This is a genomic window from Fontibacillus phaseoli (assembly GCF_003337355.1).
Taxonomy (GTDB): domain Bacteria; phylum Bacillota; class Bacilli; order Paenibacillales; family Paenibacillaceae; genus Fontibacillus; species Fontibacillus phaseoli.
In genome coordinates this window covers 686623-801965 of sequence record NZ_QPJW01000001.1, presented here as the reverse complement: position 1 = coordinate 801965, position 115343 = coordinate 686623, and the positions used below count along the sequence as shown (strand labels likewise).

The 115343-nt window shown below is 49.4% G+C and carries 120 protein-coding genes, 1 pseudogene and 1 riboswitch (1 of these 122 running past the window's edge); of the genes and pseudogenes, 17 read left to right on the top strand and 104 right to left on the bottom strand.

The window, feature by feature from the left end; all coding sequences use genetic code 11:
- Positions 1-13: 13 nt before the first annotated feature.
- The gene (ribD, locus tag DFP94_RS03945) at positions 14-1126 is read right to left on the bottom strand and encodes a bifunctional diaminohydroxyphosphoribosylaminopyrimidine deaminase/5-amino-6-(5-phosphoribosylamino)uracil reductase RibD (RefSeq protein WP_425459238.1); all 1113 of its coding nucleotides are present in this window, start codon (positions 1124-1126) and stop codon (positions 14-16) included.
- A 301-nt stretch (positions 1127-1427) separates the two neighbouring features.
- Positions 1428-1629: riboswitch (FMN riboswitch) on the bottom strand.
- Between the two features lie 168 nt (positions 1630-1797).
- Between ribD and tlp the strand changes: the two genes are divergently transcribed.
- Complete coding sequence (tlp, locus tag DFP94_RS03940; RefSeq protein ID WP_114495117.1) at positions 1798-2022, top strand: small acid-soluble spore protein Tlp; 225 nt, start codon at positions 1798-1800, stop codon at positions 2020-2022.
- A 331-nt stretch (positions 2023-2353) separates the two neighbouring features.
- Here the strand turns inward: tlp and DFP94_RS03935 are convergent, their stop codons facing one another.
- The 16 genes from DFP94_RS03935 to fur form a co-directional block, all read right to left on the bottom strand.
- Positions 2354-2791 carry a peptidylprolyl isomerase gene (locus DFP94_RS03935; RefSeq protein ID WP_114495116.1) on the bottom strand — a complete coding sequence of 146 codons (438 nt, stop codon included), beginning with the start codon at positions 2789-2791 and terminating at the stop codon, positions 2354-2356.
- Between the two features lie 168 nt (positions 2792-2959).
- Entirely contained in the window at positions 2960-4291 is a 1332-nt protein-coding gene (gene lysA, locus DFP94_RS03930) for a diaminopimelate decarboxylase (RefSeq protein ID WP_114495115.1), read from the bottom strand.
- A gap of 110 nt (positions 4292-4401) precedes the next feature.
- Positions 4402-6048, bottom strand: coding sequence for a spore germination protein (locus DFP94_RS03925; RefSeq protein ID WP_114495114.1), 1647 nt, complete (start codon positions 6046-6048; stop codon positions 4402-4404).
- A 24-nt stretch (positions 6049-6072) separates the two neighbouring features.
- On the bottom strand, positions 6073-6498 hold the full coding sequence (locus DFP94_RS03920; protein ID WP_114495113.1) for a stage V sporulation protein AB: 426 nt from the start codon (positions 6496-6498) through the stop codon (positions 6073-6075).
- The gene (locus DFP94_RS03915) at positions 6495-7142 is read right to left on the bottom strand and encodes a stage V sporulation protein AA (protein WP_114495761.1); all 648 of its coding nucleotides are present in this window, start codon (positions 7140-7142) and stop codon (positions 6495-6497) included. Before DFP94_RS03915 ends, DFP94_RS03920 begins: the two co-directional genes overlap by 4 nt.
- Positions 7143-7333: 191 nt before the next feature.
- On the bottom strand, positions 7334-8041 hold the full coding sequence (deoD, locus tag DFP94_RS03910; RefSeq protein ID WP_114495112.1) for a purine-nucleoside phosphorylase: 708 nt from the start codon (positions 8039-8041) through the stop codon (positions 7334-7336).
- A 172-nt stretch (positions 8042-8213) separates the two neighbouring features.
- Positions 8214-8969: an RNA polymerase sporulation sigma factor SigF gene (sigF, locus tag DFP94_RS03905; RefSeq protein ID WP_114495111.1), complete on the bottom strand. Its 756-nt coding sequence runs from the start codon at positions 8967-8969 to the stop codon at positions 8214-8216.
- A 12-nt stretch (positions 8970-8981) separates the two neighbouring features.
- Positions 8982-9434: an anti-sigma F factor gene (spoIIAB, locus tag DFP94_RS03900; protein WP_114495110.1), complete on the bottom strand. Its 453-nt coding sequence runs from the start codon at positions 9432-9434 to the stop codon at positions 8982-8984.
- A complete protein-coding gene (spoIIAA, locus tag DFP94_RS03895) occupies positions 9431-9784 on the bottom strand; it encodes an anti-sigma F factor antagonist (protein ID WP_114495109.1) in 354 nt (117 codons plus the stop codon). The genes spoIIAB and spoIIAA overlap by 4 nt, the downstream gene beginning before the upstream one ends.
- A gap of 89 nt (positions 9785-9873) precedes the next feature.
- Complete coding sequence (locus tag DFP94_RS03890) at positions 9874-11070, bottom strand: D-alanyl-D-alanine carboxypeptidase family protein (protein WP_181873049.1); 1197 nt, start codon at positions 11068-11070, stop codon at positions 9874-9876.
- Positions 11071-11389: 319 nt separating this feature from the next.
- Positions 11390-12721 (bottom strand): pyrimidine-nucleoside phosphorylase, encoded by a 1332-nt coding sequence (locus tag DFP94_RS03885; protein WP_114495107.1) that lies wholly within the window; start codon positions 12719-12721, stop codon positions 11390-11392.
- Positions 12722-12740: 19 nt separating this feature from the next.
- Positions 12741-13568 (bottom strand): purine-nucleoside phosphorylase, encoded by an 828-nt coding sequence (locus tag DFP94_RS03880; protein WP_114495106.1) that lies wholly within the window; start codon positions 13566-13568, stop codon positions 12741-12743.
- Between the two features lie 19 nt (positions 13569-13587).
- Entirely contained in the window at positions 13588-14775 is a 1188-nt protein-coding gene (gene deoB / locus DFP94_RS03875) for a phosphopentomutase (protein ID WP_114495105.1), read from the bottom strand.
- Positions 14776-14860: 85 nt separating this feature from the next.
- Entirely contained in the window at positions 14861-15766 is a 906-nt protein-coding gene (xerD, locus tag DFP94_RS03870) for a site-specific tyrosine recombinase XerD (RefSeq protein WP_114495104.1), read from the bottom strand.
- 103 nt (positions 15767-15869) lie between these two features.
- Positions 15870-16106 carry a DUF4227 family protein gene (locus tag DFP94_RS03865; protein ID WP_114495103.1) on the bottom strand — a complete coding sequence of 79 codons (237 nt, stop codon included), beginning with the start codon at positions 16104-16106 and terminating at the stop codon, positions 15870-15872.
- Positions 16107-16327: 221 nt separating this feature from the next.
- A complete protein-coding gene (fur, locus tag DFP94_RS03860) occupies positions 16328-16804 on the bottom strand; it encodes a ferric iron uptake transcriptional regulator (RefSeq protein WP_114495102.1) in 477 nt (158 codons plus the stop codon).
- A 522-nt stretch (positions 16805-17326) separates the two neighbouring features.
- Here fur and DFP94_RS03855 point away from each other — a divergent pair.
- Entirely contained in the window at positions 17327-17737 is a 411-nt protein-coding gene (locus tag DFP94_RS03855; RefSeq protein WP_114495101.1) for a GNAT family N-acetyltransferase, read from the top strand.
- Between the two features lie 90 nt (positions 17738-17827).
- Here the strand turns inward: DFP94_RS03855 and DFP94_RS03850 are convergent, their stop codons facing one another.
- Together DFP94_RS03850 and DFP94_RS03845 are read right to left on the bottom strand one after the other, a co-directional pair.
- Positions 17828-18115: a hypothetical protein gene (locus tag DFP94_RS03850; protein WP_114495100.1), complete on the bottom strand. Its 288-nt coding sequence runs from the start codon at positions 18113-18115 to the stop codon at positions 17828-17830.
- Between the two features lie 142 nt (positions 18116-18257).
- A complete protein-coding gene (locus DFP94_RS03845; protein ID WP_114495099.1) occupies positions 18258-19067 on the bottom strand; it encodes an alpha/beta fold hydrolase in 810 nt (269 codons plus the stop codon).
- A 470-nt stretch (positions 19068-19537) separates the two neighbouring features.
- Here DFP94_RS03845 and DFP94_RS25885 point away from each other — a divergent pair, with 470 nt between their 5' ends.
- Positions 19538-19807: a GNAT family N-acetyltransferase gene (locus DFP94_RS25885; RefSeq protein ID WP_245954455.1), complete on the top strand. Its 270-nt coding sequence runs from the start codon at positions 19538-19540 to the stop codon at positions 19805-19807.
- A complete protein-coding gene (locus DFP94_RS25880; protein WP_245954453.1) occupies positions 19770-20042 on the top strand; it encodes a GNAT family N-acetyltransferase in 273 nt (90 codons plus the stop codon). The genes DFP94_RS25885 and DFP94_RS25880 overlap by 38 nt, the downstream gene beginning before the upstream one ends.
- A gap of 71 nt (positions 20043-20113) precedes the next feature.
- Here DFP94_RS25880 and DFP94_RS03830 read toward each other — a convergent pair whose 3' ends face one another.
- From DFP94_RS03830 to DFP94_RS03805, 6 genes are all read right to left on the bottom strand, one after another.
- Positions 20114-21226, bottom strand: a complete 1113-nt coding sequence (locus DFP94_RS03830) for a sensor histidine kinase (RefSeq protein ID WP_114495097.1) — start codon at positions 21224-21226, stop codon at positions 20114-20116.
- Positions 21219-21899: a response regulator transcription factor gene (locus DFP94_RS03825; protein WP_114495096.1), complete on the bottom strand. Its 681-nt coding sequence runs from the start codon at positions 21897-21899 to the stop codon at positions 21219-21221. The genes DFP94_RS03830 and DFP94_RS03825 overlap by 8 nt, the downstream gene beginning before the upstream one ends.
- A gap of 88 nt (positions 21900-21987) precedes the next feature.
- Positions 21988-22569 carry a class I SAM-dependent methyltransferase gene (locus tag DFP94_RS03820; RefSeq protein ID WP_114495095.1) on the bottom strand — a complete coding sequence of 194 codons (582 nt, stop codon included), beginning with the start codon at positions 22567-22569 and terminating at the stop codon, positions 21988-21990.
- Positions 22570-22870: 301 nt separating this feature from the next.
- Complete coding sequence (spoIIM, locus tag DFP94_RS03815) at positions 22871-23509, bottom strand: stage II sporulation protein M (RefSeq protein ID WP_114495094.1); 639 nt, start codon at positions 23507-23509, stop codon at positions 22871-22873.
- 129 nt (positions 23510-23638) lie between these two features.
- Positions 23639-24841 (bottom strand): endonuclease Q family protein, encoded by a 1203-nt coding sequence (locus DFP94_RS03810; RefSeq protein WP_114495093.1) that lies wholly within the window; start codon positions 24839-24841, stop codon positions 23639-23641.
- Positions 24838-25401 (bottom strand): NUDIX hydrolase, encoded by a 564-nt coding sequence (locus DFP94_RS03805; RefSeq protein ID WP_114495092.1) that lies wholly within the window; start codon positions 25399-25401, stop codon positions 24838-24840. The genes DFP94_RS03810 and DFP94_RS03805 overlap by 4 nt, the downstream gene beginning before the upstream one ends.
- 81 nt (positions 25402-25482) lie before the next feature.
- Between DFP94_RS03805 and mciZ the strand changes: the two genes are divergently transcribed.
- A complete protein-coding gene (gene mciZ / locus DFP94_RS03800) occupies positions 25483-25623 on the top strand; it encodes a Z-ring formation inhibitor MciZ (protein WP_114495091.1) in 141 nt (46 codons plus the stop codon).
- A 75-nt stretch (positions 25624-25698) separates the two neighbouring features.
- Positions 25699-26766, top strand: coding sequence for a tetratricopeptide repeat protein (locus tag DFP94_RS25875; RefSeq protein WP_245954450.1), 1068 nt, complete (start codon positions 25699-25701; stop codon positions 26764-26766).
- Positions 26767-26846: 80 nt separating this feature from the next.
- Here the strand turns inward: DFP94_RS25875 and DFP94_RS03790 are convergent, their stop codons facing one another.
- The gene (locus tag DFP94_RS03790) at positions 26847-27977 is read right to left on the bottom strand and encodes a M20/M25/M40 family metallo-hydrolase (RefSeq protein WP_114495090.1); all 1131 of its coding nucleotides are present in this window, start codon (positions 27975-27977) and stop codon (positions 26847-26849) included.
- Positions 27978-28059: 82 nt separating this feature from the next.
- Here DFP94_RS03790 and prli42 point away from each other — a divergent pair, with 82 nt between their 5' ends.
- Entirely contained in the window at positions 28060-28158 is a 99-nt protein-coding gene (gene prli42, locus DFP94_RS26265) for a stressosome-associated protein Prli42 (protein ID WP_114495089.1), read from the top strand.
- On the opposite strand, the gene lipB is transcribed toward prli42, so the two are convergent.
- From lipB to lpdA, 5 genes are all read right to left on the bottom strand, one after another.
- Positions 28148-28852, bottom strand: a complete 705-nt coding sequence (gene lipB, locus DFP94_RS03780; RefSeq protein WP_114495088.1) for a lipoyl(octanoyl) transferase LipB — start codon at positions 28850-28852, stop codon at positions 28148-28150. The two genes, prli42 and lipB, sit on opposite strands and share 11 nt — an antisense overlap.
- Positions 28853-28878: 26 nt before the next feature.
- A complete protein-coding gene (locus tag DFP94_RS03775; RefSeq protein WP_114495087.1) occupies positions 28879-30261 on the bottom strand; it encodes a dihydrolipoamide acetyltransferase family protein in 1383 nt (460 codons plus the stop codon).
- 27 nt (positions 30262-30288) lie between these two features.
- On the bottom strand, positions 30289-31275 hold the full coding sequence (locus DFP94_RS03770) for an alpha-ketoacid dehydrogenase subunit beta (RefSeq protein WP_114495086.1): 987 nt from the start codon (positions 31273-31275) through the stop codon (positions 30289-30291).
- Positions 31276-31277: 2 nt separating this feature from the next.
- Positions 31278-32303: a thiamine pyrophosphate-dependent dehydrogenase E1 component subunit alpha gene (locus DFP94_RS03765; RefSeq protein ID WP_114495085.1), complete on the bottom strand. Its 1026-nt coding sequence runs from the start codon at positions 32301-32303 to the stop codon at positions 31278-31280.
- 123 nt (positions 32304-32426) lie between these two features.
- On the bottom strand, positions 32427-33848 hold the full coding sequence (lpdA, locus tag DFP94_RS03760) for a dihydrolipoyl dehydrogenase (RefSeq protein ID WP_114495084.1): 1422 nt from the start codon (positions 33846-33848) through the stop codon (positions 32427-32429).
- A 150-nt stretch (positions 33849-33998) separates the two neighbouring features.
- On the opposite strand from lpdA, the gene DFP94_RS03755 reads away from it, so the two are divergent.
- The gene (locus DFP94_RS03755; protein ID WP_114495083.1) at positions 33999-34292 is read left to right on the top strand and encodes a DUF2627 domain-containing protein; all 294 of its coding nucleotides are present in this window, start codon (positions 33999-34001) and stop codon (positions 34290-34292) included.
- A 229-nt stretch (positions 34293-34521) separates the two neighbouring features.
- Here DFP94_RS03755 and DFP94_RS03750 read toward each other — a convergent pair whose 3' ends face one another.
- The 35 genes from DFP94_RS03750 to DFP94_RS03580 all read right to left on the bottom strand — a co-directional run bounded on the left by DFP94_RS03750 (position 34522) and on the right by DFP94_RS03580 (position 63658).
- Complete coding sequence (locus tag DFP94_RS03750; protein WP_114495082.1) at positions 34522-34737, bottom strand: hypothetical protein; 216 nt, start codon at positions 34735-34737, stop codon at positions 34522-34524.
- A gap of 57 nt (positions 34738-34794) precedes the next feature.
- Complete coding sequence (locus DFP94_RS03745) at positions 34795-35397, bottom strand: methyltransferase family protein (RefSeq protein ID WP_114495081.1); 603 nt, start codon at positions 35395-35397, stop codon at positions 34795-34797.
- A gap of 11 nt (positions 35398-35408) precedes the next feature.
- Positions 35409-36455: a cation diffusion facilitator family transporter gene (locus DFP94_RS03740; protein WP_114495080.1), complete on the bottom strand. Its 1047-nt coding sequence runs from the start codon at positions 36453-36455 to the stop codon at positions 35409-35411.
- Positions 36448-36774 carry an ArsR/SmtB family transcription factor gene (locus DFP94_RS03735; protein WP_114495079.1) on the bottom strand — a complete coding sequence of 109 codons (327 nt, stop codon included), beginning with the start codon at positions 36772-36774 and terminating at the stop codon, positions 36448-36450. The genes DFP94_RS03740 and DFP94_RS03735 overlap by 8 nt, the downstream gene beginning before the upstream one ends.
- A 241-nt stretch (positions 36775-37015) precedes the next feature.
- Positions 37016-37816, bottom strand: a complete 801-nt coding sequence (gene spo0A, locus DFP94_RS03730; RefSeq protein ID WP_114495078.1) for a sporulation transcription factor Spo0A — start codon at positions 37814-37816, stop codon at positions 37016-37018.
- Between the two features lie 227 nt (positions 37817-38043).
- Entirely contained in the window at positions 38044-39372 is a 1329-nt protein-coding gene (gene spoIVB, locus DFP94_RS03725; RefSeq protein ID WP_114495077.1) for a SpoIVB peptidase, read from the bottom strand.
- Positions 39373-39564: 192 nt separating this feature from the next.
- Entirely contained in the window at positions 39565-41289 is a 1725-nt protein-coding gene (recN, locus tag DFP94_RS03720) for a DNA repair protein RecN (RefSeq protein ID WP_114495076.1), read from the bottom strand.
- A gap of 72 nt (positions 41290-41361) precedes the next feature.
- Positions 41362-41811 carry a transcriptional regulator AhrC/ArgR gene (gene ahrC / locus DFP94_RS03715; protein ID WP_114495075.1) on the bottom strand — a complete coding sequence of 150 codons (450 nt, stop codon included), beginning with the start codon at positions 41809-41811 and terminating at the stop codon, positions 41362-41364.
- Entirely contained in the window at positions 41808-42308 is a 501-nt protein-coding gene (locus DFP94_RS03710; protein ID WP_114495074.1) for a hypothetical protein, read from the bottom strand. The genes ahrC and DFP94_RS03710 overlap by 4 nt, the downstream gene beginning before the upstream one ends.
- Positions 42309-42464: 156 nt before the next feature.
- On the bottom strand, positions 42465-43313 hold the full coding sequence (locus DFP94_RS03705; protein WP_114495073.1) for a TlyA family RNA methyltransferase: 849 nt from the start codon (positions 43311-43313) through the stop codon (positions 42465-42467).
- Positions 43314-43421: 108 nt separating this feature from the next.
- Positions 43422-45329, bottom strand: coding sequence for a 1-deoxy-D-xylulose-5-phosphate synthase (dxs, locus tag DFP94_RS03700; protein WP_114495072.1), 1908 nt, complete (start codon positions 45327-45329; stop codon positions 43422-43424).
- Between the two features lie 115 nt (positions 45330-45444).
- Positions 45445-46347 carry a polyprenyl synthetase family protein gene (locus tag DFP94_RS03695; RefSeq protein ID WP_425459224.1) on the bottom strand — a complete coding sequence of 301 codons (903 nt, stop codon included), beginning with the start codon at positions 46345-46347 and terminating at the stop codon, positions 45445-45447.
- Complete coding sequence (gene xseB, locus DFP94_RS03690) at positions 46340-46597, bottom strand: exodeoxyribonuclease VII small subunit (RefSeq protein ID WP_114495071.1); 258 nt, start codon at positions 46595-46597, stop codon at positions 46340-46342. Before xseB ends, DFP94_RS03695 begins: the two co-directional genes overlap by 8 nt.
- The gene (gene xseA / locus DFP94_RS03685; RefSeq protein ID WP_114495070.1) at positions 46572-47951 is read right to left on the bottom strand and encodes an exodeoxyribonuclease VII large subunit; all 1380 of its coding nucleotides are present in this window, start codon (positions 47949-47951) and stop codon (positions 46572-46574) included. Before xseA ends, xseB begins: the two co-directional genes overlap by 26 nt.
- Positions 47952-47986: 35 nt before the next feature.
- Positions 47987-48844, bottom strand: coding sequence for a bifunctional methylenetetrahydrofolate dehydrogenase/methenyltetrahydrofolate cyclohydrolase FolD (gene folD / locus DFP94_RS03680; protein ID WP_114495069.1), 858 nt, complete (start codon positions 48842-48844; stop codon positions 47987-47989).
- Positions 48845-48887: 43 nt separating this feature from the next.
- The gene (gene nusB / locus DFP94_RS03675) at positions 48888-49343 is read right to left on the bottom strand and encodes a transcription antitermination factor NusB (RefSeq protein ID WP_114495068.1); all 456 of its coding nucleotides are present in this window, start codon (positions 49341-49343) and stop codon (positions 48888-48890) included.
- A gap of 185 nt (positions 49344-49528) precedes the next feature.
- Positions 49529-49762 (bottom strand): DUF2273 domain-containing protein, encoded by a 234-nt coding sequence (locus DFP94_RS03670; protein WP_114495067.1) that lies wholly within the window; start codon positions 49760-49762, stop codon positions 49529-49531.
- Positions 49763-49773: 11 nt separating this feature from the next.
- Positions 49774-50316, bottom strand: coding sequence for an alkaline shock response membrane anchor protein AmaP (amaP, locus tag DFP94_RS03665; protein ID WP_114495066.1), 543 nt, complete (start codon positions 50314-50316; stop codon positions 49774-49776).
- An 81-nt stretch (positions 50317-50397) separates the two neighbouring features.
- Positions 50398-50805 (bottom strand): Asp23/Gls24 family envelope stress response protein, encoded by a 408-nt coding sequence (locus DFP94_RS03660; RefSeq protein WP_114495065.1) that lies wholly within the window; start codon positions 50803-50805, stop codon positions 50398-50400.
- Positions 50806-50941: 136 nt separating this feature from the next.
- On the bottom strand, positions 50942-52285 hold the full coding sequence (gene accC, locus DFP94_RS03655; RefSeq protein ID WP_114495064.1) for an acetyl-CoA carboxylase biotin carboxylase subunit: 1344 nt from the start codon (positions 52283-52285) through the stop codon (positions 50942-50944).
- Positions 52286-52345: 60 nt separating this feature from the next.
- Positions 52346-52834, bottom strand: a complete 489-nt coding sequence (gene accB / locus DFP94_RS03650) for an acetyl-CoA carboxylase biotin carboxyl carrier protein (RefSeq protein ID WP_114495063.1) — start codon at positions 52832-52834, stop codon at positions 52346-52348.
- A gap of 214 nt (positions 52835-53048) precedes the next feature.
- Positions 53049-53861 (bottom strand): SpoIIIAH-like family protein, encoded by an 813-nt coding sequence (locus DFP94_RS03645; protein WP_114495062.1) that lies wholly within the window; start codon positions 53859-53861, stop codon positions 53049-53051.
- 30 nt (positions 53862-53891) lie between these two features.
- Positions 53892-54536: a stage III sporulation protein AG gene (gene spoIIIAG / locus DFP94_RS03640; RefSeq protein WP_114495061.1), complete on the bottom strand. Its 645-nt coding sequence runs from the start codon at positions 54534-54536 to the stop codon at positions 53892-53894.
- 19 nt (positions 54537-54555) lie between these two features.
- The gene (gene spoIIIAF, locus DFP94_RS03635; protein WP_114495060.1) at positions 54556-55320 is read right to left on the bottom strand and encodes a stage III sporulation protein AF; all 765 of its coding nucleotides are present in this window, start codon (positions 55318-55320) and stop codon (positions 54556-54558) included.
- Positions 55321-55353: 33 nt separating this feature from the next.
- Positions 55354-56547 carry a stage III sporulation protein AE gene (gene spoIIIAE / locus DFP94_RS03630; protein ID WP_114495059.1) on the bottom strand — a complete coding sequence of 398 codons (1194 nt, stop codon included), beginning with the start codon at positions 56545-56547 and terminating at the stop codon, positions 55354-55356.
- A 19-nt stretch (positions 56548-56566) separates the two neighbouring features.
- Positions 56567-56956, bottom strand: a complete 390-nt coding sequence (gene spoIIIAD / locus DFP94_RS03625; protein WP_114495058.1) for a stage III sporulation protein AD — start codon at positions 56954-56956, stop codon at positions 56567-56569.
- An 11-nt stretch (positions 56957-56967) separates the two neighbouring features.
- Positions 56968-57171, bottom strand: a complete 204-nt coding sequence (spoIIIAC, locus tag DFP94_RS03620; protein WP_009225775.1) for a stage III sporulation protein AC — start codon at positions 57169-57171, stop codon at positions 56968-56970.
- Positions 57172-57231: 60 nt separating this feature from the next.
- On the bottom strand, positions 57232-57750 hold the full coding sequence (gene spoIIIAB, locus DFP94_RS03615) for a stage III sporulation protein SpoIIIAB (RefSeq protein ID WP_114495057.1): 519 nt from the start codon (positions 57748-57750) through the stop codon (positions 57232-57234).
- Complete coding sequence (spoIIIAA, locus tag DFP94_RS03610) at positions 57743-58735, bottom strand: stage III sporulation protein AA (protein ID WP_114495056.1); 993 nt, start codon at positions 58733-58735, stop codon at positions 57743-57745. Before spoIIIAA ends, spoIIIAB begins: the two co-directional genes overlap by 8 nt.
- Before the next feature lie 96 nt (positions 58736-58831).
- Positions 58832-59098, bottom strand: a complete 267-nt coding sequence (locus tag DFP94_RS03605; RefSeq protein WP_114495055.1) for a YqhV family protein — start codon at positions 59096-59098, stop codon at positions 58832-58834.
- Between the two features lie 260 nt (positions 59099-59358).
- Positions 59359-60612 (bottom strand): aspartate kinase, encoded by a 1254-nt coding sequence (locus tag DFP94_RS03600; RefSeq protein ID WP_114495054.1) that lies wholly within the window; start codon positions 60610-60612, stop codon positions 59359-59361.
- A gap of 219 nt (positions 60613-60831) precedes the next feature.
- On the bottom strand, positions 60832-61389 hold the full coding sequence (gene efp / locus DFP94_RS03595) for an elongation factor P (protein WP_114495053.1): 558 nt from the start codon (positions 61387-61389) through the stop codon (positions 60832-60834).
- 77 nt (positions 61390-61466) lie between these two features.
- Positions 61467-62540: a M24 family metallopeptidase gene (locus DFP94_RS03590; RefSeq protein ID WP_114495052.1), complete on the bottom strand. Its 1074-nt coding sequence runs from the start codon at positions 62538-62540 to the stop codon at positions 61467-61469.
- Positions 62541-62594: 54 nt separating this feature from the next.
- A complete protein-coding gene (aroQ, locus tag DFP94_RS03585) occupies positions 62595-63035 on the bottom strand; it encodes a type II 3-dehydroquinate dehydratase (RefSeq protein WP_114495051.1) in 441 nt (146 codons plus the stop codon).
- A gap of 128 nt (positions 63036-63163) precedes the next feature.
- Complete coding sequence (locus tag DFP94_RS03580) at positions 63164-63658, bottom strand: YqhR family membrane protein (RefSeq protein ID WP_114495050.1); 495 nt, start codon at positions 63656-63658, stop codon at positions 63164-63166.
- A gap of 150 nt (positions 63659-63808) precedes the next feature.
- On the opposite strand from DFP94_RS03580, the gene DFP94_RS03575 reads away from it, so the two are divergent.
- Both DFP94_RS03575 and DFP94_RS03570 read left to right on the top strand, forming a co-directional pair.
- Positions 63809-64810, top strand: coding sequence for a DUF1385 domain-containing protein (locus DFP94_RS03575; RefSeq protein ID WP_114495049.1), 1002 nt, complete (start codon positions 63809-63811; stop codon positions 64808-64810).
- Positions 64811-64817: 7 nt separating this feature from the next.
- Positions 64818-65144: a UbiA prenyltransferase family protein gene (locus DFP94_RS03570; RefSeq protein ID WP_114495048.1), complete on the top strand. Its 327-nt coding sequence runs from the start codon at positions 64818-64820 to the stop codon at positions 65142-65144.
- On the opposite strand, the gene DFP94_RS03565 is transcribed toward DFP94_RS03570, so the two are convergent.
- From DFP94_RS03565 to adhE, 20 genes are all read right to left on the bottom strand, one after another.
- Positions 65141-66106 (bottom strand): patatin-like phospholipase family protein, encoded by a 966-nt coding sequence (locus DFP94_RS03565; RefSeq protein ID WP_114495047.1) that lies wholly within the window; start codon positions 66104-66106, stop codon positions 65141-65143. The two genes, DFP94_RS03570 and DFP94_RS03565, sit on opposite strands and share 4 nt — an antisense overlap.
- Positions 66107-66173: 67 nt before the next feature.
- Positions 66174-67826, bottom strand: a complete 1653-nt coding sequence (locus DFP94_RS03560) for a family 10 glycosylhydrolase (protein ID WP_114495046.1) — start codon at positions 67824-67826, stop codon at positions 66174-66176.
- A 140-nt stretch (positions 67827-67966) separates the two neighbouring features.
- Entirely contained in the window at positions 67967-68392 is a 426-nt protein-coding gene (gene mntR, locus DFP94_RS03555; protein WP_114495045.1) for a transcriptional regulator MntR, read from the bottom strand.
- Positions 68393-68523: 131 nt separating this feature from the next.
- Positions 68524-69237 (bottom strand): cytochrome c biogenesis CcdA family protein, encoded by a 714-nt coding sequence (locus DFP94_RS03550; protein WP_114495044.1) that lies wholly within the window; start codon positions 69235-69237, stop codon positions 68524-68526.
- Positions 69238-69271: 34 nt separating this feature from the next.
- Positions 69272-70075 carry a metal ABC transporter permease gene (locus DFP94_RS03545; RefSeq protein WP_114495043.1) on the bottom strand — a complete coding sequence of 268 codons (804 nt, stop codon included), beginning with the start codon at positions 70073-70075 and terminating at the stop codon, positions 69272-69274.
- A gap of 21 nt (positions 70076-70096) precedes the next feature.
- Positions 70097-70855: a metal ABC transporter ATP-binding protein gene (locus DFP94_RS03540; RefSeq protein WP_114495042.1), complete on the bottom strand. Its 759-nt coding sequence runs from the start codon at positions 70853-70855 to the stop codon at positions 70097-70099.
- A 36-nt stretch (positions 70856-70891) separates the two neighbouring features.
- Positions 70892-71953, bottom strand: coding sequence for a metal ABC transporter solute-binding protein, Zn/Mn family (locus DFP94_RS03535; RefSeq protein WP_114495041.1), 1062 nt, complete (start codon positions 71951-71953; stop codon positions 70892-70894).
- Between the two features lie 151 nt (positions 71954-72104).
- Positions 72105-74087: a methionine--tRNA ligase gene (metG, locus tag DFP94_RS03530; protein ID WP_245954579.1), complete on the bottom strand. Its 1983-nt coding sequence runs from the start codon at positions 74085-74087 to the stop codon at positions 72105-72107.
- A gap of 405 nt (positions 74088-74492) precedes the next feature.
- Positions 74493-74789 (bottom strand): membrane protein insertion efficiency factor YidD, encoded by a 297-nt coding sequence (yidD, locus tag DFP94_RS03525; protein WP_114495039.1) that lies wholly within the window; start codon positions 74787-74789, stop codon positions 74493-74495.
- Between the two features lies 1 nt (position 74790).
- Positions 74791-75255 carry a Fur family transcriptional regulator gene (locus DFP94_RS03520; RefSeq protein WP_114495038.1) on the bottom strand — a complete coding sequence of 155 codons (465 nt, stop codon included), beginning with the start codon at positions 75253-75255 and terminating at the stop codon, positions 74791-74793.
- A 207-nt stretch (positions 75256-75462) separates the two neighbouring features.
- Positions 75463-77700: a stalk domain-containing protein gene (locus DFP94_RS03515; RefSeq protein ID WP_114495037.1), complete on the bottom strand. Its 2238-nt coding sequence runs from the start codon at positions 77698-77700 to the stop codon at positions 75463-75465.
- A gap of 227 nt (positions 77701-77927) precedes the next feature.
- Complete coding sequence (nagZ, locus tag DFP94_RS03510; RefSeq protein ID WP_114495036.1) at positions 77928-79559, bottom strand: beta-N-acetylhexosaminidase; 1632 nt, start codon at positions 79557-79559, stop codon at positions 77928-77930.
- A 17-nt stretch (positions 79560-79576) separates the two neighbouring features.
- Complete coding sequence (locus DFP94_RS03505; protein ID WP_114495035.1) at positions 79577-81169, bottom strand: response regulator; 1593 nt, start codon at positions 81167-81169, stop codon at positions 79577-79579.
- Positions 81166-82986 (bottom strand): cache domain-containing sensor histidine kinase, encoded by a 1821-nt coding sequence (locus DFP94_RS03500; RefSeq protein WP_114495034.1) that lies wholly within the window; start codon positions 82984-82986, stop codon positions 81166-81168. The genes DFP94_RS03505 and DFP94_RS03500 overlap by 4 nt, the downstream gene beginning before the upstream one ends.
- A 69-nt stretch (positions 82987-83055) precedes the next feature.
- Entirely contained in the window at positions 83056-83883 is an 828-nt protein-coding gene (locus DFP94_RS03495) for a carbohydrate ABC transporter permease (RefSeq protein ID WP_114495033.1), read from the bottom strand.
- Positions 83883-84767, bottom strand: coding sequence for a carbohydrate ABC transporter permease (locus DFP94_RS03490; RefSeq protein WP_114495032.1), 885 nt, complete (start codon positions 84765-84767; stop codon positions 83883-83885). The genes DFP94_RS03495 and DFP94_RS03490 overlap by 1 nt, the downstream gene beginning before the upstream one ends.
- A gap of 137 nt (positions 84768-84904) precedes the next feature.
- Positions 84905-86290 carry an ABC transporter substrate-binding protein gene (locus DFP94_RS03485; RefSeq protein ID WP_114495031.1) on the bottom strand — a complete coding sequence of 462 codons (1386 nt, stop codon included), beginning with the start codon at positions 86288-86290 and terminating at the stop codon, positions 84905-84907.
- Between the two features lie 209 nt (positions 86291-86499).
- Positions 86500-87243 carry a pyruvate formate-lyase-activating protein gene (pflA, locus tag DFP94_RS03480; protein WP_114495030.1) on the bottom strand — a complete coding sequence of 248 codons (744 nt, stop codon included), beginning with the start codon at positions 87241-87243 and terminating at the stop codon, positions 86500-86502.
- Positions 87244-87316: 73 nt separating this feature from the next.
- Positions 87317-89587: a formate C-acetyltransferase gene (pflB, locus tag DFP94_RS03475; RefSeq protein ID WP_114495029.1), complete on the bottom strand. Its 2271-nt coding sequence runs from the start codon at positions 89585-89587 to the stop codon at positions 87317-87319.
- 252 nt (positions 89588-89839) lie between these two features.
- Positions 89840-92455 carry a bifunctional acetaldehyde-CoA/alcohol dehydrogenase gene (adhE, locus tag DFP94_RS03470; protein ID WP_114495028.1) on the bottom strand — a complete coding sequence of 872 codons (2616 nt, stop codon included), beginning with the start codon at positions 92453-92455 and terminating at the stop codon, positions 89840-89842.
- Positions 92456-92856: 401 nt separating this feature from the next.
- On the opposite strand from adhE, the gene DFP94_RS03465 reads away from it, so the two are divergent.
- The gene (locus DFP94_RS03465) at positions 92857-93573 is read left to right on the top strand and encodes a Crp/Fnr family transcriptional regulator (protein WP_114495027.1); all 717 of its coding nucleotides are present in this window, start codon (positions 92857-92859) and stop codon (positions 93571-93573) included.
- A 230-nt stretch (positions 93574-93803) separates the two neighbouring features.
- Here the strand turns inward: DFP94_RS03465 and DFP94_RS03460 are convergent, their stop codons facing one another.
- The 10 genes from DFP94_RS03460 to DFP94_RS03415 form a co-directional block, all read right to left on the bottom strand.
- Positions 93804-94583 (bottom strand): formate/nitrite transporter family protein, encoded by a 780-nt coding sequence (locus tag DFP94_RS03460; RefSeq protein WP_114495026.1) that lies wholly within the window; start codon positions 94581-94583, stop codon positions 93804-93806.
- Between the two features lie 47 nt (positions 94584-94630).
- Positions 94631-94972, bottom strand: coding sequence for a nitrite reductase (NAD(P)H) small subunit (locus tag DFP94_RS03455; protein WP_114495025.1), 342 nt, complete (start codon positions 94970-94972; stop codon positions 94631-94633).
- 32 nt (positions 94973-95004) lie between these two features.
- A complete protein-coding gene (gene nirB, locus DFP94_RS03450) occupies positions 95005-97434 on the bottom strand; it encodes a nitrite reductase large subunit NirB (RefSeq protein ID WP_114495024.1) in 2430 nt (809 codons plus the stop codon).
- Positions 97435-97666: 232 nt separating this feature from the next.
- On the bottom strand, positions 97667-98377 hold the full coding sequence (gene ric / locus DFP94_RS03445; protein WP_114495023.1) for an iron-sulfur cluster repair di-iron protein: 711 nt from the start codon (positions 98375-98377) through the stop codon (positions 97667-97669).
- 181 nt (positions 98378-98558) lie between these two features.
- On the bottom strand, positions 98559-99125 hold the full coding sequence (locus DFP94_RS03440) for an NAD(P)/FAD-dependent oxidoreductase (RefSeq protein ID WP_114495022.1): 567 nt from the start codon (positions 99123-99125) through the stop codon (positions 98559-98561).
- Between the two features lie 58 nt (positions 99126-99183).
- Complete coding sequence (locus DFP94_RS03435) at positions 99184-99501, bottom strand: winged helix-turn-helix transcriptional regulator (protein WP_114495021.1); 318 nt, start codon at positions 99499-99501, stop codon at positions 99184-99186.
- Positions 99502-99708: 207 nt separating this feature from the next.
- Positions 99709-100677 carry a sugar phosphate isomerase/epimerase family protein gene (locus DFP94_RS03430; RefSeq protein WP_114495020.1) on the bottom strand — a complete coding sequence of 323 codons (969 nt, stop codon included), beginning with the start codon at positions 100675-100677 and terminating at the stop codon, positions 99709-99711.
- 62 nt (positions 100678-100739) lie between these two features.
- The gene (locus DFP94_RS03425; RefSeq protein WP_114495019.1) at positions 100740-101822 is read right to left on the bottom strand and encodes a Gfo/Idh/MocA family protein; all 1083 of its coding nucleotides are present in this window, start codon (positions 101820-101822) and stop codon (positions 100740-100742) included.
- Positions 101815-102585: a sugar phosphate isomerase/epimerase family protein gene (locus tag DFP94_RS03420; RefSeq protein WP_114495018.1), complete on the bottom strand. Its 771-nt coding sequence runs from the start codon at positions 102583-102585 to the stop codon at positions 101815-101817. Before DFP94_RS03420 ends, DFP94_RS03425 begins: the two co-directional genes overlap by 8 nt.
- A 96-nt stretch (positions 102586-102681) precedes the next feature.
- Positions 102682-102894 (bottom strand): hypothetical protein, encoded by a 213-nt coding sequence (locus DFP94_RS03415; protein ID WP_114495017.1) that lies wholly within the window; start codon positions 102892-102894, stop codon positions 102682-102684.
- Between the two features lie 145 nt (positions 102895-103039).
- Between DFP94_RS03415 and DFP94_RS03410 the strand changes: the two genes are divergently transcribed.
- Entirely contained in the window at positions 103040-103861 is an 822-nt protein-coding gene (locus tag DFP94_RS03410; RefSeq protein ID WP_114495016.1) for an AraC family transcriptional regulator, read from the top strand.
- A 91-nt stretch (positions 103862-103952) separates the two neighbouring features.
- Here the strand turns inward: DFP94_RS03410 and DFP94_RS03405 are convergent, their stop codons facing one another.
- The gene (locus DFP94_RS03405) at positions 103953-104660 is read right to left on the bottom strand and encodes a TerC family protein (RefSeq protein ID WP_114495015.1); all 708 of its coding nucleotides are present in this window, start codon (positions 104658-104660) and stop codon (positions 103953-103955) included.
- Between the two features lie 366 nt (positions 104661-105026).
- On the opposite strand from DFP94_RS03405, the pseudogene DFP94_RS25865 reads away from it, so the two are divergent.
- Positions 105027-105518, top strand: a pseudogene (locus tag DFP94_RS25865) (TVP38/TMEM64 family protein); the annotation flags it as partial.
- A 210-nt stretch (positions 105519-105728) separates the two neighbouring features.
- Complete coding sequence (gene msrB, locus DFP94_RS25860) at positions 105729-106697, top strand: peptide-methionine (R)-S-oxide reductase MsrB (protein WP_245954577.1); 969 nt, start codon at positions 105729-105731, stop codon at positions 106695-106697.
- A 100-nt stretch (positions 106698-106797) separates the two neighbouring features.
- Here the strand turns inward: msrB and DFP94_RS03395 are convergent, their stop codons facing one another.
- Entirely contained in the window at positions 106798-107379 is a 582-nt protein-coding gene (locus tag DFP94_RS03395) for a CGNR zinc finger domain-containing protein (RefSeq protein ID WP_245954448.1), read from the bottom strand.
- A 143-nt stretch (positions 107380-107522) separates the two neighbouring features.
- On the opposite strand from DFP94_RS03395, the gene DFP94_RS03390 reads away from it, so the two are divergent.
- Entirely contained in the window at positions 107523-108017 is a 495-nt protein-coding gene (locus DFP94_RS03390) for a DinB family protein (protein WP_114495012.1), read from the top strand.
- A 66-nt stretch (positions 108018-108083) separates the two neighbouring features.
- A complete protein-coding gene (locus DFP94_RS03385; RefSeq protein WP_114495011.1) occupies positions 108084-108266 on the top strand; it encodes a DUF2188 domain-containing protein in 183 nt (60 codons plus the stop codon).
- A gap of 49 nt (positions 108267-108315) precedes the next feature.
- Here the strand turns inward: DFP94_RS03385 and DFP94_RS03380 are convergent, their stop codons facing one another.
- Entirely contained in the window at positions 108316-108978 is a 663-nt protein-coding gene (locus DFP94_RS03380; RefSeq protein WP_114495010.1) for a YitT family protein, read from the bottom strand.
- 452 nt (positions 108979-109430) lie between these two features.
- Between DFP94_RS03380 and hmpA the strand changes: the two genes are divergently transcribed.
- Positions 109431-110633: an NO-inducible flavohemoprotein gene (gene hmpA, locus DFP94_RS03375; protein WP_114495009.1), complete on the top strand. Its 1203-nt coding sequence runs from the start codon at positions 109431-109433 to the stop codon at positions 110631-110633.
- Between the two features lie 103 nt (positions 110634-110736).
- Here hmpA and DFP94_RS03370 read toward each other — a convergent pair whose 3' ends face one another.
- The 5 genes from DFP94_RS03370 to DFP94_RS03350 all read right to left on the bottom strand — a co-directional run.
- Positions 110737-111234, bottom strand: coding sequence for a Crp/Fnr family transcriptional regulator (locus DFP94_RS03370; protein ID WP_114495008.1), 498 nt, complete (start codon positions 111232-111234; stop codon positions 110737-110739).
- A gap of 154 nt (positions 111235-111388) precedes the next feature.
- Positions 111389-112306 (bottom strand): hypothetical protein, encoded by a 918-nt coding sequence (locus DFP94_RS03365; RefSeq protein ID WP_114495007.1) that lies wholly within the window; start codon positions 112304-112306, stop codon positions 111389-111391.
- A gap of 26 nt (positions 112307-112332) precedes the next feature.
- A complete protein-coding gene (locus DFP94_RS03360) occupies positions 112333-113697 on the bottom strand; it encodes a nucleotide sugar dehydrogenase (RefSeq protein ID WP_114495006.1) in 1365 nt (454 codons plus the stop codon).
- 45 nt (positions 113698-113742) lie between these two features.
- On the bottom strand, positions 113743-114552 hold the full coding sequence (locus DFP94_RS03355; RefSeq protein ID WP_114495005.1) for a response regulator transcription factor: 810 nt from the start codon (positions 114550-114552) through the stop codon (positions 113743-113745).
- Between the two features lie 104 nt (positions 114553-114656).
- Positions 114657-115343, bottom strand: partial view of a glycosyltransferase family 2 protein gene (locus tag DFP94_RS03350; RefSeq protein WP_114495004.1) — the 3' end only. Its footprint extends 690 nt past the window's final position; the window shows 687 of its 1377 coding nt (coding positions 691-1377); its start codon lies beyond the right edge, outside the window; it ends in the stop codon at positions 114657-114659.

Below are 115343 nucleotides of genomic sequence, written 5' to 3'. Positions count from 1 at the left end.
AAGCTTCCCTCCTTTACTCGGCGCTATTTGTATCTTGAATTCCGGCGCCGTTGTCCGGCCAAACCGGAGTGCCTTTAATACATACATTGTCACCAATTTGCTCCACTTCGAGACCGGATAGAGTCACAGCGTCCGCCATCCGCTCATAACCTTCAAACCTAAAGCTGCCCGGCGCATGAAGGCCGCCAATCAGCTTCGGCGCGAGGAACATCACGACCTCATCGGCCAATTGCCGCTCAAGCAGCGAGCCGTTTAATCTTCCGCCGCCCTCCACCAAAATGGAAGAAATTTCGCGCTCCCCCAGTTGAGTCATGGCCAGCTTCAAGTCTACACTTGGACCATCGCCACAAATCAGCACTTCGATTCCGCGTTCTCTTAAAGCGTCCGCTTTGTCACGGTCCGCCTCAGACGTAGACAGTAACAGTGTCGGGGCCAAACCATCGTTAAGCACTTTGCTGTTCAGGGGAATCCGCAGCGTCGAATCGGCAATGATACGCACCGGTGACAATCCCGGGACCGAAAGCCGGGTCGTCAATTGCGGATCATCCGCCAGAATCGTGCCGACTCCGACCATAATCCCCTGGTGCCGGTGACGCATCGTATGTACGATGTCGCGCGCGGCAGCATTCGAAATCCACTTGCTGTCCCCGGTTCTCGAAGCGATCTTTCCATCCAGCGTGCTTGCCGTTTTGATGGTGACGTAAGGCAACCCGGTCGTAATATACTTGATGAACATCTTGTTCAGGCGAATCGCCCGGTCCCGGAGAATGCCGGTAACCACTTCGATGCCTTTTTCCCGCAACATGCGAATCCCCCGGCCTGCAACCAGCGGATTCGGATCATCGCAGGCGATGACAACCCTGCTTACCTTTTCTCGGATCAACCGTTCGGAGCAAGGCGGCGTCATTCCATAATGGCTGCAGGGTTCCAAGGTGACGTAAACGGTACTTCCTTCCGCTTGCGCTCCGGCCATATTAAGTGCATGAACCTCGGCATGCGGTGTTCCGCGTTTCAAGTGGCTTCCCAAACCAACGATAGCACCATCCTTAACCACTACCGCTCCAACCACCGGATTGATGCCGGTTTGTCCTTGAGCGCGTTCCGCCATCTGAAGCGCAAGATCCATATAGTATTCATCATCGATATTATGCAAATCTCTCCCCCTCTGCCGTGGAATAACACAAAAACCCTGCCGGAGCATTCCGGCAGGGTATATGAGAGTAGATTTAAGACAATAAGATAAGCAAGCATACGAAAAAAGAATGTGTCAAAACAAGACTATGACAAATCACGCCGTCTGCTATCCCCAAAAAAGCATCCATTTCACCTATCATGATTATGTTGTGAAAAGAAACACTTAATCGGATTGCTTACTCATGTTGAACACTTGTTGAAGAATCTGCTGAATTCTTCCACCCTGTGTTCTGCGTCTCCTTCTCCCATCCAGACTATACTGTCGGTCCCGGAATCACACCGGCTCAGCCATATACGACACTAATAGCGTATATGGGTCACGGACTCATGCTTGCCCCGGTTCAATGCATTTTGGCATTAGCCAAAATGCAATTCCATAAACCGAAACTCGCCATCACCGTCGGTAAGGAATTTCACCTAACCCCGAAGGAATGCTATTCAATTAATAAGACCTTGCAAAACGAATGTTATCATTAACCCCCCTAAAAATCAAGGACATTACCATCCCGCCAGTCACAGAATAAAAAAGGGGATCCTGAGCGAAAATAACCTCGAAACCGTTCAAATTGATCCACAAAATCATCAACCGGGAGGAATTTATTCGTGGCAAAACCAGACGACCGCTCCGATAACGTTGAAAAATTGCAGCAAAGCATTCAAAATACGATCCGCAATTTCCGGGAAGGCCAAGATTATTTGAGCGAGCATGCCGATGAAATTTCGGGAGAAGAGAAGCACCAGGTTGAAGAGAAGAACGCCAGACGTTTGAACAGCATCCGCGGCTTCCGCGAAGAAGTCAAGGACGAGGCGTCAGAGCAACAGCCGTAGATGTCTTTTTGAATGGAAGAAGGTCGAGCAGAGAGAACGGAAGTTCCTTCTCTACTCGACTTTTTTGTTTATTTCTGCCGCAGGGTTAAGCGACCACATGCAATTAGCTGCAATTCCAATAGCTGCAATTCCTACAGCTAATTTGGCACTGCAAGCTTCTTTTTGCAGTTTACCTGTAGAATCTACAGGTAATTTCAACCTTTTCGCCGATGTCAGAAGATAGTGCCGAAATTAGCTGGAAGTTTTCATTTAATTCTTCACAAAGTGCTGAAAATAAAAAAATAACTGAATATAATCCAGTTATTTTCCTAATTTCATCCGAAGCTGTCAATTAAGCTTCGTCCCAAACGCTGACTTCTTTCATTTTGTCGCCAGGGCGAACCTGATCTACAAGATCCATGCCGGAAGTCACTTTGCCGAATACCGTGTGAACCCCGTTCAAGTGCGGCTGAGCTTCATACACGATGAAGAACTGGCTGCCACCGGTGTCTTTGCCGGCATGAGCCATGGACAATACGCCGCGCTCATGTTTCGATGTGTTCGTTTCGGTTTCGCATTTGATCGTGTAGCCGGGTCCACCCGTTCCATTTCCGATCGGACAGCCGCCTTGAGCTACAAAACCCGGAATGACGCGGTGAAATGTCAGGCCGTTATAGTAACCGGAATTTGCCAGTTTCTCAAAATTTGCTACTGTTCCAGGCGCTTCCTCAGGCAGAAACTCGATTTCCACTTCTCCGCCTTTTTCCAAAACGATTTTCCCTTTTTTCATATGTGGTCACTTCCTTCTTCAATATACGATCAAACTTAAGACAAACCTATTCCAGTTTACTATGAAATGCCTCCGGTAGCAAAATTAACGGCATAAAAACAGCATCTTCCGAACACAGGCTAACGCCCGGACCGGAAGATGCTATAAATTTGTCCCGCTAAACGGCAATTACTTAAACGACGGCTGCTTAGCAATCCGTTCCGGAATGACGTCGCATGCCGTAATATCTTGCAGCGACTCCCGTTTGACGACCAGGTCGCTCTGTCCGTTTTGGACGAACACGACCGCCGGCCGGCGGATCCTGTTGTAGTTGCTGGCCATGGCATAGTTGTAAGCCCCCGTGCAGGCAACGGCGAGCAAATCGCCGGATTTGACTTGCGGCAGCTCCAAATCCCAGATCAGCATATCGCCGCTTTCGCAGCATTTCCCCGCGATGGACACCGTTTCTTCCGCAGTGTCACGACCACGGTTGGCGAGCATAGCTTCATACTTGGATTCGTACAATGCCGGACGAGGATTATCCGTCATCCCGCCATCCACGGAGACATATTTACGCACGCCGGGAATATCTTTGCTCGTGCCTACTGTATAGAGCGTAGTACCGGCATCACCAACGATGCTGCGGCCCGGCTCCACCCAAATTTCCGGAAGTTGCGGATATGCGCCGGCGAAGGAGGATTTTACCGCATCCGTAATCGCCTTAACATAATCGGATACTTTCAACGGCGTATCTTCCGCCGTATAACGAATTCCGAAGCCGCCGCCCAAATTGATGACTTTGAAGATGACATTTAGCTTATCTTTCACATGAAGCGCAAATTGTGCGACCCGCTCCACGGCCAATTGGAAGCCTTCCACTTCGAAAATTTGCGAGCCGATATGGGAATGCAGGCCGAGCAAGCGAAGATTCTGGCTGCGGGAAGCAAGCTCCACGGCGTCAAAAGCAGAACCGTTGCCGATGTCGAAGCCGAACTTCGAATCCGTTTGCCCCGTTGAAATATACTCATGCGTATGAGCTTCAACGCCAGGGGTTACGCGGAGCAAAATATTAACCTTAAGGCCTTTTTCCGCGGCAAGTGCTTGCAGCATATGCATTTCAACGAAATTGTCAACGACGAAGCAGCCGATATTGGCCTGGATCGCCATTTCAAGTTCTTCAGGTGTCTTGTTATTCCCGTGAAAATGGATTCGATGCGCAGGGAACCCTGCTTCAAGGGCTGTAAACAATTCCCCTTCGGACACGACATCAAGGGACAGTCCTTCTTCCTCGGCCAGCCGGCACATCGCCATCACGCAGAACGCCTTGCTTGCGTAAGCGACCTGAAATTGCAATCCCGACGCCCGGAACGCTTCCATGTATTCACGGCATCTTTGCCGGATAAGCGCTTCATCCATAATATACAGCGGAGTGCCGTATGTTTCTTTCAATTCAACTGTATCGCATCCGCCAATTTCAAGATGGCCTTTAGGATTGATTTTGCTGGTACCGTGTAAATACATCTATGCAGTCCTCCACTTTCAATTTTCCACCAGTATAGCAAACAACGAGTGAACTGAAAAATGGATTTTTTTGAATATCATTTGTGTTTTTTACAGGACATGCTTAAAATCTACTTCTTACCTGGCATCCGGGTATTGTCTCTCGCCTTGTTGAACGACGGTCTTTGCTTGGAAGTCAGCACCGGTACCCGGATCAGAATTCCTGCCATCGCCTTTGCATTAAACGGTATGAAAGGCCATAAATAAGACGAGTTATACGAACGCTGCAGACTGAGGAAGATGATAAATGCCGTGATTCCTCCCACCAGGCCCGGAGCACCGAAAATGGCGACCACGATGAGCATGACCAGCCTGACTACCCGGTTGGCAAGTCCCAGCTCATAGCTGGGTGTCGCAAACATGCCTATCGCGGCGACAGCCATGTACAACACAACCTCATTGACGAACAACCCGGTTTGAACCGCAATATCCCCTATGAGGATCGCCGCGATCAGGCCCATGGCGGACGCTAACGGGGTCGGAGTATGCACCGCAGCCATCCGCATTAAATCAACCCCGAATTCCACTAACAGAAATTGGACAATAATCGGGATCTTGGCCATTTTTTGCGGTCCTATGAAATCAAGGGCGGCAGGTTTCAGTTCGGGATGGATGACCATCAGCATCCAAATGGGAAGCAGAAACAGGGAAGCGAAGATCCCGAAAAATCGCACCCACCGCAAATATGTGCCCATGAACGGAGTCTGCCTGTTTTCCTCCGCATGCTGGCATAAATCGAAGAACGTCGTAGGCAGGATCATTACGCTGGGCGAGGTATCGACAAAAATGACAACCCTGCCTTCCATCAGATGAGAGGCGACCACATCGGGACGTTCCGAGTAACGGACAAGCGGGTAAGGATTCCAGCCTTTCTTCACGATCGCTTCCTCAAGCTGCTTGTCGGCCAGAGGAATACCGTCGAGCTCGACCGCGTTAATCTTTTCTCTTACCGAGTCAACTAGGACTTTATCAACGATATCGTCTATATAAGAAATACAAACATCGGTTTGGGAACGCCGGCCCACCTTCATCACTTCGAACTTGACGCCGGGATCGCGAAGACGTCTGCGGACGAGGGTCACATTCGTAAGAAGCGTTTCGGTAAATCCGTCCCTGGAGCCGCGGACCACCCGTTCCAGCGAAGGTTCCTCCGGGCTGCGGACCGGGTAGGACCTCGTGTCCATGATAATCGCCGTCTGCTCCCCCTCGATAAACAGGACGCTCATACCGACGAGCACATTGTTTATCGCCGAACTGAGATGTTCCGTTTTCTCTACTTGTATATGAGGAATGTAGAGGTCAAAAAATGAACGAAGGGCACCTGATGACAAATCATCCGGGGTTAGATAGGTCAATCTTTTGATGATTTCCTGCATAATCGTATCTTTGGCAAATCCGTTAATAAAAAAGAGGCCGCTTCTTTTTCCCCCGAAGGTCATCTCCCGGAAAACGATGTCAAACCCCTGCCCAAGCCCGACTACTTCCTCCAGCGTCCGTTTTGTCGTACTCAGGCTACGGCTGATCTTGTCGGTTTTCTGCCAATACTCAATCGACTCTTTGACGGAATCGGATCTCTCCGATTCTACCTTGCGGCGGTGCGCATCTTCCGCTCCCCCCTGATCTTCCTGCCAGGAAAACTCGCCGGTACCCGGCATAAATTCCGGTATATCCTGCGAATGACCTTCCTGTCCACTTCCTCCCCGTTCCTGATTCATCATCGCTGGCAACCCTCCTTGACTGTATTAACGCCTATATACAAACCATTCAAACAACGAACCCGCTACCTTACCGAAAACCATAGCGAGAAGAAAACCGAACAAATATTTTTGCATATGCAATCTTTTCGCCAATATAGGCAGCACATTCAGTACTTCCGTGAGCGCCGCTGCCAGCATGCCGACAAATACCCCGTTAAATAAGCCGACCACCCCGGTGCCAATCCATGGACCATGAATGTCCCAGTTCCAAAAATCCGCAACGGTACCGAGAAAAGAGCCGCTTACCATCGCTCCCTCATACCAATGAACCTTGTCATAGGATCTCGTGATCTGGGCCAGACGAGGAATCATGTCCAGTACGATATATAAGGCAATCACCCCGCCTCCGACGGCGATGCCTCCCGACAAACCAAGAAAAAGAGAGAGAATCGCGGAAATGGAAGGGCTCAAGGATGTTTCTCCTTTCCGAAAACTTCGGCTTTGCGCATTTTCTCGTATTCCTCGGCGACGACATATTGATTCAAGTTTTCCTGGTACAAGTACATTTCAACTTCCAGCGGGGTAGGCTCTTCATTCCACTTCTTCTTGAACAAATGATTAAAAAAAATGATCATCCCGAAACCGATGCCTATGGAATAAGCGCCTTGAAACAAATAAGGATGATCATCTTTCTTTCCGGTAAGCATTTCGACGATCCGAACCTGCACTGCAGGCATGCTGACATCAGCGTGAAAATTCATAATCGTCAGGCCTGCACCGAAAAACAGCAGCAGCCAAACGATAGCAAACAGAATCAAGGATGGTTTCTTTTCACTCGAAACCATCTCCACTAGTACATGCGGCTCCCCTAGCACTTCCACCCTGATCGAAGGATACTTCCGCCTTATGCAGGCAATAACAAGGAGCATGTCGATCACGATCAGATTGCCGTCGCTGTATTCCGGCCGGTCCAGTACGAGTCCCAAAAGCCCGGGTTCGAGCTCGGGTTCGGCCAGGATACGCGCAATATCCCCCAGCCTTACCGGCGATCCGATCGGGAGCTTTACCTGCTTGCGCAGGCGCAGATAAACGGGAGAGACCGTCCCCTTCTCCATCATGGACACCCCTTTACTGCCGTATTGCCCATAGTATGCCAAGCCCGCCTCCGATTTACTCCCCGGCTTCCGCGTTATGCAACAAAAAGAAAAGGCCGGGTAGGAGCTATTACTCCTTTACTCGACCTCATCGCATCTCATTAATTTTTACAGGATTATGGGCGAAGCTATAACACGGAATTCACCCTGCTTTACAGCGTCGCAGCCGTGTCCAACGCTACTTCCATCATCTGGTTGAAAGTAGTTTGGCGTTCTTCCGAGGTGGTTTCTTCTCCGGTCAATAAATGGTCGCTCACGGTCAGAATCGTCAGCGCGTTCACTCCGTATTTGGCGGCCAGCGTATACAGCGCCGTAGTTTCCATCTCCACCCCGAGCACCCCGTATTTCATCAGCAGTTGGGTAACGGACGTATCGTCCCTATAGAACATGTCCGAACTGAAAATGTTGCCGACATGCAGCTTCAAACCTTTTGCCACGCCGCGTTCATAAGCCGCCTTCAATAAGTGAAAGCTGGCGATCGGAGCAAAGTCGTAACCGCCGAACACATGGCGGTTCATGCTGGAGTCGGTGCAGGAGGCTTGAGCCAGAATCACGTCGCGTACATGGACATGTTCCTGCATCCCTCCGCAGGTGCCGACGCGAATCAGGTTTTTCACGCCATATTCCTTGATCAATTCATTCGCGTAAATCGAAATGGACGGGATGCCCATGCCGGAACCTTGAACGGAAATCCTTTTCCCTTGATAGGTACCCGTAAATCCAAGCATTCCGCGCACTTCGTTATAGCAGATTACGTCGCTCAAATACGTTTCGGCAATATATTTGGCCCGGAGCGGGTCTCCCGGCAAAAGGATCGTTTCCGCAATTTCGCCGGCTTTGGCTGCAATATGTACACTCATGATAAGAATCTCCTTCATAATCAGTTTTGATGGTCGAACATGTTTTTATTATATAAGATGTATCCATGCCCGTACATGAATACCTCAAAAAGCATCATGTTGCATAAAAATCCCCTCCGGTAAACCGCATTGTTCACACGGCCTACATAAAGGGGATCTTATCAACAACTATCTATTGCGCGATCTGGTCGCGAATGTTTTGCAATATTTTCTTTTCCAGCCTTGAGACTTGCACTTGGGAAATCCCCAGCCGGTTGGCCACCTCGGACTGCGTCTGATCGCGGTAATACCGCAAATAAACGATTAACCTCTCCCGTTCGGACAACCCGTCGATCGCCTCATGCAAAGCGAGTTTGTCAAACCAGCGCTCCTGGGACTCATCGGCGATTTGATCCATCAGCGTGATCGGATCTCCGTCATTCTCAAATACGGTCTCATGAATGGAAGCCGGCGGCTTGTTCGCCTCCTGGGCGAATACGACGTCTTCCGGCGTAACCCCCAATTCTTCGGCCACTTCCTTCACGGTCGGAAGCCGATTCAGCAGCTTGGATAGCTCATCCTTCTTTTTGCGTACTTTGTTGGCCATTTCCTTAAGCGAGCGGCTAACCTTTAGGGTCCCGTCGTCACGCAAAAAGCGCTGAATTTCCCCGATAATCATCGGAACGGCGTAGGTTGAAAATTTCACGTCATAACTGAGATCGAACTTATCAACCGATTTCAGGAGACCGATACAGCCAATCTGGAACAGGTCTTCAGGCTCGTAGCCCCGGTTCATAAACCGCTGTACGACCGACCAGACCAGCCGGATATTGCAATTCACAAGACGGTCCCTGGCAGCGGAGTCTCCGCTTTGGCTCAGCGCAATCAACCGTTTAACTTCGGTGTCGTCCAAATACTCTCTCGAGGCTTGCTTCACTTCGGCATCCATAGCTCCCAACCCCTAATTGTATAAAGCTTTCTTTGATACAATCCTCTTCTTCATCCGGATGGAAGTGCCTCCGCCCAGTTCGCTGGTCACGTCAAATTCATCCATAAAGTTCTCCATGATCGTAAAACCCATCCCGGACCGTTCCAACTCCGGCTTGGAGGTAAACAGCGGCTGTTTGGCTAGCTCTACATCTTCTATCCCTCGTCCCTTGTCTTCCACGATCAGGGTCACGATGTCCCCCTCGATCGCCGCGGAAATCGTAACGACCCCTTCCGGATCCCCGTCATATCCATGAATAATGGAATTGGTAACCGCCTCGGAAACCACCGTCTTCAAATCCGTAATCTCATCCATAGTCGGATCTAGTTGGGAAACAAAAGCAGCGACGGTAACGCGGGCAAAAGATTCATTCTCCGATTTGGCGGCAAATTGCAGGGTCATGAAATTGCGTTCGGTCTGGTTCATAGGGCGACCTCCAGTTCCGACAGAGCGGTGCTCTCGTTTTCGTAGACGGACATGATTTTGAAGAGCCCAGACATCTCCAACAACCGGTATACCGGCGGATTCACGCCGCAAATGACCATTCGGCCGCCTTTTTGCTTGATCAGCTTGTATCTTCCCAAAATAACCCCGATGCCCGAGCTGTCCATAAACTGCAGAGACTCGAGACTCAGAACAAGGTGGCGGCAGGCGCCGCGGCCGATCTCACCATCGAGGGACATCCGGACTTCATCCGCCGTATGATGATCCAGTTCTCCTACTAAACGTACTACCAACGTTTCCCGGTGTCTTTCCATTTCCATTTGCAAATTCACGTCTGTTCACTCTCCTCCCTGACATGAACACAACAATTCTACAACCTAGCAATGGATTCCTTCTCAATGACAAAACTAGAAGAAAACCGCTAGGAATCTACAAAAAACAAATGAGACGTCGTGCGTTTAAACATCGTCCACCAACCGGCCTTCTTGATACTTGAAGCCGCCTTCAATTCGAACTCCGTCAGTGCCTGTCCGTTTTGGTATACTACCAGTTTGCCGATAATCTGCCCCTGTGCCACCGGTGCAGCCAGCTTCTCCGGTACTTCCAGCTTCTGCGTGATCGCTCCCGGCTCGGTTCCCTTTTTTACAAGCACGCTCATCGTTCTCGAAGCCGCCAGCTCCAGCCGGGATGCCTCTCCCTTGCGCACTTTGACCTTGCCGATCACTTCGCCCGCTTTGTAAATCGGATGCAAGGCGTATTGGGAGAACGCATAGTCGAACATGGCAGATACTTCATTGTTGCGTGTTTTCGTATTCGGCTCGCCCAGAACGACCGCAATGAGTCTAAGTCCATCCCGCTTGGCCGTTGCCGCCAAACAAAATTTCGCTTCTGACGTATATCCCGTTTTCAGACCGTCCGCACCGCTGTAAAACCGTACCAGCTTGTTCGTATTGACGAGCCAGAAAGGTTTCTCCGTCTCTTTACGCAAGTAGTCCTGATAGGACCCGGTATACTTGGTTATGCCTTCGTACTTCAGCAACTCCCGGCTCATCATGGCGATGTCGTGGGCAGAAGAGTAATGATTGTCTACCGGCAATCCGTTGCAATTGGAGAAATTCGTGTCTTTCAGGCCAAGTTCCCGGGCTCTGTCATTCATCATCTGTACAAAAGCCTTCTCCGTACCGGCGATTTTCTCGGCCAAGGCGACGGAAGCATCGTTGCCGGACGCCATCGCTACGCCCTTCAGCAGTTCATCTACCGTCATTTCTTCCCCGGGCTCCAAAAAGATTTGCGATCCCCCCATGGAGGATGCGTACTCGCTGGCCGTTACCTTGTCGCTCAACTTGAGCTTGCCCTTGTCGATCGCTTCCATCGTGAGCAGCATCGTCATGACCTTTGTAATACTTGCGGGCGGCAGCTTTTCATGACTCTTTTTCTCGTGAATCACCGTTCCCGTATCCGCGTCAATCAATATGGCGGAGAGGGCGTTTTCAGCCAGTGCCAGCTCGCTTGCCGCTGATTTTTCATGCGGTCCGCCGTGATTGGCAAAGCCTGTGACTGGCCATAGTGGCAGTGCCATAATCAGGGCGATAAACCCGGTTAACAACCGCTTTTTCAACATTAGTCCCCCTTTTGAACAAAAATCAGGATTCTGCTAACCTAGTATGGACGAATTCATGTAATAATATTCCTTTATCTCGTTCATAAGGCATGATCGGACAATCGGGCTGCATGTTGAACTTGAACTTCACTGTTTGATGGCCAGCCTTGGCTCCTGCGTTGTAATAAATCTAATCCAACAGCCAAGTTTTAAGCATAATGCTCTCTTTGGTTGTTTTTCAGTGAAGACTCTGCAAGCTGCCTCGGCAATAAAAAAAGCCGTGCAAGAAATGAACTCTTGCACCGCTTTTATAATTAATCGTTCGGATATCGTCTTACTAGAATCTCCGGACACCTTCAGGCGTCACGAGCGCGAACACCAGAGGTCTCCGCGGTACCTTGTCATCCGAGATCCCATAGGCTTCCCTCACTTTTCGGCTGGCTTCTTCAAGCCGGACCTCGTAAGAGGAATTCAAATGCAGCACGGCCAGCACTTCGCCAACCTCCACCGGGTCCCCGATTTTTTTGCGGAGCGTGAGGCCGGCCGCCAGGTCGATCACCGAATCTTTCGTTTCCCGGCCGGCTCCAAGCAGCATCGCCGCGATGCCGATTTCTTCGGCTTGAATCGACTCGACGAAACCGGCGGTCTCCGCCTTCACTTCAACGTGAAGCTCTGCTTGAGGCAGCAATTCGGCATTTTCGATCTGCGAAATATCGCCGCCCTGGGCTTCGACCATCATTTTCAGCCGATCCAGCGCCTCGCCGCTCTCCAGCTTTTGCTGTAGGATCGCCCGTGCCTCTTCTTCGCTTTCAGCCATACCGCCTAGAACGAGCATATGGGAAGCGAGAATCAGACAAACCTCCTCCAGATCTTTCGGTCCTTCTCCGCGTAAGGTCGCAATCGCTTCCTGGATTTCAAGCGCATTGCCGATCCCGTAGCCAAGCGGCTGATCCATATCGCTGATGACGGCAATCGTGCTGCGCCCGACCTGGGTACCGATATCGACCATGGCCTTGGCCAGCCGGATGGAATCGTCCAGCGTCTTCATGAACGCGCCGCTGCCGGTTTTAACGTCCAGCACGATGGCATCCGCCCCCGCGGCAATCTTCTTGCTCATGACCGAGCTCGCTATCAGCGGAATGGAATCCACTGTCGCGGTAACATCGCGCAAGCCGTACAATTTTTTGTCCGCCGGGGTCATATTTCCGCTTTGTCCAACAACGGCTAAACCGATCTCGTTTACTTGGCGGAAAAACTGTTCCTGTCCCAACTCGACGGAAAAACCGCGAATCGCTTCCAGCTTATCGATCGTTCCTCCGGTATGGCCAAGCCCCCGGCCGGACATTTTCGCTACGGGAACGCCGGCTGCCGCCACGAGCGGGCCGATGACGATGGTCGTTTTGTCCCCCACGCCGCCCGTAGAATGCTTATCCACCTTTACCCCGCGAATGGATGCAAGGTCGATCATATCGCCGGACGAGGCCATATGCAGCGTCAGGTCGGCCGTTTCCCGGGCACTCATCCCCTGATAATAAACGGCCATCGCCCAGGCCGCCATTTGATAGTCGGGGATTTCCCCTTCACTGTACCCTTTGATCAGATAACCGATTTCCTCGCCGGTCAGCTCCATACCGTCTCTTTTTTTGCGGATCAGATCTACAGCTCTCATCTTATTCTCACCTCCCAGTTTACATCTCTGGAATAATCGACAGCACCAGGCTCAAGAATTTCTCGCGGACCCGGTCCGTCGTCTCCATCACTTCATCGTGAGACAGCGGTTGATCCAGAATTCCGGACGCCATGTTGCTTATGCAGGAAATGCCCAGTACCTCAAGCCCCGCATGTCTGGCTACAATAACCTCCGACACCGTCGACATGCCAACGGCATCTCCGCCCAGTGTGCGAAGCATACGGATTTCGGCCGGAGTTTCGTAAGAAGGACCAAGCAGCCCTACGTATACGCCTTCCTGAATCGGAACGCCGCTTCCTTCCGCCGTTTTCCGCGCCAATTCCCGCAGCCTGCGGCTGTAGGCCTGCGACATGTCCGGGAATCGCGGACCGAGTTCATTATCGTTTTGGCCAATGAGCGGGCTAGTACCGGTCATATTAATATGATCCGATATCAGCATGAGGTCACCCGGCTGGAACAAGGTATTGATTCCGCCGGCAGCATTCGTAACCAGAAGCGTTTGTACGCCGAGTTCCTTCATGACTCTTACCGGAAATGCAGTCAATTGCGGGCCGTATCCTTCATACATATGAAAACGGCCTTTCATCAGAATCACCGGCGTTCCGTTTAAAGTACCGATCATCAATTCGCCGGCGTGGCCTTCCACGGTGGATTGCGGAAAATACGGGATATCCTTGTAAGGAATGCTCGTAGCTTCTTCAATATGATCCGCCAGCACGCCTAGGCCCGAGCCGAGAATCAGCCCTACCTTGGGCGTAATATCACTCTTGGAGCGGATATAGTCCGCCGCTTCCCTTATCATGCCTATCGTAAGTATCGTAGTCATATTCATCTCTCCCGTTTGGTTATTTCAGCAGTTTCAAAAAGCTCTTTCCGTGCTCGGTGCCATGAACGCCGAAATTGTCGGCAATCGTCGCCGCCAAGTCCGAGAAAGTGGCTCTTACGCCAAGACTTCCTGACGAGGACAACCCTTTCCCATAGACGAGCAGGGGCACATACTCACGGGTATGGTCCGTCCCCGCATGGATCGGGTCATTGCCATGATCTGCCGTGATGATAAGCAAATCTCGCTCGCCTACTTGGGCGAGCAAATCGGGCAACGAAGCATCGAATTCTTCCAGCGCACGCGCATAGCCCTCCGGATCCCGACGATGCCCGTACAACGAGTCGAAATCCACGAGATTCGTAAACAGCAATCCACGGAACGGCGTTCCCATGAGTCGAATCGTTTCGTCAATGCCGTGGCGGTTGCTCTTGGTCGGATAGGAAGCGGTTATGCCTTCGCCGGAAAAAATATCGTTGATTTTACCGACGGAGATAACATCCTTGTCCGCATGCTTCAGGGCGTTCAGAACGGTCGGTTCCGGCGGGGTCACCGCATAATCGTGACGGTTCGGCGTACGTTTGAAATTCCCGGGCTGTCCGACGAATGGCCGGGCGATAACGCGTCCCACGGAATGCTCCGGTTCAAGGGTCAGGCGGCGGGCAATCTCGCAGGCCCGGTATAATTCTTCCAGCGGAATGATTTCTTCATGGGCTGCGATCTGAAACACGCTGTCGGCAGAGGTGTATACGATCCAGGCCCCCGTCTTCATGTGCTCTTCGCCCAACTCATCGAGAATTTCCGTTCCCGAGGCCGGTTTGTTCCCGATCATTTTACGTCCCGTCTCCTGTTCGAAACGGGCGACCAAATCGCGAGGGAATCCGTTCGGGTACGTTTGAAACGGGGTTTCAATCTTCAGCCCCATGAGCTCCCAATGCCCGGTCATCGTATCCTTGCCGGTAGAAACCTCGGCCATTTTCCCATAATAAGCCGCAGGTGCTTCTTCGGGGCTCAAATGGGGGAGTTCAGCGATGTTCCCGAGTCCGAGCTTTTGCAAATTCGGCAGGCTCGTATTCGGTACCTTTTCGAGAATATGTCCCAGTGTATGAGACCCTTTATCCCCGAATTTGTCCGCATCGGGCAATTCGCCGATGCCAACGCTATCCAGGACGATCACGGTAATCTTATTGAAGCTGTTTTCATTAGCCATGTATGTCACTCCTTCGACCTTTGCTGTTTAGTTATCCCTGCTTGACCCTAATCCATTCCCATGCTTTACCCGCCGTCAGACCGGATTATAGTTCAATCTTGCCCTTACTCCGCGGGTGAAAATGATCATATACCGATTTTAGGTTCGGCCGGGAATGGTTTAAATACATTTGAATTGTCCCCAAGTCGGCATGTCCGAGCATCTCCTGGACCGACCGTACATCCGCTCCGCCTTCAAGCAGATGAATGGCAAAGGAATGTCTCAGGGTATGCGGTGTAATTTCTTTCGTGATCCCTGCAGCTTTGCCATACTTCTTTATCACCTTCCAGAAGCCCTGGCGACTCATTCTGCCGCCTGAACGGTTCGGAAACAGGGGATCTTGCTGTCCATCAGGACTCCAACCGAACCGGACTTCGTGCAAATACCTGTTAAGCCAATCCGCTGTCACTGTCCCGAACGGCAAAATCCGTTCTTTTCCACTGTCCCCGGAACAGCGCAAAAAACGGACTCCCGTATCGACATCTTCGATGTTCAATGAGATGAGTTCGCTGACGCGAACGCCTGTTGCATACAGGAGTTCCAACATGGCTTTATCCCTTAGTCCGAGCGGTTGATTCAAGCGGGGCATGTCCAGTAACCTATCCGTCTCTTCCACGGTAAGCACGGACGGCGGAGTTTTGTCGATTTTTGGCATCTTTACGGCTACAAAAGGATCTTGAGAGATGGCTCTCTCCTGGAGAAGATACTGAAAAAACGCCTTCAGGGACACGGATACGCGCGTAACTGTCGCCGGAGCCTTTCCCTGCTCCCGGAGCGCGGCGAAATACAGCAGGACTCCCGCACGGGTTACTTCATTCAAATCTCTGATTTCCTTGCCTTGCAAATAACCAAGAAACTGGGACACATCCCGCTTATAGCTTTCCAGCGTCGAGCCGCTTAAGTCCTTCTTGCCGGCCAAATATGAAATAAAAGAGGCTGCATACGGCTCCATGTTCAGCGCCTCCTTTCGTCTCCTGTCGAAGAATGTCGGAAAATAATAACATTCCCTATTCATCAATTCCACACAAGTACTTCTTTTCCCTGCTGCGGTCTCATTATTCTCCGTACCAAAAAAACAGGATTAATCGTTCGCTCAACGTTTCCGTTTCTTGGCTCCCTAAACTGCCGGGAAGAAATACTTTAACAGCGGAGCCTTCCGGGACCCGATATTTGTCCAAAGGAAATATATAGGCATCCAGCAGCCCCAGCCCTTTATATAAAGTATAGGCTAACGCGACAAATACGAGCAAATACTTCAGCGACCTTAGCAGGCTTCGCAGCGAAATGACCATGACTCTCCCTCTTTCATTACCCATTTTCCCGAATAGCTTAAAGGAGCCTGGACACTATTTCTAACAGTATATAGTGGGAGTTCTGACAGTATGCCGGGTTTGAAAGGGATAAACCTGCACTATGAGATGAACTATGTAGGTGGATGCTGAATGTGGATGACACTTCATCCCCAAATCAAAAAGCCCCTAACGGCCCGGCCGTTCGGAGCTTTGCGTCACTTTTATGATTTTTTGCCGCCGTTACCATTCTGGTCATTATTCTTGTCTTTGCACCGGTAGCAAATGCCTTGAAAATCCAAGCGGTGATCCAGCACCGTAAAGTTGAATTCCTTCTCCAGGCGTTCCTCCAGCGGTCCCAGCCAATCTTCGCGAATCTCATCCATGGCTCCGCATTGTACGCAGATCAAGTGATGATGGTGATGCTTGGTCGTGTCCGTACGCAGATCGTAACGGGCCACCCCGTCCCCGAAGTTAATCTTCTCGACGACATGAAGTTCGCTCAGCAACTCCAGTGTCCGGTATACGGTAGCCAAACCAATCTCCGGAGCTTTATCTTTTACCAGCATAAATACGTCTTCCGCACTGAGATGGTCTTCTTCATTTTCTAGCAGTACTCGAACCGTGGCTTCCCGTTGGGGCGTCAATTTATAACCGTGGGATTGCAGCTGCTGTTTAATTTTATCGATCTTTTCTTCCATGTTCTCCCCCCCAGGAATTGCCGCAACTTGCATTTAAATCACTTCTTTCATTATAGGGGGTTGGAATCAACAAAGTCAAACATTTACTAGAGGTCATGCGGATCGAAGCCTTGTCCCCAAATATGCATGTCTTGATTTTCCTTTTATCGCTTTGCAATTAATAGTAATATAATGGATAGCAATTCCCTCGGCCGATGAGGGACGATATGGACTTGAAAAAATAATTTTCGCCTTCATCTTCACGATGATACTTGCCGGATGCGGCAACATGACCAATATTTTCTTTTCGGCAATGGATTCGGTGGAGGAACCGGCGGTCAATTCAAGCGATTCCGTGTTTCATCCCGGACGGAAGACATTCGATATACGACTTATTCGGACAAAACGTTTCAATTGCCTATCCGGATAACTGGGAAGAGGTCGACTTAAAAATGTGGTCGTCGAACCGAACAATGATCAAGAAACATCCCTACGATAACTATCAATAATTACCAGATCACGGAATAAGAAAGGAAAAGATAAATGAGAATTTCTTTTGCGACCGAAAAAGATTATGAGTGGATAAAAAATCGGGATCGTCATGTCGAGGAAAAATTGCTATTGCCCAAAATCACGGGGAAGGAAATATACATTTTACAGGATGAAAACGAGGAACGAATCGGGTGGATGCGTTACGGGTATTTCTGGGATAATACGCCATTTATGAATATGCTCTGGATTGATGAAGCTTTCCGCAATAAAGGCCTAGGGAAAGATGTGGTCCAATTTTGGGAGCACGAAATGAAGCAACAAGGTTATGATTTGGTAATGACTTCTACCCAAGCTGACGAAGGATCTCAACACTTTTATAGAAAACTTGGATTTAAAGATGCAGGATGCTTGCTACTAGATAGCCAACCATTAGAAATTATTCTCACAAAAAAGTTGAATTAGTGAAGCCTGTAAAAGTCGCATGTATATCGCAAGATGCAAAATCCCCGCCGATCAGATATATTCGGCGGGGATTTTATTTACTAGAATGAATTAAAAATCAGAAACAGCAATTTGAATGGTTCCCGTTACTGCTCCGGCTGCGGTAGCTTGAAGGGCCGCTACCAAAAGCAAAGCAACTTGCAATGTGAGACTGTTGGCTGCGGGTATAACATACGTTATGACAGGTGCGTTGACACGGGTAACAACAAGATTTACTGGATTGGCGCCGGTATTATTAACCGTAATTGTAGCATTTGTTCCCCCGTTTAAGTTTTCATAATACGATTTACCTACTCCGGCAGCAAGATTATAAATTTGCGACGGTAAGAGAATCGCCATCTGAATCACCTCCTATCGATCTGGGATACAGTATTCTATGCTTTAAGTGAAAAATTGATAGGGTCACTAGAATCAGCAACAAGGCACAATTTAACGAATAAGAATGCTGGTCTCATCATATATAAAAAAAGCCGCCAACCGGTTAGGTCAGCGAGCTTTTTGACAGAAAATCAAAAACTGTTTGATTGAATTCATGCGGCGCCTCGATAAACGGAAGGTGACCGCAGCCATGCATAGTTATTTTTGACGATAGTTCTATTCTTTTATGTAAAGTTTTCGCAGTCTCTATGTTAAATGAATGATCTTGATCAGGGATTATAATAAGAGTCGGGATGTTTATTTCATGTAATCGATTGAAAGCATATGGTTTAACAGCAGCCGAAAGGCTCGGAGAGAATCTGCAAAAGTTGTTTGGATTCCTTACATTATCGATTAATTGTGTTCTTGCTTCTACTTTTCTTAAGGGTGGAAAGAAGTAACTCCAGAAAGGATTAACGATGAATGATTCAATGGCTTTCTTGCGTCCTTTCAGACGAAGATGGATAAAATTTTTTATTCCATGCCACAACAATTTCATAGGATAAGGATTACCGTTTATGGAGGGTGCAACCAAAATAAGGGTTTTGACTAGATGAGGATAAGTGAGAGTAAAGTCCGTAGCGATGCCACCCCCCATGGAGGAGCCTACCAAAGCAATGTTACGAAGTTTCAAAGAATCAATCAGTGCTTTTAAATCATCAATATTGGAGAAAGTAGCGTTTGGCGTACTCGAAAGACCGTATCCCCGTAAATCATATCGAACTAATTTGTAATGTGCGGAAAAAAAGTCCACCTGTCCATTCCAGATTTGATGATCATTAAAATTTCCATGGATCAGAACAATGGGCTCGCCTTCTCCCGAAACGGTGTAAAAAAGCTGTCCACCCTCTATGTTTAACATACCTTCTTTCATAACGTGAACCTCCCACACCTACTAAATCATAAAAGATCAGCCTTATGAAGGTTATCTTCGATAATGGATCGTAGTATTTCGGAAACAGAATAATCCCCTCTGTGACAGTAGCGTTCTATTTCTGCCCAGCATTCCTGCGGTAATGTTAATGATATTTTTCGAGTTACACCTATTGGCTTGCGGCCCGCCCCTTTTCGGTTACCTCCCCTATTATCAGTTGAACAATGCATATCTTCTATTTTAACTAACTTGGTCATCTCATCACCCTACTTCATGATTCCACAATAATATTTCACAGTCAATTTATGCTACCTAAATCAAACATTCATTTCACCGAGCTCATTCCCTTGTCCGGCATCCCCTGTTGCATTACAATTTCCTACACCTACCCAGCAAAAAGCACAGCACAACCTCACTTAAAATGCTACTCTTGATAAAGAAAAACAAAATTATGGAAAAGGCGTACAACAATGAAAAATTATTTTCTGAAAACTGCTCGATTAGGTTTCTCACATTGGCAGCATAGCGATTTGGATTTGGCGTTTTCTCTTTGGGGTGAACCTGCGGTAACGAAATTTATTTCTTCCGATGGTTTGTATTCGAACGAGCAAATTAAAGGCCGATTGATAAAAGAAATTCAAACTGAAGTGTTGTTTCGGGTTCAATACTGGCCGGCATTCGAACTCGAAACCAACGATTTTATTGGTTGTTGCGTACGACATAGAAAAGAAGATTTATGAAATAGGATTTCATCTTAAAAGTAATTATTGGGGTACGGGTTATGCTTCCGAAGCCGCAAATGCCGTAATCCATTTTGCCTTTGATCAAATGAAAGCCGATAATTTATTTGCCGGTCACAATCCCTTGAACCTAGCTTCTAAAAATTTGCTATTAAAGTTAGGATTCAAATATTCGCATAACGAATTTTATGAGCCAACCGGTTTGAGCCACCCTTCTTACTTTTACAAGTTGTAATATCTAAATTCGAAACCATGAGTCCTTCCCGAATTTCATTCATTACTTTATTTCATCATGGTCGTTCGCTCTCACTCCATGCCGTTAGCCACAATTCCATCAATAGGCAAAGTAACAGTGAATCTAAATAAGTTGTTTATATGATTGAGGGTTAATGTTCCCCCATGCAATTCAATAATATTTCTGGCTATAGAAAGACCAAGGCCAGCTCCCGTTTGAATGCCTTCGCTACTTCGAGAATGATCAACTTTATAAAATCGTTCGAAGATTCTGTTCTCTTGTTCTTGAGTAAGGGGCTTCCCATTATTTTCAACTTCAACCTTAACTTCCTTACTATCTCTTTTCAATAGAACGCGAATGCTTCCTGGCTTTACAGAGTACTTTAGAGCGTTCATCAATAGATTGTCCATGGCTCTGGCAATTTTTTCACTGTCGATGAAAGTTTCTACCGCAGAGTTCCCTATCCCTTTCACGATAATTACACCCTTTTCTTGGGCGATTGGTTCAAATTCAAATAATAACTGATCCAGCAACTGAAATAAATCAATCTTCTTTATATCCAAGTTAATGTCCACCGAAGTTAGTCTCGTATATTCAAACAAATCATCAAGCAATCGCTTTAAGTGAATCGCTTTATTATAGGTGTTTTGAACAAATCGCGTGTATTCTTCTTTATCTTGAAATGATTCTGTCCTTAAAAGCTCAATATAGCCAATAATACTTGTAAGAGGCGTGCGTAAGTCATGTGAAATGCCTGCGATCATCTCCATCTTTGACTTCTCAGTTTCACGCTCCTTCACAATCTGCCGTTGCAAACGTTCCGTCATTTGATTAATGTTAACCGCCACTCGCCCTAGTTCATCTTGTCGTTCAACACATACCCGGTAGTTTAAATCCCCCTCGGCAATAATTTGAAGCCCACGTTCCAGGTGAATTAGGTCTTTTACGATTTTTCGCGTTAAAACCAGAAAAATAGCTATAAAGTTAACCATGTACAGAGGTGTAAGAAAATAAGGTAAGGAATTGAGTAGCCATTCCCATTTCAGTTCATTACCTACCTTTGTGAAAAGTAAAATGATTAAATCATTTATAGCAACAGCAATAATAAGACTTAGCACCATTCTGAACAATATATTAACCTGGATTCTTTTTTGTCTTTTTGGCTTTTTTACTTGTTCAGTCAATTTTATAACCCACTCCCCAAACCGTTTTAATATAATGGGGTTCTCTTGGTGATTCTTCTATTTTTTCTCGCAAATTACGAATATGAACCATTACGGTATTATCCGAATTTCCGAACGGCTCTTTCCATACGGTTTCGTAAATCCTATTAGAACTAAACACTTGTCCTGGGCGGCTTGCAAGCAACTCCAGAATCGAAAACTCCAAAGGGGTCAACGATATGTTGTTTCCTTTTAATGTAACCGAATGTTTATCCTTATCAATGACAAGATCTTTAATGAGGATTAGTGAACTAGAATCTTCTTTTCCTATTAAGGATTGCCGCCGCAGTTGAGCTTTTACCCGAGCAAGCAATTCTAAAGGATTAAAGGGTTTAATCATGTAGTCGTCAGCTCCGGTAGTAAGACCCGTAATTTTATCAATATCTTCTTCTTTAGCCGATAACATGATAATCGGAGTGTTCGATATTTCCCTAATTTTAATGCAGGCACTAATACCATCCATTCGAGGCATCATAACATCCAGAATGATCAACTGGATAGAGACCGTTTTTATTACATCCAGCGCCTCAAGGCCATCAGCAGCTTCAATTACGCGGTATCCTTCATTTCGCAAATATACGTTAATGACATCCCGAATCTCTGAATCGTCATCTACGACAAGGACTGTATTCATTGCTTGGTGCTCCTTTTTATAGGAAATAAAAGCTACTATATAGCTATTAAATGTTAACCAGGAAATAGATCGGGTGAATTATATTCCATTAAAGCGTCTCCCTTTTGCGACAGACATATACGAAAGCTGGAGGAAAATTGAATGGCACAAACTCAATTTTTTCGATAATTAATTCTTCAGCAAATTTTTTCTTCATCTGAAGAGAGTACTGAAAAGCGACAAAAACACCTCCTGGTTTAAGTGCCTCAATAATCTGATTCAATAAATTTTCTCGCATTTCCTTCGTGAAATTAAAAAATGGCAGTCCGCTTATAATACAGTCAAGCTGACCTATTCCAGCTTGGGTCATTTTTTTAACTAATTGGCATGCATCGGAATGGCAAAAGAAATCGGGGTATTCTATCTTTAAATTATTTCTCATTTTCTTATCTCTTTCAAACAATAATACTTTTGTTGATTCATTTAGCTGTTTCTTCATAAAACGCGTGATGGCACCTGTGCCGGACCCAAGCTCCGCGACTGCCTTTACCTCATTCCAAGATACAGGCTGAATCATTTGATCGGCCAAAAATCGGGAACTGGGTATGACACTTCCCACTCGTTGTGGATTATTGAAGAATCCTTGCAAAAATAGTAAAGATTCATTGATTTTCAACTGCTTTTCCCCCATTATTTTTCCCCTATTAATTACAGGCATAATTAAAAATATTAACGACATGAAAATTGTAACGAAAAAGTCTTAGGATTTTATGAGGTTATATCTAAAGAAAATCTGAAGATTCCACTGGACACGAATTTTTTCGATAATAAAAAGCAGCAAACTAAGATGGAAACAACTTCTTAGTTTGCCGCTTTTATCATTTGTTCTCCCACATTTACACATCTCTTACTGGAAAGTAAGGATTCACTTCAGAAGCCTTCTCAGACTTTTCTTATTTTGAGGAAGCATTGAAGTTCAATAATACCGGCACCTACAAGCCGCTTTGCCCAATCATCGGTGTAACCCAGCTCATCATCGTAGGCGTGATCCAGGTTTCGAACGAGGAAACCGCGAGCAGCACCGCCGCCATTGCAATCGTGAGGCCCGTATAGGACAAGAAGGGCTTGGCCGCGTTTCCGGTACGATGGAGAAGGACCCGGCTGCGAATAATCCCGAGTGAGAAGCCAATGGCGGCAACGCTGCTGATGACCAGCGCCGGAATCACGATCAGGTTGTGGGGAGCGACGGAGACGAGCGCAAACAGCAACCCTTTCCAAGTATATTGCCCCACCAGACAACCTACGGTAAAACCGATCAGCACACCTTTAAGAAAATCCAGGACAAGAATCCCGGGAAGTCCGATCACGGAAAGTCCAAGCAGCCAGATCAAGCCCAGCCATTTCAAATGCACGCCGGCAACTTCCCAATAGGCCATAGGCTGAAAGCTCTCTCCGCCTTCGTTTACCGAGACGAAAAAATTACCCAAATACCGCGACAAATCCTGCTGTTGTTCTAACGACAGCGCATTTACCATCAACGCTCCAAATACGACGCCCATCAAAAACAAGGCGGCGACGAATACATAGAGCGGCGTCTGATCCTTAAGGGTATGGCGAAAAGGTTGAAGCATAGTGGGCCCCCTATCTTGTTCTCCGATTTCATACGAGCGGGTTGTTGGCTGCAGAATGAGATCCAGTGCTTGATGATCCGCTTATAGTAATTTATGAACAAGCTGTTTCCCATATGCTAGGTGGAACTTTTACGTTTGCGATTTTGCGACTTTTCCGTAAATTCCGCCGCCGCCCGATTCGAGCAACAACGTTCCGCTACGGGCAGCAGCTATTTTACCTGCCAGTTCGTCACCGACGACAACGGCAAGTTCACCTTCCGGCACCCGGTGCAAGATGTTCATTTCCGTGCCGAAGGTCCGCAGCAATAGCTCCAGCTTGGCCTTGCCAAGTCCGGGAATAAACTCCAGCGGCACCTGGTAATGATACGGCGGCCGATGCTCCGGCACAATGGGTACCGGCCTGTCGGCGATCGAAATAATCCGGTCGAGCACGCCGCGGACCAATTTCGGACTGCCGCAATAAGGACAGCGGTCAACGGCCGTATCTGACTCGTCGATAATGTAACTGCAACCGCCACAATAGGTTCTGTGATATTTGCCAAGTCGGGGGTTGAGCCCGTAATTAGCCCCTACCATTCTGCCCTCGGCTCCTTGAAGAGCCTTCTCAAACTCGCGATAGCTCGGTTCCCGAAGGATCAGCTGATTGTACTCCCTGCCGATCTTACCCAGCGAGTGGGCGTCCGAATTCGTCAAGATGGTATACTTGTCCAACTCGCTGATCCACCCCGCCATTTCGCTGTCCGCGCTTAAGCCCAGTTCCACCGCACTGATCAGTTCGGGATCGAGCACGTCCGCCAGACGTGGGGCGCAACTGCCATAGACGCTCCGATGCGGTGTGAAAATATGCGCCGGAATTACTATGCCGCCGCGGGCATAAACCTCCTCCTGCAAGACCTTGGCGGGAGCGTACACCCGCTGGGAACTCAGGGTTACATTTTTCATTCTTTTTTCCAGCCATCCGGTAAAAGAAGTGATCGTTTCAAGATCCGGAAAGAACGCAAGCAAATGAGCCGGACCCATGCCGGGCTCGCGGATTTCCAGCTCGCTTCCGAGCAGGACGGTTGTATTCTTATAGGCAATTCCGCCATCCTTCAGTTCCTTCATCTCGCCGCATTCCAGACTGGCCCTGATGTCGTCCTGGACTCCCGGCGAATGGCAATCGATTATTCCTACCAGGTGAATCCCCTTGCGCTCCGTTGCTTCCTTAGCGATGTTGGCAAAAGTCAGATCCCGGCTTCCGCTGATTTTCACCGGCTCTCCCTTTCCGGTTCTTCCGATATGAATGTGCAGGTCGGCAAAAAAAGATGACAACTCGGTGTAGGCGGCAGTCATTTCTGTCCATGCTCCGGTTGTTGGCTAAGTTGAAGCTGCCAAATATATGCCGCCAGAATTGTTTTCGCATCGGCAATCCGGCCTTCGGCAATAAATTGCTGAACCTCTTCGAATGAAGCCTCGATGACTTCAAGAAATTCGTCCTCATCCAATGCCATTTCTCCGGCGGTTAATTCTTCGGCCAAATACAAATGAATGATCTCGTCCGCAAAGCCTGGGGATGTATAGAAGGAGTGCAGCAGCATGATTTTTCCGCAGCTGTATCCCGTCTCTTCCTGCAATTCCCTTCGGGCAGCTTCGAGCGGATCTTCACCTTTCTCCAGCTTGCCAGCCGGAATTTCCAATTCACAGCGTCCCATCGCCTGACGAAACTGATCCACCAGCAACAGGCGCCCTTCCTTTACGGCCAAAACAGCCACCGCTCCCGGGTGACGGATAATTTCCCGTGTAGCCCGCGATCCGTCTGGAAGCTCAACGGTATCGATTTGCAAGGATATCACTTTTCCGGTAAACACCGGCTTGGTGGAAATGGTCTTTTCGCTCAACTGATACTTTGTCATTCGTAAATCCTCCTGTCATAACTTGTCCGTTTAAAACATACGTTGTTATTATACCAAACCCCGCAAAAAAGGAGCAGCGCCATGAAAAGCTATTTTTCAAGCAACCGGGTAACGGCCCAGGGCAAGGGCTGGCAGGTTCGCATTCTCTTGTCCCAATGGAAGAAAAAAGCCGGGTGCGACACAAAGGTCAAAGATTTCATCGAATTGAACATCACCAAATAATATGTACAAATTCGGCACCGATAGTTATTCAGTTAGCAAAATTATGGTTAATGAGTAAGGGGGGGGCGTGGGAGAATGATGTTTCATTGCGAAAGAGCCCATAGTTCGGAATCCGGATCAACCAATCCGTTAAAAATACATAAGGAATCAGATACAGATAACCCGCGAGTCCAGCAGCAAAGCACCAAACCAAGGTACCCGGCTGTGCTCGAAGAAGCATTAATGAAGCAGGGAGCGAAGCTGCTTCGTAGCGGAGCTTCCGATGAAGCCCTTGGCACTGCATTAAGGCAGGTTTTGACCGAATATCATGTTTCCGATCAAGATGCCAAGGTATTGCTGATCCGGTCAATAAACCGGCTGGGTGCTTACCCGTTCGCATTGTCTCTCATCTCCGCTTCTCCGACGGTTGATGAGGAAATCCAAAGTATCTATGTGGAGTGTTTAATCCGTTGCGGAGATTTTAAAAAAGCTCAGGACATATTATTGGACTGGAAAACAGGGCAATCGCAATTATGGGAGGACAATGCGGAATACTTAGAACAGCTTTCGACGATTGCCTATCTGGGTATAGATAGTAATGCCGCTTATTCTCAGTTGCAAATGGGCTCCCGCAGCGAGCTCCCTGATCTGATCCGGCATGCCGTAAGACTGGGCCTTTTGGACGTTGCCGAGAAATTGACCGGGGACGGCGATTTCTATTATCTTTGTTATTACATTCAGTCATTGTATGCTGAAGGATATGTGAATAAGGCTAAAGCCAAGCTCGCGGAAATAGATCCCTCATTCTTAATGCAAACCTTGCCTCCATACAAAGAATCACTTTATATCTATGCTGAGATTTTACATGACAAGGGTCAATTCTCCGAAGCGGCAGCCATTTTTGAACGGCTTGCGGACCAATTTCCCGACATGGCTAGAGCTCGCTTTGCCGCCAGTTCCTGTTACTTACATAACACCATGAACAATTTGGTGGGGCGGATTGAATTGTATCACCCAGGCGAAGTAGAGCAGACCAAGATTGAAAAATATATGGACGATATCTCGGAAGCATTGCAAGTGATCCATTCCACCAACTGGCATACGATCTGGTCCCCGGCGCAGAGCAGAAATTTCCCCATCCCGTATTCTCAAGTGCTTCAATAAAATTGAATCATGCAAAAAAAAGCCGCCCGGGCAGCCCACTGCTACCTAGACGGCTATTGCCGTTTATTCTGAAACTTGGACTATTTTATGGACTGGGACACGATTTCAAGCGCGAATTCCGCAACTTTGACGATATCGTCCGCTTTGATCCGTTCCTCGGTAGTGTGAATATTCTCGTACCCGACCGCCAGATTTACGGTTGGAATCCCGAAGCCGTTAAACACATTGGCATCGCTGCCTCCGCCGGAAATAAAGGTGCTGCCTGACAAGCCCAATTGAACCGCCGCTTTTTTGGCAAGCACAACTACCTCGTCTTCATCGGAAAAATGAAACGCCGGATAGGCAAGATCACTGTTGAAGTTAAACCGGGTTCCGTAATCCCGGCATACGGATTCCACCGCTTCCTTCATACCCTCGATCTGTTTGTTGATCTTGTCGAGCGACGTGCTTCGCGCTTCCGCGTACAGTTTCACGTAATCCGGCACGACATTCGTTTCGCCGCCGCCTTCAAACTTGCCGATGTTGGCGGTTGTAGTCTCATCAATCCGTCCGAGGTTCATCCGGGCAATCGCTTTGCCGGCTACTTGAATGGCACTGATGCCATCCTCGGGATTGACTCCGGCATGAGCCGATTTCCCGTAAATTTCGATATCGATCTGAGCCCGGGTTGGAGCGCCGACACAGATCGAGCCCACCTCGCCGTTCGAATCTATGGCGAATCCGTATTTGGCTTTCAGCAGGCTGGCATCCATCGCCCGAGAACCGGCAAGGGCCAACTCTTCGCCGGCGGTGATGACGAATTGGATCTGTCCATGCGGCAGGTTCTTCTCCCGCAGCACTTTGATGACTTCAAACAACGCGGCAACCCCCGCTTTATCGTCAGAGCCGAGAATCGTGGTGCCGTCACTGCGAATCCATCCATCCTCGCCGATGACCGGTTTGATCCCGTTGCCTGGCGCAACCGTATCCATATGGCAGGTGAACAAGAATGGAGCAACGTCCGCCATATCCTCTCCGCTTGCCTTCAACGTTGCAACCAGATTCCCCGCGCCATGGCCATTTCTCAAGGCGGAATCATCCTCGACAACATCAAGTCCCAGCTCACTAAACTTGGCAATTAAAGTATCGGCTATCCGGCGTTCATGTTTTGTTTCGCTATCGATCTGCACCAGTTCCAGAAACTGGTCAATTACTCTATCCTTGTTGATCACTGGACTTTCCTCACTTTCATTTTTACGATATTATAAAGAGTAACTGTTCAAAATTATTGTCCAAGAAGGGAAATTATGAATTATGCAAAAAAAAGGGTTTAAAATCGTCGTTTTTTTGATGCTGTTCGCTATGGTCGCTTCTACGCTAATCGCTTTGCTTGAACCATTTTTCATTCGTTAATAAAAGAGTTATCCGCCGATATAGCCCCCGTATAACCAAACAATTCGTTGAAATGCGGGATGATGCCTTGCGCTGCTTCCTCTACCGTGAAGGAACGGCCGGTCACGTCCTCCAGCGAAGTAACTCCGTACTCCTGAATGCCGCAAGGAACGATCCCGCGGAACCCTTCCTCCTGAATACCTGACTTGACGTTAAAAGCAAAGCCGTGACTTGTGATAAATCCTTTGCGATGTCGGCACTTGTTGAATTTCACGCCGATGGCACAAATTTTTTCGTCCCCGACCCAAACGCCGGTATATTCCGGCTTTCTTGACCCTTCGATTCCAAACTGCGCCAAATAATTCATGATGACCTGCTCCAGGTTCCGTAAATAGCCGTGCAAATTAAGGCCTTTTCCGCCGTCGAGCCACAATAGCGGATATCCGACGAGTTGGCCGGGACCGTGATATGTAATATCCCCGCCGCGGTCGATTTCAAACAAGGCGATCCCTTGCTGGCGGAGCTGTTCCGGCCCAAGCAGCAAATGCTCGGGATGCCGCTGCGAACCGATCGTAAAAGTCGGCGGATGCTGAAGCAGCAGCAGATGTTCCTTCTGCTGCTGCTCATCAATCGCTTTGACGATTTGCTTCTGTTTTTCCCAGGCTTCACCGTATTCGATCTCAGGGATGTATGAGATATTAATGGATTTCGCCATGCTGATTTACCTCCAAATCTTTACGATCAATAGACTTGAGTATCCAGGGAATAGCTTTCCATATTATCTTTAACGCGCTGCATGAATCGTCCGCAAATGACCCCGTCCAAAATCCGGTGATCAAGGGACAAGCAAAGATTCGCCATCGACCGGACCGCAATCATATCATTGATCACGACCGGCTTCTTCACGATCGACTCGAATGTGAGAATAGCGGCCTGCGGGTAATTAATGATCGGCTGGGTCAAAATCGATCCGAATGAACCGGTATTGTTCACGGTGAAAGTTCCGCCCTGCATGTCGTCCAGCTTGAGTTTCCCGGCTCTTACCTTGGAAGCCAAGTCTTCGATTTCGCGGGCCAGACCGGCGATATTTTTCTGATCGGCCTTTTTGATGACCGGTGTCAACACGGAATCTTCCGTACCGACGGCCAGCGAAATGTTGATATCCCGTTTTACGATAATTTTGTCCACGGCCCAAACCGAGTTCATAATCGGATAATCTTTAATCGCGCTGACTACCGCTTTAAGCAGAAACGCAAGATAAGTCAGATTGACTCCTTCTTTTTTCTTGAACTCGTCCTTGATCTTGTTCCGCAACTGCACAAGGTTGGTGACGTCGACTTCGATCATCATCCAGCCATGCGGAATTTCCGAGACGCTTTGGCGCATCCGGGTAGCGATCGTATTTCGAATCGGGGTTACATCGATGAAGTACTCCGAACGGTCGCCGCCTTCCACTTCAATGGTAGGAATCCGTGGTGTTTCCGTCAAATGCAAACCGGAATGGCGCACCGGCTCGAACGCAGCCCGGCTCAGATCCGCCGAAATGCCGCCTGGCGCTACCTGCACTTGAGGCTGTTGTACCGGTACAGATTGAGGTACTGCTGCTGTCGTCGTAGACGGCGCTAATGCAAGTGCCCCTGCGCCACCATTTTCGATAAAGGCTAGCACATCTTTACGCGTGATACGTCCGCCAAGTCCCGTGCCGGGTACGGAGCGGAGATCGATTCCGTGCTCGGCGGCCAGCGTCTGGACGGCCGGAGAGTACCGGTGGCGCTGCGAAGAGTCTGTCGTTTCGGCAGTCGTGACGCCTGCGGATTGACCTGCCTCTGCCTTCGGCTGTTCACCGGAAGCAGTCGCTGCGGAAGGAGTCGGTTCCGTCTCGATCCGGCAAATCACCGTACCGACCGAAATCTCCTGGCCTTCCTCGGCCAACAGTTCGCCCATGATTCCGTCCAGCGTGGAAGGAATCTCGGCGTTGACTTTATCGGTGATGACTTCACAGATCGGTTCATATTGTTCTACCTTGTCGCCAGGCTTCTTCAGCCACTTTCCGATCGTGGCCGATACCAACGATTCCGCAAGCTGAGGCATAACGACATCGGTTAATTGTTTATTGGATGGCATATCTCACTCACTCCCATTTACAGGCTATTAAAAAAGCGCTAATTGCGTCATCGCTTCTTTAACTTTGTCCTTGCTGAGCATAAAGAACTTTTCCATCGGCGGGCTGATTGGCATAGCCGGCACGTCCGGCCCGCAAAGTCTTTGGATCGGCGCATCCAGCTCGAACAGACACTCTTCGGAGATGATCGCCGCCACTTCGGCGCCGACGCCGCCCGTTTTATTGTCTTCATGAACAATCAGCACCTTGCCTGTTTTGCGAGCGGATTCTATAATCGCTTCGCGGTCAAGCGGCTGGATCGTGCGGAGATCCAAAATATGAGCGCTGATACCTTGCTCGGCTTCCAGTTCAGCCGCGGCCTGCATCGCAAAGTGCAACGGCAAGCTGTAGCCGATGACCGTAATATCGGTTCCTTCACGAAGCACGTTCGCCTTGCCGATCGGTACGATGTAATCGTCCTCCGGCACGTCTTCCTTGATCAGCTTGTAGCATTTCTTGTTCTCGAAGAACAAGACCGGATCGGGATCTCTGACTGCAGCCTTTAACAAACCCTTTGCGTCATACGCGGAATATGGAGCAACGATCTTCAATCCTGGTGTTCCGAAAAAGATCGATTCCGGGCACTGGGAATGATACAATCCACCAAAGATTCCTCCGCCGATAGGAGCGCGAACGACTACCGGACAGCTCCAGTCATTGTTGGAACGGTAACGGATCTTTGCCGCTTCGCTGATAATCTGGTTCGTAGCCGGAAGCATGAAATCGGAGTACTGCATTTCCGCGATCGGCTTCATGCCGTACATCGCGGCTCCGATAGCCACGCCTGCTATCGCGGACTCGGCGAGCGGAGTATCCATGACCCGCAGTTCGCCAAATTGTTCCTGCAAACCTTTGGTGGTCGTAAATACGCCGCCCTTCACGCCCACGTCTTCCCCAAGCACAAACACGTTCTCGTCCCGCTCCATCTCTTCTTTCATCGCAAGACGGATCGCATCGATATATTCCATCACCGGCATGATTAAACCTCCCCTTCGCCTGCGTAAACGTGCAGGAGCGTATCTTCCGGCTTCGGAAACGGAGCTTGTTCGCCCTTTTCGATCGCATTCTTCAACTGCTGCGAGATTTCCCGCAGCAGCGCTTCTTCCTGTTCCTCGCTCCATAAGCCGTAGTCGATCAGATACGCCTTCATTTTCGGAATGCCGTCTTTTTTCCAATTCTCATCGACTTCTTCCTTGGTCCGGTAAGCCAGATCATTATCGGAAGTGGAATGCGGGGACAACCGGTACATCATCGCTTCGATCAGTGTCGGTCCTTCACCGCGAACGGCGCGTTCGCGCGCCTCTTTAACTACCCGGTAAACCTCGAGCGCGTCGTTGCCGTCCACGCGGATGCCCGGGAACCCGTAACCTTGGGCCCGATCGGCCACTTTACCGCCAAGCTGTTTGGTGGTCGGAACGGAAATCGCATATTGGTTGTTTTCGCACATAAAAATCACCGGAAGTTTCTGTACCCCGGCAAAGTTCAAGCCTTCGTGAAAATCCCCCTGATTGCTGGAGCCCTCACCGAAGGTTACAAACGAAACGATATCTTTCTTCTGCATTTTAGCCGCCAATGCAATTCCGACTGCATGAGGAACTTGCGTAGTCACCGGGCTGGACCCGGTTACGATGCGGAGCCGTTTGGACCCGAAATGCCCGGGCATTTGACGGCCGCCGCTGTTCGGATCATCCGCTTTGGCAAATGCCGAGAGCATCAATTCCGTCAAACTCATACCGACGGACAGAACGAAGCCGTAATCGCGATAATACGGCAAGAAGTAATCCCGTTCACGGTCAAGAGCAAACGCCGCAGCAACCTGCGCCGTTTCCTGTCCGATTCCGGAGACGTGAAAATTGATCTTGCCTGCCCGCTGCAGCAACATATTCCGTTCGTCGAACTTCCGCGCGAGCAGCATATATTTGTACATGTCCACGACTTCGGCATCCGACATTCCGAGCTGCTCATGTTTTGGCTGAGTTGTTGTTGATGAACTTTTTGCATTCATGGGAGTTTACCTCCTTAAATTGGTACCCGAGTCGAATCTTATGCTCATCTTAAAACCTGGTACTAAGACTTGGGATAACCCTATTATAATCCCTTTTGACTTAAAAAGAAAATAATAGTTGGATCAGAGGGCCAGAGCTTGTCCATCGATAGCAAGCGCCGCTTCCCCAATGATTTCCGACAGGGAAGGATGCGCGAATACCATTTGTCCGATTTCCCACGGTGTGGCGTCCAGAAGCTGGGCCAGCGCCGCTTGGGCAATCAATTCGGTAGCGTGGGCTCCGATGATTTGAACGCCCAGCAGGTCGTTTGTCTTGGCATCGGCCACCATTTTCAGAAACCCTTCGCGTTCGCCCTGAACCAGCGCTTTGCCGATTGCCGAGAAAGGAACTTTAGCCGTCTTGACATCCCGTCCTTTTTGCTTCGCTTCCTTCTCGCTCCATCCGACGGATGCTACCTCTGGCCGCGAGTATACGCATCGAGGAACTTGTGCCGTAATGTAGCCGTGAGCAGGTTCGCCCGCCAAATGGTTAACGGCGACCAAACCCTCATGACTTGCCGCATGCGCCAGCTGAAGGCCGCCGATGCAATCCCCGATGGCATAAATATGAGGCTCCGTCGTCTGCATCTGTTCATTGACGCGAATGAAGCCCTGATGCAGGCCGATATCGGTGTTTTCAAGTCCGATATTTTCTACATTGGCTTGCCGTCCCACTGATACCAGCAGCTTGTCTCCTTGCAGGACAGTCACATCTTCCCCGCTCTGCGCGGAAATATGTACGCAGCCGTCCTTCACTTCGAAAGATTCCGTAAGTACCTTGACTCCGGTCATTACCGTAATGCCCCGCCGTTGCAGTTGTTTTTGCAGTTCACGCGCCACTTCTTCATCTTCGGACGGAAGCAGTTGTTCCGCCGCTTCGAGCAAAGTAACTTGAACGCCGAAATCGTTTAACAGGGAGGCCCACTCCACGCCAATGACTCCCCCGCCGATAATCAGCATCGAGGCAGGAAGTTCCTCCATAATCATGGCCTCATCGCTGCTCAACACATGGGTTCCGTCCGGTGCCAAACCCGGAAGTGTACGAGGACGAGACCCGGTGGCAATAATCAGATTACTAGGCACGACGGTTTCCATTTCGCCGTCGCTGAGTTCCACCGCGACCGCGCCGCTTTTGGGCGAGAAAATGGAAGGTCCGATAATCCGGCCTTTTCCCTGAATGACTTGGATTTTATTTTTACGCATCAAATATTGAACGCCTTTATGAAGCTGATCGACGATTGCTTGCTTTCTCTCCTGCACTTTCGGAAACACGAGCGTGACGCCGTTTGCCTCAATCCCGAAGCTCGCGCTGTCTTTCATCTGGGCATACAGCTCCGCACTCCGCAATAAGGCTTTGCTTGGAATGCAACCTCGGTGCAAACATGTGCCGCCGATTTTGTCCTGCTCGATGATTACGACCTCTTTACCGAGCTGGGCCGCGCGGATTGCGGCGATATATCCTCCGGTGCCGCCGCCAAGTACTGCAACATCGCATGAAATAGCCATCTTCTACTCTCCACCATTCCTTTTAAATTAACCTTTTATCATTGTACCTTGTTTTCGGACTAATACAAATCGGCTCTGAAATAGACAGAATTTAAAGAAAACGGTATGATAATTAAAATAACTGCAGATGAAAGGAAGACGCTTGTACCGATGAAACTGATGATATCCAGGTTTATTGCCGTCATCATTTTGGTCATCCCCGGAATCGCTGCCATGACTGGCTTCCTTAAAATGAAGGATGCCCTGTTCCTATATCTGTCGCAGCACGGAGACGAGACGCTGACTGCCGTATCGTTTGACTGGCTGAACTTTCTGGTTGGCCTGCTGCTTTTTGCTGTCGGAATCGGATTTCTGGGCGGCTGGATTTTCTTCCGGGACCGCAAGCGGAATTACGCCGGACCGAGAAAAAAGGCCCGAAAAGCGGCATCCAATACCCAGCCCTAAACCTTATCCCAAAGTTAAAAAGTTCATCGAGCCCTTCATAAGGAGTGCAGCGTATTACCTTTTGTTCTGACATTAAAACGCTTGCTTAGCGGCCGGCGTCATTAGTTTAGAAAATACCATTTTTCAGGTGCTTTTATTTTTGATTGCAGCCACCTTGTTATCCGGAACGATATTCTATGTAAAAAATTCAAAAAAATCTTTCCCACTAATTCCGCGGGAAAGATTTTTTTCACTCATATAATGCATCTCTCAATTTACTGGACATTCGCGGGCTATTTCCGGAAGTTTGCCGAAGAATCGTTTTACGGAGCCTGACGTTTTCCGCGCTTAAATTCTCCACTTTCTCTATCAATTCGCGAACCATTTCCTGGTCTTCCTTGCTTAGTGCGGGATGCTGCAGCAACTTCCGCTGGGGATCCAAGTTCAATTCATTGTGATCCGGCATCTTATCCCCTCCAATGGCATGTTTACACAACATCACAATTGTAACATGGCATGACCATTATATGAACCAGAGATACCTGGGGGTATCGACCGCGTACTTTTGGTAGACTTCCCCGAAAGTTTGATTCAAGTGCTTTTCTTCCTGACGGATCAGCAGATGGAATAGAATCAGGTTACAAACGCCTACGCCTATATTTAACGTGTTTGGATACATCAGCATGAAGCCGATGAACATCAGATCGAAGCCAACGAAAGCGGGATTCCTGCTGAAACGGTATAAACCATCTCTTACAAGAGCCGTTTGGGTCGTTTTGTCGATCCCCACTCTCCAGGAGGACTTCATGTAAAGCATCGCTATAATAAAGATCAATACTCCAAAGGCCGTAATCGCACTCCCTGTCCAACTAACCCATCCAGCTGCCGAAAAGGTCTTTAACCACCCGCCCAAGCTCCCCGAACTGTATGCAAACCAGAGAATCCCCCATATCGCTGAAAAAAACTTCACTCCGGTCTCCACAATCCTTGTGGCGTCTGGCTTACCTTTCTTGCCTAGAACATGGGCTTGAATGCCTTGCTTTTTTGACAAGAGCCACAACTTGAGACTATAACTGACCAAAAAAATAATGAACAGCGACAGACTTACCACATCTCTGATGTCCATACTTCACCTTCCTAGACCAACAGAGCGGAATGCCGGATGAGCGGGGTTTCGATCTGGATCGTGACGTGCGTGATAGAAAATTGTTGTTCCAGCAGCAAAATCGCCTCTTGCAATACTCTCTGTTGATCCTCCTGCTCCCCAATCAGCAAGTGACAGCTGAGCGAATCCATACCCGAGGTAATCGACCAAATGTGCAAATCATGCACTTCTCGTACGCCTTGAATATGTTCCAAATTCCGCTTGACCTCATCCTGATCGATACTGCCAGGCACGCCCTCCATCAAGACATGAATGGATTGAGCGATGACTCCCCAGGCACCTTTCAGAATCAGCAAAGCGACCAGCACGCTTACGATAGGGTCAAAAATATACCAGCCGAACGCCCACATCACAACCCCGCCTATAATGGCGCCTACCGAACCGAGCGCATCGCCCAATACGTGCAGGTAAGCACTGCGGAAATTAATGTTACCTTTGACGTCCCCTTTTTTGAGTAGAGCCCAAGCACTGGCCAAGTTGGCCAGCAAACCGATAATGGCAATAAGCATCATAGGTCCGCTTGATACCGTTGGCGGATCGAAAAACCGTCCGTACGCCTCCCAAATGATAAATCCGGCAATGACAAACAGGGTAATCCCGTTCAACAGGGCGGCCAGAATTTCGGTACGGTAGAAACCGTAGCTTTTACTTGGAGATGCCGGACGGGCGGCAAACCAGATCGCAAGAAGACTAAGCACCAGTGAACTGGCATCGCTAAGCATATGGCCTGAATCAGACAATAAAGCCAAACTGTTTGTAAATAGGCCGCCGAAAAATTCCAGAACCGCTATCGAAGCCGTTATCAGCAACGCGATCAACAGGCCTTTCTTATTTCCCGATCTGGCGCCGTGATGATCGTGAACATGTCCATGTCCATGTCCATGTGCGTGTGCGTGAGCATGTGAATGACTTCTTCTGGACCGATGATTATGGTCATGGGAAGGGTGGTCTTTTCCGTGGCCGTGTTCGTGATCATGTTGATGATCATGTTGGTCTTCTTTATGTTCGTGTTTACGCATGATCTGTCCCTCCTTCGCAACTCGCATGCTCAATGGCTTGTCTCAACAGCGAAATGACGTGGTCGTCATCACAGCTATAGTACATGGTATTGGCAGACCTTCTGAACTTCACAAGCCGCAAATTACGCAAAAAACTCAGTTGGTGGGAAACCGCGGATTGCGACAAACCCAGCACCTCAGACATATGCGTCACGGAACATTCCTCTTCCGCGAGCAGATATAATATCCGGATGCGTGTAGGATCCGCCAATGCTTTAAAAATCGTCGACACCTGGTCAATGGTCGTTTCGGTTAAAAATGAATGTGTGTCCTTTTCCATGTCGTACCACTCCTATAACGGTATATGAGCATATGCTCATATATAGATTAGCACTGGAGGATTTTTATGTCAATCCCATAAAAGCAAAAAACGGTTTCTCATCCGGAACAATCCCGGAAAGAAACCGCCTTTTAGGTTGGCAAAAATTATGTTTGCGCTGTTTGCGTTTAGGTTTATGTTTTTAGATCTGGATTTTCCCATGTTGTCATCCTTCAAGCCGTCATTTATCTTTCGGATCCTTTCACGACACCTTGTGCTCAATCCGCAGCTTATCGGCCACCATGGCAATAAATTCGCTATTCGTCGGTTTGGATTTGCTGATATTGATCGTGTATCCGAACAGATGGCTGATGGAGTCGATGTTGCCCCGTGTCCATGCTACCTCGATCGCATGACGGATAGCACTCTCTACGCGGGACGGCGTGGTTTTGAATTTTTCGGCGATAGCCGGATATAACGTTTTGGTGATAGCGCCCAAAATTTCGATGTTATTGTACACCATAGTAATGGCTTCGCGTAAGTATTGATACCCTTTAATATGAGCCGGAACACCGATTTCATGTATGATTGACGTAATGTTTGCGTCTAAATTTTTTCCTTTTCCCAAAGGGACCACGTTAGATTTTGCGAAAGTAACGGAGGTTGTGCCACTGGTGGTCGTTACGCCGACTAGCTGGCGAATCCGATTTGCAAGCACCTCCATGTCAAACGGTTTGAGGATATAGTAAGATGCCCCCAATTGAACGGCCCGCTGTGTGATGTTCTCCTGACCGAAAGCAGTCAGCATGATGATTTTGGGTTGCGGATTGAGATTGATTTCCCGCAGACGCTCCAATACGCCGAGTCCATCCAGATGCGGCATAATAATGTCCAGAATCAACACATCCGGCACCTTGGAAGCATTGTCGATCATCTCCAGCACTTCTTCCCCGTTATAAGCAATCCCTGAGACGACCATATCGTCCTGCCCCGAAATATATTCCGCGAGCAAATTTGTAAATTCCCGGTTATCATCCGCCAACAAAACTTCAATTTTCTGCACTGACTTTTGTCCTCCTTAGGTAATGTTTAAGTATTCTTTCTTTTCTCTTCTTCCAGAATAAGGATTCGACATGCAAAAGTAAATTCCTTCTGTCGAAAATTATTTTTCTTTATTTTTTTATTTTGTTGATATATAATAATTTATTTATTTACAAATTTTTGTTTTATTCAACTTCGTTCGACAAAATCATTGTTTTTTTCATCATTACATAAAAAATCTTAAGGCGATTAACCCGCCTTAAGATTTTGGGAAGAACTATTGCCTTGCAGTATGCCTGCATCCTGAAGCATCCATTCGATGAAACAACCATACCCCGAACGCGGATCATTCACAAAAACATGAGTTACCGCGCCGATCAGCTTGCCGTTTTGAATAATCGGACTGCCGCTCATCCCTTGGACGATGCCTCCGGTCTTCTCGATGAGTCTGGGATCGGTAATCCTGAGTACGATGCCTTTCGTTTCGGGAGCGCTCTGCTTGGATACATGAACGATTTCGATTCTATATCTTTCCACCTTCTGCCCCTCAACGACCGTCAGTATTTCCGCCTGCCCCTCCTTGACCTCTTCGGAAAATGCTACGGGAATCGAAGTTTGATACACACTGTGATCGGGATTTTGTTTCATTTTTCCGAATATCCCAAAGTGCGTATTGCGTTCAATATTCCCCAGAGTTTTTCCTTCTTTGATGAAATGAGCCCTTTTTTCCCCCGGTTCGCCGCTCTCGCTCTTGGAAATTGAAGTTACGCTCGATTGAAGAATTTCTCCGCTTCCCACAACGATCGGAGTCTGGGTATTCATATCGGTAATAACGTGTCCCAGCGCGCCATAGACTCCCTGGTCCGGTGCATAAAAAGTCAGCGTTCCGACACCCGCTGCGGAATCGCGGATGTATAAACCGAGTCTCCAGGCGCGATCCTGATCGTCAAATGCAGGGGATAACGAAGTGTTAAAAGATTTTCCGCCCCGGGTATAGGTTAACTGCAGCGGCTTATTGGTTTTTCCCGCCTTCCCGGCCATCTCGGCGACATCTTTGACGTCCTTGAGACGAACGCCGTCAATGTGCGTAATTAAATCGCCGACCTTAAGACCGGCGGCTTCTCCGGGCGAAAGCTTCCTGTTGTTGTCGCTAACCTGATGATGCCCGACAACCAGGATGCCGGCTGACTTCACCTTGACACCGATGGTCTGGCCACCGGGAATCACCTTCAAATCGGGGATGACATTCAACTTTACCGTTTTTAGAGGGATTTGACCGAATAATTTCATGCGAAGCTTGGCTTCTCCACTGTGCACCGGGGACAAGTTAACCGGATTTTCTAGGGATACGGTCATCGATGGAACCGCCTGTCCGTTTAACATAACGACGTCGGGCCGATCTACACTGATGCTTGCCTGCACAGGCAGAGCAAGATGAATTTGCCTGCCTTGGCCCTGAAACAAACGAAGCTCGTCCGGCAGTTGCGGCAGGCGGTCTTCAGCAGCGGAGGTACACAGGAAACAAAAGAAGAAGGCAAAAAAAAGGCCGAGCAGTCTTTTCCTGAGGTTAGGGTTCAATGGCTGTCACGCTCCCTTAGCTTCTTTCGCTTGACGAAAAGGTGGTCGCCAATTGCGTACCTATAAGATACCCCGGGTCAGGCCTTTTATTACTGTCAATCATTGTCCCGGCCAACAAAGTGATTGTTAAAAAAACATTTTTTGATTTCCATGGGAGCTCTTGCAGCGAGACATTTCAACTAAAGTCCACAATTAAAACGAATCCTTCTGAGCTTTGGCCAGATTAAGCATTTCCTGGGCATGGTGTTTCGTCTTTTCTGTAATTTCCACACCGCCCAACATTCGGGCAAGCTCCGTTACACGTTCACCTTCGCTAAGTTCTTCCACTCGGGTCATCGTCCGGCCGTCTGCGACCACCTTTTCGATCAGATACTGCTGGTCCGCCATGCAAGCCACTTGAGGCAGATGTGTTATGGAAAAGACCTGACAGGTCTGCGACAATCGGTACAACTTTTCGGCGATCGACTGGGCAGCGCGTCCACTGACGCCGGTATCCACTTCGTCAAAAATAAGCACCGCTACCTCGTCATGCCTTGCAAAAATACTCTTGAGGGCAAGCATGATCCGCGACAGCTCGCCGCCTGATGCAATTTTGCTGAGCGGGCGGAGCGGTTCACCAGGATTTGGTGAAATCAGAAACTCGGCATTATCGATGCCTTGTTTGCCCGGCCGAATTTTAGTCCCTTCCCAATCCAGGCCGTGAGGATCTTCATTCCAAGAAAGCTTTACCTGAAGCGAAGTCCTGCCCATTTGCAAATCCTTAAGCTCATTTTCGATTTGTCCGGCCAATTCTTCGGCTTTTCTGCGGCGAACCTGACTTAGATTGACGGCCTTGTCCATCAGAACTGACAGCAATTGTTCCCGGCGGGCATGCAACTGCTCCAAAAGCTCGTCTTTATTTTCAAGTGTATCCGTTTCTTTGGAGATTTTATCGTAGTATTCCAAAATACCTTCAACACTATCCCCGTATTTCCGCCGTAAAGTGGCAATCAGATCCAAGCGGTCCTCCACTTCATCGAGCCGTTCCGGGTTGAATTCAATGTTCTCGCGGTACGATCTTAAACCGAAAGAAGCATCCTCCAATTGGTAATAAGCCGACTGTAACTGTTCAAGCAATGGATTAACATGCTTGCTGTCAAAAGCAGCCACCTCGTTCAAGCGGGATATGGCCTTGGCCACCGCCTCAAGACCTTGGGATCCGTAAAGCAGCTCATAAGCCTTCGAAATGGAATCCATCATTTTCTCGCTATGGGATAGTCTGACCTTTTCTTCGCCAAGCAATTCATCTTCTCCCGGTATTAAACTTGCAGCAGAAATCTCCTCCAGTTGAAACCGGTACAAATCCAGCATTTGCAATGCTTGCTGATTTGTACTGCGCAGGTCGTTCCATTCTTTGTTCACTTTAATAAAACTCGCATACGTCTCTTGATAATCTCCTTTAACGGTTGCGATTTCATGACCGCCGTAAGCGTCAAGTAATTCCAGATGGCGTTCGGGACGAAGCAGCGTCTGGTGCTCATGTTGTCCGTGCAAATTAATCAGACTTTCCCCGATCTCACGCAGCATCGTCAAATTCACAAGCTGTCCATTGATTCTGGCCGTGCTTTTACCCTGCACGCTGATTTCGCGCCGAATGATCAGTGCCTCGGAAGGATCGCCGCCGATGCCGAATCCTGCCAGCACGGCCCATACCGAATGTGCCTCCGGCAGATCAAAGGAGGCTTCCATTTCCGCCCTGTCGCAGCCATAACGGATTAAATCAGCAGAGCCGCGCCCCCCAGCAATCAGACCCAGCGCATCGATGATGATGGATTTACCGGCCCCCGTCTCCCCGGTCAGTACGTGAAACCCTTGATGGAAAGTAAGGTCCACCGCTTCAACCACAGCCAAATTACGAATCGATAAATGGACAAGCAACGTTCTGCACTCCCTTCGAGAGCAAAAATAAGGAATCAATATTATTGCTTTACAGAAAAAATCAACCTCATTTTAAGAGATGAAACCCATAATTTGATCAATTATAAACCGGCTGTATTCTTCGTTCCGGCAAATCATCAGAATCGTATCATCGCCGCAGATCGTTCCAAGCAAGTCGGGCCACTCCATATTGTCAATCAATACGGCTACCGAATTGGCTGTGCCCGGCAGACATTTCACAACGACCAAGTTGCCGGTGTGATCGATATGGACAAAGCTGTCCACCAACGCCCGCTGAAGCTTCTGAACAGGATTATAGCGCTGAGCGGTCGGCATGGAATATTTGTATCTGCCGTCGTCCATCGGCACCTTGATCAGCATGAGCTCCTTGATATCCCGCGATACCGTGGCCTGCGTTACTTGAAAACCAGCCCTTCTCAGAGCTTCGACCAGATCGTCCTGCGTTTCGATTTCCTGATTTGTAATAATCTCGCGTATTTTAATATGTCTTTGACCCTTCATAACGTCCTCCATGTCCCCTCACGGGCTGATTCGTCTTCATCTTCATCCGTCGTTAAGGCAATTTCTTTGAGGGTACCCTGCTCTATGTCCAAATACAGTAATCCTGCACACTCAGGATACAGAAGCAAATAAGGCAAAAGATCTTTCCTCAGACCGCTGCCTGTCCACTCGATGGGCAACCGTTCACGCGCCGTTCTTACCAGATAGAATTCCCCAGCCTTGACCGCGATGTAGTCGATAAACAACCGGCTGTGCAAAATCTGGTGATCCACTTTAAAAGCAAGCGGTACCTTCAGCTTGTCGCTAACCACTTCATAGCCGGCCGCTTCCAGCAAATCTACGGCGGGATGCTCCAATATTTCCTCGTTCATCTCGAATCCGATGCCGGATCTCAACGTAAACGGCTTACGTACCCAGGAACGAAAACCTCGGTATCCGAGATAAAGCGCCACTCCGGCAATAACCGCCATCAGCAGACTGTCGGAATATTCCCCCATACGAAAATCACCTCAAAAGACATATTCGACGAAGATCTCCTCAGCTCCTGTCACTCGGAGTCATTTTAAGTTGAGGTTCCTGAAATTCATGATTTTGAGTTATTTTCATTATAGGGAACGTTTGTTCTCTTGGCAAGATGACAAATTAAAAACCCGTCATTTCGACGGGTTTACATGAAAAGTCTGGGTCGCTTCCTCAATGACCCGGCGGGCCATTTGACCGATTTGTTCCTGCTTCGCATCACTTAGTCCTTCATCAACCTCGGACAGGCCAAAGTGCACCAAGAACTCAATATTCCCCTCTCCGCCGGTGATGGGGGAAAAAGTAAGTCCTTTAATGCTAAAGCCAAGCTCCCTTGCAAAATTAAGTACCGTCTGTAACACTTCCTGATGTACCTTGGAATCGCGTACAACCCCGGATTTCCCTACTTTCTCGCGCCCCGCTTCAAACTGCGGCTTAATGAGAGCCGCGATATCGGCCGGACGTTTCAACAGATCAAGTAAGGGAGGCAAAATGATTTTCAACGAAATAAACGAAACATCGATACTGGCGAAGTCCGGAACCGGTCCGTCCAGATCGGCCGGTGTCATGTAGCGGAAATTGGTCCGCTCTTTAACATTTACGCGTTCATCATTTCTAAGGGACCAGTCCAGTTGATTATAGCCTACATCGATGGCATAGACATAGCGCGCTCCATTTTGGAGGGCGCAATCCGTAAAGCCTCCGGTGGAAGAGCCGATATCCAGCATGGTTCTTCCGTGCAGATCGATGCCGAATGTTTTGAGCGCCTTTTCCAGCTTCAATCCGCCTCGGCTCACATAGGGATGCACTGCTCCCTTCACGGTAAGCGGAATTTCCCGCGACACTTTGGTCCCTGCTTTCTCGATCCTCTCCGTCCCGCTGAGTACAAGGCCGGCCATAATGGCCGCCTTCGCTTTTTCCCTGCTGTCAAAAAAACCCTGCTCGACAAGCAGGACATCAATACGTTCTTTGGATACTGACATGAGATTCTCCTGACTTTCCCGGTGAAAGGAGAAACTCGCGGACGGGAGTCCGTCAGCGAGCTTGCACCCTCCCTATTTTAAAATCTTTAATCCTATTGTTGTCGATATTTAGGAAGGCTTGACCTTCTTGCCGAATGCAAACTGCTGGCCAGAGCGAAATTGCTGCACTTCGCGGACCACCGCATCAGCCGTTAGTCCGACTTCCTGTAGTTGTTCCTTGATGCTTCCATGCTCGATGAAACGGTCCGGAACGCCCATAAGAGAAATATCCAGGCCGGAAAGCCCGTGATCCGCATAAAATTCCAGCACTGCGCTTCCGAGGCTTCCTGCTTGCGAAGCTTCCTCCAGAACAATCATCTTGCTGCCGCTTTGCGCCAGGCTAAGCAGCATGCCCTCGTCTAGCGGCTTCAGGAACCGTGCATTCACTACCGTTGCCTGAATACCTTCACGTTTCAGCGTCTCTACTGCTTCCTCAGCCACCTGAATCATCGGCCCGACGGCCATAATGACAGGACCTTCCCCTTCGCGCAGCATTTCCCAACTGCCGATCGGAATCGGTACCAGTTTCTCATCCATCGGAACGCCCGGCACATTGACCCGAGGATAGCGGTAAGCAATCGGGCCGTCGTTGTAGTCCAGCGCGGTCTTCATCATATGGCGCAGTTCATTTTCGTCCTTCGGCATCATAAGCACAATATTCGGAATATGGCGCAGAAACGCGATATCGAACACGCCCTGATGCGTTTCCCCATCGGCACCGACAAATCCCGCCCGGTCAATGGCGAACATGACGTTCGCGTTATGACGGCAAATATCATGCACGATCTGATCATATGCGCGCTGCATGAAGGTCGAATACACGGCAAACACCGGCTTCATCCCTTCCATCGCAAGCGCGGCGCACATCGTGGCCGCATGCTGCTCGGCGATACCGACATCGATCATGCGCTCCGGGAAACGCTGTGCGAACTTAACCAATCCGGACCCCCCGGGCATGGCCGGAGTAACGGCGACGATCCGCTCGTCCTGTTCGGCCAGCTCGATCAGCGTCTGCCCGAATACATCGGTGTACATCGGGTTTCCAACCGCTTTTAGGACTTGGCCCGATTCGATTTTATATGGAGTGATGCCATGCCATTTGTAAGAATCCTCTTCCGCTGGCGTATAGCCTTTCCCCTTCGTAGTCAGCACATGGACAAGGACCGGGCCGGAAACGTTGTTGGCCTGATTGAACGAATCGATGAGTCCGGGGAGATCGTGACCGTCCACCGGGCCCAAATACTTGAATCCGAGTTCTTCGAACAATACCCCGGAAACCATCAAATACTTAAGACTGTCCTTCACTCTTTCCGCCGTTTTGGCCAGCTTGCCCCCGATTGCCGGAATTTTCTTCAGCAGTTGCTCCACTTCGTCTTTGGCCCGCAAATAATTGCGGTCGGAACGGATTTTAGTTAAATAATTATGCATCGCACCGACATTGGGGGCAATGGACATTTCGTTATCGTTCAAAATCACCATCAAGTCTTTCTTTTCATGACCGATATGGTTCAGCGCCTCAAAGGCCATTCCGCCCGTCAAGGCACCATCCCCGATAATGGCCACAACCTTGTGATGCTCGCCTTTAAGGTCGCGGGCCAACGCCATCCCCATAGCCGCGGACAGCGAAGTACTGCTATGCCCCGCTTCCCAAACGTCATGATCGCTTTCGCAACGTTTCACAAAGCCGCATAGACCGTTCTGCTTGCGCAGCGTATCGAACCGGTCCATCCGGCCGGTCAGTATTTTGTGGACATACGCCTGATGGCCTACATCAAAAATAAATTTATCCTGCGGGCTGTTATAGCAATAATGCAGAGCCATGGTCAACTCTACCACACCCAGGTTGGATGCTAAATGTCCGCCCGTAACGGATAGCTTTTCAATTAAAAACTGGCGAATTTCGGCAGCAAGCGGAGTCAATTCCTCAATGGAACATGACTTTAAATCGCCAGGCCCTTTAATTTGTGAAAGCAGCACCCAAATTCCCCGCTTTCCTTCATGGATTTCTCTAGGATGATCATTCAGACATGAACTTATTGATAATAACTTATATTATAGCACATGAGCCCGTGATATCGAAATTGACCATGCCTTAATGATCTCTTTGAAGCAAATAATCTGCGATGTCCAGCAGGTTACCCGGGTTAGGAATGCTGCCGTCCGTTATCGCTTCCTTTGCGGTCAAGGTCAGCCGGTCAACCTCGGCGCGGGACGCCTCCAAACCGATGAAATACGGATAGGTAACCTTGCCTTGTTTGACGTCGCTCTGCGTCTTCTTGCCGAGCTTAGCCTCATCTCCCACCAGATCGAGAATATCGTCCTGGATCTGAAAAGCCAAGCCGATGCAACGGCCGTAAGTTTCCAGCGCAGCCAGCTGTGCAGCCGAAGCGGAGGCGACCCGTCCCCCGGCTTTGAGTGAGAACACGATCAGATCGCCGGTCTTATGCTGGTGGATGTATCGGAGTTGTTCCAAACCGGTTAACCCCTGTTCCCCTTCCATGTCAGCAACCTGACCGCCGACCATTCCTGACGGTCCGGCGTAGACGGCGAGTTCCTCGATGATCGAAAGCACGTTATCGGCGCTAACCCCCTGTTGCCGTGATGCTTGAACGATGCTGTAAAATGCATGGGTCAACAATCCGTCACCCGCCAAAATCGCCATCGCTTCCCCAAACACCTTATGATTCGTCAGTTTCCCCCGACGATAGTCATCATCGTCCATCGCCGGCAAATCATCATGGATCAGCGAGTAGGTATGAACCATTTCCACGGCGCAGGCGACGGGCAGCGCAGCCTCCTTGCTCGCGCCCAGCGACTCCGCCGCGGCAATGACAAGGAGCGGCCGCAGCCGCTTGCCTCCGGCCATCAGTGAATATTTCATCGATTTCGTTAAACGGGCCGGCACCTCCCAAAAGTCCGGAAGGATGATTTCGAGGCTGGAACCGACGAGCCCGGAAATTTCCTCGATATAAGGCTTTATCGAAGGCTTATCCAAGGGTATCGCTCTCCTCTGCCAATGAACTGAACGGTTTCTTTCCGATTTCCCCGTCCGCTTCCACGATCATCTCGATCTTCCGCTCTACCTGCGACAGCTTCTGGCTGCAAAGCTGGGAGAGTTGCATCCCCTTTTGAAACAGATCGATCGCCTGCTCCAGCGGCACGTCTCCCCGTTCCAATTGGGACACGATAACCTCGAGTTGATTCATCGCCTCTTCAAAATTAAGACTCTGTTGTTCCTGCGCCATGATCGTCATCCACTCCTTTCCGAATGCCCCAAACTTGGCAATCCAGTTCCCCGTCCGTTATTTTTACTTTCACCATATCTCCCGGTTCCACATCATTCATCGATCTGATCAGCTTTTTGCCCTGTTCGTCGTAGACAAGACTGTAACCCCGTCCCATGACCTTCAGGGGGCTAAGCGCATCGAGCTGCCGGATTCCATACGTCAGCTCTTGCGACTTCTCTCTGAGCAGGGCGGTCATCGCCTGGCGGAGCAGCCGCTCCCCCTCGCTCTGGCGCCGCTTGGCAAAGAGCAGCCCTTCCTGCGGATGGTACCGCAACAATCGCTGATGCAGCCGGTCATGCCGGGCATCCGTCAACTCCTTGCGGGACATCATCCGCGCCTGCAGCCGCGACTTCAGCGTATCCAGCCGCTCCGCGTGCTGGAGCAGCGCCCGCTGCGGCTGCCGCAATGCCGGCGACTGCCCGAGCCGGCGAAGCCGTTCGCGCGCCTGCGTCAGGCGGTGCTGCAAGCCCTGCTGCAGCACCTGCTCGCGCTGGCGCAGCTGCGCCTTCAGCTCGGCCGTGTGCGGCACGGCGAGCTCCGCGGCGGCGGTGGGCGTGGCAGCGCGCAAATCGGCGACGAAATCAGCGATCGTAAAGTCCGTTTCATGGCCGACGGCCGAAATGACCGGGATCGCCGATTCGTAAATTGCGCGCGCGACCGGTTCCTCGTTGAACGCCCACAGCTCTTCGAGCGAACCGCCGCCCCGGCCGACGATCAACACGTCGGCCTCGCCCATATCGTTCAGCGTCTTAATCGCCTTAACGATGGATGCCGCCGCTCCTTTGCCCTGCACCAACACCGGGTACAGGATCACGGAAGCCTGCGGATAACGACGCTGCAGCGTCGTTAAAATGTCTCGTACCGCCGCTCCGGTCGGCGATGTAACGACACCGATTACGCGCGGAAAACGCGGCAGCCCGCGTTTTCGTTCCGGTGCGAACAAGCCTTCCGCTTCCAATTTACCTTTCAACTGTTCATAGGCCAGATATAAGCTGCCGATTCCGTCCGGTTGCATATGCGTGGCATAGAACTGATATTGTCCATCCCGTTCATAGACCGACACATTCCCGCGGGCAATGACCCGGGCGCCTTCCTTCGGAATGAACGGAAGACGCTGGTTATGGGAAGCAAACATGATGCTCTTGATCCGGCTGCTCTCATCCTTCAGTGTAAAATACATATGGCCGCTCGAATGATGCGTGAAATTCGATATTTCGCCACGAATCCATACTTCGGATAATAAGGTGTCCGATTCCATCTTCATCCGGATATACCGGTTTAATTCTTTAATCGATAAAATACTCTGTTCCATGGGGCTTCCCCCCTTTCCGTTCCAGCCTGCCGGACTTAAACCAGGCCGCTCAGTCGTTTAGCTGCAATCAGCGTGTTTTGCATCAGCATCGTGATTGTCATCGGTCCGACGCCGCCAGGGACCGGCGTAATCGGGCCGGAAACTTCCTTCACGCTTTCGAAATCAACGTCCCCGGCCAGTTTGCCGTTATCCAGCCGATTCATGCCGACATCGATGATAACCGCGCCCGGCTTCACGTAAGAAGCATCCACGAAGTTGGCACGTCCAATGGCCACCACCAGAATGTCCGCCTGCTTGGTCAATTCCTTCATGTTGGCGGTACGCGAATGACACATCGTAACGGTTGCGTGCTCACGCTGCAAAAGCAAAGATACCGGTTTGCCAACGATATTGCTGCGTCCGATCACTACCGCATGCTTGCCGGCAATTTCAATGCCGGTCCGCTTGATTAATTCGATAACGCCAGCCGGCGTACATGGAAGCAGACTGTCGTCGCCGATGACGAGGTTGCCCACGTTAACCGGATGGAAACCGTCGACGTCTTTCTCAACGGCAATCGCATCGATCACGGCTTTCTCCTCAATATGTTTCGGCAAAGGCAATTGCACAAGAATTCCGTGAATATTGTCCTGATGGTTCAGCTTGTCCACCAGGGACAAAAGATCTTCCTGGGAAGTGGAATCCGGAAGGCGGTGTACTTCCGAATAATAGCCTAGATCATGGCACGCCTTCTCTTTGTTCCGGACATATACCTGGGAGGCTGGATCTTCTCCAACTAAAACGACGGCGAGCCCGGGCGTTAGTCCTTGCTTTACCAAAAGTTCAACCTGCCCCTTCAGGGCTCCTCGAATTTCCTCCGAAACTTGCTTGCCGTTTATGAGTGGTGCTGACACAGATATCCTCTCCTTATGATCAAGTTAATTATTTTACCAAAAATTATATATTCGCCTTCAACTGGTCCAAATCTTGAATCATTTTACCCAACACGCCGTTGACAAACTTTCCCGAATCGGTCGTGCCGAAATGTTTAGCCAGTTCAATGGCTTCATTGACGGCTACCTTCCCGGGTACATCGTCGCGGAAAACCATCTCATAAACAGCCTGACGCAGCACCTGCCGGTCAACCTTGGACAAACGGCTGATCTGCCAGCCTTTCAAATAATCGGACAGAAGTCCGTCGATCGCTTCCTTCCGACTCCAGGTCCCGTTTACCAGTTCCAGAATATATTCCTTGGCTTTAGCTCCGCTCAAATCGGAGACTTCCACCTCTCCTTCATTCTCGCCGGCAGCTTCGGAAAGCAGCATCGTTACCGCTTCCTCTGCCTCAACCTCGTTCATTTCCATATGATACAAACTTTGCACCGCAATTTCTCTTGCCAATCTTCGTTTCATGGGTTGCCTCCTTAACATGATCTGAGCTTATCTTAATCATGAGCCAAAATTGCTCCGATCATCACGAATTCCAATTTCCTTGTTTAAACTGCATCTTTACGCAAAAAAACCTGTAACATGCTCTCTCCGCAAAACGGGCAAGATGAAAACGGTGCTCTTTTTCCGGAGAAAGCATATCACAGGAATCATTTAAAAGGTCGCCAGCGCGAAACCAGCCAGTTCTTTAACTCGCCCCATGGCAGGAAAGACCCTTGGTCCAAATCCTTGTACTTGCCGATCGTATACCCGACAAATAGCAATAGGGCGCAGAACAACATATTCCAAAATCCGAAAAACAGGTAGATCGGGCATAAAAACACGGCCGCCCCCAGCCCAAGCAGGCGTCCCCTATGACTCTCCCACAGTTGTTTCCAAAACACTTCGCTTCCCCCTATTCAACCCGGCTTTTCATGACAGGCGACTGGACAAGGTTAGCAATATAGACCGACACATAAGACACCGGTATCCCTGTAACTTCTTCTACATGATCATGAACCTGCTTTTGTACTTCCTCGGTCAAGGCAGGGATGGAGGAGTCTCCGTCAACCATGGCCCGAACCATAATTTCAAGGCCTGAATCCGTAATCCGTATTCTCGTCTTGACTTCACGAATGCCTCGAACGCGGGAAGCGGCTTTATAAGACAAGTTCTCGATCGTTTCGGTCGAAATCTGGATATCGCCGTACTCGGTCCGCTGATCAATCGAAGTAAGCGAACGCCGGTCCCGGCGAATGGAGATGTAGAAAAAACGGACGCTGAGCACGAAGAGGATCGAAGACACTACGATCGCCGCTATAAACAACCCGCGGTCTTCCTCAAATTTATCAAGCGAGAAAGGAACCGCATCGCTCAGCAGGAGGATGGCTAATACGGATAATATTCCGATACTCAAGCTGTACACGAACAGCAAAAGTCTGTCCAAAATTTTGGCCACGACGGGAACAGCCCCCTTAATCAATTGTCTGAAACTATAGTAAACCCCTGACGCAGTCGGTCGGGGGTTCGGTGCCAGGTATTATTTCACCCGATGGCTCAATTCAGTTTCTTCATTTCGTTCTGCTGTTTTGAAAATAACGTCGTGAATATGTACGTTGACTTCCACCACAGTCAGTCCGGTCATCGTTTCAATAGAACGCTTGACGTTGCGTTGGATTTCCGTAGCCACTTCCGGCAGACGGTTGCCGTATTCCACGATCACGGATACATCCACAGCCGCTTCGCGCTGTCCGACCTCCACTTTAACGCCTTTGGACAAATTCTTTCTGCCAAGCAGTTCGGCAATGCCGCCGGCAAAACCGCCACTCATTCCGGCAACGCCTATGACCTCAACGGTGGCCAGTCCCGCAATCACTTCAATAACTTCCGGAGCGATTTGGATCTCGCCGATCTCTGTCCGTTCGAATTCCGTAGGTAAAGAACTCATTCTATCATCCACCTCTCAATAAGTATGACGCTCTCTTTAAAGCTTATAATTTAGTCTCAATTATAGCCAAAGACCGCGCACTTATTATAAATACTATATCATTTCGGGTTCATTATGACAAACCGGAGACATGTTTTTAAATCTCGTGTTCTTCCAAAAATTTAATGTCAAAATCACCCTTAAGGAACACTGGATGCTCCAGTAATTTCTGATGGAACGGAATCGTGGTGTGGATGCCTTCGATCGCGAATTCGGACAAAGCGCGCTTCATCTTGGAGATCGCTTCTTCCCGCGTTGCCCCCCACACGATCAGCTTTGCAATCATCGAATCATAGTACGGCGAGATCGTATAGCCCGGATAAGCCGCGCTGTCCACGCGGACCCCAGGTCCGCCCGGAGCGAGATAAAACCCGATTTTGCCGGGAGACGGCATGAAATTACGGAAAGGGTCTTCCGCATTAATCCGGCATTCGATAGCCCATCCGTTCAGTTTCACGTCATCTTGACTAAAAGAGAGCGGATTTCCTTCCGCCACAGAAATCATCTCCTGAATCAGATCAAATCCGGTGACCATTTCCGTGACAGGATGTTCTACCTGTATCCGTGTGTTCATTTCCATGAAATAAAACTGACCGTCCGGACCAAGCAAAAATTCAAGCGTGCCGGCGCCGGAATAATTCACCACCAAAGAGGCACGAACGGCCGCTTCGCCCATTTCCTTCCGCTTCTCGGGCGAAAGCACAGGGCACGGGGCTTCCTCAACCAGCTTTTGGCGGCGGCGCTGCACCGAACAGTCACGCTCGCCTAGATAAACGGCATTTCCGTGCTTGTCGGCAATGATTTGAATCTCGACATGCTTCATTCCGGTCAAGTACTTCTCCAAATAAACCCCGGCATTGCCGAACGCCTTTTGGGCTTCCTGCTGGGCCGTCGTGATCTGCTTGATCAGAGATTCCTCATCCTCGGCAATCCGGATCCCTTTGCCCCCGCCTCCGGCGGTTGCTTTAATGATGACCGGATAACCGATATCGCGGGCAACCATCATCGCTTGATCCAGATCTTCGATCAAACCGTCGGATCCTGGAATAACCGGAACATTCGCCTCTTTCATCGTCTGCTTGGCCACGGCTTTATCCCCCATCTTGGTGATCGCTTCGGGCGAAGGACCGATAAAGGTGATATTGCAAGAACCGCAAATCTCCGCAAAGTCCGCATTTTCAGCCAAGAAACCGTAACCCGGATGAATAGCGTCACATTCGGTCAATGTAGCGACGCTCATCAGATTCGTGAAGTTCAGATAGCTGTCTTTCGATAATGTCGGACCGATGCAATATGCTTCATCCGCAAGCCGGACATGGAGCGAATCTTTGTCCGCTTCCGAATATACAGCAACGGTTGAAATTCCGAGCTCGCGGCAGGCGCGAATAATACGAACCGCAATTTCGCCGCGGTTCGCTATCAATATTTTATGAAATTTCACTTGTTCCCATCCTCCTTGGAAAGCTTACTGCACCTCTTTAATGAGGCGCTGGTACGCATATTACTCCGGCTTCACCAGAAAGAGAGGCTGTCCGTATTCCACGAGTTGTCCGTTTTCTACGAGAATATCGGTAATTTCGCCTTTGATTTCAGCTTCCAGTTCGTTCATCAACTTCATAGCCTCGATAATACAAACCGTCGTTTTCTCTCCAACCCTGTCTCCGATATTCACAAATGAGTTAGCGTCCGGAGAAGCTGCACGATAAAATGTTCCTACCATAGGAGACACGATCGTATGTAGGTTTGCTGCCGGTTCCGCCGGAGTAGCTACCGCTTCCGCTGCAACGTTCGCAACAGCGGCTGGTGCTTGTACAGCCGGTGCGGTTGCGCTTGCGATGCCGGATACTATACTCGGTTGCAGTTGCACCACTTCGCTCTTGCCGGGTTTTCGAATGCAAAGGCGTGCGCCTTCATTCTCGATCTCCAACTCATGTACGGACGTTTTGTCCAACAATTCAATCAATTCCTTGATTTCATCCAATTTAAACATGTACCTGTTCACTCCTTCAGCTTTTTCAAACAAAGCCTTGGCCTTCTTAAGATCTGATCTCAATTTGAATCCATAACCGTAACTTTATGTATTATATCACAATCGATTAAAATGGAAAGAGTCCAAGATCTACTTGGACTCTTCCTGCTGCGGCGCGTTTTTGCAACGGTCGCCAAATTTCGAGCGCGATCATTTCGAACGCGGGTTATCTTCCTTATTGCGTTACATATTGCACGCTGACTTTGTCTTGAGAAATACCGAGCTCCTTGATGACAAGGTCCATAATGCCTACGGCTTCATTGGCAGCGAGCTTTTCGCTCACGACGAGCACTTTATATTTGTTGTCACTTTCGGTAACGACAGCATTCGCATATTTTTGTTGCAATTTTTCTTCGATATCATAGATTTTTTCTTCTTTTTCTTCCAGTGCACCAAGCTCTTTTTGGGCCATGGCCGCTTCATCCAAAGTCTTGCTGCTGTCATTGATCGTTTGCATCAGTTCGTCCAGCTTTTTGGCGTTTACATCGGAACGCTGGAATTGATAGGCCGTTAGCGAGTCGGTTCCCGAAACGCCTTGGGTTTCCAATTGCTTCAGGACGTCTTCGTCCTTGGCTGCCGTACTGTCATTGGATGAGGATGGGTCGGTGCCATTTTGATTCTCCGTCTTACCTTCCGATTGTTTCGTATCGCTGTTTCCGGATGCTTTATCGCTGTCTGAAGCATCCGGTGTTTTCGTACCTGCGGCAGCCTCCGGTGTTTGTGCGGGATCAACGATTTCACCGTCCATTATGACCGGATTCTCTTCTCCCTCTCCAGTCACTTCGGACAAAATCACTTCATCCCCTTCGATTGATTCATCCCCTGTAACCGTCTCCTGGTTTTGTCCGCTATCCATCGTCGTTACCTGCTGGCCATCAGCTGCCTGATTTTTTGAAGAGTTATCTTCGGTAAAAAGGTAGTACGCGGATAAAACCACCATCAAACTAAGCATAGATACCAGCCATACGGTCTGTCTTTTAGATTTCATTGAATTATTCCTCCCATAAATAAATTGGTTTTATTGAGATTGCTTTCGCGGAACAACGGAAATCCGGTAAGCCGGAACGTTTAACCCTTTCTCAACGGCGTCCACGATCAATGCTTTGACGGTTTTGTTTTCGACACCCCTGGCAACGATCAGCACGCCGCGTACTTTTGGTTTGATCTTTTTCGTAACGATCGGCTGTTCATTCCCGGAGGCGTCGTAAGTAACGATCTGGCCGTCCCGGGAATATTGGTTGATGTTCCGCTTCCCCCCGTCGGCGTCGGTTTCCTCGGTCATTTCCTGGGTATCCTTCATATTGCGCTGGACGATGATTTCTTCCGTCGAATCGATCGTTACCAGTACGTCGACCGCCCCGACCCCGACGATTTTTTCCAGAATTTCTTTTGTTTTGTTTTCTAGCGATAGCTCGATTTGTGAGAAGGGATTCTCTTCCTGACCGCTCTCCGGAAACGAAGAAGACGTCATTTGCTGCATCGCCGGAGGTTCTCTTCCCTCCCCGCCGGGTTCAACACGTTTCACATTGACAAAGGAATTGAACAGCATGATCGCCAGCCCTACAAGGCCTACGATCAGCAACAGGCGAAAAGTCTGGCTTCTTTTTTTGCCGTCAGCTCCTTTGCCGAGCCATTGCTCCAGTTTTTTCAGCCATCCCGGCATCCGCCTCACCTCCTTAACGTTATTCCCGGTTTACGTCCACTACGGTAACGGATTCCCGGGATATCCCCCATTCCCTATATAGCAAGTCTTCAATCTGTCCCTCCGCCAGGGCATGGACCTGCTGTTTCTCCAAACTATCTTCACTCTGTTCCGATATTCCGGTTTCCGATTTCGACATGGCTTCTATCGTCTGCGTTCCGCTTCCTTCCGGAGGGCTTGACACATCCACTTTTACTTTTTGCACCGGTTTAATGCCGGAAGCCTCACCGCTTCTCTGTTCATTCCCGCTATTCCCCATTTGCTTCATGACCACTTCCACGGTTTTGATGGAGGGCCCGATCTCTTCGGCCTTTTCGTTCGAACGGGTCTCTTCAGAAGGCTTTCCGCCGGTTAATGTGACCGTCACTCGCTCCACCGCCAGGCCGGTTTCGCGTTCAATCTGTCCTTTCATTTGCCTGGCCGCTTCTTCCCCCGCCCACTGAAGGGCTTCCTGTTCGTGCTGTTTTCTCAGTTGTTCGCCTTGCCGGAGGATGACCTCCGTACTTGCTTTCGTACCGGAATTTCCCAGGTTGCCCCAGCTATCCGCAAAAGCCGTCTCGATCTTCTGCTTGGCATCGGAGGAGAACAGTCGCATGACCGGAGACAGCAGTGTCAGCAAAATGAGCAGACTGACCACAAATTTCACGTAACGTTCCATAGACCGGTTGGGAAGCAGCAAATCGATGAAGACCGCAATCAAAACAACCACTATAATTTCTTTCAGCCATTCTCCAAGAAAGTTCATTCGCTTTCACCGCCTAGCCCCATCTTTTCCCGGTCATCTCATCATCATCGTGACATTGCCTGCCGTCAGCATGATCGTAATTGCCAGAAAGAACATCATCCCTACGGCTGCCAGGGCCGCAAACACGTACAACATGCTTTTTCCTATCGTTTCCAGACAGGTCACGATCGGCGATCCGCCAAGCGGCTGCATGACCGCGGCCGACAAATTAAAGATTAGCGCCAGCGTCAGTATTTTGATTGCCGGGAAGGCACAGAGGAAGAGAAGGATGATGACGCCAACCAGGCCGATTGAGTTTTTGACGAGCAACGAAGCCGAGATCACCGTATCCGTTGCGTCCGCGAACACTTTGCCGACGACCGGCACGAAGTTTCCGGTAAGGTACTTAGCTGTCCGCAGCGTCACCCCGTCTGCCACAGATCCAGTGATGCCTTTAACGGAAATTACGCCCAGAAAAACAGTAAGCAAGATGCCGAGGAGCGCCATTCCCACCGTCCGTAACAGATTCGCCAGCTGGGTTAATTTATATTTGTCGGACAATGAGCTGACAATATGAAGCACCGCAGAGAAGAATAACAAAGGGAAGACAATGGTATGAACGATCGTGCCGACCGTATGAACTATAAATACAACAAGCGGATGCGTTACCGATACGGTTACCACATTTCCCATCGAAGCTAACAGCGTGAACAATAACGGTACCATCGCCATCATAAAATCAATCATCCCGGTTATTGCCCCGGTCGCGTAAGTAATCGCCACATGAAAGCTGTTGATGGCCAGCACAAGAACGACCATGTAGCAGATCGAGTAAGCCACCTTGCTGACCTGATTCCGTTCAAAAGCGGACTGCAGCGTCTCCAGAATCATGCTGAACACGGACAGCAGGACAATGGTCACGAGAATATGACCGTTGTATAAGACTTCGTGCCACATGTACCGCATTAATCCCGTCAAACCTGATTTCAAAGAAAATCCTTGCTCTTTGGAAAAAAGCATATCCATAAAGGAAGGCATGTTCCCGTCAGGGAAAAAACCGCCGTAATCTTTCATCAAACTCTGCCAGTAAGACTCCACCTGATCCGTGGGAAGCTCCTCCGCCTGTCGTTGCATCCAATCATCCGCGGGACCTTCGGCCATCACCCGTAGCGGCAGCCAGAAGAGCAAGAGGCCGAACATGATCATAAGCCCCGTTTTTAGCACCCATCCGGAATCCCTAACTCTCATTTTCTTGTCCCACCTTCGTTTAAGCCGGCAGCAGCTTGATGACCGTTTCGATAATAATGCTGATAATCGGAATAGCCAGAACCATAATCAACACTTTTCCCGCCAGCTCAATCTTGGATGCGATGCTTTCCTGGCCCGCATCCCGGACGATTTGCGCTCCAAACTCGGCGATATAAGCGATACCGATGATTTTCAGAATCGTTTTCAAATAAATCATCTGTACCCCGGAAGACTCCGCGAGCTTTTCCAGCACTTCGATAATTCCGCCGATCTTGCCGATCAGGAAGAGAAAAATATATATACCGGTGCTTGCAGCGATTAAAAATGCGAACAGCGGTTTTTGTTCTTTGATGACCAGGATCAGCACCGTCGCCACGAGCCCAAGCCCTACGATCTGTATCATTTCCACGGCGGTATCACCTACTGGAAGAGAAAGATCGACTTGATTTCCTGAAACAGGCTGTCCAGCAACCGGATGACCATAAACAGCACGACGACGAATCCGATCAGTGTCACCCAATGGGCCATGTCTTCTTTGCCCATTTGCTTCAGCACGGTGTGAATCATGGCGATGATGATTCCGATGCCCGCAATTTGAAAAATGGCGTTCACTTCTATGTTCATTGATTTGACACCTCGCTATCATATTCACAGGCGATAACAGGAGTAGGGAGGGTAAAGGATTTAGTAGAACAAAATGACGATGAACGCTCCGCACAGCAGCCCCAGGCTTTTGAACATTTTTTCATAGCGGTTTTGCTCGTCCCGTGCTGCAGCTTCCTCACTTTCCAGTTGGCGGACCGCTGTAGCGATATGCCCCAGTTGGTCCTTCCGGTCGCTTGTCCCGAGCGTAAAGCTCAGTTGGTTCAGCACATCCTTTTCTGCCGCTTTCATAGCCGTAAACCGCCAGGAAGCCTCGATTGAACTTTGCAAGCTGTCTTGGGCTGTCCGGTTTTTCGGCGGATTCATTTCGGCGGCGGCTCCGGAGAAAATCGCTTTGATCGGCTCACCGCTTTGCTCACCGATTCGCTGGAGTGCATCCGGCAAAGGGGTGAAGCCGTACATGATTTCCGTCTGAAGCCTTCTCAGCGCCAGAATCACCTTGCGAATCTGATGTGGCCGGTTCGCATACTGCCTGGCCTGAAGCCAGCCTGATACAGTAGCTGCAGCTATTACCAGAACGGCTCCGAGTATTTTAAGCATGCTCTTCCCTGCCCTTCCAGCCTTGATCCTGGACCCTCCTTCTTTTTCCGTCCCATAGACGGAATGCCATTCCTCGCTCCGTCCTTCTCACAACCGCGAACATTTGAAAGAAAGAAGATTCAAACAGCTTGGACAGCGCAGGGCGGGAGGGCATGTCTTCCACGCTTGAACCGTGCGCCGTAGCGATCACCCGCACGCCGGCATGAAGCGCTTCAGCCAATGCCTCTGCATCTTCCGGTCTCCCGATCTCGTCCACAATTAATACATCAGGAGACATGGAGCGGATCATCATCATGATTCCCTCCGCCTTGGGACACCCGTCCATGACATCCGTGCGCGGCCCGACGTCAAAGCTGGGCACACCCCGCTTGCTTCCTGCGATTTCTGACCGCTCGTCGATCACCGCGACCTTTAAACCGGGCCATCTCGCTTCAGGATTTCCCCAAGTGCCGCTGCTAATCTGTCGTGCCAAATCACGAACTAGGGTTGTTTTCCCATGCTGTGGAGGGGAGAGGATCAACGTATGAAGCACGCTTTGATGTTTGAAATCGAGAAGATGCGGTAGAATCGGATCGGCGATGCCACGGATTTCCCTCGCAATCCGGATGTTAAACCCGCTGATATCGCGTAAATGCTCTACCCTGCCTCCGCTAAGCACGGTTCTGCCGGCCAGTCCGATCCGATGGCCACCTGCAATGGTGATGAAGCCTTTACGGAGCTCTTCTTCCATCGTATAAAGCGAGTGGTTCGTGATCAGATCCAGGAGCCGGTTAGCATCCTGCTTCCCCGGAACGAAGGCAGTTCCTGGCTCACGGGTCATTCCGCCATCAGGAGTCAAAAAATAGTAGCGTCCTCCGGCGTTTACCTCAAGCGGACGTCCCTCCCGGATCCTGACCTCTTCCAGCCCTGCGAAAATAGTAGGCGGAAGCTTGGCCAGCAGAGCACGGAGGTTGTCAGGAAATACAGTCATCCAGCTTTGGTCCATAGACGTTCCCCCAAAACTCTTTCTCGTAAATAATCAATTCTTAAGTCGTATACATCATGTTTATGCCTGTACTTTGTCTTTATGACGGTAAATCTATCATTTCTTTAAAATGCCGATTAAGAGACACGCAACCCCGCAAGCGATCCAAAGCATCTTCCCCCAGGAAAGCTTATCCGCCATACCGGCGAGTCCGATCCCCGTCGTAATAATCAGTACGCTGGGACCGACAAGCGCCAGCGCGGAATTGACCGCAAGCGCCTTGTCCACCCGCCCGAGCCTTAGCATGATCAGCGCTGCCGCAATTTCGATGGAACCGGAGATAATCCGGAGTGAGGCCATCCCGATCACGAATTTATCAAGCATATTGCCCTCCTTCTTGTCCAAAGTTGCTCATTAATCGATATGCCGGAAAAAGAGTATTTATTAAAAAAACACCCTAAAAATCGACGACGCTTCCTTTGCTTGGTCTTCATCTCTCTCAAATCATAGGAGATCCCAAATTAGAATGTAAAAAAGCCGCCCTAAAGTAGTTCGCACTACGATAGGACAGCTCTGTTTTATTTTATCTGGAATATAGCTCAATCGATGTTTTTGGTTCAATTACGGTTTCACCGCGGATAATTCTACCGGCGATCCTGCGGTCCGCCGACAACTGCCTGGCTTTCCGTATCCAGTCCATAGGCGGTATGAAGCGCCTTAACGACTTCGTTCAGTTTGCTTCCATCGATGACGCATGACACTTTGATTTCCGAAGTGCTAACCATCTTGATGTTAACGCCCTCTTTGGAAATGACATCAAACATTTGCGCGGCTACGCCGGGATGGCTGACCATACCCGCGCCGACGATCGACACTTTCATGAGGTTTTCCTCGGAGGTGACCTCCTGGAAAGGCAGCTCCCCGCGGATTCCGTCCAACACGTTCAGCGCCTTCTCCCGATCGGACAAGGCTACGGTGAAGCTGAAATCGGCCTTGCCGTCCGTAACTCCGCTCTGAACAATAATATCCACGTCGATTTTGGCTGCAGCCAGCGATCCGAACACTTTCGCCAGCACGCCGGGTACGTGGGATACGCCCAGAATACTGATTCGGGCCACATTTTTATCGTAAGCAATGCCGCTAACCACTACACCTTGTTCCATATTGACTTCCTCCTTGACTACTGTACCTTCATTATGGTTAAAGCTGGAACGGACTACGAGGCGAACCTGATGATGCTTGGCGTATTCTACCGCGCGGGGATGGAGTACGGCAGCCCCCAGATTAGCCAGTTCAAGCATCTCGTCATAAGAAATCTCTTCCAGCTTGCGGGCATTCTTTACGATTCTCGGATCCGTGGAATAAATCCCATCAACATCCGTATAAATTTCGCAGAAATCAGCTGAAGTTGCTGCGGCCAAAGCGACGGCTGTCGTATCCGATCCCCCGCGGCCAAAGGTGGTGATCTCCCCCTCTTCGGTCAATCCCTGGAATCCGGCCACGATAACGATATTTCCGTCTTCCAGCGCCCGTTGAACGCGTTCAGGCCGGATATCGGTAATCCGGGCCTTCCCGTGGACAGGCTCCGTGCGGAAACCCGCCTGCCAGCCCGTAAATGACATCGCTTTGCGGCCAAGCTGATGAATCGCGATCGACAAAAGCGCGATCGAAATTTGCTCGCCGGTAGTCATCAGCATATCCATTTCCCGGACCGGCGGATCATTGTTCAGCAGTTTTGCCTGATCGATCAGTTCGTCCGTGGTGTCGCCCATCGCGGAGACAACAACCATCACCTGATGCCCTTCATCTTGTTTTTCAACGACGCGCCGGGCAACGCGTTGCATCCGCTCCGTATCCCCTACGGAGCTCCCCCCGAATTTCATCACATATAAAGCCAAGTCGGACCCTCCCTAATGTGTCTCAATCCTATCCAGCAAGTTTGTCTGCGGGCATAATCACTTTTTTCAATCAGTAACGCTTTAAACCAGTATAATACGAATGACTAGAAGGAAGTCAATGCTTTTAGCGACATTACAAAAAATTCCCCCATCCGGGAAGGATGGAGGACGGCGGTTATAATCGAAATCTTGTAAGTTCCGGCGTAACCGGCCTAAAAACTATGCCCGGGAGATGTACTTGCCTTCGCGAGTATCGATAAGCAGCACGTCGTCTTCATTAATAAAGAGCGGCACTTGAACGTTAAGGCCGGTTTCGACCTTGGCGTTTTTCGTAGCCCCGGTTGCCGTGTTGCCTTTGATGCCTGGTTCGGTTTCAATTACGCGCAGCTCAACGCTGTTCGGCAGGTTAATCCCGAGAATTTCGCCTTGGTAGCTGACGATTTTAACGTTCATGTTTTCTTTCAGGAAGTTCAATTCCCATTTCAGTTGTTCCGCAGTCAATGTGAATTGATCATAAGTTTCGTTGTCCATAAAAGCGTGATCTTGGCCGCTAGCGTACAAATATTGCACGTCACGGTTTTCGATCAAAGCACGGCCGATCGTTTCGCCTGCACGGAACGTTTTCTCCACCGTATTGCCGTTGCGGAGGTTTTTCAATTTGGAGCGTACAAAGGCAGCGCCCTTGCCCGGTTTAACATGCTGGAAATCAAGCACTGTAAAAATATCGCCGTCAACCTCGACGGTTAATCCTGTTTTAAAGTCGTTTACTGAAATCACAAAAGAACCTCCTCAAGTGGGCTAAACTATTTATTATTAATTTAAAATTACCCCATCTGCAGCCTTGCACTCGGATACTAGCCTAAAATTATAAAATCCTTGCTCGATTCGGTCAACCGCCGGACGCCGGTCTCGGTAACCACGACGTCGTCTTCAATCCGTACTCCGCCGAACCCCGGTATGTAAATACCCGGTTCCACGGTAACGACCATCCCCGGCTGAAGCACAGTATCGCTCTGCTTGGAAAGGCGCGGCGCTTCATGCACCTCCATGCCCAGTCCATGGCCTGTGCTATGGCCGAACTGATCGCCGTACCCGTAACGGGTAATGATGTCGCGGGCCAAAGCGTCTCCTTCGCGTCCGGTCATGCCGGGACGGAGGAATTCCAGCGTATGCATTTGGGCTTCAAGCACGATGTCGTAGATTTCACGGTGCTTGGGAGACGGTTCTCCGATAAATACCGTACGCGTAATGTCCGAGCAATATCCGTTCATGTATGCGCCGAAATCCATCGTAACGAATTCATTCTTTTGAATGACTTTGCTGCTGGCCACCCCATGCGGCATAGCCGAACGCTCACCGGAAGCCATGATCGTCTCAAAAGAAGTTCCGGACGCGCCGTTCTTTCTCATGAAAGTCTCAAGTTCCAGCGCCATGTCCCATTCCGAGACTCCCGGTTTCAGTACTTCCAGCATATGCAGGAAGGTCCGGTCCGCCAGATCGGCTGCCTCTTTCATGAGTGACAGCTCATCATTGTCCTTGAACTGGCGCAAGCCTTCGACCAATCCGGTTACCGGAACAAGCTGACATGAATGAAGATCGCGTTCATATGCGCGATACGTGGAGAATACCACATTCTCTTCCTCGAATCCGAGCCGGACAATCCCTTCTGCCGCAAGCAGCTCCTTCAAAGTGTCGATCACGGAAGGACCGTGCTCCACGATTTGAAATGCTGCTGCCTGTTCGGCTGCTTGCGTCGTATAACGAAAGTCCGTCAACAGATAGGCTTTTTCCTTTGTAACTAAGACATACCCTGATGATCCGGTAAAACCCGTCAAATAGCGGCGGTTCACATCACCGGTAATCCAGACGGCTTCGATCTGCTGATGCTCCATGGCTTTACGAAGCCCGATAACACGTGTGCTCGCCATAATTAACTCTCCTTAATATTCAACTTAACCTAACTAAGCCTGCATCCGAAGTGATCATTTCTGCTGCAAATGCCGCTTGACCGCCATCAAGCCCATGTCATACCCGTAAGATCCGAACCCGGCAATCTGGCCCACGGCTACCGGGGCAATCACTGAATGGCGTCTGAATTCTTCGCGGGAATGAATGTTGGACAAATGAATTTCCACCGTCGGAATGCTGACCGAAGTAAGCGCGTCCCGAAGCGCATAGCTGTAATGGGTCAACGCTCCCGGGTTTATCAGAATACCGTCGCAAGATCCGTGCGCTTCATGGATTTTATCGATCAGAGCTCCTTCGTGGTTGGACTGATAGAACGCAAGCTCAATTTCTTCCTGTTCCGCGAGCTTGTTCAGCCGTTTTTCAATGTCGCTTAAACTTTCGGAGCCATAAACCCCAGGTTCGCGAATCCCCAGCATATTGAGATTCGGTCCGTTCAGCACAAGGATGCGAAACATTCTGCTCACCCTTCCTATTTAAGAGGTCGTTCAAAATTGCTGAAACCCGGCTTTTTTGAACACGCACTGTAAAAATAACCAAAAGTTATTTTATCATACGCAGGAGGATATTGAGAAGCTTTTTGTCCTTATTGAAGTGCCCCTTCAGGTTCGCGCACCCTTTCATTCGTATACTCTTGCGCCGCCGTGTAGCCAATAAACAATCCCCACAACAGAAACAGGCAGAATTCGCTGAACCCCGTATTGAAAGACAGCTTCTGAATCGGCTGGGTCATCCCGCACAACGGCCCAAGCGCCATGAATATGACAAACCACCAAAATACCCCATAGACCAAACCTGGTAGGGGTCCTTTTAACTTCCTGAATATTAGCGTATAAATCAAGGTCGCGATAATCGAGAACAAAATAAAGAACAGCCATCCTACATAATAGCCCCATTGGGTTTGCAGAAATTGATGTTTGAAAAAAGGTTCCACTAAATATCCCGGCAAAACGGACGTAAAACGCATGTAATAAAACACTCCTTTTACGCCCCCCCAGATCAAACCGGCAAAAAATCCGATCTGCAGGGAGAAAAACCATATATTTGTGCTCTGTTTCCGCCTGTTTTGTTGCTGATTCATCAAAATCTTCCTTTCCTGAAAAAGTCCGTACTATTTGCCGGTTAGTATGCACAAATTGAAAAAGACTAAACAAACTAGAATTTGCCCCCAAAGTTCGATACAATGGATAACAGAAATACTTTCAATTACTACTCTAGGAAGGTGAATTAGTTGCCTGAGCAATCCACACCAACGATATATGGCGGCCAAGCTGTTATGGAGGGCGTCATGTTCGGCGGGAAACACGTCAATGTCACTGCAGTTCGCCGCAAAAACGGAAAGATCACCTTCTTGGAAGTTCCCAAGCAGGATAAGAACTGGGTGAAGAAGCTTCGTAAAATACCGCTAGTCCGCGGTCTGGTCAGCATTATTGACTCCAGCGCCAAGGGCTCGAAGCATTTAAACTATTCTGCCGAAGCCTTGGCGGATGATGAGACCGAGCCGGAAGAACGCGCCGAACAAAAAGAAAAAGAGGAATCCGGATTCTCCCTCTCCATGATTATCGGCGTGGCTCTCGTAGGCGTTCTCTCCTTCATTGTCGGCAAGCTCATTTTTACGCTTGTCCCGGCATTGGTCGAGCAATTTCTCTTCCAGCATGCATTCGACAACCAGACGCTGCATACGCTGATTGAAGGGGTTATCAAAATTGTGCTGTTGCTGGCCTATTTATGGATCCTGTCGCAAACGCCGATGATCAAGCGGCTATTCCAATATCACGGCGCAGAACATAAAGTCATCAGCGCTTATGAAGCCGGCGAAGAACTGACACCGGCCAACGTGCAAAAATACAGCCGTTTGCATTACCGCTGCGGCAGTAGCTTTATCATTTTGACGGTGATTGTCGGCGTAATCATTTATTCCCTGCCTATATTCAGCTGGGACAATGTGTGGGAACGGATGTATATCCGTGTGCTGCTGCTTCCTGTCGTCATCGGCGTGTCTTTTGAACTCCTCCGTTTTACAAATGCGGTTCGGGACATCCCGGTGCTTCGTTTCCTTGGTTACCCTGGACTGTGGCTTCAATTGTTGACTACAAAAGAGCCGCACGACGACCAGGTTGAAGTATCCATCGCTTCCTTTAACCGGATGCGTGAGCTTGAGGCCGAACTGGAGCAGACTTCAGTGACGGAAACAACGGTTGGCCGTTCTTCCTTGGATCCCGTGAAAGGATGATAGCGACATGAGCAAAAAACAGGCCATTCTATTCTGGGTTGTCATCGGACTTGCCGCTTTCAGCATCATAAATGGACTGTTTGCGGGAGGTAGCTTTCGTCTCGGAGGCCTACTGATTCCTCTCATTATAGTGGGGGTAGTATTCTTACTTTACAAATATCCCCCGCGGAAATACAAGAAACAAACGCCTAAGGTCAAGCCGTCGGCCCGCACTATGGCCAAAGTTGCAGCCGAACGCCGTCAGGCCTCCGGTACAAAACGCAAATCCTATCCTTTTCAGGTCATTGAAGGCCAAAAGGGAAAGAATGACGACGATCTGCCAAAATATCATTAATTTAAATGAGCTTGCTGATACTTTATGAACTGCTCTTCATAATACTGGGCATTCCAGTCTTCGAAGAAGTGGTTGCCGGACCGGAGTCCGGATTCATAAAGCAGCAGGCTCTCTTCTTTTTCAATATGAAACTGGGTCGTTGATATGCCCAAAGTCGGGATCTTTATCGTACGGTACCGGTTCGATTGTTCGATATACCGTTCATCATGAGCGGACAGCATCGTCTCCACCAGTGCTTGAAGCATGGAAAAAGGACCCCGAATCTCATGCGGCTGATTGCTGTTCTTTCCCACCATTTGAAACCCTACCGTCGGAATCCTCTTCTCCGTTGACGTTTGACCGCGATCAAACAACCATAAAGGAAAATTACTTAGCAGCCCACCATCCACGATATGCAGGAATTGATCACGAAACTTCTTTCCCTTCGCCAGCCTGGTGGGTAAACGCAGCAGCACGGGATCGAAAAAATAAGGGATGCTGCAACTCATCCGTACGGCTTTGGCAACCTCGAACTTTGCCGATGACAATCCAATCTTCGGCAAATCATCGGGCAGCACCAGGATTTTGCCTCCGGTGATGTCCGAAGCGATAATCTTCAGCTTGCCTTGTTCCAGATCGCCGAACGTCCGCACCCCCTTTTCCAGTAAAATCCGGCGGATCCATTCTTCCATTGCTTCCCCGGAATATAATCCTTTTTTCACAAGCACCCGCAGTGCCGGACCAATGAATGCCGCATTAAAAAGGGGAGCCCGTTTTAAAAAGCTGGAGAACGAAGTTTCCAGAATGATGACCTTCATCTCTTCAGCGGTATATCCGGCAGCGATGAGCGACGCAATAATGGAGCCCGAAGAAGTACCCGCTACCTGGTTAAATCGGGCGCCATGGCTTTCTGCAGCCCGGACTGCCCCCGCCAGGGAGATTCCCCGTACCCCTCCGCCCTCGAACACCCCGTTCATGAGCATTAAATAAAACCCCCATCCCATACACAAGTCTTATGCTTATGTATGATGACGGAGGTTGTCAGTATGCTTAGTTATTGTTGTAATACGATTGCAGAAGCGGAATAAGTCCGAGTGGATTTCTTCTTAAATCTTTTGCGCTAAAAAAGATACTACCCGAGATTTCCGGAATTTGGCGATTGTATTCCAACTGATTAATGATCTCTTGGGCGTTGCCCCATCCGATTTCCGGACTACCCAGCTTGTAAGGTGCATGTCCGATATAGAGCTTCACGTTTGTGCCCCTGACTTTCCCTGCCCACCAATTCGCGATAATGTCATACTGCACTTCTTTGCGGGTCATGCTCCAATAAATTTGCGGCGTCACATAATCGATCCATCCGTTGCGGATCCAGGTGAGGACATCGGCATAGGTACTGTCATAAGCCGTTACGCTGGCTTTCGTATCCGATCCGGTCACATCGCTCGCCTTGTTCCGCCAAACACCATAAGGGCTTATCCCGTACGCTATAGCCGGCTTTTCCTGATGAACGCTTATGCCAAGGTCGCGGACAAATTCGTTGATGTTATCACGGCGCCAGTCGCCTTTGTTGGCGATCTTGTTGGCATTGTAGCTTTTGTATGTGCTGTCGTCATTAAACTTGGCAGATGCGGTCTCTCCCGTAGGATAGAAATAATCGTCGAGATGAACCCCATCGATATCATAGCCTTTTACCACTTCCATAACTGCGCTGATTACATGCTCGCGGGCTGCCGGAACGCCCGGATTGATGTACAGCTTGCCGCCGAATTTCACGATCCATTCCGGATGCTGCTTGGCTACATGATTCGCAGGCAGCTTGCTCGTATCGCTGCCCGTGTTGGCCCGAAACGGATTAAACCAGGCATGAAACTCCATTCCCCGGGAATGCGTTTCCTCGATCAGGAACTGCAGCGGATCGTATCCTGGATCTTTCCCGGCCGTGCCGGTCAAATATGTCGTCCACGGAACCAGCTTGGATGGGTAAATGGCGTCACCGGAAGGCCGGACCTGAACGAATACCGCATTAATCCCCATGCCTTGAAGATCATCAAGCAGCTTGATATATTCTTCTTTTTGAGCCTCGGCCTTGCCGTATGACGTTTTGCTCGGCCAATCCAGATTAGAAACCGTAGAGACCCATGCTCCGCGCAGTTCGCCGTTTTGGGTTGGCTGCTTCGGTCCGGAAAGATCGGGTGTTGGAGACGGATCAACTGGCGGCACTGTCACCGGCGGTTCCTCAGTCACAGCATCCAAAGAAGTGAGCGTGATGGTTCTAGCATTTTGGTCCCAGTCGACGGTGAGCCCGAGCTGTTCGCTGACGAAACGAAGCGGCGCCATGGTCCGGCCGTCTTTGTTTTCCACGGAGACCTCAAGCGGAACCGAATTTCCGTTCACCTGAGCACTCTTTTTGCCGATTCCAAGTATAAGGACGCTGCCGTCCTTTGATAGGGTTGCGGTCCGCGAAGACGCCGACCATTCCACCTGGACCCCGAGTCCTTCGCTGATCACTCTGAGCGGCACCATTGTAACATTCTCCGCAGTCTTGATAAAAGGAGCCGTATCGCTAGGGAGCAGCGCTCCGTCCAAGAAAATTTGAATATCGCGGCTTGCCGCAGCCGCATCGCTCTTCTGGGTACCCGTCATCGGCCATACAAGCATCAAAATCAACAAGGGGATTATCCAAGTACGTACAAATTTCATCAGCAACCTCCAAATGATGTGATAGGACATAAAAACACTACTTATTTGTAAACGCCCCATTCACCCCAAGAGTTGCGGAAAAATGATTATTTCTTCAAAAAAACACAAAAGCATCTGTCCGGTCGAGACAGATGCTTTGCTTACGGTTCACCCAGCAGTTCCTTGCGAATTTGCTCTAAATCCTGGGTTCGGGTGTTCTCCCGTTTGAAATATTCGACCAAGGCTGCAATGCAGGTGATAGAGTCCCAGCTCAAGTGATGCTCGATCCCTTCCACATCCTTGTATATGTTATCCTGATCTACGCCGATCATTTCCAAAAACTCTTCAAGCAGCTCGTGGCGGTCAACGAGCCGCTTCCCGACCTTTTTGCCCTTGTTGGTGAGAACCAATCCCCGGTATTTTTCATAAATCAAGTATTCATCTTTATCCAGCTTCTGAATCATCTTTGTTACGGATGAAGGATGAACCTCCAATCCTTCCGCAATATCGGAAACCCGGGCATATCCCTTCTCGTCGATCAGTTTGTAGATACGCTCCAAATAATCCTCCATACTGGGCGTTGGCATCTGGTATAACCTCTTTTCCATGAGTTCACGCGGACCTGCTTCATCGGAATCCCGCTACTTGTTTAATGATACATGTTATTCTCGTCTGTTGGCAAGTCCATAAAACACGTGAACATCATCATGGAAGGATCCTAAAACTTAAGCCACTCCGGGGTCAATTGTTGAAGCCATATCGTAATTTGGGCCATCCGGTTGGTAAACAGCAGCACGCCCATCAGCAGCATGAGCGCCCCGCCGACCTTCATCATAATCCCCGAATATTTCACGATCCAACGGGTAGATCCGACAAAAAAAGCAAGCACGAAGAACGGCAGCGCAAACCCGACCGTGTATGCGGTTATGAGTCCCAGCCAGGCGCCAGGCTCACTGACGGCTAACGCTATAATTGCGGCGAGAATCGGACCGACGCACGGGGACCACCCTGCCGAAAATCCGATCCCGAAAATAAAAGAGCCTATGTATCCCGTCGGTTTGAACTTCAGGTTCATTTTTCGCTCGCGCATCAAAAACTGCGGTTGGAAAATGCCCAGCAAAAACAGGCCCATCAGCATAATCAGAATCGCGGAAAGCTGACGGATCAACGCCCGATTCTCATTGAAAAACTCGCCGAACAAGCCTGCGCCGAAACCCAACGTATAAAAAACGGCCGAAAATCCGAGAATGAACGCCAGCGTATGGGTCATGGTCCGGAAGCGGACCTCTCGTTTGTTTTGCTCCGTTTTCAAAGTCTGCACCGACATGCCGGTGATATAAGATAAATAGGACGGATATAATGGCAGGCAGCAAGGCGAAATAAAAGAAGCTATTCCAGCGCCGAATGCGACCCATAAATTGATGTCGGCCATAACAACCCCCACATACGAACATATATTTTATCAATCAGGCAGGAAGCCCTTTTTTGCCGATCAACGTTAAGATAAGCATCGCGATCAGCAGCAGTACGATCGTTGCCCCCGGGGCCAGATTCCAGACTCCGGCAATCACGAGGCCGGCCACCACGGCAATTTCCGCAATGACTACGGAGAAGATGACCGAGGTTTTGAAGCTTCTGGCGATCAGCAGACTGCAAGCCGCCGGTATGGTCAACAGAGCGGAGACCAGCAATGCTCCGACGATCTTAATGGCTGTGCTGATGACAAGCGCAGTCATTACGGTAATGAGCAGATTAAGCAGTTTTACCGGTAAACCGCTGACCGAGGCGGCATCCTCTTCAAACGTGAGCAGGAACATTTCCTTGAAAAAGATGGAAATAACCACCACGACCACAACGGTCACTGCACCTACCACGTACAGGTCAGTGGAATCCAACGTATAAATACTGCCGAACAGGTAGCTGACTACATCGTTATTGTAACCCATTCCCAGCGTAAAGAACAGCGAGGCGAGCGCGACGCCCCCGGCCATGATGACGGCAATGGACAGTTCCGCAAAACTTTTGTACGCCTTCCGGAGCTTTTCGATTGCAAAGGAAGCGGCCACGGCAAATACCAAACCTACCCCGATCGGGTATACTTCAATCAAAAATCCCAGCGCGACCCCGGCGATCGTCACATGGGCCAGCGTGTCTCCAATCATGGACAACCGCCGCAAGACAAGAAAAATGCCGATCAGGGGAGCCGTTAGCCCAATGAGCAACCCGCCTGTCAGCGCTCTTTGAAAAAAATCAGCAGTTAATATTTCCAAAAGTCACATCTCCAATCATTTCTATAAAAGAGAATGCTGCAGGCCGGGTATGGCGCAGTCCTGTTCATGCGAATGGCGCACATAAAACTTGATGCCGCCGCAGCGGTCGCGGGGTTCTTTCCCAAGCTGATCTTCAATCATTTCGATGTCATGAGAAACCATCAAAAACGTCATGTGGTGATGGGCATGCATATGAAAAATGAGTTCAAAAAAATCAGCCTGCGTTTGCGCGTCAATGCCCACTGTCGGTTCGTCCAGAATCAGCAGGTCCGGCTGATTGATCAGGGCACGGGCCAGAAACACCCGCTGTTGTTGCCCTCCGGACAACTCCCCGATCCGTTTTCCGGCAATATCCCCGATCCGCATCACTTCCAGCGCATCATCGCATTTTTGCTGGTCACCTCTACCAACCCGTTTGAACAGTTTCTTGTTGCTGTACAAGCCGGACATCACTACTTCCCTAACCGTCGCCGGAAACAGGGGATTAAAGGCGTTTTTCTGCGGTACGTATCCGATCCGTTCCCAGTCGCGAAAACGCCGGATCGGCTGACCGAACAGCCGGATTTCCCCCTCCGTGGGCCGAAGTAGTCCGACCATCATCCGGAGCAGCGTTGTTTTTCCGGCACCGTTAGAACCGATGACGCCAACGAAATCGCGTTCTTTAACGACCAGGTCCAGGTCAGTAATGACCTTCTGATCCTTGTAGGCGAACGAGACCCCGTTCAGTTCGATGATATGATCATGACAATACGCCGCAGGAGCGGCAGCCTCTGATTTCATTAGTCTTCGTCCTTCCGGTTCCAATAATTTCTCTCTTTATTGTAGTGCGAGAATCAAATTTTGCAAATTTTTCTCCATCAGCGTAAAGTAATTGTCTCCCGCTTTTTGTTGATCCTTCGTCAATCCTTCCACCGGATTCAGCACCAGCGTCTCCACGCCCGCTTCGCTTGCCAGAGTTTTGGCCAGCTTGTCGGAGACCAATTCCTCGAAAAAGATATAACGGATTCCTTCCTCTTTCACCATATTGGACAGATTCACCAAATCTTGCGCTCTTGGTTCGGCCTCCGGCGACAGTCCCATGATCGCGTGTTGCGTCAACCCGTAATCGCGGCTCAAATATCCGAACGCCTGGTGAGATACCACAATTTCATGTTTGCTCGTTTTGGACAGTTCTTCGGTAAATTTGGCATCCAGCGCATCGAGCTTTTGGACAAGTTCAGCATAGCGTTTTTCGTAATTTTCCCGATGGTCCGGATCGACTTCGACATAGCTATTTTTAATGTTTTCAACGATGATCTTCGCGGATTTCGGACTTACCCAAGTATGAGGGTCAATATGGTGATCCGGCGTTTCTTCGTTGCCTTCGTGATCATGTCCTTCGGCTTCGTGATCATGTCCTTCGGCTTCGTGATCATGTCCTTCGGCTTCGTGATCATGACCCTCTTCTTCATGACCATGTCCTTCTTCTCCATGACCGTGCCCGTCATCTCCTTCGCTGTAAATAAGTTCGATGCCATCGCTGACTTCTACGGTCTTTACGTTTGCATCCTTGCCCAGCCCTTTCAGGAAATTCGGTGCCCAACCTTCCAACCCGGCACCGTTGTACAGGAACAGCTCAGCTTTTGAAGTGTTAAGAATGTCCTGGCTGCGCGGCGTCCAATCATGCGGCTCCACCCCGACAGGAAGCAGATTAATCACGTTGGCGTCCTCTCCACCGATCGCATTGGCAAACTCATAGATGGGATAAAAGCTGGTGACCACATTCACCTTACCCGGAACGATCTCCCCGCCCGCGCTCTTCCCGCAACCCGCCAACAAAATAAGCGAAGCAATCAGCGGCAAAATCATTCTCCATCCGTTCTTTATGTAGTAATTCATAATCTTTCTCCTCTTAATCGTAATAATTACAAATATGATTATAGGGGTAATCTAAACAAGGTGTCAACCACCTTCTCTATTATTCTTATTATTGCAACTCCAAGAACAAAAAAAACGCCAAGGGCAGCCCCTTGGCGTTAACTTCATTATTTTATTTCACGATTGCTCCGTTTGGCATGGAAGCAGGCACGGTAGCCAGGGTCAATTGGTCGCCCTGGGACGCCGCAAGAATCATCCCTTGGGACAACTCCCCGCGCAGCTTCACCGGCTTCAGGTTCGTCACGCAAATCACTTTGCGGCCGACGAGCTCCTCCGGCTTATAAAACTTCGCAATGCCGGATACCACCTGCCGCTGTTCAAATCCGAGATCAAGCTGCAGCTTCAGCAGCTTATCGGCTTTCGGCACCTGCTCGCAAGCCAGTACCTCAGCTACACGCAACTCCACCTTGGCGAAATCGTCAATGCCGATTTCGTCCTTCGTCTCCGGCTTGGCGGCTGGTTCAACCTCCGCCTTTACCGCCCCGTCTGCCTCTGCTGACGCTGCTGCGGCTCCCCCGGCCATCGAGTTCGCGATGTACTCGATCTCGATCTCGGCGTCGAGCCGCGGGAAGATCGGCTCTCCTTTGCCCACCTTCGTTCCGGCCGGAATGAGGCCGAACGTTTTGGCGCTCTCCCAGCTCGTCAGCTCGCCGGGAACAAGTCCCAACTGGGCCCAGATTTTGGCCGGCGCCTGGGTCAAGAACGGCTGCAACAGTATTGCGGCGATCCGCAGCGATTCTACGAGGTGCGCCATTACGGAAGCCAGTTCGCCTTGTCTGGCCTCATCTTTCGCAAGTACCCACGGCTGAGTTTCATCGACGTACTTGTTGGTTCGGCCGATAAACGAACCGATGGCAGCAAGCGCCACGGAGAATTCCAGATTCTCCATCACCTCTTCGACCTTGGCCACCGTTTCCTGCGCCAGGTTCGACAAATCCGCATCATATGGCGTAACGCCAGGCGCGTAGGCAGGCACGACGCCGTCAAAATATTTTCCTACCATCGCTACCGTACGATTGAGCAAGTTTCCGAGGTCGTTCGCCAAATCGGAGTTCACCCGCTGCACGAAGCTTTCCGGCGTAAAAGAACCATCCGCGCCGAACGGCACCTCGCGAAGCAGGTAATAGCGGGTGGCGTCCAGCCCGTATCTGTCGATCAGCACGAACGGATCCATTACATTGCCTTTGGATTTGGACATTTTGCCGCCCTTCATCAACAGCCAGCCATGACCAAACACTTTCTTGGGCAGCGGCAAATCGAGCGCCATCAGCATGATCGGCCAGTAAATCGTATGGAAGCGTACGATCTCTTTGCCGACCAGATGGACGTCCGCAGGCCAATAACGGTTGAATAGCTCGGCATTTTCCGTGCCGTAACCAAGTGCCGTTATATAATTGGACAATGCATCGATCCATACATAAACGACGTGCTTCGGATCTCCTTTGACCTTAACGCCCCAATCGAAAGTGGCCCGAGAAACCGCAAGATCTTCCAGGCCCGGCTTGATGAAATTGTTGATCATTTCATTTTTACGGGATTCCGGTTGGATAAAATCCGGGTTTTCCTCGTAATACTTCAGCAGGCGATCCACATAGTTGCTCATCCGGAAAAAGTAGCTCTCTTCCTTAACCAGCTCCACCGGACGTCCGCAGTCCGGACAGTTTCCATCCACTAACTGGCGTTCCGTAAAAAACGATTCGCAAGGCGTACAATACCAGCCTTCATATTCACCCTTGTAAATATCGCCCTTTTGCAGCAATCGGTCGAAGATTTCCTCGACAACGGCTTTGTGCCGCGGTTCAGTTGTCCGGATAAAATCATCGTTTGAAATATCGAGCTTTTTCCACAGCTCTTTAATTCCGATCACGATATCATCGACAAACTGCTGTGGCGTTTTGCCGGCTTCAGCAGCTTTCCGTTCGATTTTTTGGCCATGTTCATCGGTACCCGTCAAATAGCGGACATCATACCCGCGCAGGCGCTTGTAACGCGCAATGGCGTCCCCGGCGACCGTGGTATAAGCATGCCCGATATGCAGCTTATCGCTGGGATAATAAATTGGTGTCGTGATGTAGAACGTCTTTTTGTCTGACATCATCTTCATCTCCTTTTTCTTATAGAGCGCATTATCTTCAAAGCATGTTCGTGGGTAAACAAAAAAACTCCCGCCCCATCATGGGACGAGAGAAAGCTCACGCGTTACCACCCAAATTCCCCGCCGCTTTACAGCGAACGGGCTCAGCCGGTCAATGATGACCCTCCGCTAACGCCGGATGCCGCGCCGCTCCCTTATCGAACCCAAAATAAAATCCGACTCGAAAGCAGTTTCTCCCGGACCATATTCCAAGGCCGTTCCAGACCGGTTTTCAGCTACCCCGGCTCTCTGTTGCTGGACCTAAAACCCTGTACTCATCCGTTCATCGAAAATTGTATTATTCCTTTATATTAAGAAAAGACATTATCTCTGTCAAGGAGATGCCGTACTACCGAAAAAACAAGGTTATTTCGCGGAAAGCGGATCGCGGTTGCCATTGTCTTGTTCCGCCGATTCCCCGTTATTTTCGCCCCTTATGCGCTTAGGGGGTACCGGATCAAGTCCGCCAGGATGAAAAGGATGGCATTTGGCAATCCTTTTCGCCGCCAGCAGAGGACCCTTGATCGGCCCGTGGACCTCAATCGCCTCAAGCGCATACGCGGAGCAGGTCGGATAAAAGCGGCAGGTAGGAGGCTTCAGCGGAGAAATAAATTTCCGGTAAAAATGAATCGGACCCTGAAGGCTTTTGCGTACTATGCCCATCTTAGCTTCCTCCGCTCTGTTGGGCAGCCTTTTCTTTCTCCACGGTACCGTCCCGCCGGCAATCCTTGCAATAACCGAACACTTCAAACTTATGCTTTACCACTTGAAATTCCTCCGGCGCATCCGTCAGCGGCATCGGACAGAAGTGGATCGGGTATGTTTTTTGACACTGCAAACAGATCAGATGATGATGATGATATCCTTCGCTGTTACAGCTGGCCCTGAACTTTAACCCGTCCTCGAACACGATTTGTTCGATGGCTCCAAGCTCTTCCATGACTCTCAGGTTCCGGTACACCGTATCAAAACTGAGCCCGCTATACTGCTTGCACATATAATCATATACATCCTTGGGCGTCAAATAACCGTCGCGCTCGGCAAACAGCTTGGCCAAGGTTCTGCGCTGGTCGGTAATCCGCAATCCTTGGGCGGACATGACAGCGATAATTTGTTCTGTTGACAGCATGCGACATTCCTCCCGTCATACAAACCTCCATGCGTCACTACTAATAATGACGCAAAACAGAGCCTCCGTCAATGAAGGCGCTCGCTTCAACATAAGTCAAAGCCCGTGGCCAATCAACCCCTGATCAAATATGACACAAAAAAGAGCCCTGGAGCGAAGTCCAGGACTCTTGGATTAAAGCATACCTCTAATTTCTGAAGCTCGAACTTAAGGTTGTTTCACTTCCGGCATCGGCTGGAACAGCAGATTGACCGACAAGTTGCTGCCCGGTGCGGCAGTAAACAGGAATTCCACAGTCTGTTCTCGGTCTCCCGAACGGAACAATACGCTGTTCTCGTTCGGCGCGCTCAAACCGCTGCTGTTAGCGATCGGCACGATATTACCGTTAACCATGATGTTGCCGGTATAGAACCCGCCGCGCGGATTGAACGTAATCAAAGTGTTAGGAGCAACACGGTGAAGTTTGATGGTGTAAACAACGCCGAAGTTGCCGGCATTCAATTTGTACTCTCCGGTCGGGCCGTCTTCTCCTACAAGGAATGGATCGCTGGAATTGTCACCAATCAGAAGTCGGGTAGGTGTTGTACCGATTAATTCACTATATTCGATATGTCTTGTTGCATCGGTATACGTCCCCCGGTTATGAATATCCGAAGGCAGCACACTCAGATAAGGCAGCGATTTGAACGGATCCTTACTCGCATCGAGCATGATCACATCATATTGCAACGTTTGATCGCTGTACAAATCCGCTAAGAGGGAAATGACTTCTCCCGGCTTCATGGAGGTGGCGCTTAGTTCGGTCAAAATAATTTTGCTTTCGCCAGGGGCGATCCACATGTCTTTGTATTTATTTCCGGTTTGCAACGATTCATAATAACGCTGAACCGAAGCCTTACCTACGCCCGTTGCATATTGGTTAGGTCCCGCAAAGCCCAGATTGGTTTGCGTCAGGCGGGCGGTTTCCGTCGTGTTTTTGTTGCTTGCGATAACGTACATTTTCACGCTTTTGCCAGTCGCGTTCGCATGGTGGATCATAAAGCGAGTGTCTCCGATCGCGGTTTCACGGTACACAACCCCTTCGGAATACACGGTTTCGGGGCTGTTACTGCGGATCAGCGTCGTCGGATCCGCAGTGAACGAATAGTTCACTTTGGCCCAGGAGGGAACCTGAGTTCCGTCGAACATGTATTTGTCGCCGACCGGCGTGAAGATTTTGTTGAAATCATCACGAGTATATAGCGTTTCATTCGTAATGGTGATCATCTTTTCGACGCTTGAAGTCAACCCGAATTGGTTAGTTACCGTCAATTTAATAGAGACCGGTCCCGGTGTAAAGAAAGCTAGCTCCCTGTTCTCCCAGTCGCGATCCTTGATGCCGACTTCATCCGTACTGAGATCGTTATAAGTAATGAGTTCACCCATTTTGTAGGTTTCTTTATCCGTAGTGAAGTTGGCTACAGGAGGCGTATGCGGCTTCACCACATTTACTGTCAGCGAGAACGGATCGCTCCACTGACCGCTGGAATCCTGCACCCGGTACGTGACGACGTACTGGCCCGGCGTCATAAACATCTCTTCGCGTCCCAGCCATTCCTCATTCACGATCGGCAATCCCGAAGGCGAGTATGCATTGTTCAGATACTGGACCTGGGTTTCGCCGGAAATCACCTCTTTGTTTCCGATCGAAAACGAAGCAACCGGCTTCGTCGAAACGCTCACGATGACGCGTTTGCCTTTTTGATCCCATTCGTAAGGCATATTCAAAGCTTTCGTGATTGCCGTTAACGGAACCATGAAATTATTTTTTGTAGAATATGAAGTGCCGCTCATTTTAGTCGTGACTCCGTTGACTTTGTAACTCGAAGAGTTCACTTTAAAACGAAGTTCGTCGCTTCCCCGCTGAATAATCGTTTCTTTGGTTTTGCTGTCATAATTGATTTGCAATCCGGCGCGTTCAACGATAGCGCGGATCGAGACGTAAGAAACTCCTTTTTGGACTTCCATCGGATATCCGGCCAGGTATTCTTTTCCGTTTTGATACATTTTTTTGCTGTTCATCATCAGGATGAGCTTACCGTCCGTACTGCTGGCCGAAGTGTTATCTACAACCGGCGGAGTCGTTGTAGTAGTGTTTCCGCCAGTTTCCGAGCCTTCCGAACCGGTTCCTTCATCCGTACTGCCCGGAACCGTAGTTCCACCGGTTTCATCGGTCACCTGACCATCGATTTGGCTATCAACTTGTCCCTGATCCGGGTTTGTCGTTCCGTCTACCGTCCCATTCTGGTTCAGGTTTCCGGTATTTGCGTTATTAAGCGCTTGCCCTGAAACATTGACTTCGCTTTGAGGATTTGTCTGGACCATCTCTTCCGCACTGGCGGGGAGGACCATCGCAACTTGCGAAGCCGCTATAACTGTTGTAATGACCAATCTTTTGAAATTCATGCTAGACTCCTTCTCTACTCCCATTTTGTAACTTTCTCGTCAATCACACATACTATTAAACGCTAAACTTCGGGAAAAGTTGCTCCTAATATCAAAGCAATGTAAAATAACTCCCCCCATTAAGTAAAGCAAAAAAACGTTGTCAGGGCAATAAAATAAAACAGCAGACCCTCCCGAATGAAAGGTCTGCCATTTCATCATTATCAGGTTTGTCGAAGAAAAAAATATTAAAGACGGAATCCAGCAGGGTATCGGGTATTTAGGCTCACTGGGAGCCTTCCCGTAGGAACCAACTTACCCGTTAAAACCTTTGCCAGTGCATCCAGGGAGAAGGAACGGTTCTCATACAGGCAGAGGTAGGTGCCTGTATCCGGAAATGCGTTGATATCATACGGGTTTCGGGTCGAAGCAACAATGATTTTCGGGCCATGGGCCCGGTTCAAAGCTTCTACAAGCCGGATCTGACCTTCCGGAATTTCCCCCTCGGCCGTATAGGTCACAACTACAATCTGCTCATAATCGACACTTTTCCTTAGAACCTCTTGAATTTCCACGTCCGAAGGAAGAGTTCCGATGACGGAAAGTTCAACGTTGTTGACATAAGCTCCTAACGCATCCGCCAGTGTATATCTGTGCACAGCCGGTTCGTCGACTTCCGTCCGGTGACGGAGTTCCGGCCAGATAACCAGAATCGGCTCGGCACCTTTCAGAGGCAGGTTGCCCGCATCCTTGACGAGCGTAACACTGCCTTCCGCGATCCGGGTAAGAAGCGCCCCGCTTTCTTCAGACGGTGTCAGCGGCACGGGAACCGCCGCAGGAGATCCACTTGTATTGACGGTGCCTGCAGCAAGGCGCTTCGCTTTCAAAGCCAGAACCCGCTCCAAGGATTGGTCGATCCGCTCCGGACTGATCCGGCCGCTCCGAACGGAAGCGATGACCGCTTCGATGGCCGCGATCTGGTCCTGCAGCGTGTGGCTCACCAGCACGATGTCCGCCCCGGCTTCGATCGCGGCAACCGCTCCCTCCGGAATCCCGCAGGACTTGGATATGGCGTGCATCTCCAGGCAATCCGTCACGATGACTCCTTCATACCCTAGTTCTCCGCGCAGCAGATCCGTAAGGACCCGGCGGGACAGCGTCGCCGGTATTTCTTCCGGCTCGAACGCCGGGAAGATGACATGCGCCGTCATGATGGCATCGACTCCGGCCGCGATCGCTTCGCGGAACGGGAGCAGTTCAACCTTGCTGAGCCGCTCCTTATCGTGCGGAACAACGGCCAATCCGCGGTGAGAGTCGACCGCCGTATCTCCGTGACCGGGAAAATGCTTGGCGGTCGCGATCACGCCGGTTTGCTGATATCCGTGGATCGCCGCATTGCCATGCTCCGCCACCTTCACCGGATCTTCACCGAACGCTCTTACGCCGATAACCGGATTTGACGGGTTATTGTTGACGTCGATGCAAGGCGCGAAATTAAAATTGATTCCGAGTGACAGCATTTCCTTCGCTGCAAGCACGGCCGCCGCCTCCGTTAATTGAACATCCCCTGCGGCCCCCAGCGTCATGTTGCCGGGAATCCGGCTCATTCCCTCATGATCCAGGCGCGCTACCATCCCACCCTCCTGGTCAATCGAAATAAACAGCGGAATTTCATGATTATTACGCGGCAGTTGTTGCAAACTGGAGGACAGCGCCGCAAGCTGCGGCACCGATTCCACGTTTCTGCGGAAGTAAACCGTTCCGCCGATATGATAATCCTTTGTTAACTTCTTGATCTGCTCATCGGCTTCCAGCCCGTGAAAACCGCAAATAAACAGCTGACCGATTTTTTCTTCCAAAGTTAATTTGGACAATTCCACGTTGGCACCTTCCTTACTCAGGATATGGACGTTTCCTTCAACCTGAATTCCGAAGGAGTCATCCCGGTATATTTCTGGAACACTTTCGTGAAGTACCTTCGCTCCTGATAACCTACGACGGAGCCGATTTGCGTAACCGATTTCTCGCTGCCGCTCAGCAGGCATTTCGCCATCTCAACGCGTTGCTTCGTTAAATACTCAACAAAGGTCTCGCCAAAATGATTCTTGAAGAGCAGGCAGAAGTAACTGCAGCTGATGCCTAAATATTCAGCTATATCCTCAATACCGAAATCATCGCCCAAATGATGTTGAATGTAATTTTGTGCAGACATCATCAGCGTTTCGGATGATTTCTTGGCCGCAAGCGATTCTCTTGCCCGGTCCACCAAGGAAATAACGAGCGATGTCAGATCTTTCAAACTAAGAAACTCCTGAAGCCGGAGCCAAACGGCTTGCTCCTGTTCTCCAGACAACATCTGCAGCTCGCGCATTTCACGAAGCAAGTGAATCAGCAAGTAATGTAGCAGCTTTTCAGCCGCCCGATTCTCCGTCATATGGCCCACGTAGTATTTCAACTCCGAAACGACCTGGACAAGCAATTCGTGGCTTCCGTTTCGGAGGCCGTTCCCGATTTGCTCGATAAACCGCCACTGGGAGCCTTTCGAATCCGTATAGGACGCGGATGACTCCACAAACAGACGGGCATCCAGAAACCATTCCAGCGGCGGACATAAGATGAGCATTTGCTGCATGCGCTGATAGACGGAGGACATTTCGGTCCATCCAACCGGACTCTGCTCCAAACACATGCGGATCATCATGCCTTCCTTTTCGCTGACAATCCCCTGCAATTGTTCGTAACCAGGCCGAAGCTGATCTTTCGTGATCTCTTCTTGCGGGGAATGAAAAATAATGCACCATTCCCCTTCCCTTACTTGCAATACCGTATATTGTTTAATTATCGATGCAAACATTTCCTTGAGCAGATTTTTGATGTGCAAATTCCAGGCTTTCCGTTCATGTAATGTCCAGGAAATGGACTTGTGGGCATAACCCTCCAGGTCCAGCAGCAGGACGCCGCGGGTCTTGCTTTCTTCGCCGCCGTCCTCTTCATCCCACAATACGCCTTCTTCTTCTCTCTCCTGACCCAACAACGTGTGAAGTATATAATTTTCATTAGCTAAAGAAGCCACCCGGTTTAAGCGCTGTTCTTTGCTTTGTTTCTTTCTTCTTTCTATAATTTGATCCGCTATCTTTCGTACAACTTCCTCAAGCTCGTAGTAATTGATCGGCTTGCAAATATAGTCCCGAACGCCATATCTGATCCCGATTCGGGCATATTCGAATTCCTGGTATCCGGTCAGAAGCAAGATCTCGCTGCTCAGTCCTTGCTCACGCAAATGTTGAATCAGCGTCATTCCATCCATGATCGGCATGCGGATGTCGCACAAAATCAAATCAGGCTGATGCTCGATTGCCGTTTCCAGCGCCTCCACGCCATTTTTGGCCAACCCGGCAATTTCGAAACCCATAGCCTCCCACGGAAGCACTTTGGATAAATTGTTTAAAATATGAATCTCGTCGTCCACCAGCAAAACTTTCAGCTTCATATTTTATCACCCAATTCATATTTTGGAATCACGCACTGGATCACCGTACCTCGGCCAGGCTGTGAACAGATGAACAGTCCGTATTTGCTGCCGTATTGGAACCGGAGACGGTCAAACACGCTTCTCAATCCAAGTCCCCGCCGTTCATGGCTAGGATACGATTTTACGGCTTGTTCGACCAGATCGGGGTCCGCATATTGGATAATGGACAACTGCTCACTGGACATTCCAATGCCGTTATCCTCGACCCGGAGCAAAAGACGGTCTTCCTCCATAAATCCCGTTACCTTGATGACTCCTTTATAGTCTATGCCCTCAAACCCGTGCTGAATGCTGTTTTCCACAAGCGGTTGCAGGGTAAGCTTTAGCAGCATGCAATTCATCATCTCGGCCGGAATATCCATCTCGTAATCGAACAACTCCTCGAATCGGAATTTCTGGATTTCCAGATAATTCCTCAGGTGCTCGATTTCCAGCCCGAGCGAAATTTCTTCTTTGTCCTGAATGCTGATTCTCAAAATGCTGGCAAGCCGGATTACCATCTCGCTCACTTTCCGCCCTTCGTTTTGCACGGCCAGCACGTTGATTGATTCCAGCGTATTGAACAGGAAATGCGGCTTGATCTGCGCCTGCAAGACCCGGAGTTCGGCATTCGCCTTTTGCAATTGTTCTCTTTTCACCTGGTTAAACAGTTCGTTGATTTTATCCATTTGACTATTGAATCCTTGCTGCAGCAAAAGCAACTCGTCGTCGCCTTTTTCGTCGACCCGCGCGCTCAGATCGCCGTCTTCCACTTTTCTCATGAATCGGACGATAACGCCGATTGTCCCGGTGATCCGGTTCATGAACAAGAAGTTAAACAGCATGGCCGTGAGTACGCAAATCAGAATGATGGCAACGAACCATTTGGCAAAAGTCGTTACTTCTTGGGACAAATAATGCCAGGAGGTTACGGACACAAGCTTCCACGGGTATTCCTTCAAACTGTAAATCGAAATGACGCTTTCTTCCCCGTTGAACTTTCCTTTAAAACTAAGCGCGTCTTTAGTCACGGCCAGTTTTTTTTGAATGTTGGGCTGCAAAGTTTCTCCGTTCAATTCCGATTGAAAATCATAGAGTACCTGTCCCTTGTCGTTCACGAGAAAAAAGCGGGTATCCTTCATTTTGCTGCCCAAAGTAAGATTTTGAAATATTTTATCAAATTCCCAGTTTTTAATCTGGACGACCAGTACGCCTACCCGTTTAAAGCTGTCCAAATCCTTGATCAGCCGAATTTGCGTAAACACGTTTTCCGAGCCGGTCAACTCCGGATATTCATGCGGCGCAATCCACTTCGGATTGCCGTTAAGCTCCATTACCTCATTGTACAGTTCGTGTCCCTTGAACTGCTCATAAGGAAGAGTCTCAAAGTTTTCCTTATTGAATATCGTGATCACGTTGGAATCTTTGTTGCCGTGAACATTGTACAGGAAAGCGTAATCGATTGCGGGATGATTATACAGCAAAGAACGAAAATTACGCTGATTGGCATTCAGTTCAAGCTGATTCGCTGCCGTCAAATCCTGAGAATCCGGATCCTGGGCAATCAACGCCGCCTGAAATACGCCTTTGGCAATCCCGTTGTCAGTCACATTATCCATCTCATGAAATATATTTTTGATGCTATAGCCTATCGCTTTCAACGAATATTCAGTCTGTTGACTGTACTTGGTTTCGATCGACCGGAACGTGATCAGAAAAGTAATGATCCCCAGAATGAATAATGGAATAATGACAAGCCCCAGAAACGCCGTAAACAGCTTGATTCGCAAATTCATGAGATGTTTGGCTCCCGCTTCGGATTAGGCGTTATGAATCATTGGAATATGATCTTGATTCCGCCCCTATTATCCTTTGACACTACCTGCCGTAACTCCTTCAATAATTTTTTCCTGAAGGATAGCGTAAATAATCATGACCGGCAGCACACTGAAAATGATCCCTGCAGACATCTGCGCATAATTGGTATTGTAGGCGTCTCTGAAACCGACCATCCCCACGGGCAACGTTCTTAATTCTTCGCTAGAAAGGAAATAGTTGGCGAGCAGGAACTCATTCCAGTTGCCCAGGAAGTTAATAATGAATACCGTAACAATCGCCGGCACGGTCAACGGAATAATAATTCTGGCAAAAAGGCCTGCGGAGCTAAGTCCGTCAATAACGGCAGCCTCTTCAATTTCCCCGGGAAGCGAGCGCATAAATGCCGCCAGAATAATGACCGAGAACGGGATCGCATTGGCTACGTAAGGCAAAATCAACGCCACATGCGTATCCAGAATATCCAGTTTTCTCATAATTCCATAAATCGGAAGCAGCAGCGAGTTGTTCGGAATCAGCATGCCGAGCAGAATCAATTGAAAAATAATCGCGCTGATTCGGTTGTAGCGCATCCGGGTTACGGCAAACGCGAGCATCGCCGCAAACAGGATGGATAAACATGCCGAAAAGACGCCAATATACAAGCTATTAAAGAAGTACGTACTAATTTTTGCATTGACCCAGGCATTGACGTAATTGTCGAACGTAATCGAACCGGGAAGCCCGAACGGATTCGAGGCAATATCCTGGTTGTTCGTTTTGACCGATGAAAAGAGAACGAACAGGAACGGATATAGGATGACGAGCAGATAAGCCATTAGAAAAATGTGCGGAATCGATTTTTTGAGCGCTCTCATCAGTATTCAATCCTTTCTGTCCGTTTGGAAATCAACACTTGATACAAGACGGTAATGATGATAGTAAATACAAAGATCAGGACGGCGATGGAGTTACCAAAACCGTGCTTAAAGCTCGTTATTGCGTATCGAATCATATAAGTAGCCATGACGTCGGTCGAGCCTGCCGGTCCTCCCTTGGTCATTACGAGCACGATATCCGCAGCTTTCATGGCGCCGGCGATGGACAGCATGATAACGACGGAAATAATCGGCATGATTAGCGGAATAGTGATTCTAGTGGCACGCTGAAACCCGGTTGCTCCATCAATCGCCGCTGCTTCTTCGAGTTCTTTCGGAATCGCGATAATCGCGGCAAGTACCATAACAATGTAGAACCCGGTCCACTGCCAGGCATTCGTAATCAGAATTGAGATCATGGCCCAGTTTTTGTCCGACAGCCAATACACCGGGGAAACGCCGAATACGCCCAGTATTTCATTGGCAAGGCCAAAGTCCGGATTGTAGATAAAGCCCCACAAAATCCCGATGACGGCCGTCGACATGATCGAGGGCATAAATACTGCGGTTTTATACAACCCTTTTAGTTTCTTGACGTTCGCAATCAAAAGTGAAAAAATGACGATGAGCGGTACCTGAATAAGGCATGAAAACAAAATGAAATAGACGTTATTTCTTACCGATTTCCAAAAAGCTACATCATTGAAGGCGGTAACATAGTTGTCGAATCCGATATAATTGATGTTTTTGGATATCCCGTTCCAGCTCGTAAAACTGTTATTGATCGCCGTAAAGACCGGATAAATGAAAAAGGCAAGGAACAGAACGAACGCCGGGATCACAAATATCAGATAAATCAGAGGATTTCTAAGCGCTTTATTCATGATAAACCTCCGTAACAAATGCGAAATTAAACTCTCTGCTAAACATGTGATTGCAAACCGTTTCTTCCTAATTTAGTGGAAAAGGACGCCCCCACATACTTGAGACGGGTGGCGCCCTCTTCGTCATTGATTAAACCTTATTGCTCTGCTTTATTGGCTGTGTCTTGGGCGGCCTGTACATTTTCCAGCATCTTCGCCGGTTCAATCTCGCCGCCTATGATTTGTTGAATTCCCATGCTAAGCGCCGTATTTACTTCTGCCTGAACAAGTGCGTCAAACGCCGGGAACGAAGTTCCGATTTCACTTACGGCTTTGAAAATATCTTGCATAAGCGCGTCATCAGACGTAGTTTTCATTTGTTCCAGATCCATCTTCATTGCCGGAAGCACGCCGTCTTCTTTCAGACCGCGAAGCTGCATTTCGTCCGTCCACATATTCTTGATGAACTCTTTGACCGCTTGCAGTTTGCGAGGGTCCTCAGCAACGGCGGCGGAGAAGCCGTAACCGTTGTTGGCATCCTGCATGACCACGACTGGATCGCCTGCATTTACAGGAGGCATGTTAAAGAATCCGATTTTACCAACCATATCGCCGGCTTGGGCAGGATCTCTGAATACCGAGTTAGCCCAAGATCCGTCCATCATCATAACGGCTTCGCCAGTGATGATTTGGTTTCTCATATCCGCATACTCAAAACCGAGTTCGCCTTTTTTGTAGTAGCCTTTATCCACCCATTCTTTATGCTTGGCAACGGCTTTCACCATGTTTTCGTCTGTCCATTTGGTTTCCCCTGTTTTGAAACCGTAAGTAATTTCAGGCCCGGCATAGTAGGACCACAGGTTATTTGTCGTCATGAGCGGAATCCAAGCATCTTTGGAAGATTGAGCGAACGGAATTTTGCCGTCAGCTTTGATCGCTTCAGCCAGTTTATCCAGTTCGTCGAGTGTTGTTGGAGTCTTCAGGCTTTTTTGTTCAAAGTACTCTTTATTGTAGAAATATCCTTCGATAGATCCCCCGATAGGAAGACCATAGATCTTTCCGTCAACTGTAAATGGCGCCAATGTAGTAAATTTATCCTTGAGGCCAAGTTCGTCCAAAATCGGAGTAAGGTCAAGCATCAAACCTTCTTTGGCGTAAAGAGCTGCATCCGGGCTGCCGAATACGTCAAAAACTTCCGGCGGCTTGCCTGCTGCCATTTCGCCTCTCAGTTTTTCCTTCCGGTTGACTTCGGATTCTACGGCGTCCAGCTTGATCGTCAAGCCCGGCACCGCATCCTGAGTCTTTTTAACGACATCTTCAAGCAATGCCAGGCGGAATTTCTTGGACTCCCCTACCTGAGTATGGCGAATTGTAATTTCGAACGGTTCATCGTTCACCTTCGCCTCATTTCCTCCATTGTTAGTCGTCGTTTGTCCTTCGTTGGCCGGGGCGTTTCCCCCGTTGCTGTTGGATTTGCCGCACCCAGCCAGCATTGCTGACGCTACAAAAATCAGCGTCATGAGCAGCATCAAACTTTTCTTCATGTTTCTATGACCCTCCTCAAGATCAGTTTGTGTTACACCTTTATTATAGAAAGCGTCTCCATTTCTGATAAGGTGGACATTTTTCTATTTAGGGGATAATATCATCTAATCGACAAAAAGAAAGCGGTTAAACCTGACACGTATCGTCGAGTTTAACCGCTTTTTTGTAAAAAGTAAATGTTTATGTCATATTATCTTACACAATAAATCTAATTACGAGATGATTCCAGTTGTTTTCTTCCCTCTTCAATGAGATGATTAGCACGTTCAATTTCTTCCGGCGTCGGCGAAGGTACTCCGTCCAGCGGATAGTCCCACCCTAACTCTTGCCACTTGTAGACACCCATTTGGTGATAAGGAAGAATTTCGAATTTCTCAACACCCTGTAGCTTGCCGATAAAACGGCCAAGGTTTAGCAAGTCTTCCTCATCTTCGTGAATACCCGGAACAAATACGTGCCTGATCCACATGCTCCGTCCGTGTTCCGACAGCCATTCGGCCATCTTTAACATCCGGTCGTTCGGTTTGCCCGTCAGCTTGATGTGCTTCTCATTATCAATATGCTTAAGATCAAGCATAACAAGATCCGTTACATCGAGAAGATCCTTGATTTTGTCCCCTTCATTATAACCGTTTGTATCCAGCGTAGTGTGCAAATTCCAGCGTTTCTTGACCTCGCGGAACAGCTCGGTTACAAAAGGGGCCTGCAGCGTCGCTTCCCCGCCGGACACCGTCAACCCGCCGCCTGAAGAACGGTAGTAGTTAAGGTAAGGTTCGATTTCGGCCAATACCTCTTCCACGGTCATTTCTTTCCCGTCCGTCAGGCTCCAGGTATCCGGATTATGACAATACTGGCATTTAAGCAGGCAGCCCTGCATAAAGAGTACGAAACGAATACCCGGGCCATCGACCGTTCCGAAAGTTTCCAATGAATGTATGCGACCTTTAAGCATTTTTCGTCACCCTTCCTGATTCAGCTGCCTTAGGTGAAATATCAAGCTAATAGTACTCTAATACCCTACATTATTACATCGAACCGTGGAAGGTCCGGTTAATAACGTCAAGCTGTTGCTCACGGGTCAATTTGATGAAGTTAACCGCATATCCCGAAACGCGGATCGTCAATTGCGGATAGTTTTCCGGATGATCCATTGCATCCATCAACTGCTCGCGGTCAAAGACGTTAACATTAAGGTGATGTGCTTTGCTGCCGAAGTATCCGTCCATCATCGATACCAGGTTCGATTTGCGGATCTCAGCTTCTTTACCAAGAGCTTTAGGCACGATTGAGAAGGTGTTCGAAATCCCGTCCAAGCTGTGTTCATACGGCAGTTTAGCGACGGAGCTGAGCGATGCCAGCGCACCCTTCTTGTCACGGCCGTGCATCGGATTGGCGCCAGGAGCAAACGGTTCGCCCGCTTTACGTCCGTCCGGTGTAGTTCCTGTTTTCTTACCATAAACAACGTTCGATGTAATCGTCAATACCGATTGAGTCGGCATAGCATTGCGGTAAGTTTTGTGCTTGCGAATCATGCCCATGAACGATTCAACGAGATCTACGGCGATTTGGTCGACTTTATCGTCGTTGTTGCCGTAACAAGGGAATTCGCCTTCGATTTCAAAATCAACCGCGATGCCTTGTTCGTTGCGGATCGGTTTAACTTTAGCATACTTGATCGCGCTCAGCGAGTCGGCCGCTACGGACAAACCTGCGATCCCGCAAGCCATCGTGCGGAGAATATCGCGGTCATGCAGCGCCATTTCGATCCGTTCGTAGCAATACTTATCATGCATGTAGTGAATAACGTTGAGCGTGTTCACATACAACTTGGCAAGCCATTCCATCATCGGCTTGAACCGTTTCGTGACTTCGTCGTAATTCAAATACTCGGAAGTGATGGCCGGGAATTCAGGGCCGACTTGTGCGCCGGATTTTTCATCTTTACCGCCGTTAATCGCGTACAGCAGAGCTTTTGCCAGGTTGGCGCGTGCTCCGAAGAACTGCATTTGTTTGCCGATTTCCATAGCGGATACACAGCAGGCGATACCATAATCATCACCGTAGATCGGACGCATCAGATCATCGTTTTCATATTGGATCGAACTGGTTTCGATAGATACCTTAGCGCAATATTTTTTGAAGGCTTCAGGCAATTTCTCAGACCAGAGAACCGTCAAGTTTGGTTCCGGAGCAGGACCCAGGTTGTAAAGAGTGTGCAGGAAACGGAAGCTGTTCTTCGTTACTCTCGTCACGCCGTTTACAGACATGCCGCCGATCGATTCCGTAACCCATGTAGGGTCGCCGCTGAACAGATCATTGTAGTCCGGAGTACGCAGGAATTTGACGATCCGCAGTTTCATAACGAAATGGTCAACCAATTCTTGAGCCGTTTCTTCAGTCAAGGTTCCTTCAGCCAGATCGCGCTCGATGTATGCATCAAGGAATGAAGATACACGTCCAAGCGACATTGCCGCCCCGTCCTGTTCTTTGACTGCGGCCAGGTAACCGAAGTATACCCATTGGAACGCTTCTTTCGCATTTTCTGCCGGTCTCGAAATATCAAAGCCGTACATTTCACCCAATTGTTTCAATTCACCCAAGGCGCGGATTTGTTCGGACAGCTCTTCGCGGAGGCGAATCACGTCTTCGTCAATCACATCGACTTCAAGACTCTTCAGTTCGCTTACTTTTTCTTTAATCAAGAAATCCACGCCATAAAGCGCTACGCGGCGGTAGTCACCAATAATGCGGCCGCGGCCATATGCATCAGGAAGACCTGTGATAATACCGGCTTTACGGGCAGCTCTCATATCGGATGTATAGGCATCGAACACGCCTTGATTGTGCGTTTTGCGAATCGTAGTAAACATGTCGACAATCTCGCCTGGCAGGTCGAAACCGTAAGCTTTGCAAGAGTTGATAACCATATTGATCCCGCCGAAAGGATGGATCGTGCGTTGAAAAGGAGCTTCCCCTTGTACGCCCACGATTTGTTCTTTGTTTTTATCCAGGTAACCAGGAGCATGGGATACGATGGTGGAAGGCTTATTGACTTCAACGTCAAGTACACCGCCGGCTTCTCTTTCTTTCTTGGTCAGATCGGAAATGATGTCCCAAAGCGCTTTTGTATTATCCGTTGCGCCCTTCAAGAAAGATTCGTTGCCTTCATAAGCTAGAATGTTGGCCTCGATGAAGTCGCGGGTGTTTACTTCCCGCATCCAAGTTCCTTTTTTAAAACCTCTCCAAGCTGTTTGAACATCTTGCGTTTTTTGTACTTCTCTCTCAATCACCGACATCTTAATCCCTCCATATATATTTTGTAGTACGCGGCTTGAAGGTTTATACCGCGCCTCATGATCCCTAAAATTTGTGATAATTTTCACAACTTTGACACTGATAAGCCCTTAGATTTAGTTTCGAATCCACTGTACTCACCATTGTACGGGGGATCATTTATATTACTATCATATAATAACCTCTATAGAAAGAGTGTGACAAATATCACTTTTAAGGTGATATTTGTCACTTTTTTCGGTCTAAATGTTCACTTATTCTTCAAATCTTCCATAGAAAGCATCACGGTAAACATCTGCCAACTCGGTTACGAGCGGAAGTTTCGGATTTGCTGTTGTACATTGGTCTTCGAAAGCACGGTCTGCCAGGTAGTCTACACGCGATTCGAAATCTTTCGCATCGAAACCAAGCTCTTGGAAAGTTTCAGGGATACCGAGTTTCTGGTTCAGATCGCGGATGGCTTTGATCAAGCTCTTCACGCCTTCTTCCGTTGTACGAGCAGGCAGTCCCAGAATACGCGCGATTTCCGCATAACGCTCGTCAGCCACGAAGTGGGTGTATTTAGGCCATGCCGCGAATTTCGTAGGCTTCTTCGCATTGTAACGAATAACGTGCGGCATCAGAATCGCATTGGTACGGCCATGCGCGGTGTGATACTGTCCGCCCCATTTATGGGCCAAGCTGTGATTAATGCCCAGGAATGCGTTCGCGAATGCCATACCGGCCAAGGTCGAAGCGTTGTGCATTTTTTCGCGGGCCAGTTTGTCTCCGGTCAGGGCCGATTTCTCCAGGTATTGGAATACCAGTTGGATGGCTTTGATAGCAAGACCGTCTGTGTAGTCACTTGCCATAACCGAAACATAAGCTTCGATGGCATGAGTCAGAACGTCCATGCCTGTGTCGGCTACAGCGACTTTTGGCAAGCTGTATACGAACTCAGGGTCGATAATGGCTACGTCCGGAGTCAGCTCGTAATCAGCCAAAGGATATTTCGTGTTGCCATTGACTTTATCCGTAATTACCGCAAACGAGGTTACTTCCGAACCCGTACCCGAAGTGGTTGGAATCGCAACGAATTTCGCTTTGCGTCCAAGGCGCGGGTATTTGTAGATCCGTTTACGGATATCCATGAATTTTTGTTTCAAATTGTTAAAGTCGGTATCCGGATATTCGTAGAACAACCACATGCCTTTTGCAGCATCCATCGGCGATCCGCCGCCAAGTGCGATGATGCAGTCCGGTTGGAATTTCGCCATCAATTCCGTACCGCGTTCTACCGTTGTAGTCGATGGATCCGGCTCAACATCCGAGAATACTTCGATCGCTACCGGGGTTTGACGTTGACGGAGGTAGTGCTCCACTCTTTCCACATATCCCAGTTTAACCATCATTGGGTCGGTTACAATCAGTACGCGAGTAATATCCGGCATTTTGGCAAGGTATTGCGTCGAGTTTTTCTCGAAATAGATTTTGTCAGGTACTTTAAACCATTGCATATTCACGGTACGACGATTCACCCTTTTCACGTTGATCAGATTGACAGCCGTTACGTTCGACGAAGTCGAGTTACGTCCGTAAGATCCGCAGCCCAGCGTCAGCGAAGGCAGGTTCGTATTGTAAATGTCGCCGATACCGCCTTGCGAAGATGGTTGGTTGACGAGAATCCGGCAAGTAGGCATCCGATCCGAATATTTTTGAATGATTTCTTCATTATTACTATGAATTACCGAAGAATGCCCCATGCCTCCGAATTGAACGACTTCAAGCGCGCGTTCGATGCCTTGTTCAGCTGTTTTGACTTTGTAGCAAGCCAGAACCGGGCTCAATTTTTCAGCGGACAACGGGAATTTAGGACCTACGCCTTCGATTTCGGCTACCAGAACTTTTGTTCCGGCCGGAACATCGATGCCGCACATTTGAGCGATCTTCACGGCAGGTTGACCGACGATATTCGGATTCACTGCACATTTATCTGCAATAATGGCTCCGGCTGTAAGTTTAGCAGCTTCGTCTTTGTTGACAAAGTAACAGCCGTTAGCAATCATTTTCTTCTTCACTTGATCAAAAACGGGCTCTTCAATAATAACCGCTTGCTCGGAAGCACAGATCATGCCGTTATCGAACGTTTTCGAGAGAATCAGGTCATTGACCGCCTGATCCAGGTCCGCGCTCTTTTCGATAAAGCAAGGTACGTTACCAGGACCTACGCCGAGTGCCGGCTTGCCGCAACTGTATGCTGCCTTAACCATAGCCGATCCGCCGGTTGCCAGAATGCAAGCCACGTCGGGATGGTTCATCAGGCCGTTCGTGCGATCCATCGAAGGATTTTCGATCCATTGGATGCAGTCTGCAGGTGCACCGTGCTTAACGGCAGCTTCGAGCAGAATTTTTGCGGCTTCCGCGCTACATTTTTGAGCCGAAGGGTGGAAACCGAAGATGATAGGATTACGAGTTTTGATGGCAATAAGAGATTTGAAGATGGTTGTCGAAGTCGGGTTGGTTACAGGAGTGATCCCCATGATAATGCCAACCGGTTCAGCGATCTTTTGGAAACTGTCATAAGGGTTATCTTCAATTACACCAACTGTTTTGTTGTTCTTGATGCTGTGGTAAATATACTCGGTCGCAAACATGTTCTTAATGATCTTGTCTTCGTACACACCGCGTCCGGTTTCTTCAACAGCCATCTTGGCCAGATACATATGTCTGTCAAGTCCGGCCAGCGCCATGGCCTGCACAATGTTATCGATTTGTTCTTGATCCATGCTCACGAAAGCTTCGGATGCTTTCTTCGCCTTGTCGATCAAGGTCTGGATGTAATCTTGTGCAGCGGGCTCGGCTTTTGTCGTAACTTCGTTCTTAACGGCCATTTCTCTCATCCTCCTAAGTTGGGTAATGGATAACCCTTTCTTTCTAGTGAATTTTTTCACGTTCGGGTTTATCCTTATGAAGCAGTGCGCTTCTCTTATGGTCTTAGCATAGCATAGCTGGTTCGATTTGTATAGTGAATTTTTTCACGTACTTTAAAATGGTGAAACTTTTCATTCTATTTTGATTGTTTTTTCAGTTCAAATTTCCATTCAGGCCGCTCTGGGCTTACAATCTCCTCGTTTTGTGTGATGAATATCTCATTTTATAAAAAGTGAAATTAGTCACAATGTTGAAATTTCGACACTTTTTCGGGCTTTACAGTTCCCCCAAAACCGTAAAAACGGTATATAATTAATTTAAAATTTTCAGAAAAATTTGGAACACAAAGGGGAAATCAATAATGAGTGAAATAGTTAGCGCCACCCTGCCCCGCGGCAATACGAGCTGTTTTACAGAACAAAACTTCAACCGTCTTCTCGTCACAATGAAAGAAAAAGCGTATCCCGAAGGAACACACCTGTTCTGGGAAGGCGACTTTTCCGATAAACTGTTCTATATTAAACGCGGACGCGTGAAACTGACTAAATCTACGGACGAAGGCAAAGAGCTGATTCTGTATATGTACGGACGCGGCGATATGGTCGGTCAGGCAGATCCTTTCTTCAGTACGAAGCACAGTTTTACCGCGGAGGTCATTGAGGACGCCGAGATCGGAGTCATTGAGCAAAAGGATCTTGAAATCATGATCTGCCAGCACTGCGATTTTGCCATCGACTTTATGAAATGGATGGGTATCCACCATCGTCTGACGCAAACCAAGTTCCGCGATCTGATGATGTACGGCAAGCCCGGTGCACTCTGCTCGACCCTGATCCGTTTGAGCAACACTTACGGCGAACAGCATGGCGACAATATCCTTATCAACAAAAAGATTACTCATACCGACCTGTCGAACATGATCGGCGCCACGCGCGAAAGCGTCAACCGGATGCTGAGTGATCTGCGCAAGAAAGATGCGCTGGAATATGAAAACGGCATGATCGTGATTAAGGACCTCGTTATGCTTCAGGATATTTGTCATTGCGAGCTTTGCCCGAATGAAATTTGCCGGATCTGACCCGGTGCACGACATGACGGCTCCTCTTTCTTCGTCAATCCGAATTATCGTTCAAATAAGGACGGCGCAGTAGTTAATCCACTGCCCTGTCCTTTTTGTTTTTCCGGCTCGTACAATTAATGTAGTCGGCCATTATAAGGCAAGGCATAATTACGGTTACTCGGCAAAAAAAAGGCTGCTTTAACGGTCATTCAGACCTGTTAAAGCAGCCCTATTCCTGTAAGAGGAAGTTATTTCTTGCGCACCGGGGAGATAAACCAGTAGGCCATCCCGACAAAGACGGCGCCGCCTATAATATTACCCAGCGTGACCGGGATCATGTTATGGAACCAGCCGGCCAAAGAAACCGTATCCGGATGATTCGGCAGCAGCACAGACAGGCTGAGCAAGGTCATATTAGCTACGCTATGCTCATATCCGCTGGCGATAAAAGCATAAAGGCACCACCAAATCAAGACGAGCTTGGAAATATCGTCCTTTGCCCGGTTAGCCATCCAGATGGCTAGACAGACAAGCCAGTTACACAGAATACCGCGGAAAAAGAGCTCCACTACCGGTGCTCCCATCTTTTTCGCTGAAGCCGCGAAGATCAGATGTTCCGGCGCTGCGGTTTTAAACAGTCCTGTTCCTACAATAAGTAAACTTAAAATGATGGCTCCCAGCAAATTGCCTAGAAAAACGATAACCCAGTTTTTCAGGGTATCTTTTACAGTAGTCCTTCTTGCTAGAGTACTAGCCGTAAAAAACATATTGTTCCCCGTAAACAGCTCGGAACCCGCGAAGATGACTAGCGTGAGAGCAAGCCCGAACGACATCCCCATGACCATCGTCTGGAACGGCGACTTCGCCGCGGCCAGCGGCGCGCCGACGCTAAAAATCAGAATGATGCCAAGACCCACATAAGCCCCCGCCATCAAGGTCGAAACAAAATACCTGGGCAGGCTCTCATTCATTTTCTCTTTCTTTTTTACTGCTGCTTCTACAATGGACTCCACGCTCTGTGTAAACATTGTATCCCCTACTCTCTCCCATGTGCGTTTTCTATGACTTTATCACGCTATACGGCCTGCAGTTCTCCCGCTGCAATCCATACTTGCCCGTCCTCTACCTTCGTCGTCAGCATTTGCGCCTGACCGTTATCCGGAGCCTGGACGAGACCGGTGGTCAAATCGATCTTCCAATCGTACAAAGGATCGTACAAATAATGGCCCGATACAATTCCCTCCGCAAGCGGTCCGCCTTTAGGATGCGGGCTTTGATTTACCGCCGCGAAGATCCGGCCATCGGAGAGGCGGAAGACAGCAATTTGCCGCCCACCGATCTCTACTACGCGTCCGATCTGTACCAGAAATTGTTCCAAAGCTCCTACAGGGAAAAACTCATTTTTATTTAAGCTCATGTTAGGGCTCTCCTTTCTCTCTCCACCGATAATTACAGTTGATTGCTCATTTCCAAACGGTTAAACAGTTTGCCGCTGTTGTCTCCGTCACGGAGCATTTTCTTCCAAGGGTCCTCTACTTGTTTCAAGGCGAACTCGATGCGTTCCATCAGTGCTTTCCGGTTTTCGAGATCGTCGACTACCACAGCCTTGATCTGTTCCAGGCCGATCCGTTCCACCCATTCCGAGGTTCTTTCCAGATAATTTCCTGTTTCGCGGTAGTACTGCATCACCGACCCCACGATTTCGATCAATTCTTCATCGGTCTTCACTTTGCAAAGCGTATCCGCGAGTCGGGCTTTGATCCCTCCGTTGCCGCCGACGAAAATTTCCCATCCACCGTCGTTCCCAACGATCCCGATATCCTTCGTGCACGATTCCGCACAGTTCCGCGGGCAGCCATTCACAGCCAACTTGAATTTGGCAGGGAAATCAAGCCGTTCGAATTTGCGTTCCAACGTAGCGCCCATGCCCATCGAATCCTGCGTACCGAACCGGCAGAACTGCGAGCCAACGCATGTTTTAACCGTACGCAGCGATTTGGCGTAAGCGTAGCCCGACGGCATGTCGAGTTCTTCCCAGACCTTCGGCAGATCTTCTTTCTTCACGCCGATCAAATCAAGCCGTTGACCGCCGGTTACTTTGACGACCTTCACATCGTATTTCAGCGAGATATCGGCGATCTTCTTCAGTTCTTCCGGCGTAGTTACGCCGCCGTACATCCGCGGAACGACCGTATAAGTCCCGTCTTTCTGGATATTCGCGCTCATGCGCTCATTAACAAAACGCGACTCTTTTTCATCTTCATGCGTATCCGGATTCAGCATACCGAGGTAGTAGTTGATCGCCGGACGGCATTTCGAACAGCCCTCCGGCTGACTCCATCCAAGTACGTTCATAACTTCCTTCGTCGTCTGTAATCCTTTTTCTTTAATCTCTGCCACGATTTCATCACGGCTTAGGGTAGTGCAGCCGCAAATCCCCTGTTTGGCCGATGTCTTGAAACCGTCACCGAGCACATATTGCAAGATTTGCTCCACTACCGGCTTGCAGCCGCCGCACGAACGGGTAGCCCCGGTACAAGCTTTGATCTCATCGACCGTTGTCAATCCCTGATTCGTAATTACATCTACGATGGTGGCTTTGGTCACCCCGTTGCAACCGCAGACGATTTCTTCGTCCGACATCGTTTCGACCGAAGTTGTCTTCTTGCCTCCGCCGCAGCCGGTTCCCATGAGCGAGCTGTACAATTCGTCCGTCATGACCGTTTTCTGTTTAATGAGCTTTTGCAATTCCGCCGAATCCGTAATATCGCCGAACAACACCGCGCCGACCATAATGCCGTCTTTCAACAAAATCTTCTTGTAAGTACGTTTCCAGTCATCCTTGTTGGCGATCACCGTATGCTCAGGACCATCGATGAACTCCCCGGTCGAGAACACGTCGACGCCCGAGATTTTCAGTTTGGTCGATACGACCGACCCTTCGTACGGAGGAGCTTCCACGCCGCTGATATGCTTGGCCAGTACCATCCCCTGTTCGAACAACGGAGCTACCAGGCCGTAGCAAACCCCGCGGTGTTCCGTACATTCGCCGACCGAATATACGCCTTCCATCGAAGTCTGCATATAATCGTTTACGACGATCCCGCGGTTGACGGTAATTCCGCTTTCCTTAGCGACCGTTACATTCGGTTTGATCCCTACCGCCATAACGACAAACTCGGCATCAAGCACCGTATCGTCGGCGAACCGGAGACCGCTGACTCTCGTATCGCCCAGCAATTCGGCCGTTTGCGCGCCCATTTTAAATTTAATCCCCTGACGCTCAAGTTCAGCCTTCAACATGCCGGCAGCCTGATGATCGAGCTGGCGCTCCATTAAATCTTCCATTAAGTGAACGACCGTGACATCCATTCCGAGCTGAACGAGACCTTTCGCGGCTTCGAGCCCGAGCAAGCCCCCGCCAATTACGGCTGCCGTGCGGCAGGTTTTCGCCGCTTCCAGCATTTGATTACAGTCGGCGATATCGCGGAAACCTACTACGCCTTCTTTGTCGCTGCCGGGAATCGGTAAAATAAACGAGTTGGAACCTGTTGCGATCAAAACTTTATCATAAGGTACCCGCATTCCGTCGGCAGTGACCACTTCTTTTGCCTGCTCGTCGATTTTCTCGACGGTAGTTCCCGTATGCAGTGTAATGCCGTTGTCACGATACCAGTTCAAATCATTCAGCACGATGTCATCGATCGTTTTGCTGCCTTCCAATACATACGAAAGCATGATCCGGTTATAGTTGGGATGCGGCTCGCTCCCGAACACCGTAATTTCAAATCTCTTCGTTAATTTTAAAATTTGTTCAACTGCACTAATTCCCGCCATCCCATTGCCGATCACCACGAGTTTTTCTCTATCTGTTCCCATTTTGAATGTACCTCCTTCAATTTACAGCTGCTTTTTTCGGTTTACTAGACGTTTCATTCTTTATAATTAAATTATAAATTTAAAATTCAAAATATATTGTGATCCATTTCACACTAAATGTGAATTTTATCACAATATTGTTCAAAAATTTCCGTGTTTTTCTATTGAAAAACACGTTTGTAGCCACTCTCGAGGAGAGAGGGAGTTATTGCGTATTCATTTTTAAGCCTATTTATTGAGTCATGTACCGGGGAAACAGGATGTTATTTTCAAGATGAACATGACTGAACGTCATCCCTTCGAGTTCTTCCAAACGGGCATACGTCGTCCGGTAAGTCGTACATGCATGAGCCGGCGGCTGAAAATCTCCGGTAATTTCGCGCAAGCGTTTCAAAATACGGCCTGCACCCTCATGCTCCGCCTCCAGATCATGAATTGCCGTACGAAGCTTGAACAAAACTTCCTGCTCCTGCCCAAGTTCCCAATTGATCATTTTCGGAAAAACATCGGCTTCCTCTTTGGCTGTATGTTCGAGCAATTCTTCCCGTAGCTGGCCATACAATTGTGCTACCTCGATCAAATGAGGATCATGATCCCCATGCACACGAGAGACTTTCATCACGCTTTTTTGAAGCTCCGGTAATTCTTCCCGCAAAAACGCATGGTGTTTGTTCACGATATGCCCGATCAGGTCCTTAGAATCGGCATCTATCCACGATTCCCTTTCTTCGGCGCTCGGATACTCCGCCGCGAGCCGGGCCAAATCAGCAAGCAATTCTTCTACTGCGATATTTCTTTCCGCTGCCGCTTCTTCAAGAGGACGGTTGCCTCCGCAGCAAAAGTCGATTTTGCGACGGCGAAAATAGTCAGCTGACTTTGGAAACTCCAGAACAATATCCCGGATTAATTTGTCCTTAGCGAAGCCCTGCTTGTTTTCGGTCATAACCATTCACTCCTCTGTCGCTTACTCCTATTGGTCAAACTATACTGGATTTAGACTATCGTACCTTTGAACCGGGCTTTGTGATTGCGGTCACAAACATTATGTCTAATCTGCGCAAAAAAAAGCTTCCTCAGAGTTTTAACTCAAAGGAAGCGGTAAAACACAATTGATGCCAATTATTTCACTTTAATACATCATGATCAACATAGCGTTCGCCGTTCAGCTCACTGATAAGCTCAATGGCCACTCTGGCTCCGTCTCCCGCCGTAATAATCGTGTGAACGCTTACGCCGGCGACCGTGCCTGCAGCCCAAATACGCGGATTGCTGGTGCGCCCGTTTCCGTCCGTGTCAATAACCGTCTTGATTCTCGGCTCTTTACCCTCTTTGAGTTCAAGCCCGATGCTGCCGGCCAGTTCCGTTATTGCCCCTGTTGCCAAAATCACGTGGGAAGCCTCATAGCTGCGGCCGGATTCCGTTTTTACGGTGACTTTCGATCCTCCGTTCGTATCCACTACCGTGACTTTCTCTTCGATAAACTTGGCTCCGAACTTTTGGGCTTGCTCCCGACCGATTTTTAGCAAATCCGGCCCGGAAATGTCCTTGGCTCCATAGTGATTTTCAATCCAAGCCCGTTTCGTCATACTGGCATTGCTGTCCAAAACCAGGGTTTCCTTCCCCGCCTTGGCCAGAAACAACGCCGCGCTTGATCCCGCTGGTCCCGCTCCGATTACTATTACCTCAGCCACAAGTACACCCACTTTCTATATATTTCGCGCCGCTCCGCTACGGGAAAACGGCACGTTCTTACTCAATCCACTGCTCCGCCCAGCACTGCACCTGCTCCATCACAGGATTAAGAGCTCTTCCCTTTTCCGTCAGTTCATATTCGATCCGTACCGGAGTTTCGGGATATACATGACGGACAACGATGCCTTCCGTCTCCAGGTCCTTCATCCGTTCGGACAGCATCTTGTCGCTCATGGCCGGGATCCCGTTCGAAATATCCTTAAAGCGCTTGGGTCCGCTCATTAACGTACGAATAATCAGACCGTTCCAGCGTTTCCCCAAAATCACAAACGCCGATTCAAACCGCGGACACATTGCGAAATTGTTTTCTTCCATTTAAATTCACCTCTTAAAGTAAAAAACCAATTGGTGGTGTTAAACTTACAATTAGTTAGTATGCTCCATGATAGCATATTTTTTTGGTTATGAACACTTCTGTTCCAATGGCAGATTACTTTAAATTATACAATAACCCCCTGATATGAAGAAGCGGCTGCCTCGGCGGCAGCCGCTAATGCTAAGTATATTTCGCTTCAGATCAACTTATACCCACCACATATCCGCAGCGGAATCTTCGATCAAAACCTGGTGCAGATTCCGTACCGCCTTGGTAAAACCTTCCTCCGTGGACATTAACCCGTCTTCATGCTCGATACTGACCACGTAATCATAGCCGTACAGGCGCAATGCGCTGATAATATCAGCCCAGGTTTTGAGGTCGTGGCCGTAACCTACCGTTCGGAACTGCCAAGCCCGGTCAAGCATCGCAGTATACGGCTGCATATCCGTAATTCCGTATCGGTTGACGTTTACCGGATCGATCGTCGTATCCTTGGCGTGAAAATGGTGAATCGCGCCCGCCCGGCCGAGAATGGAGATCGCCTGAACCGGGTCGATTCCCTGCCACCACATATGGCTCGGATCCAGGTTGGCCCCGATCACTTCACCGGCCGCTTCGCGCAAGCGAAGCAGTGTCGCGGGCGTATGCACGGAAAACCCGCCATGCAGCTCAAGTCCGACTTTCACATGATGATCAGCCGCATATTTGCCCCATTCCGTCCAATACGGAATGACTTTATTTTCCCATTGCCAGTCCAAAACTTCCTTAAAATCATTCGGCCACGGAGCCACCGGCCAGTTTGGATATTTCGCATCCTCATGGTCCCCCGGGCATCCCGAAAAAGTATTTACTACCGGCACTTCCAACAGCTCGGCCAATTGAACTGTCTTCACATAGACATCATGGAATTCCTTGGCGATTGCTTTTTGCGGATGAAGCGGGTTGCCGTGGCAGCTGAGCGCGCTTATTGTCAGCCCTCTTGATTCTACCGCTTTTTTGAAATGATCGCGGGCCGCTTTATTCTCCAGCAATTCATCGGGATTGCAGTGCGAGTTGCCGGGATGGCCGCCAGTCCCGATCTCTACCGCTTTTAAGCCTTGGGAAGCTACCAGGTCCAGCGCTTCCTCCAGAGGACGCCCTCCGAACAATACAAGAAAAACACCCAGTTTCATGTCCATACCTCCTGAAGTTAACTTTTACATTCTAATCTATTATATAGTACAAATTGCCGGTATTAAGCAAAATAAACGGTTTTACCTGTTTTGGCCGACTCGTAAATCGCTTCAAGGATTTCGGTCACGACGAGCGCCTGCTCCGGCTTCACGAGCGGTTCCTTGTCTTCAAGGACGGCTTCCACCCAAGCTTTGGCTTCGCGGACCGCATCGGTTTCCTGTTCGCCCTCGAAGAAGGCTACGCCGCCGGAGCCGAAGTCGACCTTTGTTTCATACAGCCGGCTCAGTTTTTCGCCATTCAGGCGCAGCCCGTCGTTCATGTCCGCTCCGCCTTCCGTACCGCACAGCAAAGTTCTGGCTTCGCCGAAGTCCAGGACGTTAAGCGCCCAGCTGGATTCCAGCGCGATCGTCGCACCGTTCTTCATGGTAATGAAACCGAAAGCGGAATCTTCCACCTTGAACTGCTCAGGATCCCACGGTCCGAATGCATTAGCCGCGTTGGCACGGCCGCCCAGCTTATGGAATACCGATCCGGTAACGCTTTTCGGCTCGTAGTTATCCATGAGCCATAGCGTCAGATCGAGCGCATGAGTTCCGATATCGATCAGCGGACCCCCGCCTTGCTTCTCTTCATCGAGAAACACGCCCCAGGTCGGAACCGCCCGGCGTCTCAGCGCCAGCGCCTTGCCGAAGTAAATGTCGCCAAGCTCGCCGTTTTCGCACAGCTGCTTCAAGTATAAGCTGTCACTGCGGAAGCGGTTCTGATAGGCGATGCTGAGCTTATTGCCGGTGCGCTTGGCGGCATCCAGCATTTGACGCGCCTGTTCGGCCGTTTTGGCCATCGGCTTCTCGCACATGACGTGTCTTCCGGATTCCAGGGAAGCGACGGTAATTTCGGCATGGGAGTCGTTCGGCGTGCAAACATGCACCACTTCAACGTCACTTTCCGCCAGTAGTTTGCGGAAATCGGTGTACACCTTTGCGCCTTCGGCTCCGTATTCCGCTGCTGCTTTGGCCGCGCGCTCTTCAACGATATCGCAGAAGGCGATCATTTCCACCTCAGGCTGTTTGGCGAGACTAGGCAGATGTTTTCCGTTAGCGATACCCCCGCAACCGATAATTGCTACTTTTAGTGTTTTAGACATTAATTTTACCTCCGTTTTTTGCATAATTGCGAATCCAGTCCATGCTAGTTGCGATGCTATCCAATGGTTCGTTAGCACAAAAATCCTGTTCCACTACTAGCCATTCCGTTCCATTGCCGATCGCGGCATCCGCAATCGCTTTTACGTCGACTTCTCCTTTGCCGAGTTCCACCGTTTCGGGCGATCCGTCGTTTTTGGTAACCATATCTTTCAAATGGAGCAGCGGAAGACGGTTGCGGTATTTGGAAATGTACTCCAGCGGATCCAATCCAGCAAAGTTAACCCAGCAGGAATCCAGCTCGACTTGGAGATACTCGGCAGGTACCCGCGAAAAAATCGCGTCAAGCACGGTTTCTTCCCCCAGCTTCTGGAGCAATTCGAATTCATGATTATGATAGCAAAGCATCATACCTTCCGCGGCAATGTGCTTGCCGATCACTTTCATATCCTCGATGACTTCGTCCCAACGCTCCCGGTGCGCTTCCTCCAAGTACGGAAGTACGAGATAGCGGTTGCCGATCGCCTTATTGAACGAAATTTCTTCTTCCAGCGCATCGCGGAGTCGGACATATGGAGTATGCGCCCCCAATGCGGTCAATCCGGTTTCACTCAAAATCTCCTTAATTTGCTCAGGCGTACGTCCGAAAAAACCGGCAAACTCCACGCCCTGATACCGGAGCTCGGCCACTTTGCGAAGCGTGCCTTCAAAGTCCCGTTCCATCGCATCCCGAACCGTATAAAGTTGCAAACCAACTTGTACCATTTAGAATCACCTCAAATTTTATTTGTACAAAATAAGCTCATGATAAGCCACCATTCCGTTCGCACGGTGCTCATGCCCAGCCGAGATTACCCTCGTTCATTCGGTTTGGACTTGATCACCGGCGGAAGTGTCTCCCACCTCTACTGTGAATACGTTTGCAATCCCGAATTCCTGGGCTCGCTCCTTCATCTTCTCCGGCAATAGATCCGCAAGGATACGAATTTCAATTACGTCGCTATTAACAAGATTCCTTAAATAATCGGGGCTGATATTGCCGCAACCGATAATTCCTACTTTCAATTTTGTCATTCTCATCACTCCTCCCGGAGCGATATTGGTGTATGTCGACTCTCCTACATGGTATTTCAAATTGAATTAATGTAAAATGAATAATATGATTGAAACATGAACAATCTGATCATTATTTTTAAAAAAGCACAGGAGTACGCCCTTTATGGATCATCTAAACCTGCAAATATTGCTAGCCGGTTATTCAGTGCACCGAAAGCCGTTCCACAGTTACCAGCCCGACGGACTGGATAGCCATCTGATTCGCCTCCAAACCGCTGGTCGTTGCCGCGCCCGTCTGTCCGGACGACTGGAGCTCTTGGAACCCGGGGATCTGCTGCTTGTTGAACCGGGTGAGTCTTATGAGCTCAAAATCGAAGCCGAGCCTACCCCGCTTGGCGAAACTGCGGTTAACAGCGGGGATTATCATATTTTTTTGGCCGGAGAATGGGTGGAAGCCTGGTGGAAGAAACATGTCCGTCCCAAAAAAATCAAAGTTCCGCTCTCCGAGGGCATTGTCGGCGCTTTTCGGCAGATTATGCTCGAACAGCAGCGGATTTCCAATCCGAGTCCTGAAATTGCGGAATACTACCTGAAGATCCTTTGCATGGATATCGACCGGAATCTGCTGCAGCAACCGTTGCCTGCCTTCCCAACCTATCTTGCCCATCGCATCAAAACTTATATCGAGGAAAACGCTGCCTCTTCGTTCAAGCTGGAAGACGCCGCCTCCCACGTCGGAGTCAGCGTTTCGCGCGCGGTTCATCTGTTCAAAGAAGCTTTTGATACCAGCATTATTCAATACACGCTTGAGGTCAGGCTAAATATGGCCCGCGAACGGATCATTTTTAGTCCTCTGACGTTGGAGCATGTTGCCGAAAGTTCCGGGTTTCCGAGTTACAATTACTTCCACAGGGTGTTTCGCAAGCGATATGGCATGTCGCCGAAACAGTTTCGCCAAACAGCCCGAAACACGGAAGTAACCTGAGCTAGATTTTTCAAGCCATATTTAAATCAACGTAAAACGCCGCTATATCCATCCTTTAAGGGGGATACAGCGGCGTTAACCTTTAGCTCTCTTATGTCGGCTGATTGCCATGCTTCAGCGTCTGTTCGATCTTGCGTTTACGTTCTTTTTTCTTTTTCATTTGCGTACCGATGGCAACCACTGCAATAATCGCGATGATTTCAAATCCGTACTTAATGATGCCATTTGCGAACCAGTCATGGATCAGCGGTTCCTCGACCAGCATTTTCGCTGCGGTCCAAGCAAGCACGCCCGCTCCAATCGTAATGACGATTGGAAACCGTTCCGTAAGCTTCAGAATCATTGTGCTTCCCCAAACCATAATCGGCACGGAAACGGCAAGCCCGATAACAACGAGCAGGAAATCCCCATGCGCGGCACCGGCCACAGCCAAGACATTGTCCAGCCCCATCATCGTGTCGGCGATAATAATCGTGCGGATAGCGGCCCACATCTGGTTCCCCGCATTAATGTCATGACTTTTCTCATCGATAAGCAGCTTGTAAGCGATCCAGATTAGCGCGAGGCCCCCCACGAGACGAAGACCCGGAATGGTGAGCAGTTGCAGCACCAGCAGCGTCATAATGACACGAACGATAATTGCTCCGAGGGTCCCCCACAATATAACTTTTTTCTGATCCGCCTTTTGCACGTTTCTCGCCGCAAGTCCGATTACGATAGCATTATCCCCGGCAAGTACGAGATCGATCAGAATAATGGACAACAAGGCGCCCCAAAATTCCACGCTAAAAAAATCCATGTTCTCTCCCCTTTCTGTCCTATACATACTTTGGTTTTTGGCGCAAAAAAAAAATACGCCATTGCTCATATTGGGCTTTGGCGTATTTCCGCATCAAAAAGACCTTTACCCAATAATCGCCGGGCAAAGGTCTCGCTAACAACTCAAGGTTGCCGATAAAGCCGGGGTATGATCCCGTAATGACGACTTTATCGTATCTAGCTACTCCCCTTTGGGAACCATGCATGTTTAATTTGAGGTTATTATAGCATGAACCAACCGATAACGCTAGATTTTTCATAGGGTCTTTTAATGAGGGGGAATGCTTATGAGAGACTCGTTTCTTGTATTTATTTGGTATGATAAGGAGAACGGAAAGGAGTCATCATGAAAAAATGGACAGCCCTTGCGGTTTATGCCGCAGCTTTTGTCATAGCCTACATATACAGGGATGCGCTGATGGAATGGATTACCGGCGATCCCCCCGTTTGGAGCCTGCTTGCACTTTCTACCCTGCTGGCCGTCTTCCCTCTGATGCCCTATCGGATCGTCATTGCTGCGGCAGGGTATGTAATGGGCGCTTTAGGCGGCGGCATCGTTACCTTGATCGGCTCCACTCTTGCCGGAACCTTATTCTACTGGGGTTCCGCGTATGTGTTACGCGACTCCGCACGAAACTGGGCCGCCCGGTTCAAGCCGTTGGAGCAGGTAACTCATGCGATACACCAACGCCCTTTTGCAGCGATCGTCGTTTGCAAACTGATCCCTGTACTGCCGCAGACTCCGGTCAATATTTATGCGGGGGCTTACGGCATTCCCTTTTTTGTCTACCTCTCGGCTTCCGTCATCGGCAAGTTGCCCAGTGTTTTTTTGTATGCCTTTTTGGGCGCTTCCCTGATGAGCAGTCCATGGACAGCTTTAGCAATAACCGCACTTTACGGGCTGTTTCTGTTGCTCGTTTTGTGGGTTTACAAAAAGAAGAGGCGCGGAAAGCAGGCCCCCGGTTTTGGCTTTCGCGAGAAAAGCGATATAATGGAAGCCGGAATAACACCTGCAGTACTATCCGCAAATCGAAACGGAGGGATCAGCATGAATTCATTGCAGGCTACGGGCCTGGAACTTGCCACCTTTGCCGGAGGCTGTTTCTGGTGCATGGTGTCACCTTTTGAAGAACTCCCCGGGATCCATGGGATAACCTCGGGCTATACCGGCGGAATAACGGATAATCCGACTTACGAGCAAGTATGCACCGGAGGGACCGGACATTATGAAGCCGTGCAAATCACCTTTGACCCGGCGCTCTTCCCTTACGGAAAGCTGTTGGAGCTATTCTGGCAGCAAATCGATCCGACCGATGAGGGCGGACAATTCCATGACCGGGGCGAATCCTACCGGACGGCCGTCTTTTATCATAATGAACAACAGCGGGTAGAAGCGGAGCAGTCAAAGAAAGAACTGGCGGAAAGTGGCCGGTTCGACAAACCGATCGCTACGCAAATTTTACCCGCAGCCCGGTTTTATGTAGCTGAAGAATACCATCAGGGATACCATAAAAAGAACCCCGGCCATTACAAGCGCTACCGCAAAGGCTCGGGCCGGGAAGACTTCATCGAGCGCCACTGGTCCGGTCCGGTCAATCCGGAAGAACTCAAAATAAAACTGACGCCGATTCAGTATGAAGTCACACAGAACAGCGCTACCGAGCGCCCGTTCACCGGCGAATACTGGGATCATACGGGGGACGGTATCTATGTTGACATCGTATCGGGGGAGCCGCTGTTCAGCTCACGCGACAAATACGACGCCGGCTGCGGCTGGCCGAGCTTTACCCGCCCCCTGCGCGATTACAACATCAAGGAAAAAACCGATTCCAGCCATTTCATGATCCGTACGGAAGTCCGCAGCCGGGAAGGCAATTCCCATCTGGGCCATGTGTTCGACGATGGACCCGAACCTACCGGACTCCGCTACTGCATAAACTCCGCCGCTCTTCGCTTCGTGCCGAAAGAAGACCTGGAGAAAAAAGGCTACGGCGAGTACAAATATTTGTTCCAATAAGACTCACAGCGTTCAAGCTATCGATGGATATAAAAATGCGCCGCTGCCGGCATAATTTGCGGCAGCGGCGCATTTTCTTTACTTATGGAGATCCTTATGCCTACTTGTCCTCTTTGGAATCCGGTGCCCGGTTCTGTTCCTGCTTCTTTTTCGCCCGGAAACGACGTACCTTCATCAGATTACCGCACATTTTATCATCGCAATATTTCTTGGTCCGGTTACGGGTATCATCATAGAAAACCCATCTGCAATCGGGATTGTCGCAGATGCGGATCCGGCCGCGTTCCCCGTCGATAAGACTCCGCAAAAAACCGGCTGCCACTTCCGCCATCACCTGCTGCCAGTCCTCCCGAACCGGAACGAAACCGATGCCAAGCTCTCCCGCTTCCATCTTCACCATCCGCTTCACGGGTCCCAAATCCAGGATACGATTAAGATCCTCCACATCCTCTGCGGTTATTACACCGCCGGCGACACAACGAACCGACATGTCATGCAAGCGGCTCCGAAACTCCCGCATGACGCCGACCGTTTCTTCATCAACCGGCACTTGCGCCTTCAATTGCCATTGATTTAAATAGTAGGTTTGCCATTTTTCTTGGCCGAGCCGGTCTTCGGAGTACCCGCTTCCCTTCCAGTCATGCCACTCGCTATTCAAAAAATCGCTCCACAGCGTCTCCACGTCCACTACCTCCAAAAATACATGCATGTAACTATCTATACATAAAATAAGTGGTTACAACCCAACCTTCGTTGTGCTACAATCACATTGTAACCTCTAAAAGAAGTTTTAACCAGTTACCATCTACCAAAGGAGATGAAAAAATGGAAATCAATTCTGTGGATTTGCTGGCAATTCAAAAAGATAATACTTGGGATCGCGAAGAATGGATTGTTCCCCTTTCCATAGCACTTCAAAGTGTTACCGCCGAACAAGCCGAATGGACTCCTCCCGGCGGAGGCAATTCGATCCGTGAAACCGTGAACCATATCAATTACTATAACAAGCGGATTCTCAACCGGCTTAAAAATCTTCCCTCCGTTCCGGGAGTTCAGACCAATGAAGAGACGTTTTCCAATCTGGAGCATCCTGCGGGCGCCGAAGGCTGGATTGCGACCCTGGCCGAAACGGAACGGACCGCGTACGAGCTTCGCCAAGCCGTTTCCGGACTGAAGGATAGCGATTTGCAGGCTCCTTATTCGGACAAATCCGGCGAGGTAAAGCTCGGCGAGGAATTGTCTCGCTGGCTGCTGCATGACGCCTATCATGCCGGACAGATTGTGCTGATCCGCAAACAACAGGGTTCATGGCGATCCTAGACAAAAGTTTCTTGGCTCCAAATCGGGGTAATGACAAGATATAATCACAGCAAGGAGGATACCGTCATGCCCTGGAATAAAAATGATTACCCGCCGTCCATGAAGAACCTGGAACCCCGGGTCCGGAATAAGGCGGTTGAAATCGCCAATGCCCTGCTCGACGATGGCTACGAGGAAGGGCGCGCCATTGCCATCGGCACGGCTAAGGCGGAGGAATGGGACAAGAACCATCCGAAAGACAGAGATTAACTAAATCGATGAAGCGCTTATCTCCACAACAAAAAAAACAGCTCAAGCCTCAGGCTCGAGCTGTTTTCTTTTTCATCCCGTAAGCAACCTTGCGTGGTGCCACTTCTCTCCGGCCGTAAGTAACGGTCCAGGTAATCATTTTCCCGGCGATCAACACCGCCATAATGGTAAACAACGTTTCTTTCAGAGGCAAATAAAGCAATGAGACCATCAGTACGACCGCATCCATCATGATGAACACCGTTCCGATTTTAATGCCGGACCACTGATTTATCATCATCGACAAAATATCATCTCCGCCTGTCGCTCCACCCGTCCGGATGACGAGACCCGCCCCGAATCCGGTAAGCAGTCCCGACAACAGTGCCGCAAGCGGCAGATTGGCGCCCAGATTCATCGACAGCGGCGAGAACTGCTCGCACAATTCGTAAAATACCGAGAACGCCATCGAAGCAACCAGCGTATTCACAATAAACTTTCGGCCTTTCAAAAATAGGGCCAAGATAAAAATCGGAACATCGAGCACGATCATCGAAAGCGCCGGCGGCAAATCAAACAAATATTTGCCCAGGAGCGCTAGCCCCACAAAACCGCCTTCCGACAATCCATTCTGAAAATTGATGTGATAATACGTAAATGCCAATAAAAATGAACCGAACAACATCGTCAATAATTGCCTGCCGTCAACTTTCCAATCTGTCTTCTTCCTCATTAGGAATCCCTCTTATCGTAGTTTTGTTGACCTTACGGCCATCATTCCCTACGTAAAAGAAGAAAGTCCTTGAGGGCTTCATCCTTCGCATGCTAGCACGCTTCTTTCGTAGGGTTGTTGGCCATAAACCGACGCTCCACGAAATAAGCTAAGTGTAAGAGAGATCACAACGTTTCCAAATCGTCCTTTGGGGATTCGTCCTTCGGGGACACATGGTATCCTGATCCTTTCTGTTTTTGTCTATTCTTATTATAACACAGAACGAATAATGACTAAACAGCTTGGAACTGCAAATAATAAATTGTCGGCAAAATTGTGATATTTCTCATTGCAATAAAACTATAGTTCACAATTCAGAGGATTTCGGTGTGACGTTGGTCACAATTACGGCGAATTACAGCCGCCTATACTGGTTAAGTAATCGATTATTTCGAAGAAAGAAGGTATCGATCATGTTAGACGCAAAGACGATTGAAGTGATCAAATCAACAGTTCCCGTACTTGAAGTGCATGGACAAACCATTACAAAACAATTCTATCAAATGATGTTTAGAAACCACCCTGAATTGCTTAATATTTTTAACCACGCCAACCAGCGGCAAGGCAAACAGCCGGCGGCATTGGCCAATGCGGTTTACGCCGCGGCCGCCCATATCGACCGTTTGGAAGAAATTTTGCCGGTCGTCAAAGGCATCGCCCAAAAGCACCGCGCGCTCGGGATTTTGCCGGAGCATTATCCGATCGTCGGCGAAAATCTATTGGCGGCGATCAAAACCGTGCTCGGAGAAGCCGCAACCGATGAAATTATCGATGCATGGGCCCAGGCTTATGGCGTTATTGCGGATGTATTTATTAGCGTGGAAGCGGAGATGTATCAGGAAGCCGAGCAGCAAAAGGGCGGATGGCGCGGTTTCCGCCGTTTCAAGGTCGAGCGCAAAGTCAAAGAGAGCGATGTCATTACGTCCTTCTATTTGAAACCGGAAGATGGCGGCGAGATCGCCTCCTACAAGCCTGGACAATACATTACCGTTCGCGTCAAACCGGCAGGCCAGGAATTTACCCATCTCCGCCATTACAGTTTATCGGCTGCCCCAGGTCGTCCCTATTACCGGATTACCGTGAAGCGGGAAGACGCCATAAATGACAACCCGGCAGGAGTAGTATCTTCTTATTTGCACCGGGAGATCGATGAAGGGGATATCCTTGAAATCAGCGCGCCGGCGGGCGATTTCACCCTGGATCAAAGCAAACAAAATCCGATAGTCCTGCTTAGTGGAGGTGTGGGTCTTACTCCGATGGTCAGCATGCTGGAAACGCTCCTGGAAGGCGATACCAACCGCGATGTCGTGTATATTCATGCCGCACGCTGCGGAAGCCACCACGCCATGAAGGAGCATATCGATCAGCTTACGCGCGATCATGGCGGCAGACTTCGCTCCTACCATGTCTACGAATCGCCGGCTGCCGGAGAAAGCTGCGACAAGACCGGCTTCATCGACCTTCCTTGGCTTAAATCAGTGACTCTTCCGGAAGCCGAATTCTATTTCTGCGGTCCTTTGCCGTTCATGCGGGCTATCAACGGGGCGATTAAAGAATTGGGCGTACCGGAAGACCGCATTCATTTTGAATTTTTCGGCCCTGCGGACAGTTTGTAAGACGGTTTACAATTAAAAAACCTCATCGCACGGCCTGATTTAAATAAAGAACCCCCGAACATTCCGCAACAACGAATGCGGAACCGTTTGGGGGTTCTATTCCTTAGTGATGGCGCAGCAAGCGATTGACCGTTTCTCGGCGGACGCCGATCAACTGACCGATTTCTTCCTGGGTCAAATATTCCGTCAAGGGCAATCCATGCGCATGCTGGCCCAGCCATTTCGTCAGCAGTTCCAACCGTTCCGCAGGAGTGCCGACCGTCAAATGATCCAGCCGTTCCTGCATGAACCGTACTTTCTCCTGCAGCAGTCTCGCTACTTCCAGCGGCTTCTTCGGGTCTTCCTGCAACTCCCGGTACCACTCTTGCGCAGGAATACTCTCTACTTCGCTGCGCACCAGTGCGATCGCCGTACCGTGCGTCTCCTTTGGTGATATCAAGGAATGGTGAGGAACCGTCTCGCCGGGGTACAAAATATTAAATAATACCATATTTCCATTCTCATGCAGTCGGGTTACTTTAAATAGGCCGCTCTTAATATGATACAAGAACTTGCCGTCGTCTCCCTGACGGAACAGAATTTCTCCTTTGTGCAATATCATTCTATCGCTCCATTCCCCATGTACACTACACTGTTACCTATCATTATAGCAAAAAAAGAAGCTAACTTCTAAATCAGCTTTAAATAACGGGCCCAGCCTTACAATATAAAGAAATACCCCTGGACTCTCCTGCCCGGGGGTATTTCAGCTGTGCTTATTTTTTTAGCGACTGTTCCCACTGACTCAGCTTGTCACGCCACGGCTCATAGCTGTGGATCGCGATGCCGGCAAAGGAAGAATGCCCCTTGACCAGCCTTACGAGCTTATTCATTTCCCCGGTCAAAATATGAAATGATTTGCCGTGAAAAGACACGCCGGGGCCTTCCTTGCTCTTGCCTAATTCTACGCCGACCCAAACGTCCTTGTTCTGACGATCCCCTTCCTCCAGGGTTGCCTTGGCCGCCGTATAAATTCTGCCCGCTTCATCGCGGTATGCCATGATGGCGACATAATCGAATTTATCGACCATCCACCGGTTCAGCGGAATTTTCTTGTCCGCGCCGGGATAGTCGATGCCGTCCAGCCAGAAAGGAACCGCGGCGCCAACCTCGATACCGCCGTCTTTTCCCGCCTCGATCCAACTATGGATGTTCTCTACCCACTCTTTGACTATAGAAGCCTGGCGCTTCTCCCAATCATCGAGCAAATAAGGCTCCACGTCGAATTGGACTCCGCTGAATTTTTCCTCCGGCTGAGATTCTGCATTGTATTTTTCAACCCAATCGAGAAAGTCGCCGGCTTCCTGCCGGTGTTCGCGCAGCGCCCATTCCGGCTTTCCGTTTAACGCATGCACCTCAATGCCCGAGGAGGAAGCGGTCCGGACAAAATTCCGGTAGCTGTCCTCCTTTACGTCTCCGCCGATTTGCAAAAAGATGATCTTCACTCTCTGCTTTTTGGCAAAAGCAACGATATCTTCACTGTGCTGCTGGATCAACTTCGTATTCCAAAGCCAGGTTGCCTTGGCTTCGGAGGAGGAAGGACGGATGACGAGAAGCAGAAGAAACAGAGCTATTCCCCCACACAGGATGAAGAGCTGCTTCTTGCGCCCAACCCGAATATTCCAGATCTTCATTCGTCGCCTCCCATTCTTTCGGATTGTTAGCCTACGATCAGAGCCTCGTCCTGCTGTTCCACATGCTGTACCGAATGGCCGATCTTGTAAATATGCGGCTGCCGGAAATCCCGGAACGCATTGCGCGTATCGACGATCGGCACGCCTAAATGGGCGATGGCTCCGTAGTCGAGATTGCTGTGATTCGTCACGAGCACAATGCAGTCATACGATTTGAATTTGTCCAAATCGTACTCCATGCTTTGCACGGTAACTCCATTTTTATCGCGGAAACTCGTTGCGTAAGGATCATAGTATTCCACGGCTGCGCCGCTGTCTTTGTAAAGCTCATACACTTCCAGAGCCGGCGATTCGCGCAGATCGCCGATATCCGGTTTATAGGCCATGCCCAAAATAAGAATATTGGATTTCTTAATCGACTTGGCATATTCGTTCAAAATTTTGGAGGTTTTGTTGACTACATAGTAAGGCATGTTATCGTTCGTCGATTGCGCCAACTCGATAAACTGGCTGTAAAAACGAAAGCCTTTTGCTTTCCAGGACAAGTACATCGGATCCAGCGGGATGCAGTGTCCGCCGATTCCCGGTCCCGGATAAAACGGCATGAAACCAAACGGTTTCGTTTTCGCCGCATCAATGACTTCCCAGATGTCGATGCCCATCCGGTCGCACATCATTGCCATTTCATTAATAAAAGCGATATTGACGCTGCGGAACGTATTTTCCAGCAATTTGGACATTTCCGCTACCTTCGGAGTGCTGACCGGAACGACAGTCTCGACATATTTGCTATAAAGAGCATTGCCGAGGGCCAGGCAGGATTCCGTTGTTCCCCCGATCACTTTCGGCGTATTGAACGTATTGAATTTAGTGTTTGAAGGATCAACCCGTTCCGGGGAGAAGCAGAGGAAGAAGTCTTCCCCGACGGTATGGCCGAGGCGCTCCAGTTCCTGCTGGATCAACTCTTCCGTCGTTCCCGGGTAAGTCGTGCTCTCCAGAGTAATCAGGATTCCTTTTTTCATATAGCGTTTAATCTGCTCCACAACGGTTACGATGTAGGAAGTATCCGGATCCTGATTCTCGCTTAGCGGGGTCGGAACACAGATGCTGATCGCGTCAATCTCACGCAAGGAAGCATAGTCCGTCGTTGGCTTGAACCGCCCGGAACTCATTACTTCGGCCAAGGTTTCGTTAGAAATATCGTGAATATAGGAATCGCCGCGTTGAATCCTGTCAATTTTAGAAACATCGAGATCGATACCCACGACCTTAAATCCCTGTTTCACCATCTCCACGGCCAGCGGCAGGCCTACATATCCAAGGCCAACCACTCCCAACACTGCGTTTTTCGATTCGATGGCTTCTAGTAAAGTCCGATATTGTTTATTCACTGCTCCAACCTCCGTTTATCTGTATGGGTGTATTTTTTATCGAAATTAGTGAATGCAACGACGGATCCGGGCATCCAGTTCGACCGGCGAAAACGGCTTGGTAATGTAATCGTCAACTCCGTTTTGGAAGCACAGGCTGATCGTCTGCTCCACCCGTTGCTCCGTTAAAACTACGATTTTCGGGACCTCGTCAACATCAAGCCGTTGAATATGATGAATATAAGGAAGGCCGTCAATGCCATACAGATTTAGTTCCGTAAGCACCAGATCAGGTTTCCAGGATTCAATCAATTCCAGGGCGGAGAGTCCGTTGTCGGCCACCGTCGTTTCATAGCCTTGCATTTGCAGGCGGATTTCCAAAAACTCGCGTACCGTAGCATCCCCTTCGACGATCAGGATACGGCTCCGCGAAGTCTGAATGTCGTCTTTTGAAAAAATATGAATTTCGCCGGACGCCTGGTGGTTAACGGAATCCTCCATCTTTATGAGCACCTGCTGCGTAAGCTCTTCCTGCCCCTGAAAACTGGCGAGAGTCATCCGCGGATCAAAATCGGCGACGATTTCCTGCAGCCGCTGTTTTAGCAGCAGCCCTTGAAAATGAACGGCATCCAGACTTTGGCCCGGCAGAAGAACGAACAGGCTTCCCGGTTCTTCCCCGCTCCAAATTTTAAAAGTTAACCCCGGTTGGGATTCCAAGATGCCACGCACTTGCGTTTCCAAATAGGATGGTCCACCTGCACAAGAAATGAACAGAACCCCGCTGGTTTCAAATGTCGTTTCCTTCACGCTTTGCTCAATATCCAGATATACGCTGGACTGTTCCCGCTGACTTTGCAATGTCGTATTTGGCATCATTTATCCCGCCTTCCTCAATTATGGTTTAAAATTTATTCGGCCCTGGGCTTGGCCGTACTTCCTTGCCTATCAACTCCCTTCCCGTCAGCAAATCGAGAATCGGGCTAAGCCGATTTAGCGTTGCCGCTTTTCTCTTGCCAACTTTGCCGGGTCATCGTTCCCCAGGAGTTGTTGTTGCGCAAATATTGAATATGCCCCTGAATGCGCCATAGCCCGCCAAGTTGGGCATATCCGAAAAACTTAAACGCGGAATAGAACATCATGCGGGTCAGATCTGATATTTTGCTGAACCGTTTGAACGCGATCTCTTCCAGAAGCAGCGCCCCGATGCTAAGCAAATAACCGCTGAGGAAATTGATCAGCCAGAATACCACCAGCACCTGCCAATGGGTCATATCGAGCATTGTATATCCAATCAGGGCGAGTAGCCCTGTAATTTTAAAGTAAGGGTTCAGCGCCTCAAAAATAATGTTGTAAGGCATCGTGAGCATCCCCATCACTTTGTACTTCGGATTAAAAGCCATGTCGTAATTCTCGATCATATTCTTCAGATTTCCGCGGCCCCAGCGTTTACGCTGGTTGGAAAGAATGCGGTACGAATCCGGCGCTTGCGTCCAGCATACCGCTTCCGGACAAAATGCGATCCGGTACTTTAGCTTGTTCTCCAGCATATAGCGGTGCAGCTTGATGATGATGTTCATATCTTCGCCGGGGTAACCTCCCCGGTAACCGCCGACCGCGATCACGTAGTCTTTGCGGAACAAGCCGAAGGCACCCGAAACGATGATCAA

Bases quoted from the DNA above. Each gene is read 5' to 3' on its own strand.
- ribD (WP_425459238.1), bottom strand. From the start codon at position 1,126: ATGGATCTTGCGCTTCAGATGGCGGAACGCGCTCAAGGACAAACCGGC.
- DFP94_RS03935 (WP_114495116.1), bottom strand. From the start codon at position 2,791: ATGAAAAAAGGGAAAATCGTTTTGGAAAAAGGCGGAGAAGTGGAAATC.
- lysA (WP_114495115.1), bottom strand. From the start codon at position 4,291: ATGTATTTACACGGTACCAGCAAAATCAATCCTAAAGGCCATCTTGAA.
- DFP94_RS03925 (WP_114495114.1), bottom strand. From the start codon at position 6,048: ATGATGAATCAGGAACGGGGAGGAAGTGGACAGGAAGGTCATTCGCAG.
- DFP94_RS03915 (WP_114495761.1), bottom strand. From the start codon at position 7,142: ATGGAGAAGGGGACGGTCTCTCCCGTTTATCTGCGCCTGCGCAAGCAG.
- deoD (WP_114495112.1), bottom strand. From the start codon at position 8,041: ATGAGTGTACATATTGCAGCCAAAGCCGGCGAAATTGCGGAAACGATC.
- sigF (WP_114495111.1), bottom strand. From the start codon at position 8,969: ATGGATGCCGAAGTGAAGCAAGCCTCGAGAGAGTATTTGGACGACACC.
- spoIIAB (WP_114495110.1), bottom strand. From the start codon at position 9,434: ATGAACCAGACCGAACGCAATTTCATGACCCTGCAATTTGCCGCCAAA.
- DFP94_RS03885 (WP_114495107.1), bottom strand. From the start codon at position 12,721: ATGAGAGCTGTAGATCTGATCCGCAAAAAAAGAGACGGTATGGAGCTG.
- DFP94_RS03880 (WP_114495106.1), bottom strand. From the start codon at position 13,568: ATGACTACGATACTTACGATAGGCATGATAAGGGAAGCGGCGGACTAT.
- deoB (WP_114495105.1), bottom strand. From the start codon at position 14,775: ATGGCTAATGAAAACAGCTTCAATAAGATTACCGTGATCGTCCTGGAT.
- xerD (WP_114495104.1), bottom strand. From the start codon at position 15,766: ATGGAGCCGTATGCAGCCTCTTTTATTTCATATTTGGCCGGCAAGAAG.
- DFP94_RS03865 (WP_114495103.1), bottom strand. From the start codon at position 16,106: ATGGTCATTTCGCTGCGAAGCCTGCTAAGGTCGCTGAAGTATTTGCTC.
- fur (WP_114495102.1), bottom strand. From the start codon at position 16,804: ATGGAAGAAAAGATCGATAAAATTAAACAGCAGCTGCAATCCCACGGT.
- DFP94_RS03855 (WP_114495101.1), top strand. From the start codon at position 17,327: ATGAGAATTTCTTTTGCGACCGAAAAAGATTATGAGTGGATAAAAAAT.
- DFP94_RS03850 (WP_114495100.1), bottom strand. From the start codon at position 18,115: ATGGCGATTCTCTTACCGTCGCAAATTTATAATCTTGCTGCCGGAGTA.
- DFP94_RS03845 (WP_114495099.1), bottom strand. From the start codon at position 19,067: ATGAAAGAAGGTATGTTAAACATAGAGGGTGGACAGCTTTTTTACACC.
- DFP94_RS25885 (WP_245954455.1), top strand. From the start codon at position 19,538: ATGAAAAATTATTTTCTGAAAACTGCTCGATTAGGTTTCTCACATTGG.
- DFP94_RS03825 (WP_114495096.1), bottom strand. From the start codon at position 21,899: ATGAATACAGTCCTTGTCGTAGATGACGATTCAGAGATTCGGGATGTC.
- DFP94_RS03820 (WP_114495095.1), bottom strand. From the start codon at position 22,569: ATGGGGGAAAAGCAGTTGAAAATCAATGAATCTTTACTATTTTTGCAA.
- spoIIM (WP_114495094.1), bottom strand. From the start codon at position 23,509: ATGCTTCAACCTTTTCGCCATACCCTTAAGGATCAGACGCCGCTCTAT.
- DFP94_RS03810 (WP_114495093.1), bottom strand. From the start codon at position 24,841: ATGACTGCCGCCTACACCGAGTTGTCATCTTTTTTTGCCGACCTGCAC.
- DFP94_RS03805 (WP_114495092.1), bottom strand. From the start codon at position 25,401: ATGACAAAGTATCAGTTGAGCGAAAAGACCATTTCCACCAAGCCGGTG.
- mciZ (WP_114495091.1), top strand. From the start codon at position 25,483: ATGAAAAGCTATTTTTCAAGCAACCGGGTAACGGCCCAGGGCAAGGGC.
- DFP94_RS25875 (WP_245954450.1), top strand. From the start codon at position 25,699: ATGATGTTTCATTGCGAAAGAGCCCATAGTTCGGAATCCGGATCAACC.
- prli42 (WP_114495089.1), top strand. From the start codon at position 28,060: ATGCAAAAAAAAGGGTTTAAAATCGTCGTTTTTTTGATGCTGTTCGCT.
- lipB (WP_114495088.1), bottom strand. From the start codon at position 28,852: ATGGCGAAATCCATTAATATCTCATACATCCCTGAGATCGAATACGGT.
- DFP94_RS03775 (WP_114495087.1), bottom strand. From the start codon at position 30,261: ATGCCATCCAATAAACAATTAACCGATGTCGTTATGCCTCAGCTTGCG.
- DFP94_RS03770 (WP_114495086.1), bottom strand. From the start codon at position 31,275: ATGCCGGTGATGGAATATATCGATGCGATCCGTCTTGCGATGAAAGAA.
- DFP94_RS03765 (WP_114495085.1), bottom strand. From the start codon at position 32,303: ATGAATGCAAAAAGTTCATCAACAACAACTCAGCCAAAACATGAGCAG.
- lpdA (WP_114495084.1), bottom strand. From the start codon at position 33,848: ATGGCTATTTCATGCGATGTTGCAGTACTTGGCGGCGGCACCGGAGGA.
- DFP94_RS03755 (WP_114495083.1), top strand. From the start codon at position 33,999: ATGAAACTGATGATATCCAGGTTTATTGCCGTCATCATTTTGGTCATC.
- DFP94_RS03750 (WP_114495082.1), bottom strand. From the start codon at position 34,737: ATGCCGGATCACAATGAATTGAACTTGGATCCCCAGCGGAAGTTGCTG.
- DFP94_RS03745 (WP_114495081.1), bottom strand. From the start codon at position 35,397: ATGGACATCAGAGATGTGGTAAGTCTGTCGCTGTTCATTATTTTTTTG.
- DFP94_RS03740 (WP_114495080.1), bottom strand. From the start codon at position 36,455: ATGCGTAAACACGAACATAAAGAAGACCAACATGATCATCAACATGAT.
- DFP94_RS03735 (WP_114495079.1), bottom strand. From the start codon at position 36,774: ATGGAAAAGGACACACATTCATTTTTAACCGAAACGACCATTGACCAG.
- ahrC (WP_114495075.1), bottom strand. From the start codon at position 41,811: ATGAAGGGTCAAAGACATATTAAAATACGCGAGATTATTACAAATCAG.
- DFP94_RS03710 (WP_114495074.1), bottom strand. From the start codon at position 42,308: ATGGGGGAATATTCCGACAGTCTGCTGATGGCGGTTATTGCCGGAGTG.
- DFP94_RS03705 (WP_114495073.1), bottom strand. From the start codon at position 43,313: ATGTCAGTATCCAAAGAACGTATTGATGTCCTGCTTGTCGAGCAGGGT.
- xseB (WP_114495071.1), bottom strand. From the start codon at position 46,597: ATGGCGCAGGAACAACAGAGTCTTAATTTTGAAGAGGCGATGAATCAA.
- xseA (WP_114495070.1), bottom strand. From the start codon at position 47,951: ATGGAACAGAGTATTTTATCGATTAAAGAATTAAACCGGTATATCCGG.
- nusB (WP_114495068.1), bottom strand. From the start codon at position 49,343: ATGAAACGAAGATTGGCAAGAGAAATTGCGGTGCAAAGTTTGTATCAT.
- DFP94_RS03660 (WP_114495065.1), bottom strand. From the start codon at position 50,805: ATGAGTTCTTTACCTACGGAATTCGAACGGACAGAGATCGGCGAGATC.
- accB (WP_114495063.1), bottom strand. From the start codon at position 52,834: ATGTTTAAATTGGATGAAATCAAGGAATTGATTGAATTGTTGGACAAA.
- DFP94_RS03645 (WP_114495062.1), bottom strand. From the start codon at position 53,861: ATGAAATCTAAAAGACAGACCGTATGGCTGGTATCTATGCTTAGTTTG.
- spoIIIAG (WP_114495061.1), bottom strand. From the start codon at position 54,536: ATGCCGGGATGGCTGAAAAAACTGGAGCAATGGCTCGGCAAAGGAGCT.
- spoIIIAF (WP_114495060.1), bottom strand. From the start codon at position 55,320: ATGAACTTTCTTGGAGAATGGCTGAAAGAAATTATAGTGGTTGTTTTG.
- spoIIIAE (WP_114495059.1), bottom strand. From the start codon at position 56,547: ATGAGAGTTAGGGATTCCGGATGGGTGCTAAAAACGGGGCTTATGATC.
- spoIIIAC (WP_009225775.1), bottom strand. From the start codon at position 57,171: ATGAACATAGAAGTGAACGCCATTTTTCAAATTGCGGGCATCGGAATC.
- spoIIIAB (WP_114495057.1), bottom strand. From the start codon at position 57,750: ATGCTTAAAATACTCGGAGCCGTTCTGGTAATAGCTGCAGCTACTGTA.
- spoIIIAA (WP_114495056.1), bottom strand. From the start codon at position 58,735: ATGGACCAAAGCTGGATGACTGTATTTCCTGACAACCTCCGTGCTCTG.
- DFP94_RS03605 (WP_114495055.1), bottom strand. From the start codon at position 59,098: ATGCTTGATAAATTCGTGATCGGGATGGCCTCACTCCGGATTATCTCC.
- DFP94_RS03590 (WP_114495052.1), bottom strand. From the start codon at position 62,540: ATGGCGAGCACACGTGTTATCGGGCTTCGTAAAGCCATGGAGCATCAG.
- aroQ (WP_114495051.1), bottom strand. From the start codon at position 63,035: ATGTTTCGCATCCTTGTGCTGAACGGACCGAATCTCAATATGCTGGGG.
- DFP94_RS03580 (WP_114495050.1), bottom strand. From the start codon at position 63,658: ATGAATCAGCAACAAAACAGGCGGAAACAGAGCACAAATATATGGTTT.
- DFP94_RS03570 (WP_114495048.1), top strand. From the start codon at position 64,818: ATGAGCAAAAAACAGGCCATTCTATTCTGGGTTGTCATCGGACTTGCC.
- DFP94_RS03565 (WP_114495047.1), bottom strand. From the start codon at position 66,106: ATGCTCATGAACGGGGTGTTCGAGGGCGGAGGGGTACGGGGAATCTCC.
- DFP94_RS03560 (WP_114495046.1), bottom strand. From the start codon at position 67,826: ATGAAATTTGTACGTACTTGGATAATCCCCTTGTTGATTTTGATGCTT.
- mntR (WP_114495045.1), bottom strand. From the start codon at position 68,392: ATGCCAACGCCCAGTATGGAGGATTATTTGGAGCGTATCTACAAACTG.
- DFP94_RS03550 (WP_114495044.1), bottom strand. From the start codon at position 69,237: ATGGCCGACATCAATTTATGGGTCGCATTCGGCGCTGGAATAGCTTCT.
- DFP94_RS03540 (WP_114495042.1), bottom strand. From the start codon at position 70,855: ATGAAATCAGAGGCTGCCGCTCCTGCGGCGTATTGTCATGATCATATC.
- DFP94_RS03535 (WP_114495041.1), bottom strand. From the start codon at position 71,953: ATGAATTACTACATAAAGAACGGATGGAGAATGATTTTGCCGCTGATT.
- metG (WP_245954579.1), bottom strand. From the start codon at position 74,087: ATGTCAGACAAAAAGACGTTCTACATCACGACACCAATTTATTATCCC.
- yidD (WP_114495039.1), bottom strand. From the start codon at position 74,789: ATGGGCATAGTACGCAAAAGCCTTCAGGGTCCGATTCATTTTTACCGG.
- DFP94_RS03520 (WP_114495038.1), bottom strand. From the start codon at position 75,255: ATGCTGTCAACAGAACAAATTATCGCTGTCATGTCCGCCCAAGGATTG.
- DFP94_RS03515 (WP_114495037.1), bottom strand. From the start codon at position 77,700: ATGAATTTCAAAAGATTGGTCATTACAACAGTTATAGCGGCTTCGCAA.
- DFP94_RS03505 (WP_114495035.1), bottom strand. From the start codon at position 81,169: ATGAAGCTGAAAGTTTTGCTGGTGGACGACGAGATTCATATTTTAAAC.
- DFP94_RS03500 (WP_114495034.1), bottom strand. From the start codon at position 82,986: ATGAATTTGCGAATCAAGCTGTTTACGGCGTTTCTGGGGCTTGTCATT.
- DFP94_RS03495 (WP_114495033.1), bottom strand. From the start codon at position 83,883: ATGAGAGCGCTCAAAAAATCGATTCCGCACATTTTTCTAATGGCTTAT.
- DFP94_RS03490 (WP_114495032.1), bottom strand. From the start codon at position 84,767: ATGAATAAAGCGCTTAGAAATCCTCTGATTTATCTGATATTTGTGATC.
- DFP94_RS03485 (WP_114495031.1), bottom strand. From the start codon at position 86,290: ATGAAGAAAAGTTTGATGCTGCTCATGACGCTGATTTTTGTAGCGTCA.
- pflA (WP_114495030.1), bottom strand. From the start codon at position 87,243: ATGCTTAAAGGTCGCATACATTCATTGGAAACTTTCGGAACGGTCGAT.
- pflB (WP_114495029.1), bottom strand. From the start codon at position 89,587: ATGTCGGTGATTGAGAGAGAAGTACAAAAAACGCAAGATGTTCAAACA.
- adhE (WP_114495028.1), bottom strand. From the start codon at position 92,455: ATGGCCGTTAAGAACGAAGTTACGACAAAAGCCGAGCCCGCTGCACAA.
- DFP94_RS03465 (WP_114495027.1), top strand. From the start codon at position 92,857: ATGAGTGAAATAGTTAGCGCCACCCTGCCCCGCGGCAATACGAGCTGT.
- DFP94_RS03460 (WP_114495026.1), bottom strand. From the start codon at position 94,583: ATGTTTACACAGAGCGTGGAGTCCATTGTAGAAGCAGCAGTAAAAAAG.
- DFP94_RS03455 (WP_114495025.1), bottom strand. From the start codon at position 94,972: ATGAGCTTAAATAAAAATGAGTTTTTCCCTGTAGGAGCTTTGGAACAA.
- nirB (WP_114495024.1), bottom strand. From the start codon at position 97,434: ATGGGAACAGATAGAGAAAAACTCGTGGTGATCGGCAATGGGATGGCG.
- ric (WP_114495023.1), bottom strand. From the start codon at position 98,377: ATGACCGAAAACAAGCAGGGCTTCGCTAAGGACAAATTAATCCGGGAT.
- DFP94_RS03435 (WP_114495021.1), bottom strand. From the start codon at position 99,501: ATGGAAGAAAACAATTTCGCAATGTGTCCGCGGTTTGAATCGGCGTTT.
- DFP94_RS03430 (WP_114495020.1), bottom strand. From the start codon at position 100,677: ATGAAACTGGGTGTTTTTCTTGTATTGTTCGGAGGGCGTCCTCTGGAG.
- DFP94_RS03425 (WP_114495019.1), bottom strand. From the start codon at position 101,822: ATGTCTAAAACACTAAAAGTAGCAATTATCGGTTGCGGGGGTATCGCT.
- DFP94_RS03420 (WP_114495018.1), bottom strand. From the start codon at position 102,585: ATGGTACAAGTTGGTTTGCAACTTTATACGGTTCGGGATGCGATGGAA.
- DFP94_RS03415 (WP_114495017.1), bottom strand. From the start codon at position 102,894: ATGACAAAATTGAAAGTAGGAATTATCGGTTGCGGCAATATCAGCCCC.
- DFP94_RS03410 (WP_114495016.1), top strand. From the start codon at position 103,040: ATGGATCATCTAAACCTGCAAATATTGCTAGCCGGTTATTCAGTGCAC.
- DFP94_RS03405 (WP_114495015.1), bottom strand. From the start codon at position 104,660: ATGGATTTTTTTAGCGTGGAATTTTGGGGCGCCTTGTTGTCCATTATT.
- msrB (WP_245954577.1), top strand. From the start codon at position 105,729: ATGAATTCATTGCAGGCTACGGGCCTGGAACTTGCCACCTTTGCCGGA.
- DFP94_RS03390 (WP_114495012.1), top strand. From the start codon at position 107,523: ATGGAAATCAATTCTGTGGATTTGCTGGCAATTCAAAAAGATAATACT.
- DFP94_RS03385 (WP_114495011.1), top strand. From the start codon at position 108,084: ATGCCCTGGAATAAAAATGATTACCCGCCGTCCATGAAGAACCTGGAA.
- DFP94_RS03380 (WP_114495010.1), bottom strand. From the start codon at position 108,978: ATGAGGAAGAAGACAGATTGGAAAGTTGACGGCAGGCAATTATTGACG.
- hmpA (WP_114495009.1), top strand. From the start codon at position 109,431: ATGTTAGACGCAAAGACGATTGAAGTGATCAAATCAACAGTTCCCGTA.
- DFP94_RS03370 (WP_114495008.1), bottom strand. From the start codon at position 111,234: ATGATATTGCACAAAGGAGAAATTCTGTTCCGTCAGGGAGACGACGGC.
- DFP94_RS03365 (WP_114495007.1), bottom strand. From the start codon at position 112,306: ATGAAGATCTGGAATATTCGGGTTGGGCGCAAGAAGCAGCTCTTCATC.
- DFP94_RS03355 (WP_114495005.1), bottom strand. From the start codon at position 114,552: ATGATGCCAAATACGACATTGCAAAGTCAGCGGGAACAGTCCAGCGTA.